The following is a 115,343-nucleotide window of genomic DNA, read 5'->3' on the forward strand; positions in this document are numbered from 1 at the left end:
AACGACCTTGCCGGCCTTCAGGCACGAAGTGCACACATTGAGCTTGCGGACCGTGCCCGGGGCGACCTGCGCCCGGACCGGCTGAATGTTGGGATTCCACCGACGGTTGGTTCGCCGATGGGAGTGGGAGACGCTCATGCCGAATCCCGGGCCCTTGCCACACACGTCACACACGGCAGCCACGCCGAACACCCCTGTCACAATCCAAGCGAGCGGCCATACCGGTGTCGCAGCGGCCGATCAGAGCAGTCAGAATCCACCCGGCGAGGGCCGGGCAACCACCCCAGGGTACTCATCCTGAGCGTCACGTCCAAACCGCCCGACCCGAGCGGGCACCATGGACCCCATGACCGCCCTGGATGTCGCCCTCGTCGACCGCTGGTTCGACCGGCTGCGCAGCGTCGATCCGTCGGCGATAGGCGCCTGGGGGGTGCGACCGACGTCCCAGGAACTTGCGGCGCTGGAGGAGGGCCGGATCGGCCTCGGTCTGGCCGTGCGCGACCTGCCCGCACCGGCCGCGGTGGTCGAGCTGACCGAGGTGCCGGCGCTGATGCTGCGCGACTACCTGGCCGGCTTCGCGGCCGGGGTCTCCGAGGCCCGCCGGTTGCTGGCCGTCGAGCCGTCGGTCGATCTGTTCGGTGGTCTGGATCCGGGGGCCGACGCGGGCGGCGCGCTGGCGCTGGCCGCCGGCCTGAATGCGGCGGCCGCTGCCCTGACCGACCCGGACCGGGACCCCCGCCGGTCCGGATTCACCGCGGACGGCCCGACGGCGGCCGAGTCGGCCCGCTCGGCCGGCGTCAGTGCCGCCGAGTTGGTGGTCGATGGCGCCGATCTGCACCGGATCGCCGCGGTGGCCGCCGGGGCGGCCGGCAACGGGTGGCGGGTGGGCCTGCCGCCCGAGAACCGCGACGGCGAGCGGGCCGACTACCGGGATGCTCCTATGGTTGTCAAGCTGCTTTGGCGGGTCGTTTTTCTGCGGACGCGGACGTAAGCGCGAGGAAGACTTCTCGGGCGACATATCGCTTGAGGCAGCGGATGATCTCGGGCTTGGTCAGCCCCTGGGCGGTGCGTCGGGCGATGTAGTTCTTGGTTCGATCATCGGTGCCCATGCGGGTGATGACGATGCGCCAGAGTGCGCTATTGGCGGCTCGGTCTCCGCCGCGGTTGAGCCGGTGCCGGGTCGTCCTGCCCGACGAAGCAGGCAAGGGCGCCACGCCGCACAGCATCGCGAAGGCGGCCTCGTTGGTGAGGCGGTCGGCATTCTCGCCGGCCGTGACGAGCATCTGCCCGGCCACGTCGGGACCGATGCCTTTGAGTGCGAGCAGCCCGGGGTTGATCTGGGCCACGAGCGGACCGAGCAGCTCGTCGAGATCGGCGATCTCGACGCTGAGCGCCCGGTGGCGCCGAGCAAGAGAGCGCAGCGCGATCTTGGTGGCCGTGCCCGGATCGCCGGCACCGGCACGGTCCGGCCGCTGGTCGGCGCAGACCTTGATCAGTTCTCGGTCGGGCAACGCCCGCAGCTGGGCGCGCAGCGATTCCGGTGCGGTGACGATCAGCGCCTTGATCTGTCGCTGCACGTCAGCGCGTTGCCCGACGGCCGAACGGCGCGCCACCCGCAATGCCCGCAGCGCCTCGACACGACCGTCTCGATGCTTGGGCAGCCCGGTGCGCACCCGGGCCAACGCGGCCCGGGCCGCAGCCTCGGCATCGACGGGATCGGATTTGCCCTGCCACCGGCGGGCCTTGCGGTCGGGCCGGTCGACCTCGACCATGGCCACGCCCTGGGCGGCCAGCAATCGGGCCAGGCCGGCCCCGTAGACACCGGTGCCCTCGACACCGACCAGCAGCAGCGTCCCGAACCCGCGCAGCCACCGTAGCAACGCCCGGTAGCCGGCGGCGTCGGTGGGGAACTGGGCCGACCCCAACACCCGCCCCGCGGTGTCCACCGCTGCCGCGGTGTGGGTGTCCTTATGGGTGTCCACACCGCCGACCACCTCGACCGCCGATGAGTCTGCTTGTCGCTCCGCTTGTACTGCTGTCATCGTTGACCTGCCGTCCTGTCGCTGAACCGGGAAGGGCGGCACGCGCCGGTCGGGCGGGCGGACAAGACAGTGACGGGGCCTCTGGCCAGGCTCCTATAAGGTCACGACGCCCGTCCGGCAGGTGCCGAGATCGCCGCCGAACCCCGGCCGACACATCCCGTTCAGGACACCACGGTCAGTCAGGGCACGAGTCAAGCCGAAGCTCGACGGCGATCCACCCCTACATCCTCACTGTCAGGGCACTGGTCGGCATGCTGCTGGTCGCGCTGGAGCGGGAATGCCGCGATCCGCTGCCGCCGGCCCAGCCGGCCGCCTGCGGGGCGTTGCCCGGCGAGAACACCGGGACCGCGTTCCTGGCCGAGATCACCTGCACCCTGCACGTCGACGGCGAGACGATGGCCACCCTGATCGGCGAGCTGAACCGGCTGTGCCGGGAGGTCGCCATCTGGCCGACCGACGGCTCCCCGGCGTTCCATCTGCACACCGACCGGCCCGGTGAGGTGATCGAGGAGCTCTACGCCAGCGGGATGCCCTTCGATCTGCAGATCACCCGGCTGGACTGACGCGCCCGCGTCCGGGGCGACCGGGCCGCCACGCGGCCCGCCCGGAGGGTCGTCGAGGGCATTGTCGGTGCCGGCAGCCAAGATGGACGCTGCAGGCACGGCACGACGAGTCAGGCAGGAACGACGGACGTTGGAACAGATCGGGCTGGACACGCCGCTCAAGGAGCTGATCGGTGCCCGGACCGCGGGCCGGCTGGCCGACAAGCTCGAGCTGGCCACGGTCGGCGACCTGCTGCGCTACTACCCGCGCAAGTACGACCAGCGAGGCCGGCTGACCGACTTGGGCAAGCTGGTGGTGGGGGAGCGGGCCACCGTGTGGGCCCGGGTGGTCAAGGTGGTGGAGAAGGAGTTGGGCCATCGGGGGCCCGGCCGCGGCGCCCGCGGTCGCGGCGGCGGGGTCAAGCACATCACCAAGGTGGTGATCGGCGACGACCACCGCCAGCTGACCTGCACCTTCTTCAACCAGTACCACTGGACAAAGACGCTGCCCCCGGGCACCGACGCGATGTTCTCCGGCAAGATCACCAAGTTCCAGACCGAGCTGCAGATGAGCTCGCCGTCGGTGGCCATCCTGTCCGACGGGCGCGGGTCGGACGGATCCACCGAGAACAATCCGATCGAGATCATCGAGTCGTTCCCGGGTGGGGTGATCCCGGTCTACCCCTTGGTCGAGGGCGTCACCCAGGCCGTTCTGCAGCGCAGCGTGCGGCTGCTGCTGGACCTGGGGCCTCGGATCGAGGACCCGGTGCCCGAGGTGCTGCTGGCCCAACGGGGCCTGGTCGACCTGGCCACCGCCCTGCACGACATCCACCGGCCGCGGACCCAGGAGCATCTGGATCGGGCCAAGGCGCGACTGCGCTACGACGAGGCGCTCTCGGTCCAGCTGGTGCTGGCCCGGCGCAAGGCGCTGGCCCGGGAGTTCCCGGCCGAACCGTGCCCGCGGGTGCCGGGCGGGCTGTTGGACGCCTTCGACGCCAACCTGCCGTTCGAGCTGACCGCCGGCCAGCGGGCCGTCGGGGAGGCGATCGGCACCGATCTGGCGACCATCCATCCGATGAACCGGTTGCTGCAGGGTGAGGTCGGTTCCGGCAAGACGGTGGTGGCCCTGCGGGCGATGCTGCAGGTCATCGACTCCGGCCGGCAGGCCGTCATGCTGGCGCCAACCGAGGTGCTGGCCGCCCAGCACGCCCGATCCCTGCGGCAGGTGCTCGGGCCGTTGGGTCGCGGCGGGGAGCTCGGCGCGCCGGCCGAATCCACCGCGATCACCCTGCTCACCGGCTCGCTGCCGGCCAAGGCCCGCAAGCTGGCCCTGCTCACCATCGCCTCCGGGCAGGCCGGGATCGTGGTCGGCACCCACGCGTTGCTCTCCGAGGGGGTGTTCTTCGCCAACCTCGGGCTGATCGTGGTCGACGAGCAGCACCGGTTCGGCGTCGAACAGCGACATGCCCTGCGCACCAAGCATCCTGACGGTAGCCCGCCGCACGTGCTGGTGATGACGGCCACCCCGATCCCGCGCACGGTGGCGATGACGGTGTTCGGCGACCTGGACACCTCCACCCTGGACGAGTTGCCCCGCGGCCGGTCGCCGATCGGCACCACCGTGGTGCCGGCCGCGGAGAAACCGGCCTGGGTGGAACGGGCCTGGCAGCGGATCCGCGAGGAGGTCGGCAAGGGGCATCAGGCGTACGTGGTCTGCCCGAAGATCGGCGACGGGTCTGGTGAGGATGCCGCCGGAGAACTGTTCGAGGACGGCTCGGTGGCCGAGACGGACAGCGACGCCGAGGGCGAATCGACCCGGCGGGCGCCGCTGGCGGTGACCCAGGTGGCGGCCATGCTGCGGGACGGTCCGCTGGCCGACCTGCGGGTCGGCGTCCTGCACGGCCGGCTGGTGCCGGCCGAGAAGGACGCGGTGATGACCGCTTTCGCCGCCGGCGAGCTGGACGTGCTGGTCGCCACCACCGTCATCGAGGTCGGCGTCGACGTGCCCAACGCCACCATGATGGTGATCATGGACGCCGAACGGTTCGGCATGTCCCAGCTGCACCAGCTGCGCGGCCGGGTCGGCCGGGGCAGCGCCCCGGGCATCTGCCTGCTGGTCACCGAATCGCCCGAGGGCACCCCCGGCCGGTTCCGGCTGGCCGCCGTCGCCGCCACCACCGACGGCTTCGAGCTCGCCGAGGCCGACCTCGAACTGCGCCGCGAGGGCAACGTGCTCGGCACCGAGCAGGCCGGCAAATCCACTGCGCTGCGCCAACTGTCGTTGCTGCGGGATCGGGACGTCATCGAGGACGCGCGGACCGACGCGGCCGGGCTGGTCGGCGACGACCCGGCCATGGCCCGCTGGCCCGGGCTGGCCGACATGGTCTCCGCCGTCATCGCCGAGCAGGATCAGGACTACCTGGACAAGGGCTGAGGGGGCGGCGCCCCGGCCTCACACGTGGGTGTGGGCCTGCCAGTGCGCCTGCAGCTCGGCCGGGCCGGTCGTTCTCACCTGTCCGCCCCGACCCCACAACGACAGGTAGAGGTCGGCGGCCGAGCCGCGCAGGCGCAGGTCGACGGGGTCGTCGTCCGGCGCGTGCCGGAGCGCCTCGGGCGGTTCGGCGGACACGCGGACCGTCCACCGGCTCGGGGCGTCGGTGGCCTCGACGGTCACCCGGTACGGACGATCGGAGTGCAGCGTCGACTCGGGTCGGGGCAGGAAGCTGCCGAGGAACTCGTCGATGCCGTCCACCGCCAGGTCGCGCTCGACGGCCGCCTCGGCGGTGGTAGGGAAGCGGCCGAGCCGGGCGGCGAGCATGTCGACGCCATGGACGGTGGCCTCGTGGGCTTGGCGGCGGGCCCAGTAATGCCGAGCCGGGCCGGGGTCGGCCAGGAAGACGATCGTCTGCAGGTCGGCGGGCGCGCCGCGCAAGGCCGCGGTCACACCGGCCGTGCCGGTGTCGAACCACTCGATCAGCGCGGCGCCGTCGGCCCGATCGGGCGTGGCGAACATGGCCTGCAGGTCGTGGTCGTCGGGCATGGTGCGCCGTTGCCGGGTCACCACGTCGGTGACGAACCGCTGCACCCCGCCGAGGTGCCCGATCAGATCGGCGGCGGTCCAGTCCGGGCACGTGGGCACGACGCGGTCCGCCGCGGTTCGGGCGAAGTCGGCGGCCAGCCGGGCCGACCGGTCGGCCACCACCTGGATCAGTCGGGCGGTGTCGTCAGTGCTCATGCGTCTGGTCCATTCGGTAGAAGTCGACGGCGTTGTCGTGCAGGACGGCCGGCAGCGCCGCCGCGCCGAGCGCGTCGCCGATCAGGGTCAGGTCGGACGGTTCGAACGGCCGGCGGGCTCGGGTGCCGGGCAGGTCGGTGCCGACCATCAGGCTGTGCGGGTTGGCGGCGTGGATCTGCCGCAGCGTGCCGGGCACGTCCAGCTCGACCCGGCCGAAGCCGGTGGCCTTGATCCGCACCCCGGCCTCGGCCAGCGCCAGCAGCGTCGGGCGGTGGGCCGCGGTCAGCCCGAGGTGGTCGATGCTGACTCGCGGCAGCCGGCCGATCGGATCGGCCAGCTGGTCGAGATCGGCCGCGTCCAGGTAGAGCTCGATGTGCAGCCGGGCCACCGCCCAGGCCCGCTGGCCGAACGTGGTCAGCGCGGCCACCGATTCGCTGCCCCCGCGGAACAGGTTGAAGCGCACTCCCCGGACACCGCTGTGCGCGAGGTCGATCAGGTCGGCGTCGGTGGCCTGGGCCGGGACGTTGGCCACGCCGACGAAGCCCGGACCGAGCGCCGTCAGCGCCGCCCGCAGGTAACCGACGTCGAAGGCCTGGAACGAGCCGGAGACGACGCTGCCGCCGACGATCGGCAGCGCGGCGACCGCCGCCCGGTACTCGGCCGCGGTGAACGGCGGCGGCCGGTAGCCATGGTTGGCGACCAGCGGGAACGCCGGATCGATGATGTGCAGATGGCTGTCGAAGATCGGCTGGGCCACGGCGACGACGATAGGCCGCCGGCCGGGCGAAGGTGAGGCGACCCTATCGGCCCGGCGGGAGTGTCGGGGGCGTCTTGTAAGTTGCCTGCGACGGCCCGACCGCGAGCGGATCGCGTCGGCCGGGTCAACGACAACAGAAGAGGACGGTGGCATGTTCGCCAAGATCCTGGTGGCCAACCGAGGTGAGATCGCGGTTCGTGCGTTCCGCGCCGCCTGGGAGCTGGGCATCGACTCGGTCGCGGTGTTCCCCTGGGAGGACCGCAACTCGGTGCACCGGCAGAAGGCCACCGAGGCCTACCAGATCGGCGAACGTGGCCACCCCGTCCGGGCGTACCTGGATGTCGATTCCATCGTGCGGACCGCCGTCGCGGCCGGGGCCGACGCGGTCTATCCGGGCTACGGCTTCCTGTCCGAGAACCCCGACCTGGCCCAGGCCTGCGCGGATGCCGGCATCACCTTCATCGGGCCGTCCGCCGCGGTGCTGGAGATGGCCGGCAACAAGGCCACCGCGGTGGCCGCGGCCACCGCCGCCGGGGTGCCGGTGCTGCCCTCCAGCGCACCCTCGTCCGACGTGCCCACGCTGATCGCGGCGGCCGAGGAGATCGGGTTCCCGGTGTTCGTCAAGGCGGTCGCCGGCGGCGGCGGCCGGGGCATGCGCCGGGTCAACACCCCGGCGGAGCTGCCCGAAGCCCTAGCCACCGCGATGCGGGAGGCCGACTCCGCGTTCGGCGATCCGACCGTGTTCCTGGAGCGGGCGGTGATCGAACCCCGCCACATCGAGGTGCAGATCCTGGCCGACCACCGCGGCCCGCAGGGCGACCCGGCCGGCACCATCCACCTGTTCGAGCGCGACTGCTCGGTGCAGCGCCGGCACCAGAAGGTGATCGAGGTGGCCCCCGCGGTCGGCCTCGATCCGGGCCTGCGGGACCGGATCTGCGCCGATGCCGTGGCCTTCGCCCGGCACATCGGGTACGTCAACGCCGGCACCGTCGAGTTCCTGGTCGAGGGGAGCGGGCCGGACGCCCGGTACCACTTCATCGAGATGAACCCGCGCATCCAGGTCGAGCACACGGTGACCGAAGAGGTCACCGACGTCGACCTGGTCGGTGCCCAGATCCGCATCGCGGCCGGCGAGACCCTGGCCGACCTGGGTCTGGCCCAGGAGAGCATCCGGGTCAACGGAGCCGCCCTGCAGTGCCGGATCACCACCGAGGATCCGGCCAACGGGTTCCGCCCGGACACCGGCAAGATCAACACCTACCGCTCGCCGGGCGGCGGGGGCGTGCGCGTCGACGGTGGCACCGTGCATTCCGGCGCCGACGTCTCGGCCCACTTCGACTCGCTGCTGGTCAAGCTGACCTGCCGCGGCCGGGACTGGAAGCAGGCCGTCGCCCGGGCCCGTCGGGCCCTGGCCGAGTTCCGCATCCGTGGCGTGGCCACCAACATCCCGTTCCTGATGGCCGTGCTGGAGGATCCCGACTTCGCCGCCGGCGGGGTCACCACCAGCTTCATCGAGACCCACCCCGAGCTGCTGTCCGCCCGGCACTCCGCCGACCGCGGCACCCGGCTGCTCTCGTACCTGGCCGACATCACCATCAACAAGCCCTACGGTCCGCGTCCGGCCGGGCTGCTCGAGCCGCACCTGAAGTTGCCGGCGGTCGACCTCAAGCACCCCGCCCCGCCCGGCACCCGGCAGGCCCTGGTCGACCTGGGTCCGGAGGGCTTCGCCCGCCGGCTGCGGGAGGCGCCCGACCTCCTGGTCACCGACACCACGTTCCGGGACGCGCACCAGAGCCTGCTGGCCACCCGGGTCCGCACCCGCGACCTGGCCATGATCGGGCCCGCGGTCGCCCGGCTCACCCCGCAGCTGCTGTCCATCGAGGCCTGGGGCGGCGCCACCTACGACGTGGCCCTGCGGTTCCTGTCCGAGGACCCGTGGGAGCGGCTGGCCACCCTGCGTGAGGCGATCCCCACCATCGCCCTGCAGATGCTGCTGCGCGGCCGCAACACCGTCGGCTACACGCCGTACCCGCAGGCCGTCACCGACGCCTTCGTGCACGAGGCGGCCGCGACCGGCATCGACATCTTCCGCATCTTCGACGCCCTCAACGACGTCAGCCAGATGCGCCCGGCGATCGACGCGGTGCGGGCCACCGGAACCGCGGTCGCCGAGGTCGCCCTGTGTTACACCGGCAACCTGTCCAACCCGGCCGAGAAGCTCTACACGCTGGACTACTACCTGCGGCTGGCCGAGCAGATCGTCAACGCCGGCGCGCACGTGCTGGCGATCAAGGACATGGCCGGGCTGCTGCGGGCCCCGGCCGCGCACACCCTGGTCACCGCGCTGCGCGAGCGGTTCGACCTGCCGCTGCACCTGCACACCCACGACACCGCCGGCGGCCAGCTGGCCACCCTGCTGGCCGCGTCGGCGGCCGGGGTGGATGCGGTGGACGCGGCCAGTGCCTCGATGGCCGGCACCACGTCCCAGCCGCCGATGTCGGCCCTGGTCGCGGCGACCGACTTCACCGGCCGGCCGACCGGCCTGGACCTGCATGCCGTGCAGGAGCTGGAGCCGTACTGGGAGGCCGTGCGGGCGCTGTACGCGCCGTTCGAGTCGGGCCTGCGGGCGCCGACCGGCCGGGTCTACCAGCACGAGATCCCCGGCGGGCAGCTGTCCAACCTGCGCCAGCAGGCGATCGCGCTGGGCCTGGGACACCGGTTCGAGGAGGTCGAGGCCACCTACACGGCGGCGAACGCGATGCTCGGCAACCTGGTCAAGGTCACCCCGTCGTCCAAGGTGGTCGGCGACCTGGCCCTGCACCTGGTCGGGGCGCGGGTCGACCCGGCCGAGTTCGAGGCCGATCCGGGCCGCTTTGACATCCCGGACTCGGTGATCGGGTTCCTGTCCGGCGACCTGGGCGACCCGCCCGGGGGTTGGCCGGAGCCGTTCCGGACCAAGGCCCTGGCCGGCCGCCGGTACACCCCGCCGGAGGCGACGCTGAGCGACCAGGACGCGCAGGATCTGGCCGCCAACCCCCGGCCGACGCTGAACCGGCTGCTGTTCCCGGGGCCGGAGCGCGAGTTCCGCCAGTCCCGGCAGCAGTTCGGCGATCTGTCGGTGCTGCCCACCGTCGACTACCTCTACGGGTTGCAGCCCGGCGCCGAGCACGTGGTCGACCTGCAGTCCGGGGTCCAGCTCTACCTGGGGCTGGAGGCGACCGGTGCCCCCGACGAGCGCGGCCTGTGCACGGTGGTCACCACCCTCAACGGCCAGCTGCGCCCGCTGCAGATCCGCGACCGCAGCGTCGACGTGGACGTGCCGGTGGCCGAGCGCGCCGACCCGGGCAATCCGTTCCACGTCGCCTCGCCGTTCGCGGGCGTGGTCACCCTGGCGGTCAGCGAGGGTGACGAGGTGGAGGCCGGGGCGACCGTGGCCACCATCGAGGCGATGAAGATGGAGGCCTCGATCACCAGTGCCCGGGCCGGTCGGGTGCAGCGCACCGCGATCAACCCGGTGCAGCAGGTGGAGGGCGGCGACCTGCTGCTCGTGCTGACCGACGGCGCCTGAGCGGGCCGGCCGATGACCAGGATCGTCGCCGGCCGCTGGCGCGGCCGGCGGCTCGTGGTGCCCAAGGGAGTGGGCACCCGGCCGTCGGCCGAACGCGTCCGCGAGGCGCTGGCCGGCTCACTGCAGGCCACCGGCGGGCTGGTCGGGGCCCGGGTGCTGGACCTGTGGGCCGGCACCGGTGCCCTCGGGCTGGAACTGGCCTCCCGGGGCGCGTCGTCGGCGGTGTTCGTGGAGAAGGACCGGTCCGCGCTGGCCACCCTGCGGACCAACGTGGACACCCTGCACGAGGACGGCGGGCCGACGCTGACCGTGCTGGCCGCGGACGTCACCGCCCCGGCGCTGACCGCGCGGCTGGGCGGACCGTTCGACATCGTGCTGGCCGACCCGCCCTACGACCTGGACGGCGCCAGCGTGCGGGGGGTGCTGGCCGCTCTGGTGGCGGGCGGCGTGCTGGCCGACCACGCCGACCTGATCGTCGAACGCAGCGCCCGCTCCGGTGAGGTGTCCTGGCCCGAGCCGTTGACCGCCGTCCGGGTGCGCAAGTACGGCGACACGCTGCTCTGCTACGGTCGCGCCCCATGAGCCAGGCCCGCCGACCGACCCACGCGGTGTGTCCGGGGTCGTTCGACCCGCCCACCCTGGGCCACCTGGACGTGATCGGCCGGGCGTCCGGCCTGTTCGACCGGGTCACCGTCGCGGTCCTGGTCAATCCGGACAAGCGCGGCATGTTTTCTCTGGACGAGCGGCTGGACCTGCTGCGCGCCACCGCCGGCGAGCTGCCCAACGTGGACGTCGACACGTTCCAAGGCCTGCTGGTCGACTACTGCCGCGAGCACGGTATCGCCGCCATCGTCAAGGGTCTGCGCGCGGTCTCCGATTTCGACTACGAGTTGCAGATGGCGCAGATGAACCACGGCCTGACCGGGGTGGACACCCTGTTCATGCCGACCAGCCCGGCCTACTCGTTCGTCTCGTCGTCGCTGGTCAAACAGGTCGCCACGTACGGCGGCGACGTGCGGCACCTGCTGCCGGGCGTGGTCGCCGACGCTCTCGCGGCCCGGCTCGCGCAGCGCTGACCCCGATCGGGCGGTGACCTGCCGCACCATTGCGCTCGGGCGTGTTTGCGCGGATGCGGGTGCCGCCCTTGTCAGACTGGACGAGCGTGGCCCGGCGATCGGCCGGGTTCCGCGAGCCTGCCAGTCGACCCGTAGGAGGTTTGCATGTACCGGGTTTTCGAGGCACTCGACGAACTGGTCACCATCGTCGAGGAGGCCCGCGGTCTGCCGATGACGGCATCCTGCGTGGTGCCACGTGGGGATGTCCTGGAACTGCTCGACGACGTTCGTGACGCCCTGCCGGGGGAGGTCGACGACGCCCAGGACGTGCTCGATCACCGCGATCAGATGCTGGCCGAGGCGTCCGACAAGGCCACCACCATGGTCTCCGACGCGCAGAACGAGGCCGAGCGGACCGTGACCGGCGCCCGGAACGAGGCCGAGGCCACCGTGTCCGGCGCCCGCGCCGAGGCCGACCGGCTGGTCCACGAGGCGTCCGCGCACGCCGAGTCGCTGGTCGCCCGGGCCCGGGACGAGGCCGCCCGCATCGTCGCGTCGGCCCAGGAACAGCACGACTCGATCATGGCCCGGGCGCACGCCGACGCCGAGCGGTCGGTCGCCGCGGGCCGGGCCAGCTACGAGGCCTCGGTCGCCGACGGCAAGGCCGAGCAGGCCCGCCTGGTCTCCCAGACCGAGGTGGTGCAGGCCGCGTACGCCGAGTCCGCCCGCATCCTGGACGGCGCCCACGCCGACGCCGACCGGATGCGCAACGAGTGCGACACCTACGTGGACTCCACGTTGGGCAACCTCGAGGAGACGCTCACCTCGACCCTGCGCACCGTGGGCCGGGGCCGCAGCGCGCTGCGCACCGGCGGGGTGGCCGATCTGCGCGACGAACGGATCTTTGCCCGGAGCTGACCCGGCGCGGCGTTCACCCGTGCGGGGGAGCGCGAAGCCGCGGAATTGGATCCGGTGATCGTTTCGACTACTCTGGAACGGTTGCCTGTTTCTCGAACCACCAGAGAGTTGCTGAAACCCGTCATGTCCGCCGTACCTGCTCCGCGCCACGACTCGCTTTGGGTGGTGGACACCCGGGCATTGGGCCACCGGCCCGGATCGATGCGCACGTTGCGGATCGCCGTGCCCCTGGACGCCCCGATGGGGCTGGAGGTGCTGGCCGTCCCCCCAGGTGACGAGGTCGATCTGGACCTGCGCCTGGAGGCGGTCGCCGAGGGCGTGCTGGTGTCCGGCACCGCCGCGGCGACGGCGGTCGGGCAGTGTGCACGCTGCCTGATCGAGACCACGGAGCCGGTCGTCGCCGGCATCCGCGAACTGTTCGCCTATCCCGAGTCGGCCACCGCGGCGACGACGGAGGAGGACGAGATCTACCGGGTCGTCGACGAACGAATCGACCTGGAGCAGCTGGTCCGCGACGAGGTCGTCACCGCGTTGCCGATGGCCCCGCTGTGCCGGCCGGACTGCCGCGGATTGTGCGTGGAGTGCGGCGGCCGGCTCGATGACCTCGAGCCCGGTCATTCGCATGCGATACTGGATCCTCGCTGGGCCGCATTGCGGGACCGGTTCGGAACCGGTTCACCCGAAAGCACGGACCGGCCGCCGGCCGGGCCTGGCGAGTGAAGAACGTCATCATCGCCAACTGATTCACCAACAGAGGAGATTGATCGTGGCTGTCCCGAAGCGGAAGATGTCGCGCAGCAACACCCGCTCGCGTCGTTCGCAGTGGAAGACCACCGTGCCGACGCTGGTGGCTTGCAACAACCGCGCCTGCGGTGCGCTCAAGCCGCCGCATCAGGCGTGCCCCACCTGCGGGCAGTACAAGGGCCGCCAGGTCGTCGGGGTCTGACCCCTTGGCCGCCGCGACAGTGCCGTCGGCGAACAACACCCCGGACCCGCTGGCCATCAGCGCGGCCCTGGGTGTTGAGCTCAGTCCTGAGCTCGTCGTCCTCGCGTTGACCCACCGGTCTTTCGCGTACGAGCACGGCGGCCTGCCCACCAACGAGCGGCTGGAGTTCCTGGGCGACTCGGTGCTCGGCGTCGTCGTCACCGAGACGCTGTACCGCACCCATCCGGAACTGCAGGAGGGGCGGCTGGCCAAGCTGCGCGCCTCCGTGGTGAACATGCACGCGTTGGCCGGCGTCGGCCGCACCATCGGGCTGGGTGACCAGCTCCGGCTGGGCAAGGGTGAGGAACTCACCGGCGGGCGGGACAAGTCCTCGATCGTGGCCGACGCGGTCGAGGCCGTCATCGGTGCCGTGTACCTGCAGCATGGGCTGGAGGTGGCGCGGGCCGTCGTGCTGCGCCTGTTCGCCGACCTGCTGGCCACCGCGCCGCAGCTGGGTGCCGGCCTGGACTGGAAGACCTCGCTGCAGGAACTGGCCGCCGAACGTGGCCTGGGCGTCCCCGAATACCGGGTGTCCGAGGAGGGGCCGGACCACGCCAAGGTCTTCGCCGCGCGGGTGCTGCTGTCCGGGTCGGCCCGGGGCACCGGAACCGGCCGGACCAAGAAGGAAGCCGAGCAGAACGCGGCCGCGGCCGCCTACACCGGCCTGCAGGATGGGGCGGCGGGTCGGTCCCGCCCGGACACGCCGGACGCCTCGCGCAGCAGTGCCTGATCCCTGCCGTGCCTGAACTTCCCGAAGTCGAAACCGTCCGTCGCGGCCTGCTGACCCATCTCGCGGGCCGGCGCATCCGGACGGTTCGCGTGCACCACGACCGCGCCGTCCGCCGGCATCCCGGCGGACCCGACGACTTCCAGGCCGTGCTGGCCGGCCGCCTGGTCCGCGACGTGCGCCGGCGGGGCAAGTACCTGTGGTGGGCGCTGGACGACGGCGACGCCGTGCTCGCCCACCTGGGCATGAGCGGCCAGTTCCGCGTCGCCGGCCCGGCCGGACCCATTCCCGAGCCGCTGCACCCGCATCTGCGGATCCGCTTCGACTTCGACGACGCCGGCCCCAGCCTGGACTTCTTGGACCAGCGGACCTTCGGCGGCATGACCTATGCACCCGGCGGGGCCGAGCTGCCGGCGGCGATCGCCCACATCGCCCGCGACCCGTTGGACCCGGAGTTCAGCGCCGCCGGCGCAGTGGCGGCCCTCCGGCACAAGCGAACCGGGATCAAGCGGGCCCTGCTGGACCAGACGGTGGTCTCCGGGGTCGGCAACATCTACGCCGACGAGGCTCTGTGGCGGGCCCGGATGCACTTCGACCGGCCCACCGAGCGGCTCACCCGGCCGCAGGCGGCGACGGTGCTGGCCGCCGCGACCGAGGTGATGACTGATGCGCTGGCCGTCGGCGGCACCTCCTTCGACGCGCTGTACGTCAACGTCAATGGCGAGTCCGGCTACTTCGACCGGTCGCTCAACGTGTACGGGCGGGCCGACCGGCCCTGCCCGCGGTGCGGGACGCCGATCCGCCGGTCGGCGTTCATGAATCGCTCGTCGTACTGGTGCCCGCGCTGCCAACGGCCACCCCGCCCGTAGCCCCGGCCGCTTCCGCCTACTGTGAGGCCGATGCGCGTCACCGACCAGCCTCCCAATCCGCTCATCGTCCCCGCCCCGATGCCGATCGCCCGGCCGTTGGACCATGCCCTGCGCATCCTGACCAAAACCGCCGACCACGGCCGGTTGTGGATGGGCGTGGCCGCCGTCGGCGCGTTGGCCAGCCGGCGGACCCGACGCGGGGCCTTCCGCGGCCTGGCCAGCCTGAGCGCGGCCAGCCTGGTCTCCAATGCGCTGCTCAAGCCGGTGTTCGGCCGACGCCGGCCCGACCCGGAGCGGACGGTGATCGCGCGCCGGATCGGCGAGCTGCCCTGGACCTCCTCGTTCCCCAGCGGTCACGCCGCCTCGGCCGCCGCCTTCGCCACCGGGGCCACTCTGGAGGTGCCGTGGGCCGGGCCGCTGCTGGTGCCGTTGGCCGCCGCGGTCGCCTACTCCCGGGTGCACGTCGGGGTGCACTACCGCTCCGATGTGTGGGCCGGGGCCGCCGTCGGGATCACCGTGGCCCTGATCGGCCGGGCGATGTGGCCGGTCAAGCCGTGGGGTCCGGCCCTGATGGCCGCCGGCAACGCGCCCGCCCTGCCCCAGGGCGAGGGTCTGACAGTCATCCTCAACGGCGCGTCCGGCAGCTCGGACGGGGCCGCCGACTCCATCTCCCGGGCGCTGCCCAAGGCGAGGATCCTGGAGTGGGACCCCAGCACCGACATCGACGACCTGGTCGACGAGCTGCCCAAGGCGTTCGGGGTGGCCGGCGGCGACGGCACGGTCGCCTCGGTCGCGCAGTTGGCCCACGACCACGGGCTGCCGCTGGCCGTGTTCCCGGCCGGCACGTTCAACCACTTCGCCAAGGCGCTCGGCCTGGACACCGACGCCGAGACCGTGGCCGCGGTGGAGACCGGGACCTCCGGCATGGTCGATCTGGCCACCATCGACGGCGTCCCGTTCCTGAACACCGCCAGCATCGGGCAGTACCCGGAGATGGTGCGGCGCCGGGACAAGTACTCGGACCGGATGGGCAAGTGGCCGGCCACCGCCTACGCGATCCTGCGGACCCTGCGCCACGAGAAACCGATCGATCTGGTCATCAACGGCGAGAAGCACCCGATCTGGATCGTGTTCATCGGCAACGGCCGGTACTCACCCCGCGGGCTCGCGCCGGCGTGGCGCGACCAGCTGGCCGGGGGCGTGCTCGACGTGCAGTACCTGCGGGCCGACCGCCGATTCTCCCGCACCCGGGCCATCCTGTACTCGATCATCGGCGTGGCCCGGCTGAGCAAGGTCTACGGCGAGCTGGAGGCCGGCCACGTGCGTATCGAGTCGCTGTCCGGAGCCAAGCCGGTGGCCCACGACGGCGAGATCACCGATCCGAAAGACGTGGTGGAACTGTCCATCTCGGATCGGCGGCTGATCGTGTACCGGGCCACCAGCTGATTGTCCGGGGGGCCGCAATGCCTCACGTCAAGATGCCCGCGTAGGACGATCCATGCCTCATCTAGGAATGCCCGCGAAGCGGGGCGTCAGCCGGCCCGGATCCGGACGCCTTTGCGCACGTCGGGCAGTGCCTTGGGGACGGTCGCGAGGTAGAGCTGCTCGGTCTTGTTCTTGGCCAGGCCCAGCAGCACGGCTTGAATGTCGGCGATCTCACGGGCGAGCGCGGCTGGGTTGAGCCCGTCCCGGTAGGCGGTCAGCTCGTGGGCTTGCGCCGGCGACAGCGTGCCGGCGGCCAGCAGCCGACTCAACGGGGTTTGCGGCTTGTCGTACAGGCGTTTGCGGCGACCGGCCTTGTTCTCACCCCAGCCGACCGGCTTGATCGTCGGGGTGAGGTAGTTGAGCCGGTCGTTGACCAGCTTCCAGAGCCGGTTCAACGCGTGCCGCTCCTCGTCGGTGTCGTACCGGTAGTAGAACGCGTACCGGCGGACCAGGTGGTTGTTCTTCGACTCGATCGTGGCCTGGTCGTTCTTCTTGTACGGCCGGGACCGGGTGAAGTAGATGTCTCGCTCGGCGGCCCATTTGATGACGGCCCGGTTCAGGAACTCACCTCCGTTGTCGAAGTCCAGACCGGTGACCGCGAAAGGGATCTCCTGCACCCCGGCCTGCAGCGCGGCCAGGATGTTGGCGTGCGCGTTGTTGCGCGTCGAGCGGGTGAAGACCCACCCGGTATGCACACAGGTCAGGTTCACCGAGCGAGCGAACTCGCCCCGCAGGGTCGGGCCGCAATGTGCAACCGTGTCGCCCTCGAAGAAGCCGGGCTCGGCCTCGACCTCGTCGCCCGCCTTACGGATCTTGATCGAGGACCGCAGCAACGGTGACGGTTTCGTGGTCGAGACACCGCGGACCTGGTCGGTGGCCTTCGCGGTCCGCAGGTAGCGGTCGATCGTCGCCGGCGACATCGCGAGCAGCTCGGCCCGCACCGAAGCGCTGTACCGGCACTCGCCGTCGACCAGCTCCCCGTGCCGTTCCAGCCCGTCCAGTTGCGTGTCCATCGATGCGGCCAGGTACTTGCCGCACTGCCCACCGGAAGCCGCCCAGACCCGCTGGAGGACCTTTACGGCCTCGTAGGAGAACTTGTTCGCCCGCTGCTTCCTGGGCCGCTGGGCGACCTGTCGGCCGCCGCCCGGCGGGCACTGCGCGGCGCTGGTCAAGCGTCGCCGGGCGTTGTCCCGCGACCAGCCCGTCACGGACACCACCTCGTCCAGGATCCGGCCCTTCGTCCGCCTGTCCGCAGCCTTGAACGCCTTGGCGTACCTGGTGGTGATCTCGGCCCGAGACGCCATCGACAACCCACTCTCCATGCTCCAGCACGGTCACCGCTACGCGGGCATTCCTACGTGAGGCACGGAGAGCGTTTCGCGGGCAGTTCTGGTGAGTCTTGTCGGGGGCTGTCGCGCGGGCGCCGAAGCGAGGATGATGGGCCGATGGCGAGCATCGCGCGACACCGGCCGGAACCGCAGGGTGCCGCGCGGCAGCGCCCGGACCCGGCCGAGCCGCCGAGCGCGACGCGGCCGGAACCGGCCGGGGCCCGGTTCGCGCCGGTCGCGGTGCCCGGGCTGACCGTCGGCTCGGCCCACGACCCGGCCGAGGCGGAGGCGGACCGGGTCAGCCAGGAGGTGCTGCAACGACTCGGGGCCGCGCCGGCGACGGCCGCGGCTCCGGTCCGGCGACGGGTCGAACCCGAGGTCGGGATCGAGGGTGGGTCCCTGTCGCCGGGCACCCGGTCCTCGATCGAGCAGTTGCGCGGCGGGGGCAGCCCGCTGCCCGAGCCGATGCGCACCCGCATGGAGGGCGCGTTCGGCGCCGACTTCTCCGACGTGCGGGTGCACACCGGGGACCGGGCGGCCCGGACCAACCAGGCCCTCGGTGCGCTGGCCTTCACCACCGGCAACGACATCGTCCTGGGCGAGGGCTCGTCGATCGGTGATCAGCGGCTGCTGGCCCACGAGCTGACCCACGTCGTGCAGAACCGCGGCTGACGACCGGCCGGAGCGCGCCGGGCAGGATGAAGTCATGAACTGGTTCGGACGTTCCCACGACGACCCCGCGGCAGCTCCGTCCGCACCGTCCGAGGCGGCCGCGCAGCCGGACGCGGTGCGGATGACCGCCTTTGTGCACGGCCACGTGCAGGGGGTGGGTTTTCGCTGGTTCACCCGCACCAAGGCGATGGAGTTCGGCCTGGTCGGCAGCGCGACCAACCTGGTCGACGGCCGGGTGGAGGTGGTCGTGGAGGGTCCCCGGCCGGCCTGTGCGGACCTGTTGGCCTGGCTGCGGGGCGGGCAGACCCCGGGCCGGGTCGAGCAGGTGGTGGAGCAGTTCGCGCCGGCCCGCGGCACCTTCCGCCGCTTCGACGTCGGCTGACCGACCCCCCGCGCGCCGGTGTGGGCGATCCCTCGCGACTCAGCCGGCAGCCTGCTCGGCTTGACCGGACGGGGCCGGTAGCGTCTTCAGACGGCGTACCCGCACCGGAGCACGCCATCGACGAGCAGGAGGGGCCGGCCCGTGCACCTGAAGTCCCTCACGATGAAGGGTTTCAAGTCCTTCGCCTCGTCCACCACGTTGCGCCTGGAACCGGGCATCACGGCGGTCGTCGGGCCGAACGGGTCGGGCAAGTCCAACGTGGTCGACGCGATCGCCTGGGTGCTCGGTGAGCAGGGCGCCAAGGCGCTACGCGGCGGCAAGATGGAGGACGTCATCTTCGCCGGCACGGCCGACCGGCCGCCGCTGGGCCGGGCCGAGGTCACGCTGACCATCGACAACTCCGACGGCGCGCTGCCGATCGACTACGCCGAGGTCTCCATCACCCGCCGGATGTTCCGGGACGGGGTCGGCGAGTACGAGATCAACGGCTCCTCGTGTCGCCTGCTGGACATCCAGGAGCTGCTCTCGGACTCCGGCATCGGCCGCGAGATGCACGTGATCGTCGGGCAGGGCCAGCTCGACGCCGTGCTGCAGGCCCGCCCGGAGGACCGGCGCGCGTTCGTCGAGGAGGCGGCCGGGGTCCTCAAGCACCGCAAGCGCCGCGAGAAGACCATCCGCAAGCTCGACGCGATGCAGGCCAACCTCAACCGGCTCACCGACCTGACCGCCGAGATCCGCCGCCAGCTGGGACCGCTGGGCCGCCAGGCCGCGGTCGCCCGGCGCGCCGCCGGGGTGCAGGCCGACCTGCGGGACGCCCGGATGCGGTTGCTGGCCGACGAACTCACCCAGATCCTGACCAAGATCGAGCAGGACGCCGTCGACGAGCAGACCGCCGTCGAGCACCGCAACCGGGTGCAGCGCGACCTGGCCGAGGCCACCGAGCGGCTCAGTACCGCCGAGGCCGAGCTGCGCGAGCTGAGCCCGGCGGTCGCCCGCGCCCAGGAGACCTGGTTCGCCCTGTCCGCACTGGCCGAGCGGGTTCGCGGCACCGTGGCCCTGGCCGCCGAGCGGGCCCGCAACCTGTCCGCGCCGGTGCGCGACGCCGCCGAATCCCGCCGCGATCCGGACGAGCTCGAGGCCCGGGCCGAACGGGCCGAGGCCGAGCACGAGGCCCTGGTCGAGGCGGTCGAGGCCGCCGCCGAGCGGCTCGCCGCGGCCAGCGACGAGCGTCAGGAACGCGAGCACGCCCTGCGCGCCGCCGAGCACGAGCTGTCCGCCGCCAGCCGGCTGATCGCCGATCGGCGGGAGGGGTTGGCCAAGCTGGCCGGCCAGGTGCAGGCCGCGCGGTCCCGGCTCTCCGCCGGCAGCGACGAGGTGCAGCGGCTGTCCGCGGCGGTGACCGAGGCCCGCGACCGGGCCGCCCAGGCCCAGGTCGAGTTCACCCGCGCGCAGGACACCGTCGGCGACCTGGATTCCTCCGAGGTCGGCCTGGACGAGGCGCACGAGATGGCGACGGCGGAGCTGGAGGTCGCCCGCACCGCGGCCGCCGAACTGACCGATCACCTGCGGCATGCGCAGAGCACCGCCTCCTCGCTGCAGGCCCGGGTGGACGCGCTCGCCCTCGGATTGGACCGTCGCGACGGCACCGCCGACCTGCTGGCCGCCGGCGCGGACGCGCCGGGTCTGCTCGGTGGGGTGGCCGACGCGATCGGCGTCACCCCCGGGCACGAGACGGCCATCGCCGCCGCTCTCGGTGCGGTCGCCGACGCCGTCGCCGTGCGGTCGGTCAGCGACGCTGCGGCGGCCCTGGACCTATTGCGCAGCAACGACAGTGGCCGAGCCGGGATCCTCATCCAGGGCGCTCGCAGCCAGCCCGACCGCCGGTCCTGGCCGGAGCTGCCGGCCGGCGCGCATTGGGCGGTCGACCTGATCCGGGCCCCGGACATGCTGCTGCCGGCATTGACCCGCACCCTGGAACTGGTCGCCGTCGTGCCCGACGCGGCCGCCGCGATCGCGCTGATCGGCGCCGTGCCGGATGTGCGCTGCGTGACCGCCGACGGCGACGTCATCGGCCCCGACTGGGCCAGCGGGGGCAGCGCGGGCGGGCAGACCCTGCTGGAGATCCAGGCCACCCGCGACCAGGCCGCCGACGAGTTGACCGCCGCGCAGGCCCGGATCGAGGAGCTGACCGCCGCGCTGGCGCAGGCCAAGGCCCGGGTGAGCGCGGCCGAGGCCGCGGCGGCGGCGACCCTGTCGGCGCTGAACGAATCGGACGCGCACATCTCCGCGGTCGCCGAGGAGCTGGCCCGCTACGGCTCGGCCGCGCGGGCGGCGGCCGCCGAGGCCAACCGGCTCGAGGAACGCCGCCAGGCCGCCGAGACGGCCCGCGAGCAGCACCGCCGGGCCGTCGACGACCTGGAGGCCCGGCTCGCCGCGGTCGAATCCGAGCAAGCCCCGGTCGAGGTCGACACCTCGCTGCGGGACGAACTGGCCGACTCCGCCGCGCAGGCGCGGCAGCGTGAGGTCGAGGCCCGGCTGGTGCACCGCTCGGCGGAGGAACGGGCCAATGCGGCGGCCGGCGCCGGCGATTCGCTGCGCCGGGCCGCGGCCGCCGAACGCGACCAGCGGCGCCGGATCGCCGCGGCCAACCAGCGGCGGGTGCTGCAGGCCGCGGTGGCCACCCGGGTCGCCGAACTGGGGGAGCGGGTGGCCCAGCGGCTGTCCGTCTCGCTGGCCGAGGCCGCGGCCGAGAAGGACACCTGCGCCCAGCGGCGGGCCGAGGTTGACGCCGTGCTGCACGAGGCCCGCGCCCGGGCTGCCGAGCTCCAGTCCCAGTGGGACAAGCTGACCGACGCGGTGCATTCCGGCGAGGTGCTGCGGGCCCAGCAGACGATGCTGGCCCAGCAGCTGGCCGACCGCTCGGTCGACGAGTTCGCCATCCCGGCCGACGAGCTGATCGCCGCCTACGGCCCGTCCAACCCGGTCCCGCCGAACCCGCAGGAGATGGCCGAGTACGAGGCGGCCAAGGAACGCGGCGAGGACGTGGCCGCCCCGCCGTCGATGCCCTATGACCGGCCCACCCAGGAACGGCGGCTGCGCCGGGCCGAACGGGACCTGACGGCGCTGGGCAAGGTGAACCCGCTGGCCCTGGAGGAGTACGCCGGGCTGGAGGAGCGGCACAAGTTCCTGGCCACCCAGCTGGAGGATCTCAAGTCCACCCGCAAGGACCTGCTGCAGGTGATCAAGGACGTCGACGAGAAGATCCTGGAGCTGTTCGCCGCCGCCTACTGGGACGTCGAACGCGAGTTCAAGATCGTCTTCTCGACGCTGTTCCCGGGCGGTGAGGGCGAGCTGGTGCTCACCGACCCGTCGAACATGCTGACCACCGGCATAGAGGTCAACGCCCGGCCGCCGGGCAAGAAGGTCAAACGGCTGAGCCTGCTCTCCGGTGGCGAGCGCTCGCTGACCGCGGTCGCACTGCTGGTCGCCATCTTCCGCGCCCGGCCCAGCCCCTTCTACGTCATGGACGAGGTGGAGGCGGCGCTGGACGAGGTAAACCTGACCCGGCTGGTGTCGTTGATGGCCGAGCTGCGCGAGTCCTCGCAGCTGATCGTCATCACCCACCAGAAATTCACCATGGAGTCCGCCGACGCCCTGTACGGGGTGTCCATGCGCGGCGACGGCATCTCGCAGGTGATCAGCCAGCGGATCCGTGAGCGGCCCGCTGCCGAACCGACCAGCCCGCCGGTGGGCGGCCCGGCCGAGGAGCTGGCCACCGCGCCCTGACGCGGTCGCACCACCACAGCGGCTTGAGGTGTGATCCAGGTCTCATCCCGTCACGGGACGTCTCGTCCCGTGACGGTGATGCTCCTGGTTCCCGTTCGGCCGGGAAGTCCTGCGGGGCTGACCCCGGTCGGCCGGAAAAACTCACATCCCCGCCCGGCGGGCTTTCCTTTGAGGTGTCCAACCATGACCATGCGCGTCCTCGTCAAGCAGAGCCTGGCGGCCGCCGCCCTGCTGTCCACCGCCCTGTTCACCGTCGCCTGCTCGTCCGCGACGGCCGGCACGGCCGCCGCCGGCGCCACGGTGTCCAGCACCAGCTCGGCCCCGTCCAGCTCGGCCTCGTCCAGTTCGACTCAGTCCAGCTCGCATTCGTCGAGCCCGACGACCAGCGCCTCGACCCAGTCCGACGACGCCACGGTGACCGTGGTCGTCGACCCGGCCGAGCTGGATGCCACCACCGCGATCTGGTTGCAGACCAGCTGCACCGACATCGGAACGCTGGTCGGTTCGCTGTTCGCCGTGCCCTCGGTGGACGGGACCGCGACCGACGAGCAGTACCGCGACGCCTACGTCACCTACTACTCCGACCTGACCGACACCCTGCTGGCCATGACCGACCGGCTCAACGCGCTGGACGCGCCCACCTTCGCCGGCGGTCAGGACCTGCACGACGGTTACCTGGCCTACCTCGACGACCTGTCCTCGATCACCCTCGGCGCGGCTGTGATCATCCAGTCGGCGCCCGATCGGGCATCCATCGACGCCGCGATCGATCAGATCAACACCGAGATCGAGCAGCTCGGGCAGAGCGACTACGGGCTCAGCGACTTCCAGAGCGAGGATCTGCAGGCACTGATGGCCCAGGTGCCGGCCTGCCAGGGGCTGCTGACCACCTGACCGTCCCGTTGAGCCGGGCGTTCGCACCCTTGGGCGGCCCGTTGAGCGGTCTGTTGAGCGGTCCGTTGAGCCGCCCGTTGAGCGGCGGTCGTGCGGTGTTGAGCGAAACGGATAAACGGTACAGACGGCGTTGAGTGGACGTTGAGGACCAACCGGCAGCATTCCCGATCAGGCAGGTGGGGATGCACCACCGCGCGGTGATGGGGAGGAACTTCGATGCAGACCGGTTCATCTTTCGGGCAGCCGGCGGGCCAGCGCTCCGGATCCACCGGCCGGGCCACCGGCCCGGATCCGGTGGCGACCTACGTGTACGCCGGAGACCCGATCTCGCAGGCCGGCGTGATCAGCCAGCTGCGGCAACGGGCCGAGATCCGGGTGGTCGACGCCGAGCACCTGGGTGAGGCCGTGGTGGCGGTGGTGGTCGCGGACGGCCTCACCGACGAGGTGCTGCGGGTGCTGCGGGCGCTGCAACGCGGGTCGATCCCGCGCACCGTGCTGGTCGCCCGGGTGATCGACGACTCGACCCTGGTGGCGGCGGCCGAGGCCGGGGTCGGCGGCCTGCTGCGTCGCGGCGACGCGACGCCCGATTCACTGGCCCGAGCCATCCTGCGGGTCGCCGCCGGCGAGGGAGAGGTGCCGCCGGATCTGCTGGGCCGGTTGCTCGGCCAGGTCGGGCGCCTGCAGCGTCAGGTGCTCGCGCCGCGCGGGCTGGCGTTCTCCGGGTTGTCCGACCGGGAGGCCGAGGTGCTCAAGCTGGTGGCCAACGGTCACGACACCGCGGAGATCGCCGGCCGGCTGTCCTACAGCCAACGCACCGTCAAGAACATCCTGCACGACGTGACCACCCGGTTGCAGCTGCGCAACCGGTCGCACGCCGTCGCGTACGCGGTCCGGGAAGGACTGATCTGAACCGGTTCGCACCGGCTCCGGGGCGCCGGGGCCGGTGCCCCTTCGGGCAGCCGGGCCTGCCCGGCCGGCTGTCCGCGGTTGCGTTTACTGCACCGACGGCAGGCGGGACAGTGGTCAGGTGATCCACGAGGTCGATGTTGCGCTGCGCTCACTCATCGAGCGCGAGGCGACCGCGGGCACCGAGGTCGAGGTGGTGTTCGATGCCCCGACCAAGGACTGGGCCGGCCGGCGCAACGTGCCCACCATCGACGTCTACCTCTACGACATCCGGGAGGATCTGCGTCGGCGCGAACGTGGGCTGATCAACGAGTACGACGACCGGGACCGGGTGCGGACCCGGCACCTGCCGCCGCGGCATTTCAAGCTCTCCTACCTGGTGACGGCCTGGACGCAGCGCCCCGAGGACGAGCACCGCCTGCTCTCGGCCCTGCTGTCCTGCTTCCTGCGGCACGACGCCATCCCGGGCGAGTTCCTCACCGGGCCGCTGGCCGAGGTCGGGCTGCCGGTGCCGGTGACCGTGGCCCTGCCGCCCCCGGAGGACCGATCGTTCGCCGATGTCTGGTCGGCGCTGGGTGGCGAGCTCAAGCCGTCGCTGGACATCGTGGTCAGCGCCCCCACCGAGACCGGGCAGCAGTACCACGCCGGCCCCCCGGTGGTGCAGCCGCCGACGATCTCGTTGGGCGGCACCGAATCTCGCGGCGACGGCGCCCTGTGGCCGCCGCGCGAGGACCGCCAGCACCTGGCCGGTCCTGGCTCGGACGCCTCAGACGACTCGGGCGGCCCGGACGGCTCGGACGGCTCGGGCGGCTCGGGCAGGTCGACTGGGTCGGGCCGCCGGACCGGATCGGACGCGGCGGGCGCCGGTCGAGCCTCGACGTCGGGCCTGTCCTGGCAGGAACTGGCCGGCTCGGGTCGCCGCAGCGCGGAGTCCGGCCCCGCACCGGCCGGCACCGAGACCAAGGCCAAGCCCCGCCGTCGCCGCGCCGGTGGGATCGACCAGAAGTGAGCCGGCGGTGAGGATCGGGTGAGCGCGGCGGGCAATCAGGACCGGGCCGGACTGGCTTACCTGCTGGGTCGGGTCGGCCTGGTGGAGGACCGGATCAGGGTGCTGGTGCAGAATCGCCGGGCCGACGACCCGGCCCCGGACGACCCGTTCCGCGGGCTGTACGTCACCGACGAGGTGGTCGAGAAGTTGCTGGCCCCGGCGGCCGCCCCGCCGCGGGCGGACGGCGCCGCGCGGGAGCAGATCGAGACGCAGGCCGACGCGGCCGAGGCCGATGGGGCGCGGATCCGGCTGCGCCGGCTGGCCGCCGAGGCCGGGCTCACCGCCCTGGACACCGAGATCCTGGTCATCGCCCTGGTGCCCGATCTGGACAGCCGGTTCGAGAGGCTCTACGGCTACCTCAACGACGACGTGACCCGGCGGCGAGCCACCATCGGTCTGGCGTTGGTGCTGGCCGACGCGGCCCCGGCGTCGTCGGCGGCCCGGTCCCGGCTGCTGCCCGGGGGGCCGTTGGTCGACCGATCGCTGGTCGTGCTCGACGACGCCGACCGGCCGTTCCTGACCCGGGCCATCCGGGTGCCCGACCGGGTCGCCGCCCACCTGCTCGGCGACGACGCGGTGGACCCGACCCTGCTCGGCATCGTCACCGATCCGGTGCCCTTCCCGGGCGAGCGATCCGGCCAGTTGGCCCGGGCTTTGCAGGTCGGGCAGTCGCTGGTCTACGTGCGCGAGTCCGGCGCCGGAATCGGACCGTCGGTGGCCGCCGCCGCGCTGCAGGCGGCCGGCCGCCCGGTGCTGGGTGTCGAACTGTCCCGGCTCGCGCTCGGCCGGGACCCGCGGGAGACGGTGACCGTGCTCGGTCGGGAGGCGTTGCTGCGCGGGGCCGGGGTCGTCGCCGGGCCCGTCGAGGCGCTCACCGACCACCCGGAGGCGCTGCGGATGCTGGCCGAACTGCCGGTGCCGGTGGCTTTGGTCGGCCGGGTCAACTGGGATCCCAGCTGGACCGAGAAGGTGCCGTTGCTGCTGGACGCGGGCACGCTGACCCCGACCGACCGGATCGAGTTGTGGTCCACCCAGCTGGCCGGCCGGTCCGGGGCGGGAGCCGACCCGGTGTCGCTCGACCCGGCCTCGATCCCGGCCCATTTCGTTCTCGGCCCGAACCAGGTGGCCCGCGCGGTCGCCGCGGCCGCGGCCTCGGCCGCGTTGGACGGGGGTGTGCTGACCGCCGATGACCTGCGGCGGGGCGCCCGGGCGCAGAACGCGGCCGGCCTGGAACGGCTGGCCCGACGGACCGAACCGGCGGTCGGCTGGGACGACATCGTGCTGCCGGACGCGGCCCGGGGGCAGCTCCGCGACCTGGCCGCCCGGGCCCGCAACCGCGACCGGGTGCTGGTCGAGTGGCGGATGCGGCTCGGCGGTGGCCGCGGGCGTGGGGTGACCGCCCTGTTCGCCGGGGACTCGGGCACCGGCAAGACGATGTCGGCCGAGGTCATCGCCGGGGAACTCGGTCTGGACCTGTATACGGTCAACCTGGCCACCGTCGTCGACAAGTACGTGGGGGAGACCGAGAAGAACCTGGAACGGATCTTCTCCGAGGCCGGCGGGGTCAACGCGGTCCTGCTGTTCGACGAGGCCGACGCGATCTTCGGCAAGCGCAGCGAGGTTCGCGACGCGCACGACCGGTACGCCAACATCGAGAGCGCCTACCTGCTGCAGCGGATGGAAACCTTCGACGGGCTGGCCATTCTGGCCACCAACCTGCGCTCCAACATCGACGACGCGTTCACCCGCCGGCTCGACATGATCATCGACTTCCCGGCCCCCGACGAGCGGTCCCGGCTGTCCATCTGGCAGCACTGCCTGCGCCCGCCGGTGCCCGTCGAGGACGGCCTGGACCTGGAGTTCTGCGCCCGCTCCTTCACCATGTCCGGTGGCAACATCCGGTCGGCGGCCACCACCGCTGGCTACCTGGCCGCGGGGGCGGACAAGTCGATCGGCATGGCGGAGCTGATCGCCGCGATCGCCGCCGAGTACCGCAAGATGGGCCGGCTGGTCCTGGAACGGGAGTTCGGGCCCTACCTGACCAAGCTGCCCGCGCCCGGGGTGCCGGCTCGATGACGACCACTGTCGAGCGATTCCTGACCCACGGTGTCGGGCCGGATACCCGACGTGATCGTCGCGGCCTTATCGTGGTGGTATGTCGGACTCACCGGTGGGCCCTTATCAGGAGCTCGGACGGCACCCCGGCATCCGTCGGGCCGTGCAGGAATTCTACGAACGGATCGCCGCCGACCCGTCGCTGGTCGAATACTTCGCCGACGCCGATATGGACCGCCTGCGTCGCCACGTGGTGGAACTGCTGGCCGCCGCGGTCGGCGGCCCCGGCCAGTACACCGGCCGCACGATGGCCAAGGCCCATCAAGGCCTGCACATCACCGACGAGGCCTTCGACCGGGTGCTCGGACACCTCAACGCGGCCCTGGTCGACGTCGGCGCGGACGACCGGACCATCCGCGAGGTGCTGCGCGCCCTGTCCGGCATGCGGATGGACATCGTGCAGGAGTGAGAAAGCGGCGGGGCCGTCGCCACCGGCGGTCCGGCAGCCGACTCGGCTGCGGCTTTCGTCATTTTCCCCGTCCGGATGTCCGGGTCTGCGTCATGATCTCTCCTGAGCGATGTGCGCCCGGTTCGGGACGCGGCGAACGGGCACCGGCGTGGAGGGGCGATGGACGAGGTCATCTGTCAGCAGTGCGGAACCCGGAACGAGCCGGGCACCGAGTTCTGTGTCGAGTGCCAGTCCTACCTGTCCTGGACCGAGACCCGGGAGACCAGCCTGGCCCAGCTGCAGGCCGATGCGGCGACCGGCACCGACCCCGCGCCGGCGACCGATCCGGCCACCGTCGCCGCCACTGACCCGACCCCGACCCCGACCCCGACGGCGACCCCGACGCCGACGCCGGATCCCGTTCCGGTCGTCCGCGCCGACCCGCCGGCCGGCGCGCAGCCGGCCACCCGCCCGCAGCCGGCCACCCGCCCGCAGCCGTCCACCCGGCCGCAGCCGGCGGTCGAACCGGTGCGCGCGGTCATCGACCCGGCCGCCGCCGAGGTCGTGCCGGGTGGCGACGTGGAAACCCTCGAGGTCCAGGTCTACAACCTCTCGCCGATCGTCGACGCCTACCGGATCTGGGCCCCGGACGCGCCGGACTGGCTGACCGTCTCCGAACAGGAGGTCCGGCTGCTGCCGGGCACCAATGATCGGACCGCGGTCACCCTGCGCATCGCCGGCGGCCGATTGGTGCCCGCCGGGGTCAGCACCCTGGTCATCCGGGTGCAGTCCGTCGCCCATCCCGAGATCACCGTCGACCACGAGATCGCGCTCACCGTCCCGGGCATCGAGGTGCCCTTGATGCTGCGGCTCGAGCCGAGCATCGTGCGGGCGCGGGACGACCAGCCCGGCCAACTGCAGGCCGTCGTCGACAACTCCACCGGCAACCAGGCCCGGCAGGTGACGCTGACCGGGCGTGACCCGGAGGGGCTGGTCCGGTTCTTCTTCTCACCGGCGGTCCTGGACGTCCCGGCCGGCGCGACCGCGGCCGCCGGCGTCCGGGTCGAGGCGCCCACGCCCGACCCCGGGCAGACCGCGACCAGACAGCTGACCATCGCCGCCACCGACGGCGACGAGCAGGTGACCGCGACCGCGACGTTCATGCAGACGGCCACGCAGGAAGCCCCGCTGGCCCTGCGGATCGAACCCACCCTGGTGCGGGTCCGGGACACCGACACCGGTCAGCTCGAGGTGGTCATCGACAACCGAGGTGGCCTGCGCACCCGACGGGTGTTCCTGGGCGGCCGGGACCCGGAACGGATCGTGCACTTCGCCTTCGCGCCACCGTCGCTGGACGTGCTCGCCGGCGAGACCGGGACCGCCCGGTTGCGGATCGAGGCGCCGCCGCCGGCCGCCGGCCAGGAGGTCTCCCGCTCGTTCACCGTGCTGGCCACCTCACCCGGCGTCCCCGACCTGGAGGCCCCGGCAACCTTCGTGCAGGCGACATCCGCGGCGCCGACGGATGTTCCGTTGACCCTGCGGCTGGATCCGACCATCGTGCGAGTCCGGGACAGCACCAGCGGGGCCCTGGAACTGCTTATCGATAACCGCGCGGGACACCGCTCCCGGCGCGTGTTCCTGTCCGGTCGGGACCCGGAACGGCTGGTCCGCTTCACCTTCACGCCGCCGTCGCTGGACGTGCTGGCCGGTGAGATCGGCCAGGCCCGGGTCCGGGTCGAGGCGCCGCTGCCGGACTTCGGGCAGGAGGCCACCCGGCAGATCACCGTGGTCGCCTCGGAGGGCGTGGGTCGCAACGGTCCCCGGGAGATCGAGGTCGCCGGCTCGTTCGTGCAGACCCGGGCGCCCAAGCCGGTGGAGGTGCCGGTCGCCGTCAAACTCGAACCGAGTCTGGTGCGGGTGCGGGACACCCCGAACGCCCAGTTCCAGGTCATCGTGGACAACCGTCGGGGCACCCGGCCCAAGCGGATCACCCTGGCCGGGACCGATCCCGAACGGGCGATCGGCTTCTCGTTCTGGCCGCCGGTGGTCGACGTCGCCCCCGGCCAGATCGCGCGGGCCCAGGTCCGCATGGAGGCCTACCCGCCGGAGCCGGGCCGCGACAGCACCCGGCCGTTCACCGTGACCGCCGCGGACGGCACCACCGAGCAGGAGGTGGAGGGCTCCTTCGTCCAGGTCACCTCGCCGCCGCCACCCGATGAGCCGATGACCATCCGGCTGGAGCCCAGCGTCCTGCGAACCCGTAACCGGCGCAGCGCGTCGGCGACCGTCATCGCCGACAACCGCGGCGGGTCACGGCCGCGCCGGGTCCAGTTCCGCGGGCACGATCCGGAACGGGCCGTGCGCTTCGCCTTCGACCCGCCGGTCATCGACCTAGCCCCGGGGCAGAGCGGGGCCGCGCGGGTGCAGATCTCCGCGCCGCGCCCGGACGGTGGCGAGGAGGTGACCCGCCCCTTCACCGTCGCCGCGACCGACGGGGCGAAGGAGACCGAGGCCACCGGCAGCTTCATCCAGGAGTCCAGCGACTGGCGGCCGGTCTGGCGGGCGATCCTGACCCTGCTCGGCGGCGCCCTGATGATCGCCGGCGTGTTCATCCCGTGGAGCGCCGGCCCGGCGCTGCGCGGGATCGACTTCACCGCCACCGAGGTCGACGACCTGTCCGAGCAGTTCCAGCTGATCGAGCTGCCCGACGTGGTCCGCCAACCGTTCGCCTCGGCCGGGGCGGTGATCGTCGTGCTGGCGATCATCGCCATGATCGGCCTGTTCGGGCCCAAGGGCCGGCTCAGCCGGTGGGCGGCCGCGATCGGGGCAGTGATCGCCGCCGGCTTCCTGGTCTCCGCGGCCGTCGGCGTGGTCGCGGTCGCCCGGGTGGACGTGGGGTCGTTCGTGGTGCTGCTGGGGTGCGCGTGCGCGTTCATCGGCGGCTACCTGGCCCCGAAACGGGGGTGAGCGCGCGGCCGGCCTGCCCGATCGGGCAGGCCGGCCGGCCCCTCTGGTCGTCCGGTTGACCCCTGTCCTCGCCCGGTGCGCGGTGGGACGATCGAGGAGTCGACGGCGCCTGCACCGGATCAGTTGCGCCACGGGAGGGACGAGCCAATGCGAACCCACGACCATGACACCGAGGACGCCACCCTGCGGCCCAAGTCGTCCCGGGTCGACGCCGCCCCGCCGGCCCACCTGCTGCAGGCCGCGGCCGCCGGCCGTAGCGACATTCTCGACGGCGCCGGTGTTCTCGGGTTGCAACGAGCGATCGGCAACGCCGGTGTCGGGGCCCTGCTGGAGTCCGAGCCGCCGCAGGAGACCCGCTCGCCGGTGCACGACGTCGTCAACTCCGGCGGCGGCAGCCCGCTCGCGCCCGACCTGCGTGAGGAGATGCAGGGGCGCCTGGGTCACGATTTCTCCGATGTGCGGGTGCACACCGACTCGGCCGCCCACGATTCGGCCAAGGCGGTCAACGCCCACGCCTACACCGTCGGCTCGAACGTCGTGTTCCAGCGGGACAAGTATGATCCGTCCTCCGTCGAGGGCAAGACGATGCTCGCGCACGAGCTGACCCACGTCGTCCAGCAGCGCAGCGGGCCGGTCGACGGCACCGACAGCGGCGGCGGCATCAAGGTCAGCGACCCGTCCGACCGGTTCGAGCGGGAGGCGTCCGCGAACGCCGACCGGGTGATGTCCGACCCGGCCCCGGCTCAGTCCACGGGCCAGTCCGCCGGTCCGGCCACCGCGACCGCGCAGCGGCACGAGGAGGACGAGACCGTTCAGGGTGCGTTCGTCCAGCGCGAGGAAGCCCCCGAGGAGGAGGAGCAGACCGCCCAGGGCTCGTTCGTCCAGCGCGAGGCCGAGGAGGAAGAGGCGGCCGAGGAAGCCTGATCCTCGGGCCGGTGGCGGCGATGACGTCGGCGGAGCGTGCCGGTCCCGAAGCACAGGCAGGACCCCGGCGGGCCCCGGACCCGCAGACCGCACCGAACCGGGTCGGCTCCCGGCCGGCCCCCGTGCGGCGCTCGTCCACCCTGATGAACCCGCGGTCCATGGCCCTGCTGCAGCGCAGCGCCGGCAATGCCGCTGTCGCCGGACTGGTCCGTGGCCGGTCCGCGGCCCCGACCGAGTCCTCGAGCGAGGCGACCGCGGTGGCGCCGGAATCCGCACCCGCACCCGTGCAGCGGCTGGTGCCGGGGTCGGCGGTCGGGTCCGCGACCGGATCGACCGCCCCACCCGTGCCGCCCGCGGCTCCCGACCCGTCCGCCGACCCTCGGTTCACGGCGGTGACCGGCCAGGTCAAGGCGGCCGGGTCGCAGCTCAAGAAGCACCCGCCGCCGGTCGCGGAGGTCGGCAAGGCGCAGGCCGCGGCCAAGGCGCCGCCCGACGACAAGGCCGGCCAGGCCAAGGCCGCGCGGGCCGATGCGATCGCGGCGGCCAAGCCGGGCGGATTCGACAAGGCGGCGTTCATCGCCGCGGTCCGCAAGGCGATCGCCGACGCGGCCCCGAAGAATCTGGACGAGGCCGACAAGTTCGCCACCTCGGGCAAGGCCGACGGGGTCAAGAACCAGGTGATGTCGCAGGTCACGGCGGGTAGGGACACCTCGACCAGCAACGTCAAGGACGAGACCGGCAAGACCCCGGACGCCTCGGCGGCCCGGGACAAGCCGGTGACCCCCTTGGCGGCGGAGCCCGCCCCGGCTGTGCCGCCGGTGAACGGCGCCGCCGCGATGCCGGGTCCGGCGCCGGCCGAGCAGGTCACCTTCACCGGTGGACCGGCGCAGGTCGATCAGCAGCTGGCCGACGCCCAGGTCACCGAGAAGCACCTGACCGCCTCGAACGAACCACAACTGCAGGCTGCGGCGGCCGCCAAGAAGGACGCCGAGGTGCACGCCGTGAGCGCGCCGGCCGCCATCCGGGCGGACGAGTCGGCCGCGTTGGGCGCGGCCAAGGCCGATGCCGGGGCCGGCGCCGCCGCGGCCATGGCCGGGATGGGCCGGGACAAGGCCGGCGCCCTGGCCCGGGTGGCCGGGGCCAAGACCGACACCAAGACCAAGGACGAGGTCGAACGGGCCCGGATCTCCGGGGAGATCAACAAGATCTTCGACCAGACCAAGGCCGAGGTCGAGGTCATCCTGAACGGCATCGACGGCAAGGTGACCGCCGAGTTCGACAAGGGCGAGGGTGCCGCCCGCAGCGCGTTCACGGCCAAGCACAGGGCCGACATGGAGAAGTACAAGGACGAGCGCTACTCGGGGGTGACCGGCGCGGCGCGGTGGACCGCGGACCTGTTCACCGGCCTGCCGGCCGAGGCCAACCGGATCTACGACGCGGCCAAGGCCCTGTACGAAACGCAGATGACGGCGGTCATCTCGACCGTGGCCGACCTGATCGGCCGTGAGCTGGACGCGGCCAAGGCCCGGGTGGAGAAGGGCCGGGTCCAGATCCGCTCGTTCATCGCGTCGCAGCCGGCGGCGCTGCAGAAGCTGGCCGGGGAGGCGGCCAAGGACGTGGCCGGCAAGTTCGACCAGCTTGACGCCGACGTCGACGCCAAGCAGCAGTCGCTGGTCGACGACCTGGCCAGCAAGTACACCGAGGCCCGCGGCCGGGTCGACGAGGAGATCAAGGCCGAGCAGGAGAAGAACAAGGGCCTGGTCGACATGGCCAAGGAGGCGGTCGGCGGGGCGATCGACACCATCCTCAAGCTCAAGGCGCTGTTCAGTGGTCTGCTGGCCAAGGCCGCGTCCGCGTTCAGCAAGATCCTTGAGGACCCGGTCGCGTTCATCACCAACTTCATGTCCGCGGTCAAGCAGGGCTTCCTGTCGTTCGCGGCCAATATCCTCACCCACCTGAAGAAGGGATTGCTCGGCTGGCTGTTCGGGGCGCTGGCCTCGGCCGGGATCGAGCTGCCCGACTCCTTCGACCTCAAGGGCATCCTCAAGCTCGTCGGGTCGATCCTCGGGTTGACCTGGACGAACATCAAGGGCCGCATCGCCAAGCTCGCGCCGTGGGCGGCCAAGGCGATCGACGTGATCGAGAGCAAGATCGAGATCTTCACGATCCTGGCGACGCAGGGCATCGGCGGGCTGTGGACCTGGATCAAGGACAAGCTCGGCGATCTGAAGTCGATGATCCTCACGCCGATCATGGACTTCGTCAAGGAGAAGATCATCACCGCCGGGATCTCCTGGGTCATCGGCATGCTCAACCCGGCCGGGGCGCTGGTCAAGATCGTCCAGGCGTTGATCGGCGTCGTGCAATGGATCATGGAACGCGGCGCCGCCCTGATGGACTTCGTCGGCACCGTCATCGACTCCATCTCCGACATCGCCCACGGCGGGGTCGGGGGAGTGCCGGCCAAGATCGAGGCCGCGCTGGGCAAGGCGGTGCCGCTGGTGATCGCCTTCCTGGCCAACCTGCTTGGCCTGGGCGGGATCTCGGACAAGATCAAGTCGATCCTGAAGGCCGTGCAGGCGCCCATCAACAAGGCGCTGGATGCGGTGATCAAGGGTGCGCTCAAGCTGGCCGCTCCGTTGCTCAAGGGCATCAAGGGAATCGGGGCGAAGGTCAAGGCCAAGGTGCTGGGTGGCGACGACTCACCGGAGGGGAAGCAGAAGCGGCTGGACAAGGGGATGGCCGCAGGAGTCGGTGCGGTCAACCGGTTCGCGGGCAAGAAGGTCGGCGAGCGCATCCTGAAGCCGGTCCTGGGCGCACTTCGAGTCAGGTTCGGTCTGGCCGTCCTGCAGCCAGAACGTCAGGGCCGCATGTGGGCCGTGCACGGTGAGGTCCAACGGGTGGTGGTGCCGACCTCCGCGGGCGTGGGCGACTCCGCCGACATCGACTGGTCCGCCTCGCCCGCGACCGACCTGGCCGCGCTCGGGCTCGACCGTGCGGCGATCGGCCGCATCTTCGCCAAGAAGGTCCTGGTTCAGGCGCAGGGACAGATCCTCGAGGAGGTCGCCGCCGCCCGGCACGGCAAAGCGGCCCCCAAGCCCGAGACTCCCACCACCGCCGGCGATTCCGATCAACCACAGTTCGTCGGGCCGCACGAAGTCAGCGCCGGCGGTGCCTCACTGGGCGACGGGATGACCGTGATCCTGGGAACCGATGCGGCCGGCCCCTTCGTGCACATCCTCAAGATCCTCGAGTCCAAGGCCGGGGGCGATGCCAAGCGAGATCTCGCACGGGTCCGTGAACCCTGGGACAAGGCCAGCGAAGCCGACAAGGCCGAGGCGCGGGCGGCGGCGATCGCCAAGCTGGTCAGGACCGATCATCCCGAGGTCGACGAGGACGACCTGGACCCGGTGAAGGCTCGCGCCTACCGGGCGGCGGTCGCTGCTGTTCGAGCGAAGCATGCGGGTGAGATCGAGTACCTGGCCAAGCGGAACTTCGAGCGAGCCGAGTTCCTCGGCCAACCCGCTCAGGATCTGGAGCGGTTGAGCCCCAACGTCGATGAGTCCGGTGGCGAATTGCCGACGACCATTCGGATCCGCGGCGTCGAGCGTCGGGTACAAGGATTCTCGCGGCGAGGAATCCAGGTCGTGGGGGTGATCCCGGCCGGGGTGAGTCCAGGACGAACGGAGGCCGCCGTCCGTGGGCAAGGCGTGAACTTCAACCTGGAGCAGGAGACCGGAATCAAGCTGTCCACCATCCGCGCGCTCGCGGCGCAGGTCGTCGCGGCGGCCAAGGTGGAATCGTGATCATCTGCTGACTTCGGTAGTGGTCCTGTTCAGAGGGAGAGTGTCGGGCCCTTGTGGGCGTTGACCTGGACCACATCACGCCCTTCCCGAACGGCCCGACCACCGCGCCAAGACCTATGCCGGGTTTGGCACCACCATGGACGGGCAACGAGCGGTGTGGAGCACCCCGACGGGTCATCGTGACACCGGTACCACCGGGCAGCTGCCCGTCGAGGATAGGCCGGCCGAAACGGGGTGGCGCGTCAGCCGATCGGGGGCGGGGATCACACGGACGGGAAGCACTGACACCCCCGGCGGGTGAGACGATCAGGATGCGCATCGGTGCGGGGGCTCGGCGGCGCGTTTCGCTGTTCACTCATCGCATCCGGGGGGCCGCATGTCGAAAACCGTCACTGCCGCAACAACTCTGCTCGCCGCACTGGTGATTCTGGCGACGGCCGGCTGCGGCAGCAGCGCGCCGCCCGGGGCCGCCGATGCGGGCATCGCATCAACGACCTCCAGCCCAGTGAGCAGCACGACCGCAAGCACCGCGCCCAGCAGCAGCAGCGCGGCCGCCGCGGCCTCCGCCGCCGCGCAGGCTTCGCTCTCGGCCGCCGCCGCCAGCTCCGCCGCCGCGCAGGCCGCGGCCCAGGAGGCCGCCCGCGTGGCCGCCGAGCAGTCGGCCGCCGAGCAGTCGGCCGCGGCGCAGGCAGCGGCTCAGGCCGAGGCGGACCGGGTGGCCGCGGAACAGGCGGCCGCCCAGCAGGCGGCGGACGAGGCGGCGGCCCAGCAGGCCGCGCAACAGGCCGCCGCGCAGGCGGCGGCGGACCAGGCCGCCGCGCAGCAGGCGGCGGCCGCGAGCTCGGGCAGCTGCGACATCAAGGGCAACATCAACGACAAGGGCGAGCGGATCTACCACGTCAAGGGCAAGAGCCCGAGCTACGACGCCACCAAGATCGACGAGTCCAAGGGCGAGCGCTGGTTCTGCAGCGAGGCCGAGGCGCAGGCCGCCGGCTGGCGGGCCCCGAAGAACTCCAACTGACCCGACGTTGCCCGAAGGGGCACCGAAAGCTGCCCTCGCCCGCGTCCCTCCGCCCATCCCGCCGGCCTCCGAAAAGGCGCACGATCAGCACAATCTCGTGTGTCCTACCAAGGAGGCAGCATGCCGACCTACCTCTCACCGGGCGTGTACGTCGAAGAGGTCGATTCCGGGTCGCGTCCGATCGAAGGGGTGGGCACCGCCGTCGCCGCCTTCGTCGGCCTGGCCGAGGAAGGCCCGTTCAACACGCCGACGCTGGTCCCGAACTGGACCGAGTACGTCCGCAACTTCGGCGGATTCGTCGAAGGCTCGTACCTGGCCCAGTCGGTCTACGCCTACTTCCAGAACGGCGGCGGCAACTGCTACGTCGTCCGCATCGGCCAGGACGGCAACGGCAACGGGGCCAGTGGGGGCGGCGGCCGCCGCGCCATCGCCGCCGGCCCGCAGGCGATGCTCGGCACCTACAAGATCGTCGCCCTGGACGCCGGCACCACCGAGGGCGCGATCAGCGTCGACATCCACGCCGCCGAGGGTGAGGGCGCCGAGGGACTGTTCAAGCTCGTGGTCCGTCAAGGTGACCAGGTGCTGGAGGAGTACGACCGGCTCAACACCGGCCGCGGCAAGGCGAACGTGGCCACCGCGGTCAACGCCGCGTCCAAGGTCATCCGCATCGAGGAGACGGCCACCGGGCAGTCGATCGAGGCGCCGGCCCCGGGCAACACCGTCAGCCTGTACTCACCGCCGCCGCCGGCCGCCGTGCCCAGCCCGCGGCTGAACACCGACGACTACGTCGGTGACGTCGCCGAGCGCACCGGCTTCTCCGGTCTGGAGGCCGTCGACGAGGTCACCATGGTCTGCGTCCCCGACCTGATGAGCGCCTACCAGCAAGGGGCGATCGACGCCGAGACGGTCAAGGCCGTGCAGCTGGCGATGATCGCGCACTGCGAGCTGATGGGGAACCGGATCGCCATCCTGGACCCGCCGCCCGGTCTGAACGCCCAGCAGATCAAGGAATGGCGGATGGACAAAGCCGGCTACGACTCCAAGTACGCCGCCCTGTACTGGCCGTGGGTCAAGGCCGCCGATCCCTCGACCGGCAAGAACATTCACATGCCGCCGTCGGGATTCATGGCCGGCATCTGGGGTCGCAACGACGACACCCGTGGTGTGCACAAGGCGCCCGCCAACGAGGTGGTCCGCGGCGCGATCGCGCTCGAGGTGCAGATCACCAAGAACGAGCATGACCTGCTCAACCCGGTGGGCATCAACTGCCTGCGCAGCTTCCCGGGCCGCGGTATCCGCGTCTGGGGCGCCCGCACCCTGTCCTCCGACCCGGCCTGGCGGTACCTGAACGTGCGCCGGCTGTTCAACTACCTGGAGGAGTCGATCCTCAACGGCACCAACTGGGTGGTGTTCGAACCCAACGACGACGCGCTGTGGGCGAAGATCCGGCGCACCATCGCCGCGTTCCTGGTCAACGAATGGCGCAAGGGTGCCCTGTTCGGTCTGACCCCGGACGAGGCGTTCTTCGTCAAGTGCGACCGGGAGACCAACCCCGCCGAGGGTATCGACGCCGGCCAGGTGGTCTGTCAGATCGGCGTCGCCCCGGTCAAGCCGGCCGAGTTCGTGATCTTCCAGCTCTCGCAGTTCTCGGGCGGCACCAGCCTGGTCGCCGAGTAATCAACCCTGACCCAGACGGAACAGAAAGGGAGCTGACATGGCTCTGCCAGATCTCGACAGCTCGGTCGGCCATTCCTTCGGCCTCGAGGTCGACGGCATCACCATCAAGTCCATCACCGAGGTGTCTGGGCTGAAGATGGAGCAGGACGTCATCGAGCTCAAGCAGAACGGGCCCGACGGCAAGTACATGATCAAGAAGCTGCCCGGCCGGTGGAAGTCGGGCGAGGTCACCCTGACCCGCCCGCTCACCTCCGATCAGAGCTTCGAGAAGTGGGTCAAGGACTCGCAGTTCGGCAAGATGAGCGACGTCCGCAAGGGTGGCGCGGTGATCGTCTACGACTACGAGGGCAACGCGGTCAAGCGGTACAAGTTGACCGCGGCCTGGCCCAAGAGCCTGGAGATCGGTTCGCTCAAGGCCGGTGACACCAGCGTGCTCACCGAGAAGCTGGTCGTCACCTACGAGCGGCTCGAGGTCGAGTAATGCGCCGCGGTTTCTCGGGGTCGTCCGCCGCAACCTTGGATCCCGTCCAGGGTTCGGCGAGTCCCGATCCGGCCGGCTCGCCCCCGCCCGCCCGGCCCCCGGAGCAGGGGCTGCGTACCGAGTTCAGCTTCATCCTGCCCCGCGGGTACAAGGACGGCTCGGGCACCGTGCACCGCGACGGGGTGATGCGGCTGGCCACCGCCCGCGACGAGCTGGTGCCGTTGCGGGACGACCGGGTCCGGGAGAACCCGGCCTACCTCACGGTCGTGCTGCTGGGCCGGGTAGTCACCCGGATCGGCACCATCGACGACGTGCACGCCGGCATCATCGAGAACCTGTTCGCCTCGGATCTGGCTTTCCTGCAGGACCTGTACCGGCGGATCAACCAGGAAGGCCATACCCGGGCCGCGGTGAGTTGCCCGGCCTGCGAGCACCAGTTCGCCGTCGACGTCGCGGGTGGGCGCCTGGGGGAATAGTGACGTACGCGCCCGACCGTCTCTACGAGGAGGTCGCGTACATCGCCTACCACTTTCACTGGCCGCTCGACGATCTGCTCGACCTGGAGCATCGCGAGCGGCAACGCTTTGCGCATGAGATCGGGATGATCAACAAACGGATCGATCGAGGGAGGTGACCGGTGGCGCTCTGGTGGCGACGGGATCACACCCCGTCCGGGACGGAATCCGCTCCGCCGCCGGCGATGTCACCGGCCCCCGCGGCTGTGCAGCGGGCGGCCTGGCAGGATCTGCCGCCGCTGCGGCCGACCCTCACCCCGACCGCGCCGATCGCCCCGCTGGACCGCTTCACCTCGTCGTTGGCCACGGCGCACGACCCCAGCTTCCTGGCCCCGCTCGGACACGTCGTCGATCCCGACGGGCCGAGCGGGCACGTCGACGGGTTGGCCAGTCCGGCCGCGCCGCACACCGTCTCGGACGGCCCGGACCTGACCGTGGCGCCGCGCAAGAAGGCCTCGGTCGCCGCCATGGTGCAACGGATCATCGAACCGCGGATGCGATTCGGCGACGCCGCGCCGGGAGGCAGATCAGCACCCGGACGGCCGGCCACGACGGGAATCCGGCCGGAGCCGGCCACCCCGACGGTGGCGCGGAGCCTGGCCGACCCGGCCGCGGACCCGGCGCCCGCGGCCGGTCCGCCAGCGGTCGAGGTGGCCGACTCGATCAGTTCGGCCGGCTCAGGCAGCTCGGCCGGCCCGGCCCTGACCTGGTCCCTGCCGGTGGTCTCGCCGTCGGCACCGGCGGTGCGGTCCGAGCCGCTGCTGTCGGCTCCGCCGCTGGAGCCGGTCAACCGGCTACCGGTGGTGTCCATGCCACCGGCGAATGACCGCCCGGTGCTCCCGCCATCGACCGGACACCCGGCGCCGGCGGTGCAGCGCAGCGAGACCACGGGTGCGCCGACCCTGCCGGTTCCCGGTCGGGCCACGGACGTCGCCACGGCGGCGCTGACCGGCGACTCACCGCTGACCGTCCGCGAGCCCCCCTCATCGACCGCGCCCAGTGCACCGTCGACGCGGCCGCCGGACGTCACGGCTGCGCTCGACGCCCCGTTCGACGCCTCTTTCGACACCCCGCTCGACGCCCCGATCGATTCTGCTTCGGAGCCGGTGTCGCCGATTCCGGGTGCGCCGGTCTCGCCGGCCGCCCGGGCCGACGATCGGGTCGACTCCCGAGTCGTTTCACGAGTCGACTCCCGAGTCGACTCCGTGGCCCCCGGCAGCTCGTCGGGGCAGACCACTGTCCCGACGCTGGGATCCACGGCGGCATCGCCGGCCGCGGGTTCGGCGACGCCGCTGCAGCGGCAGGTCGACAGCGCGGCCCCGCCGCGGGCGACCGGGCTCGGCACGCCGCTGACCTCGGTGCCGGTGCGGCCGCAGGAGACCGTCGTACGGGAGCCGCAACCCACCGACTTCGCCACGATCATGCGGATGATCGACTCGGCCGCAGCCGCCGGGTCGACCGAGATCAGCCTGCCGGCTCCCACGCCGACCGCGGCGGAACGTCCGGTGATGACCCCGACCGCCGGTCGACCGCTCAGCACGCCCCGGCGGACGGGACTGGGGGCGCCGCTGAACTCATCGGTGCCGCCCACGGTGGCCCGTTCGATCGCCGACACCCCGTCGGCGCCGCTGCCGCTGTCCGGCGCTGGGCCGGCAGCCCAGAGTCGGCCCGAGGCGAGCCCGCTAGCACCGGCCTCGGCGCCGGACGCCGTCGCCTCCGACGCGGGGAACGCGATCGAGTCCGTACCGACACCGACACCGACACAGACACCGACACCGACGCCGATGCCTGGGCCGGAGTCCGTCGCCGGCCCGATGGTCGAGCGCAGCGAGCACGAGATCGCCCCGACGCTGGGCGCCGATTCGCTGGACGTGGACGGATCGGGCGGCGGCGGACCGGAGCCGGCCGCTCACCATCATGGCGATTCCGATCGGGATGCCGGCGGGCCGGTCGCCCCGCATCCGGCCAGCGGCCCGGCCCCGAGTGCCGCGCCGGGCGGGCCGTCGGTGCAGCGACTGGCCGACGACGGGTCGGCCCCGGCCGGGCTGGCCGGTCTGCCGCTGCTGGCCGCACCGCGGTCGGCGCCGGCCGCCCCGAGGACGGTGCCGACCATGATGGCCCCGTTGCTCGGCGACACCTCCCCGTACCGGCCGAGCCCGGTCCAGCCGGTTCCGGCCGGGGCGGGTGCCACGGTCCAGCGGTTCGGGCTGCCCGGGGCGTCCTCGCTGCTGGACAGCGCGACGAAGAGCGTCGGCGGACTGTCCGACGCGGCTCGCGGTGCGGCCGGAGGTGCGCTGGGCAGCGTCCGCGGGCTGGCCGGGAACGCCGCGGACACGGCGCGGGGGTACGCCGGCAACGCGGTGAGCGGCGCGCAGCAGGCGGCCGGGGGGTACCTGGACGCCGCGCGGGGCTATGCCGGCAACGCCGTGGACACCGCCCGGGGCTACGCCGGGGAGGCGGTCGGCGGCGCGCAGCAGGCGGCCGGGGGGTACCTGGACGCCGCGCGGGGCTACGCCGGCACTGCCATGGACACCGCCCGGGGCTCCGCCACAGACGCGGCCGGCGGCGCGATGGACACGGCCCACGGCTACGCCGACGCGGCCCAGCAGGCGGCCGGCGGGTACTTGAGCTCGGCCCAGCACAGCGCGGCCGGCTACCTGAGCTCCGCCCAGGGCGCGGCCCGCGGTTTGGCCGACCAGGCCGCGGGGGCCGCCGGGTCGGCCAGCAGCGCGGCCGGCCAAGCGCTCGACAGTGCCGTGGGTGGGGCCGCCGGTGGGGCCGGTGCGGTGGCGTCCGGAGTGTCCGAGGCGGCGAACCAGCTCGCCGGCGGCGTCGCGGGGGCGGCCGACTCCGCGACCGGGGCCCTGGGTCACGCCGCGTCCGGCGCCACTGATGCTGTCAGCGGGGCCGCCGGTCAGGCGAGGAGCGCCGTGTCCGGGGCGGCCGGCGCCGCGGCCGGTGCCGCGGGGGCCGCCGCCGGCGCGGCCGCCGACGCCCTGCCGACCAACCTGGACGAGCTGGCCCGCCGGCTGTTCGACCCGCTGTCCGCCCGGCTCAAGTCCGAACTGTGGATGGACCGGGAACGGGCCGGCATGGTCACCGACCTGCGCCGCTGACCCAGAACCCGACACCACCGACCCCCACCAGCGAGAACCAGGAGGCGATCCGCATGGCCGAGATGAAGGATCCCGCCGTCAGCGTGTGTTTCAAGGTCAAGATCGACGAGTTCCCGCTGGGCATGTTCAACAGCTGCGAGGGACTGGGTTGCGAGATCGTCCTGGAACAGCGGGAGGAGGGCGGCAACAACGCGATGATCTGGCAGCTGCCCACCCGGATGAAGTTCACCAACGTCAAGCTGTCCCGGCCGATCGGCGAGGACAGCAAGCACCTGACGAGCTGGTTCGCCAGCATGATGAGCGGGGTCAAGCCGACCACCATGGTGATCTCGGCGATGACCGCCGACGAGACCGTGGTGGCCGAATGGTCCTTGCACGGCGTCATTCCCGTCCGTTGGACCGGCCCGAGCCTGAACCTGGACACGGCCAAGGTGGCCACCGAGACGCTCGAGGTCGCTCACCACGGCATCCTGCCGGGCGGTGCCTGATGACCGGGTCCTCGCTCAGCGGCGCCGGCGGCAAGCCGACCGCGCCCTCGCCGACCGGCGACTCCGCGCCGCAGAAGGTGGAGAAGGCCAAGCTGACGATGTACGAGTCGTCGCCGGCCACCGGCGGGCGCAAACTCGACGCCGAGATCGGCACCATCGAGTTCCAGTTCAACCCCAAGGAACTGACCATCGCCAAGAAGGCGAAGTGGGAGAGCAAGTCCACCAACGGGGCCAAGGCGGCGCCGCCGCCCGAGTTCAAGGGCCCCGAACCCGGCCAGTTGAGCCTGGAGATGTTCTTCGACGCCACCGCCAAGCACGACGGATCGGTGGTCGAGGCGGTGGACAAGCTGTTCTCCTGCTGCACCCCGACCGACAAGACGCACGCCAACAACAAGCCGATGCCGCCGCTGGTCGTCTTCCAGTGGGGGGCGATCAAGAGCTTCCCGGCCTACGTGACCCAGGTCAGCGCCAAGTACACGCTGTTCACACCGGAGGGCACCCCGATCCGGGCGCTGTGCACGGTGACGCTGCAGGAGATGCCCCAGCAGAAGGGCAAGCAGAACCCGACGTCGGGATCCATTGCCGCCCGGAGCATCCACCGCGTCGTCACCGGCGACACGCTGGCCTCCATCGCCTACCGCGAGTACGGCGATCCCACCCTGTGGCGGCCGCTGGCCCACTTCAACCGGGTCGACGACCCGGCCCGGCTGCCGCTGGGCAGTGTGCTGATGCTGCCCAGTGCCTCGGAACTGCTGGACCCGGTGACCTGATGGCGCCCACCTCGTCCAGCTTCCTGGTCGACATCGACGGCTCGCCGCTGGCCGCCGACGCCAAGGCACTGCTGGTCTCGGCGATCGTCGACGACAGCCTGCGGCTGCCCGACTTCTTCCTGCTCCGCTTCCGTGATCCGGACCGGTTGGTGATCACCAAGTCCGGCGCCAAGATCGGGTCCAAGGTCAAGGTCAGCGTGGCCACCGACGCCGCGCCCAGCCCGTTGCCGCTGATCGAGGGGGAGATCACCGCGCTGGAGGCCGAGTACGACGCCACCGGCACCTACACCGTCATCCGCGGCTACGACCAGGCCAACCGGCTCTTCCGGGGCCGGCGCACCGAGTCCTACACCCAGAGCACCGCCTCGGACGTGGCCACCAAGGTGGCCCAGCGGGCGGGGCTGTCCATCGGCGAGGTCGAGTCGACCAGCACCGTCTACGAGCACCTGTCCCAGGGCGGGGTCACCGACTGGGAGTTCCTGGACGGCCTGGCCCGCGAGATCGGCTACGAGATCGCCGTCAAGGACGGCAAGTTCGACTTCCGCAAGCCGAAGAAGGCCGACACCGCCCCGGCCGGCGGCGGGGGACCGGAGCAGCAGAACCCGTTGGTGCTGCGGCTGGGTACCGACCTGCTGCGGTTCCGGTCACTGATCACCGCGGCCGAGCAGGTCAAGGAGGTGCAGGCCCGCGGCTGGGACCTGGCCCAGAAGAAGGCGTTCGTGGCCACCGCGCCGGCCGCGACCACCTCGGCCGTGCTGCCCGCCTACAACCCGGTCGACATCGCCAAGAAGTTCGGCGATCCGGTCTACGTGGCCACCGATGTCGCCTACCGCAGCCAGGCCGAGGTGGACAGCGCGGCCGCGGCCATCGCCGAGCAGATCGCCGGTGCCTTCGCCGAGTTCGAGGGTGTCGCCCGGGGCAATCCGAAACTGCACGCCGGGGCGGCGATCTCGGTGGACAACGTGGGGGCCCCGTTCGACGGGAAGTACACCATCACCTCCTCCCATCATCGCTACGACCCGAACACCGGCTACACCACGATGTTCTCGGTCACCGGCCGCTCGGAACGCAGCCTCTACGGGCTGGCCAACGGCGGTGGTGGCGGCAAGCTCGGGCAGGGGCCGGTCGTCGCGCAGGTCAGCGACGCCAAGGACCCGCTGGAACAGGGCCGGGTCAAGCTGACCTTCCCCTGGTTGTCGGACACCTATGTCAGCGACTGGGCCCGCACCGTGCAGCCGGGGGCCGGCAAGGACCGGGGGGCGCTGGTGCTGCCCGAGGTCGGCGACGAGGTGCTGGTGCTCTTCGAGCAGGGCGACATCCGCCGGCCCTACGTGCTCGGTGGCCTGTTCAACGGAGTGGACACCGCACCCAAGGGCAAACCCGACCTGATCGACGGCAGCTCCGGAGCGATCAACCGGCGCTCGTTCGTCTCCCGCCGCGGTCACCGCATCGACCTGATCGACGAGGACGGCCGGACCGAGGGCATCACGCTGTCCACCACCGGCGACAAGCTGCAGCTCAAGCTGGACTCGGTCGAGACCAAGATCACCGTGCACAGCGACGGCAAGATCCTGATCGAGGGCAAGGGCGGCGTGCTGATCGACTCGGCCAGCAGCAAGCTCGAACTCAAGGGCGGCGAGGTCTCGATCACCTCCACCAGCGGGGTCAAGATCGACGGCGGCAGCGGTGGGGTGGACGTGCAGACCAACGGCCAACTCTCGCTCAAGGGCAGCACCGCCAAGCTGGAGGGTCAGGCCAGCGCCGAGGTCAAGGCCAGCGGCGTGCTGACCGTCCAGGGTTCCCTGGTCAAGATCAACTGAGTCAAGATCAACTGATGGGACGTGACGCAGATGCCACCAGCTGCCAGGGTCGGTGACCCGACCGGGCACCCCGGCGTCATCGGGCCGCCCGGGGTGCCGACGGTGCTGATCGCCGGCATGCCCGCGGCCACCGTGGGCACCCCGCACATCTGCTCGTTCCCGCCGCCGGCGGTGCACCCGCCGACCGCCATCGTGCCGCCGGGCTGCCCGACGGTCCTGATCGGCGGGCTGCCCGCGGCCCGGATGGGCGACCTGTCCGCCTGCGGGGCACCGATCGTCGTCGGCGCCCCGACCGTCCTGATCGGAGGATGAGCAGTGGGCATCGATTCCCGAGTTGACTTCGTGGGCGCCGGCTGGGCGTTCCCGCTGACCACCGACGCCACCGGCGGGGTCGCCCTGGTCGTCCGCGAGCAGGAGATCGAGGAGGCCATCCGGCTGATCCTGGCGACCGCGCCGGGGGAGCGGCCGATGCGTCCCGAGTTCGGCTGCCGGGTGCACGACCACTTGTTCGCCCCGATCAACGCCTCCACCGCCGGGGCCATCGCCTCCGACGTGCGCTACGCGCTGGAGATGTGGGAGCCGCGGATCACCGTGCACGACGTGCTGATCAGCTTCGACCAGGCCGACCTGGGCACGCTGTACATCGACATCCACTACTCGATCCGCGGCATCAACGATCCGCGGAACCTGGTCTTCCCGTTCTACGTGATCCCGGACGAGCCCGACTCGGCGGCGGTCACGGGTCCGTCGTTCGCCCCGGCCTCCCTGCCGGCCATTCCCGCGGCCCTGGCGGCCGCCGAGCGGAGGGCCTGAACCATGGTGCTGCCCGCGCCCAACCTGGACGACCGGCACTTCCAGGACCTCGTAGACGACGCCAAACGCCTGGTCCAGCAACGGTGCCCGGAATGGACCGACCACAACGTCTCCGATCCCGGGGTCACCCTGATCGAGGCGTTCGCGCAGATGGTCGACCAGTTGATCTACCGGCTCAACCGGGTGCCCGACCGCCACTACATCAAATTCCTGGAGCTGATCGGCGTCGAGTTGCGGCCGCCGGCCGCGGCCCGGGGCAAGGTCACCTTCTGGCTGTCCGCGCCGCAGCCGCAGACCGTCGTCGTGCGGCGGGAGACCGAGGTGGCCACCCCCCGCACCGATGTCGCCGACCCCGTCGTCTTCTCCACGATCAAGGACCTGGACATCGTGCCCTGCTCGTTCGAGCGGGCCGGGGCGATGGCGGCCGGCGGGGAGGCGGTCGATCACAGTGTGGCCCTGCGTTCGGGCGGCGAGTTCGAGTGCTTCCAGAGCTCGCCGCAACCCGGCGACTGCCTGCTGATCGGCCTGTCCAATGCGGTGCCGTCCTGCGCGATCGTGCTCCGGATGGACTGCCGGGTCCGCGGTGTCGGCGTCCGGCCGGACTGGCCGCCGCTGATCTGGGAGGCCTGGACCGGCTCGGGCTGGGCGCCGTGCGACGTCGACCGGGACGACACCGGCGGCATGAACAAGGCCGGCGACGTCGTGCTGCACGTCCCCGAGACCCACGAGACCTCCATCCTGGCCCGCAACCGGGCCGGCTGGATTCGCTGCCGGCTGCTGGAACCCGAGGAAGGTCAGCCGACCTACACCGCGTCCCCGCGGATCCTGTCGGTGTCCGCGTTCACCATCGGCGGGACCGCCCGGATGGTGCACGCGCAGGTCGTGCGCAACGAGGACCTGGGCGTGTCCGACGGCACCCCGGGGCAGCGGTTCGCCCTGCAGCGGCGCCCGGTGGTGCCCTGGGAGGAGCCGGGGGTGCTGCAGGTCATCGACGACGACGGCGTCGCCGAATGGGCGCCGGCCGAGCACTTCGCCGAGGCCGACCCGGACGAGAAGTGCTTCCACATCGACGCGTTCGCCGGCGAGGTGCAGTTCGGGCCGGCGGTCCGGCAGGGTGACGGCACGCTGCGCCAGTACGGTGCGGTGCCGCCCAAGGGGGCGCACCTGCGGTTGTCGGTCTACCGCACCGGTGGCGGGGTGCGCGGCAACATCGCCACCGGCCAGGTGCGGGTGCTCAAGACCAGCGTGCCCTACGTCGCCCGGGTGGAGAACCGGACGCCGGCCGTCGGCGGCGCCCGGGCCGAGGACATCGAGGACGCCAAGCTCCGGGGGCCGCTGGTGCTGCGTTCCCGGGGGCGAGCGGTCACCGCCGAGGACTACGTCGAGCTGACCAAGCAGGTCGCGCCGGAGATCGCCCGGGTGCACTGCCTGGGCGTGGACGGCGGCGGCGTCCGGGTGCTCGTGGTCCCGTTCGTGGCCACCGACGAGGTCGGCCGGATCCGCCGCGACGACCTGGCCCCGCTGCCCGAATCGCTGTCCCGGATCGCCGGGTACCTGGACGAGCGCCGGCTGGTCGGCACCCGGCTGGTCATCGAGCCGCCGGAGTACCAGGGGGTCACCGCGGTGATCAGCGTGCGGGCCCGCGCCCGGTACCGGCCCGAGGAGGTCCGCAAGGAGGTGCTCACCGCGATCTACCGGCTGTTCGACCCGCTGCACGGCGGTCCGGAAGGCACCGGCTGGCCGCTCGGCCGGGCCGTCCAGGCGCACGAGGTGAACGCGACCCTGGCCCGCATCCCCGGGGTGGACATGGCCGAGGAGGTCAACGTCCAGCTCTTCCCGGCCGACGCCGCGACCGGCCGGCGCGGGTCGTCGGCGCAGCGGATCCCGTTGGCGCCCACCGCCTTGGTGTTCTCCTACGAGCATCAGGTCCGGGTCCGGGGCACCTGATGACCCGAGGATTGGTGCCCGGGCTGGCCAGCCCGTACCCGATCGGCGCGACGCTGCCGGCGGTGTTCCTGGGCGACTCGTTCACCCAGCGCTGGTGCGCGGCGCTGGACGAGGTGCTCGCGCCGATCATCACCACCCTGGACTCACTGCCCGCCTACCTCGACCCGGCCACCGCGCCCGAGGACATGCTGCCGTGGCTGGCCGGGTGGATGGGCATCGCCCTGGACGGGCACCAGAGCGCCGAACGGCAACGGGAACTGGTCCAGATCGGGGTCGAGCTGCTGCAGTGGCGGGGCACCGCCCGGGGGATCCGGGCCGCCGTCCGTGCCCTGTTTGACCTGGACCCGGAGCTGATCGAGTCGGGCGGCACGGGTCAGTCCACCGAACCCGGCAGCGCGCTACCCGGCACCGATCAGCCGGAGTTGATGGTCCGGCTGCGGGTGCCGAACCCCGAGGAATTCGACGTGCGCCGGCTGGACGCGCTGGTGGACATGGCCAAGCCGGCGCACATCCCGCACCGGGTCGAGATCACGGGGTGAGCGAGTCGCCGGCCGACCCTCAGGGCCGCACGGAATCCAGCTCCAGTTCGGCCTGGGCGGCGGCGTGCTCGCGCCGGGTGCGGGCGGCGGCGCTGTCGTCGCCGGCGTCGCGGTGCAGGTCGGCCAGCAGCTCCCAGGCCAGGTCCTGATAGCGGTCGAGTTGCACGGACTGCCGGGCGGCGGCCACCGCCTGCCGCAGCTGCCCCAGCGTCCGGTAGTCCTGGGCCAGGGTGCCGGCCGTGGTCGCGGCCAGCAGCCGGAGCCGGTCGCGTTCGCCGACCACGTGCTCGGCCGGACCGTCCTCGGGCAGCAGGTCGCCCCGGTACCAGGACAGGGCCGAGCCGCGCAGCGCCGCGGCGGCGGTGACATCACCACGGGCGGCGGCGGTCTCGGCGTCCCGCACGCCCCGCTCGAAGGCGTCCGTGTCCACGACCGACCCCGGGGGCAGGGCCAGCCGGTAGGCGTCACCGTGGCGCAGCACCACCTCGCCGCCGGGCAGGCCACGCTGTTCCAGCAGCTGTCGCACGCTGGACACGGCCACCTGCAACCGCCGGGTGCCGACGGTCAGATCCGTGCCCGGCCACAGCGCGTCGACCAGATGCTCGCGGTGGACGTCCCGGTTCGGCGTCATCGCCAGCAGCCGCAGCAGCGCGCGGGCCCGCGGCCGAAGCGGAGCCAGATCGACGCTCTGACCGTCGATGTCGACGCTGAACCCGCCCAGGCAGCGGATCGTGACGGTCCGGCTCGCGGCGAGCGGCGCCGGCTGGTCCGCGGGAATGGAGGAGGTCGCGGCGGCCGGCTCACCCACGGGCGGGGTGGGCGCGGCCGGCCCGGTGAACAGGGCGATCATCCGGTCCAGTTCGCTGCCGGTCGCTTCCGGCGCGGTGCCGACCGGCGCCCCGGCCATCGCCGCGGCGATCTGGGCCAGGGCCTGGGCCCCGGTGACCTGCGCGGCGCGCGCCTCGGTGGCCACCCGGCCGGCCAACTCGGCCGCGCCCGGGCGGCGCCGGCCGGCCAGGGCGCAGGCCTGCAACGCCTGCGCCCACAGGGCCGGGACCGGGGCATCCAGCCGGCGGAAGCGCGCGGCCGCGTCGGCAAATCCATGCGCCTCGGCCACTGGGTCGGCCAGCAGGCCGGTGACGGCGGCGGCCAAGGTCAGCAGGGCGGCGCCCCAGGCGTCGCCGGCCTCGTCACACTCGTCGATCTGATCGACGCAGGCGGCCAGCCGCCACGCGGCCGGGTCGGTGGCCGCCAGCACGCACTCGCCGAGCCCGCGGGCGAGCCGGGCGATCCACGGCAACCCGGCCACCTCGGCGTCGAGCGCGATCTGGCCCAACCGGCTCGCCGGATCCCCGGGGCGGTCGCGGATCAGGTCGATGACGGCAATGGTCAGGTCGGCCAGCAACCGGTGGGTCGACTCGGCCGCCCGGTCGGCCACGACGGCGTCCAGCGTGCGGCGGGCGTCGCGGAAGTCGCCGGCCAGCAGGCTGATGATGCCGCGGGCCAGTTCGTGCGGCGCCGGGGTCGATCCGGTCAGCGCCGGGGCAGCGACCCGGGCCGGGCCCAGCCGCCGGGTGGCCAGGCGGATCGGGATGGACCAGTGCCGGGCCGACCCGCGCCCGTCCACGGCCCAGCTCATGCCGGTGGTGTCGGTCGAGGCCCACATGGCCGCGACCGATCGTTCCCGCTGGCAGTCGTCGCGGAAATCCGGTTCGTCGAGCAGGCTCTCGGCCCGGCGGAAACGGTCGACCGCGGCGGTCAGGGCGCCCTCGCGGACCCGGCGGCGGGCCTGGGCCAGGGACAACCACGGATCGTGCTCGACCACCGCCGGCGGCAGCAGCAGGTCGGTGCCGGCGGCCCCGGCATCCGGGCCGGTGCCGCGGGTCTGCAACAGCCGGCCGACCGCACCCCAGTCCTCGGCCCGCGCGTAGGCCCGCACCGCCGCCCGCTGGTCGCCGACCGACTCCAACAACGCGGCGCTGCGCGAGTACCACTCGCGCGCGCCGGCCGCCCCGTACTCCTGGACCAGGGCCCACTCCAGATGCGTGCGCAGCACCTCGTGGTACCGGAAGGTGTGGCCGTCGTCGTCGGAGGAGGTGAACAGTTGCCGGTGTTCCAGCTCGTCCAGGATGGTGGAACTGCCGGTCACCCCGAGCAGCGCGTCGCACAGCGGTCCGGTCAGCGTGCCCAACGTGCACGTGCGCAGCAGGAAGTGCCGCCGTTCCTCGGGCAGCTCGGCCAACACGTTGCGGGCCAGGTACGAGCGCACCAGCTTGGACCGGCCACCCAGGTCGTCGACGGCCCGCCCGCGGTCGACCGCGCTGCGTCCGGAGGTGGCCAGGTGGAACAGTTGCAGGCCGGCCGCCCAGCCGCCGGTGCGCCGGGTCAGCGCGGCCGCCGACTCCGGCGAGAGCGGTTCCCGAAACACCGACAGGAACAGCTCCTCGACCTCCCAGGAGCGGAAACGCAAGTCGTCGCTGGTGATCTCGCGTAACTGGCCGGACACCCGCAGCCGCGGGATGTTCAGTTCCGGGGGCCGGCGGCAACCGACCAGCACCCGCAGGTGCGGCGGCCGCAGCTGCACGAACTGGTCCAGGGCCCGTTCGGCGACCGAGCCGGCGATCTCATGGACGTCGTCGAACACCACCAGGGTGGGCGCGGTCGGCGACCGATCGAGCAACTCGAGCATGTCGGTCACCGACGACTCGTCGGCGGCGGTGTCCAGGTGCAGCGCCCGAGCCAGGTGGGCCACGAAGGCCGACTCGGTGGCGTCGTCGGCGGTCACCCGGTACCAGCCAACCGCACTGCCCGCGCTCTCGGCGGCCGCGGCCACCCGGGCCAACAGGGTTGTCTTGCCCGATCCGGGCGGCGCCACCACCAGGTCCAACCGGCTGGTCGAGGGCGCGAGCAACTGCTCCTCGAGCCGGCGCCGGGCCAACCCCACCGGTTCGGGGCGGCGCAGCTTCTCGGTCAGCACCACGGGTCTGGTCACGCCACCACCTGGGTCAGGGCGCATGGAACGTCTCTTGCACACCGAAGAGCCCGGGACGAACCCTGAGATACACCGAGAGCTGAAGTTACTCCGTCCAGGGGCCCATCGCGAGACCCCATTGCCGGATTTCACAGCCGGTGACGAGGCCGTGGTGACGGAACGGATCCGTTTCCAGCAGGCTCGCCACCGCTTCGGCCGAGTCGGCCCGGAAGACCAGCAACGCGCCGGCCGGCCCCTGCGGGTAGGCCCCGGCCGCCAGGACCACGCCCTGGTCGAACAGCTCGCGCAGGAAGGCGCGGTGGGCGGGCCGGTGCGCGGTCACCTCGTCCGGGCGGTCGGCGTAGCTGTAGTGCACGGCGAAGACGGGCATGCGGTCCCCTCGGTCGACAGGCTGGGCCCGGGCGAAATGCTCAGGCCAGCAGATCCTGCCAGAGCGGGTCCGCGGCGATATGGGCCTGCAGCCGCTCGACCGCGCCCGGCTCGGACAGCACCGTGTGGTAGCCGGGTTTGACCGCCGGGGCGGCGGCGATGGCGGCCAGGAAGGTGGCCCGGTCCAGCGGATCGGCCCGGATGGCACTGAGGAAGGTGGTCTGCTCCAGCACGCGCAGCACGGTGTCGCGCTGCGGGTTGTCCTGCAGCCAGGTGGTGGCGATCGTGGCCACCCCAACCTGCTCGCCGTGCATCCGCGGCCGGGCGGCCAGCCGGTCGTAGGCGTGCGAGATCAGGTGCTCGCTGCCCGAGGCGGGCCGGGACGAGCCGGCGACCTCCATCGACACCCCGCTCATCACCAGCGCCCCGCAGACCAGCTGCAGGAACCCCAGGTCCTCGATCGACTTGTCCGGGTGGTTGACCAGGTTCTCCACGCTCTGCAGCGCGATCATCGCGGAGAAGTCGTTGATGGCCTCGCCGGTCGCGTGGTACGAGAGCTTCCAGTCGGCGATGGCGCTGTACTTGGAGATCAGGTCGCCGATGCCGGACAGGGTGAACCGGGGCGGGCAGGCGGCGATCACCGTCGTGTCGATGACGACGCCGAACGGGATGGCCGCCTTGGCGCTGATCCGTTGCCCTTCCACCCGCAGGCTGGCGCCGGGGGAGGCGAACCCGTCATTGGAGATGGCGGTGGGCACCGCGACCACCGGGAGCTGGTTGAGGAAGCCGATGTACTTGCCCGCATCGACCGCGACGCCGCCGCCGACGGCCACCACGGCCTGGGTACCGCGGGGCAGGTGGAACGCCACCCCCATGATGTCGGTGACGTCGTTGCTGTGCACGACCTCCTGCCGGACCACGGTGATCTCGGAGGAATCCCGGGAGATGCGGATGCTGCGGCCGACCAGCTCCTCGATGCCCTCGCCGTAGCACAGCGCGATGCGGTCGAAGCCGTGCTTGCGCAGGTACTTGCCCAGCTTGAACAGGGTGTCGGGTTTGATCCGCAGCAGCGAAGGGATCCGGATGTCCATGTTTCAGCCCGCCGCCAGCTCGTCCGGATCGATGTCGGCGACGCTGTCGTAGACGAAGCTGGGCCGGTAGGGGAACCGGTTCACCGTCTGCGCGTCGGACACCCCGGACAGCACCAGGCAGGTGCGCATGCCGGCCTCCAGGCCGCCGACCACGTCGGTGTCCATCCGGTCGCCGATCATCACGCAGTCCCGGGCCGGCACGCCGAGCATCTCCTGGGCGTAGATCATCATCAGCGAGTTCGGCTTGCCCACCACGTATGGCTTCATCCCGGTGGCCGCCTCGATCGAGGCCAGCAGCACCCCGGCGGCCGGCTCGGTGCCGCCCTCCACCGGATCGACCAGATCCGGGTTGGTGCCGATGAACCGGGCCCCCTTGTCGATGAGCGCGGACGCCTTGCGCAGCTGGGGGAACGCGAACCCGGAGGTCTTGCCGACCACGACGTAATCGGGATTGCTGTCGGTGATCGAGTAGCCCACCTTGTACAGCTCGGCCGACAGCGCGCCGCCGCCGATGACGTAGGCGGTGCCGCGGGGTCGCTGCGAATGCAGGAACTTCGCGGTGGCCATCGCCGAGGTGATGAAGTTCTGCTCGGTCAGGCCCTGAAAGCCCAGCCCGGCGAGCTTGCGGACCAGATCCAGCGGGGTCTGCTCGGAGTTGTTGGTCAGGAACACGAAGCCAACGCCGCGCTCCCGCAGCCGGTCGATGAACGCCTGGGCGCCGGGCACGGCCTGCTTGCCTCGGTAGATCACCCCGTCCATGTCGGAGATGACCCCGAGCTGGCGTGTCACTGATCCTCCCGGATGCCGTCGCGTCTGAATCGTTCCCGAGGCTATCGGGTCGACGCCGTCCGGGCGCGGGGCGAAAGTCCCAAGCTGCCCCAGGCAACCCCGAGAAAGCCCGAACGCCCCCGACCCGGGCGGGTCGAGGGCGTCCTGGGCAACCGTCAGGTCGCGGGGGAACTCAGATGTCGAAGTACATGTCGAACTCGTAGGGGTGCGGGCGCAGCCGGATCGCGTCGATCTCCTCGCGCTTGAGGCTGATCCACATCTCGATCAGGTCCTCGGTGAAGACGCCACCCTCGAGCAGGTAGCCGTGGTCCTGCTCCAGCCGGTCGATGACGGCCGGCAGGGACGCGGGCACCTGCGGGATGTTGGCGGCCTCGTCCGGCGGCAGCTCGTAGAGGTCCTTGTCGACCGGGGCCGGCGGCTCGATCTTGTTCTTGATGCCGTCCAGGCCGGCCATCATCATCGCGGCGAACGCCAGGTACGGGTTCGACGACGGGTCGGGGCAGCGGAACTCGATGCGCTTGGCCTTGGCGTTGGTGCCGGTCAGCGGGATACGGATGCACGCGGAGCGGTTGCGGGCCGAGTACACCAGGTTGACCGGGGCCTCGTAGCCGGGGACCAGGCGGTGGTAGGAGTTCACCGTCGGGTTGGTGAAGGCCAGCAGCGACGGGGCGTGGTGCAGCAGGCCGCCGATGTAGTGGCGGGCCAGGTCGGACAGCCCGCCGTAGCCGGACTCGTCGTAGAACAGCGGCTTGCCGCCCTGCCAGATGGACTGGTGGGCGTGCATGCCGGAGCCGTTGTCACCGAAGAGCGGCTTGGGCATGAAGGTGGCGGTCTTGCCGGCGGCCCAGGCGGTGTTCTTGATGATGTACTTGAACAGCATCACCTCGTCGGCCGAGGCCAGCAGGGTGTTGAACTTGTAGTTGATCTCGGCCTGGCCGCCGGTGCCCACCTCGTGGTGGCCGCGCTCGACGTCGAAGCCCATCGAGATCAGGTTGGCCGTCATGTCCTCGCGCAGGTCGGCCTGGTGGTCGTACGGCGGGACCGGGAAGTAGCCACCCTTGAACCGGGTCTTGTAGCCCAGGTTCGGCTGCTCGTCGCGGCCGGTGTTCCAGTAGCCCTCTTCCGAGTCGACCTTGTAGAACGCGCCGTTCGGGGTGGTGCCGTAGCGCACGTCGTCGAAGACGTAGAACTCGGCCTCGGCCCCGAAGTAACAGGTGTCGCCGATGCCGGTGCTCGCCAGGTACTCCTCGGCCTTACGGGCCACGTTGCGCGGGTCGCGCGAGTACGGCTGCAGGGTCAGCGGATCGTGCACGAAGAAGTTGCAGGTCAGGGTCTTGCGGCGACGGAACGGGTCGACCCGGGCGGTCGTGACGTCCGGCAGCAGAGTCATGTCCGACTCGTGGATGGACTGGAAGCCCCGGATCGAAGACCCGTCGAAGGCCATGCCGGCGGCCAGCGACTTCTCGGTCACCGTCTTGGCGGGGACCGTGAGGTGGTTCATGATGCCGGGCAGATCGCAGAACCGGATGTCGAAAACCTCGACATCGTTGTCCGAGATGTACTTGACCAGCTCTTCGGTGGTGGAGAACACGCACGCGCTCCTTGTCGTCGGTGGACAACCGTGGTGGCAGGGACGGTACAACGGCCACCTGTCCCCGCTGCGTCGGGTCCGGTTGCATGCGCGGCGAGCGGGCGGGAAACACACGCAGGCCCCGTCGCCATGCCTCGGCCACGCTAGGCAGGCGCTGTTGCCATCGGGTCTCCGCAAGGTTTCGCAGACGTTAATCGCCCGAGGCCCAGGCGGCCTCGTCCGGGCCGTCCACTGCCGGGGCGGCGGCGCTTAGCCTGGGGGAATGACGACGACGAACGGGCCGGCCGAACGGGCCTATCCAGGGCGGGCGCTGGGCCTGCCCGAGACCGGAATCGGTTCGGTGGCCTCGATGGCGAGCCGGGTCGGCGCCTTCGTGATCGACATCGTGCTGTCCGCGCTGGCCGCCTGGTTGATCACCGCGCCGGACGCGCCCCGCAACACCAGTCTGCTGGTGTGGGCGGTGATGACGGTGGTGACCGTCGCCGCCTTCGGCATCACCCCGGGTCAGGCGGCGTTGGGGATCCGGGTGACGCCACTGGCGGCGGACCGCTCGTTCGTCGGGCTGTGGGCGGTGCCCCGGACCGCGCTGATCTTCCTGATCGTGCCGCCGCTGTTGGTGGACGCCAACGGCCGCGGACTGCACGACCGGCTCTGCCGCACGGTCGTCCTGCGGTTCAGGTAGTCGGCCGGCCGGGTGTGCCAACCCCGGGATCGGGGAACGGGCATTAGGACACCCATCCGCACCGCAGGAGGCAGCCCATGACGAGCACGCCCGACGATCACACCGGATCAGATCACCCCGGATCAGATCACCCCGGGTCAGATCACCCCGCGGCTGATCACCCCACGGCTGATCACACCGGGTCTGATCACACCGGGTCTGATCACACCGTGTTGGACGGCCCGGCGCTGGAGAACGAGGAGATGCGCCGCGGCACGCAGGACCTGCAGTCCAGTGAGGCCAAGATCGATCAGGCCCGCGAGCACGCGCACGACGTGGCGCGGGCGACCGAACCGGCGGCGGAGCGCTCCGGGCCGTCCTGATCGCCGCGGGGTGGGGCGGCGCCGTCAGCGGCGCCGCATTGCCCGCTGCATGTTGCGCTGCTTGACCCCGGCCGGCATCGGCCCCTTGGGCAGGCCGCCCTGGGTCTTGGCCGCCAGCACCGACAGCCGGTTGTCCAGGTCGCCGACCATGTCGGCGGGGATGTTGCGGGGCAGCTTCATGATGCTGGGGGCGAGCTTGCGCAGCGTCGTCTCGCCTTCCTCGTTGCCCACGATGAAGTCGTAGATCGGGGTGTCGCCGACGATGCGGGAGATCTTCTTCTTCTCCTGGGCCAGCAGCGGCTTGACCCGGTGCGGGGAACCCTCGCCGACCAGGATGATGCCGGGCCGGCCGACCACCCGGTGCACCGCGTCGAGGTAGGTGTTGCCGGAGACGGCCGGGGTGACCCGCCAGGTGCCCCGCAGATTGTTCTGCAGGGCCCAGGCCGCGGCGCCGGGGGTTCCTTCCGCCTGGGCGTAGACGTTCTTCTGCACCCGGCGGGAGAAGATGATCATGGCGAACATCGCGCCGAGGATGATGCCCAGCGGCAGCACCGCCCACCACGGCAGGAACCACATCAGGGCCAGGGTCAGGACCGCCGCGGTACCCACGACCGCGCCGATCATGTACGGCAGCAGCTTCTTGTCCTGCTTGCGCTGCATCTGGAACGCCTGCCACAGCTGCGTGCGGCGCTCCTTGCCGGCGGCCCTCTTTTCCGCCTTTGCCGCCTTCTTCTCTTCCTTCGTGGGTTTCGTCGAGCCGGATCCGGCGGCGTTCTTGGCCATGTGAACCAGCTTAGTGCTCAGGGGGTCGCCGGGGCGGGCTCCTGGGCCCGCTCCCGCGCCGCCCGCGCCTCGGCACCCTGCCGGTACAGGGTGCCGGCCCGGTAGGAGGACCGGACCAGTGGTCCGGACATCACCCCGGCGAAGCCGATCTGCTTGGCCTCCTCGGCCAGCTCCACGAACTCCTGGGGCTTGACCCACCGCTCCACCGGATGGTGCCGAGGGGTAGGCCGCAGGTACTGGGTGATGGTGACCAGGTCGCACCCGACCTGCTGCATGTCCTGCAGCGCCTGGCTGATCTCCTCGCGGGTCTCGCCCATGCCCAGGATCAGGTTGGACTTGGTCACCATGCCGGCCGCCCGACCCTGGCTGATCACGTCCAGGGACCGCTCGTACCGGAAGGCCGGCCGGATCCGCTTGAAGATCCGCGGCACCGTCTCCAGGTTGTGCGCGAACACCTCCGGCTTGGCCTCGAACACCTGGTTGAGCAGCTCGGGGTGGCCGGAGAAGTCCGGGGTGAGAATCTCCACCCCGGTCTGCGGAGCCTGGGCGTGCACCTGGCGAATGGTCTCCGCGTACAACCAGGCGCCCTCGTCGGGCAGGTCGTCGCGGGTGACCCCGGTGATGGTCGCGTACCGCAGATCCATGCTCCGGATCGACTCGGCGACCCGCCGCGGCTCGTCCCGATCGAGTTCACCGGGCTTGCCGGTGTCGATCAGGCAAAAGTCGCAGCGACGGGTGCACTGGTCGCCACCGATCAGGAAGGTGGCCTCGCGGTCTTCCCAACACTCGTAGATGTTGGGACAACCGGCCTCCTGGCACACCGTGTGCAGACCCTCGCGCTTGACCAGGCTCTGCAGCTGCTGGAACTCGGGTCCGGTGCGCAGCCGGGTTTTGATCCACTCCGGCTTCTTCTCGATCGGTGTGGCCGCGTTACGAACCTCCAGCCGGAGGAGCTTGCGGCCTTCCGGAGCAAGGGTCACGCTGTCTCTCCCGCCTTCTTCTTCGCCGCTTCGGCGGTCTCCGCCGCGGCCTTCTTCACCGCTTCCCGGGCCTTGTCGGCCGCGTCGGCCAGGTTGCGACCGGAAGCCGAGGCCTTATCGGCGGCCTTGTCCGCGGACTCGGCGACCTTGTCGGCGGCCTGATCGGCGGTGGCGGCAACCTTGTCGGCGGCCTCGGGAGCCTTGTCGGCCACCGCGTCAGCCGCGTCGGCGGCCTTGTCCGCGGTGGTGTCGGCGGCCTTGTCGACGGCGCCCTTGGCCGCGTCGACCGCGTCGGCCGCCTTGTCCTTGGCCGCGTCGATCACGTCGGCGGCCTTGTCCTTAGCGGCGTCGACCGCGTCGGCGGCCTTGTCCTTGGCCGTGCCCAACGCCTCGGCCGCCTTGTCCTTGGCCTCCGCCAGCTTGTCGGCCGCCTTCTCGGCGGGCTTGTCGGCCGGCCTGGTCGGCGGGGTGTAGGTCGGCGCCGGCGCGGTGTCCGCCGGTGCGGCCCCGCCGGAGCGCAGCTTGGAGAAGGCGTAGGCGCCGCCACCGGCGACGGCCCCGATGATGATCAGGTTGCGCAGCTTGTGCGACTTCTTACCGGCCTTGGCGGTCTTCTTGGCCGCCTTGTCGGCGGCGGTGCTCGCCTTGGCCGCCTGCGCGCTGGCCGCGGTCAGCGCCTGCACCAGGGTGGCCTGGCCCTTCTCCTGCGCGACGTGCGCGATCTCGGCGGCCTTGTCGGCGGCCTTGATCTGGCCCCGCTTGGCCTGCTTGGTCGCCTTGGCCTGCACGATCTTGGCCTGCTTGGTGGTTGCCGCAGCCGACTTCTTGGCCGTCTTCTTCGCGGCCCGGCGAGCCCGGCGACCCAGCTTGGCGGCGGTTTCCTCGAGCTGCTCACCGGCCTTCTCGACGTACGGCGTCGCGGCGTGCGCCGCCCCACCCGCGAGGTGCGCAGCCTTGCTGGCCGCCTCGCTGGTGGCGTCGGCCACCTTGTCGGCAACCAGTTCCGCGATCTCGCCGGCCTTGGCCGCGAAATCCTGTGCGGCGGACCGCGGTCCGGTGCTCCTGCTCATCAGAACTCCTCATCGTTGGTCGGCATGCCCCGGTAGCGGGGCAGCTCGCCACATCGGCAAACCCGGAGATCGGGTTCCCAACCGTCACTGTTCCCACACGGTCTGACGGTGCCCGACGTCGACCCCACGGTCGGTCCCCCTCAGCTCGTGCAGATCATTGTTCCATCCCGCTCCGACAGCCGCCCAGGGTCAGCGGGTTGCCGGGCCGGCCAGCTGCGGATCGAGCCGCCAGTTGACCCCGGCGGCGGGCGGCGGAGCCGGCGTTCGCTCCTGCGGGACCGGGCTGGCCAGCGTGCCGTCCAGACCCTGCCGCAGCCGGGTCTCGACCACGTCGATCACGTCGGCGACGGTGACCTGACGGCCCAGTTCGGCGCTGAGGGAGGTCACCCCCGCGTCGGTGATGCCGCACGGCACGATGCGGTCGAACCAGCTCAGGTCGGGATCGCAATTGAGGGCGAAGCCGTGCATGGTCACGTCCTTGGCCACCCGCACGCCGATCGCCGCGACCTTGCGGTCCGGCCGATGCTCGTCGGCCGGCAGCCACACCCCGCTGCGGTCGGTGATCCGGATCGTGGCCAGCCCCAAGTCGGCGCAGGCGGTGACCAGCACGTGCTCGAGCAGCCTGATGTAGGCGACCAGGTCGATCGGCTGGGCCAACTTCACGATGGGGTAGCCGACCAGCTGACCGGGGCCGTGCCAGGTGATCCGTCCGCCCCGGTCGACGTCCACCACCGGGGTCCCGTCGTTGGGTCGATCGGCCGGTCGGGTCCGCTTGCCGGCGGTGTACACGGGCGGATGTTCCAGCAGCAGGACGGTGTCCGGGCCGGTCCCGGCGACCCGGGCCGCCCCCAGGTCGCGCTGGCGTTGCCAGGCCTGCTCGTACCCGACCAGGCCGCACCGTTCGATGTGGACCGGATCCGTGTGCTCACGCATGCCCTGACGGTACGCCGGGGCGGGTTGCAGACCCGTAGGTGGCAGTCACCAAGGGCCGCTGAGCTGGGAATTGTGGACAAGTCGGATTCGGCGGCGGTGCGCGGCCTACGGTTGCCCGCTATGGGGTTGGCTATCGGCGCGTATCGGGCGGTCGAGCATCTGGGCGTGGGGCCGGCGCACCGGTCCTCGCCCGTCTGGCGGGCGCAGGACGCCCGGACCGTCGAGGACGTCGCGTTGACGGTGCTGCCGGTCGAGGAGTCGACCCGCGTGCACGAGATCGTCGAGCTGGTCGACGAGGTCCGGCACCCCCACCTGCTGCCGGTGTCCGACCTGGTCGAGGACGACGACCGGGTCGCGCTGATCTGCCCGTGGCCCCGCGGTGGCCGGCTGATCGAGCTGGTCCGCCGCCGGGGGCGGCTGTCGGCGGGGGAGACCGTCACCGTGGTGCTTCCGTTGGCGGCGGCCTTGGCCGAGGTCCACCGGGCCGGGGTGCGGCACGGAGGGGTGTGCCCGGAGGCGATCTGGTTCGACGCCCGCGGGCGTCCGCTGCTGGTGCCGCTGGCCGTGGGCATGACCGTGGCCACCGTGGTCGGGCCGGGCGCGCTGGGCACCGCCGATGTGGCGCCGGAGGTGCTGCGCCAGGCCCGGACCGGGCCGGCCGGGCCACCGGCCGATGTGTTCTCCCTGGCGTCGGTCGCGCTGTTCTGCCTGACCGGTTCCTCGGCCTGGCCGGCCGAGGAACCGGCCGACGTGCTGGTGCAATCGGCCGCCGGGCAGTGGCCGGACCCACCCGAGGACGCCGGCCCGCCGCCGTTGCTGGCCCTGCTGCGTGCGATGCTGCGAGCCGATCCCGCCGCCCGGCCGGACGCCGACGACGTCGTGCGGCGGCTGTCCACCGGCGCCCCGGTGGCGCCCGAGGCGATCCGGTTCGGCGCCGGGCCGTGCCCGACCCCGGCCTCGTCGAAGCGGTGGCGCGGGTGGGCCAACCATGCCGAGCCCGCCGCCCCCGCCCATCCCAGTGCCGCCCATCCCAGTGCCGCCAATCCCAGTGCCGCCAATCCCAGTGCCGCCAATCCCAGTGCCGCCCATCCCAGTGCTGCCAATCCCAATGCCGCTCACGCCAGTGCCGCTGCCGATCCCGATCCCGACCCCACCGCCGGCGAGCCGTCCGTCGCGGACACCGACCGCGGATCGGTGCGCGGCCCCGGGCCGGCCGACCCCGATCGGCCACCGCCGGCAGCGCCGGTCGCTGAGCCGGCCGGGCCGGCCGAGCCACCCGCCCCGAGCGCCCGCCGCCGCGGTCCGCTGGTCCGGCTGACCCTGGCCCTGCTGAGCGGGCTGCTGGTCACCGTGCTGGTGGCCCAGGTCGGACAGTGGATCGGCGACCCGCCGAGCACCACGGTGGCCGCGCCGGCGGCGACCGACTGGACGCAGGTGATCACCGACCTGGATCGGGCGCGCAGCCGCGCCCTGGCCGCGGGCGACCCGGCCCTGCTGGCGCAGGTGTACCTGCCCGGGTCGGCCGCGGCGGCGGCCGACACCGCGACCATCGACACCCTGTCCGCGCACGGCTGGCGGGTGGTCGACGGCTATCACGACATCGTCAGCGTGAGCGTGCTCGGCGGGGCCGGTGCCGGATCGTCCGCCGACACCGACACCGACACCGACACCGACACCGACACCGACACCGACACCGACACCGACGCCGATCCGGTGCGGGTGGCCGTCGTGGACACCCTGGCGGCCCGGCCCGTCGTGGACGGTGCCGGCCAGCAGGTGTCGACGACGGCGGCCCGGGGCGAGCAGCGCCGGGTGCTGGTGCTGGCGGCGACCGACGCGGGCTACCGGATCAGCGCGATCGAGCCGGGCTGACGAGGCGGTTCGGGGCCTGCGCGCGTCGAAACGGGGCACTGTCGGACCCGGCTCCTACCGTGAGCGCATGCGCCTGCTGCACACCTCGGACTGGCACCTCGGTCGCACCTTCCACGGGCAGAATCTGCTGCCCGACCAGGAAGCGGTGCTCACCGCGCTCGCCGACCTGGCCGCGGAGCACCGGGTCGACGCCGTCCTGATCTCCGGCGATCTGTACGACCGGGCGGTGCCGTCGCCGGAGGCCGTGCAGACCGCGTCCCGGATCCTGGCCCGGATCCGGGCGGCCGGCATCACCGTCGTCGCGATCGCCGGGAACCACGACTCGGCGCCCCGCCTGGGCGCCTTCACCGACTTCCTGGCCGCCGGCGGCCTGCACCTGGGCGCCGCGGCCGCCGACGTCGGCACCCCGGCCGTGCTGCCCGATCCCGACGGCGACGTCGTCATCTACCCGATCCCGTTCCTGGAACCGGATCTGCTGCGCTCCGGATGGGCGCTGCCGGCCGGATCCGGGCACGAAGCGGTGCTGGCCCGGGCCATGGACCTGGTCCGCGCCGACCTGGCCGCGCGGCCGCCGGGCACCCGATCGGTGGTGCTGGCCCACGCCTTCGTCGTCGGTGGCCGCGCCGGCGGATCGGAACGATCGATCGCGGTCGGCGGGGTGGAGTCGGTCAGCGCGGACCTGTTCGCCGGATTCGACTATGTCGCCCTGGGCCACCTGCATCGCCCCCAGGTGCTGGCCGACCGGATCCGCTACTCGGGATCCCCCTTGCCCTACTCGTTCTCCGAAGCCGATCACGAGAAGGGCGTGTGGCTGGTCGATCTGGACGCCGTCGGCGGGGTCAGCGCGACCCGGCTGACCCTGCCGACGATCCGCCGGCTGGTCTGCCGGCGCGGCCGCCTGGCCGAGATCCTGGACACCGAGCCCGATCTGGCCGATGCTTATCTCTCGGTCGAGCTCACCGATCCGGTGCGGCCGGTGGACCCGATGCGGCGGCTGCGGGAGGTCCTGCCCTACACGCTGGTCGCCACCTGGGTCGGCGGTTCCCCGGCGCCGGCCGCGTGGCCGGCCGCCCCCGCGGTCCCGACCGGCCACGACGACGCCGACCTGCTGCACGATTTCGTCCGCGATGCCTGCGGGCGGCCGGCATCGACGGCCGAACGCGACCTGCTGGACGAGGCCCTGCGCGCGTTGCGGATACCGGCATGAGGTTGCACGAGCTGGAGCTGTCGGCGTTCGGACCGTTCGCCGGCACCGAGACCGTCGACCTGGACGCGGTCAGTGCGGACGGCCTGTTCCTGATCCACGGCGACACCGGGGCGGGCAAGACCTCCCTGCTCGATGCGGTTGCCTACGCCCTGTTCGGCCGGGTCCCCGGTCCCCGCAACGAGGCTCGCCGGCTGCGCTGCGACCGCGCGCCGGCGGACGTGGTGACCCAGGTCCGGCTCGTGGCCACCCTCGGCGGTCATCGGGTCGAGATCATTCGCCGGCCCGAGTACCTGCGTCCCAAGGCCCGGGGCAGCGGCAGCACCTTGCAGCGCGGCAAGGTGTCGCTGCGCTGGCTCGACCGCACTCCCGCCGGGGCCCGGCCCGAGGGGCTGACCCGGGTCGATGAGGTGGGCGACGCGGTGATCGACCTGCTCGGCATGTCGGCCGATCAGTTCTTCCAGGTGGTGCTGTTGCCGCAGGGCGAGTTCGCCCGTTTCCTGCGGGCCGACACGGCCGAGCGGGGCGATCTGCTGGAGCGGCTGTTCGACACCCAGCGCTTCGGCCGGATCGAGGACTGGTTCGCCCAGACCCGCCGGGTGGCCGGGCAGCGCCTGCGCGAGTGCGACGACCACATCCGGGAAATAGCCGCGCGGGTGGCCGAGGCGGCCCGGGTCGAGGCCGCGCCCGAACCAGACGACCGGTGGTTGGCCGGCCTGCGCGACCGGTTGGCCGACCGCGCCGAGCTCGCCCGGGAGGCTGCGCAGGACGCCGCCCGGCAGCGCGAGGTGTCGGCGGCGGTCCTGCGGGCCGCGACCCAGCGAGCCGCCCGGACTGCGCGGTTGGCCGAGTTGCGCCGCCGGTTGGTCGATCTCGAACGGCGGGCCCCCGAGATCGAGCAGGATCGTCGTCGTCTTGATGCGCACACCCGGGCCGGGCCGGTGGTCGCCGCGGCCCGGGCGCAGCAGGCGGCCGGCGAGGTGCGGGCGGACCGCCGGCAGCAGCGGGTGGCGGCCGGCCGTCGCCTGCACGCGCTGGCGGAGGCCGCCGCCGACCCCGACCGGTTGGACCTGGGTCTGCTGGCCGACGACCCGGTCGCCATCCGGGCCGCCGCCGGGGTGGACCGGGATCGCGCCGGCGCGCTGATCCCGCTGGTCGGTGAGGCGCAGGAGCAGCAGCGGGATCAGGCGGCGCTGGCCGCGGCCCGGCGGCGGCACCACCGCGACGAGAACGCCGCGGTCGACGTCGAGCAGCGGCTCGCGGCCTTGCCGCCGCGGCTGGCCGAGCTGGATCGGCGGGTCGACCTGGCCCGGTCGGCCCGCGACCGATTGCCGGCGGCGCAGGCTGAGCTGGCAGCGGCCGAGCAGATCCGGGAGGCCGCGGTCGCGGTGCCGGAGCTGGCGGAGCGGCGACGGCGGGCCGAGGCCGCGGCGGTCGCGGCCACCGACCGGCATCAGGTCGCGGTGGACGAGCGGCAGGCCCTGGTGCAGCGGCGGATCGACGGCATGGCGGCCGAACTCGCCGGCACGCTCAGCGCCGGCGACGGCTGCCCGGTGTGCGGATCGGTCGAGCACCCGAGCCCGGCCCGGCCCCTGGCCGCGCCGGTCGACGCGGGCCTCATCGAGGCCGCCCAGGTGCGGGAGTGGCGGGCCGCGGCCGACCGGGACTCCGCCACGGGTCGCCGGTGGGAGGCGCAGAACGAGCTGGCCGTGGCGCAGGAGCGCGCCTGCGGCCGGCTGGCCGAGGCCGCCGAGGCGCAGGTGCGCACGCACCGCGCGACGGTCGACCGGCAGACGCGGATCGCCGCCAACCTCGATGCGCTGGTCGGGCTGCGGGAGGCGGCGGCCAAGTCCCTGTTCGAGCAGGAACTCCGGCGTGACGAGCTGGGCACCCTGGTGGCCCTCGGCGCGGCCGAGATCGCCTCCCTGGCGGCCCGGGTGGATCAGCGAGCGGCCCGGCTGCGGTCGGCCCGGGGCGCCCACCCGTCCATCCGGCAGCGCCGGGAGTACCTGCTGGCCCGGGCAGCGGCCCTCGACGCGGTGGCGCAGGCCTGCGCCGCCGTCACCGACGCCGACGCCCAGGACGAGCGGGCCCGGGCCACGGTCACCCGGTTGCTGGCCGACTTCGGGTTCGGCGACCTGGCCGAGGTGACCGCGGCCGCCGACCTCGATGCGCCGCGCCTGGCCGAGCGGATCCGCACCGCCGAGGTCGACGCGGCCGCGCTGCGGGCGCAGTTGGCCGACCCGGAACTGGCCGGCCTGGACGAGTCGGACCGGGTCGACGTCGCGGCGGCGGAGGCGGCGGCCGCCGCCGATGCCCGGCGGGCGCAGGCGGCCCAGCAGCAGGCCCTGGTCCTGGACGACCGGTTCCGGCAGGTGGCGACGGCCGCGCACCGGCTGGTGGCGGCGTGGAGGGCGGCCGCACCGGTCCGCGCGCAGGAGCGGCAAGTCGCCGTGCTGACCGAGGTGTTGCTGGGCCGGGGGGAGAACGCGCTGGGCATGACGCTGCGCACCTACGTGCTGGCGCACCGGCTGGCGCAGGTGGCGCAGGCGGCCACCGATCGGCTGGCCCGGATGTCGGCCGGGCGGTACTCGTTCGTGCACCGCACCGATCGCGAATCGCGGGGCCGCGCCGGCGGTCTCGGGCTGGAAATCATGGACGGCTGGTCCGGGCTGGTCCGCCCGGCCAAGACGCTCTCCGGCGGCGAGTCGTTCCTGGCCTCGCTGGCCCTGGCCCTGGGTCTGGCCGACGTGGTGGCCGCCGAGGCCGGTGGTCGCCAGCTCGACACCCTGTTCATCGACGAGGGTTTCGGCAGCCTCGATCCGGACGCGCTGGATCTGGTGATGGCCACCATGGACGAGTTGCGGGCCGGCGGGCGGGTGGTCGGCGTGGTGTCGCACCTGGACGAGCTGCGGCTGCGGATCCCGCGGCAGATCCGGGTCGACCGCACCCCCCAACGCTCGACCCTGGCGGTGGTGGGCCAGTGACCGAACAGTGACCGGACAGTGACCGGACCAGGGGGAGCGTCGTGTTCGTGCTGATCGCGCAGTTCGATTCCGGAGGTGAGGCCGCCGGGGAACCCCCGCCCGGGTCGGCGGAGGCCGTCCGGCTGCTCGGGGATCAGCCCGACACCCGGGCGCTGCGGTGGGCGCGGTCGACCGAGGACCCCGGCCGGTGGCTGCTGGTCGCCGAGTTCGAGACCGCGGCCGGGTTCCGGCGGGCCCAGTCGCCGTTGCCGGTGCGGGCCGCGCTGATCCCGTGGTTGGCCGCGGCGGCCTCGTCGGCGGCCTTCGAGGTCATCGCCGCCGCCGACGCCGGGGTGTGGTCGTCCCCGGAGGTGATCGTCGACGACCCCGGGCGCTGATCGGGCGGGGCTCGGCGGCTCCGGGAGCGGCAGTAGGCTCGACGGCTGTTGACCGACCCCCGGCGGAAACCACCGACCGGGACATCGCCGGGTCGCCGTCGGGGCGGCCGGGCCCAGCAGCACAGGAGTTCTCTCGTGGCCGCCGACCGCATCGACGCCGTTGTCTCGCTCGCCAAACGGCGGGGGTTCGTCTATCCGAGCGGCGAGATCTACGGCGGCACCCGGTCCGCCTGGGACTACGGCCCCCTCGGCGTCGAGCTCAAGGACAACATCAAGCGGCAGTGGTGGAACGCCATGATCCGCTCCCGCGACGACATCGTCGGCCTTGACTCGTCGGTCATCCTGCCCCGGCAGGTCTGGGTCGCCTCCGGCCACGTGGCCGCCTTCGTCGACCCGCTGGTGGAGTGCACCTCCTGCCACAAGCGGTTCCGGGCCGACCACCTGGAGGAGGAGTTCGCGGAGAAAAAGGGTCGGCAGCCGGAGAACGGGCTGGCCGACATCGCCTGCCCGAACTGCGGCACCCGCGGCGCCTGGACCGAACCCAAGGAATTCAACGGCCTGCTCAAGACCTACCTCGGCCCGGTCGAGGACGAGTCCGGCCTGCACTACCTGCGCCCGGAGACCGCCCAGGGCATCTTCGTCAACTACAACAACGTCGCCGCCTCGTCGCGCAAGAAGCCGCCGTTCGGCATCGGCCAGATCGGCAAGTCGTTCCGCAACGAGATCACCCCGGGCAACTTCATCTTCCGTACCCGGGAGTTCGAGCAGATGGAGATGGAGTTCTTCGTCAAGCCGGGCACCGACGAGGAATGGCACCAGTACTGGATCGACACCCGGACCGACTGGTACGTCGACCTGGGTATCGCGCGGGACAACCTGCGCCAGTACGAGCACCCCAAGGAGAAGCTGTCCCATTACTCGAAGCGGACGGTGGACATCGAGTACCGCTTCCACTTCCAGGGCAGCGAGTGGGGCGAGCTCGAGGGCATCGCCAACCGCACCGACTTCGATCTGAAGACCCACTCGGAGCACTCCGGGGTCGACCTGTCCTACTTCGAGCAGGAATCCGGCGAGCGGTGGACGCCGTACGTCATCGAACCGGCGGCCGGGGTCGGTCGACCGATGATGGCGTTCCTGCTGGAGGCCTACGCGCAGGACGAGGCGCCCAACACCAAGGGCGGCGTGGACGTGCGGACCGTGCTGCGGCTCGATCCCCGGCTCGCCCCGATCAAGGCGGCGGTCCTGCCGCTGTCCCGCAACGCCGACCTCTCGCCGATCGCGCGGGACCTGGCCGCCTCGCTGCGCAAGAGCTGGAACGTCGACTTCGACGACGCCGGCCAGATCGGCCGCCGTTACCGCCGCCAGGACGAGATCGGCACCCCGTTCTGCCTGACCGTCGACTTCGACACCGCCACCGACCAGGCCGTCACCATCCGCGACCGGGACACCATGTCCCAGGAGCGGGTCGGGCTGGACCAGGTGATCGGCTACCTGGGGGCGCGCCTCGCCGGCTCCTGACCGTCCGGCTCGACCGGGCGCCGGGCCTCATCACGCAAAGTGATCGTTTCGTCCATCTTGCGGTCTGAATGTCCGGGATGGACGATTCGCGGGTGACGACCCGGGCCCGTTGGCTGCTCGTGCTGGTGCTGGTGCTGGTGCTGGTGCTGGCCGCGGCGGCCGCCGGAGTGCTCTGGGTCCGGCGGTCGACGTCGACGGCCGGGTCGCCGTCCGTGCCGGTGACGGTCGTGCTGCAGGCGGCCGACGACGCCGGCACCGACTCGTTCGTGCCCGTGCCGGCCGGCCGGCCGGTCGCGGTCACCCACCCGCACCCCTCCTCCGGAACGGCCATCACCGCGACGGTCGAACCGGACACCGGAGTGCGGTTGGTCGCCGGCACCACCGATCACCTCTACGCGGCCGGCCGACCGGGAAATCCGGAGCTGTACGGCGGTTCGGGCAGCCTGTCGGCCTGCGACCCGGCGGCCATCGCCGCGTTCCTGGCCGCCCACCCGGACAAGGCCGCCGCCTGGGCGCAGGTCCGCGGCATCGACCCGGCGGCCATCGCTGGCTACCTGGGCACCCTGACCCCGGTCGTGCTGCTGCACGACACCCTGGTCACCAACCATGGTTTCGCCGGCGGCGTGGCCACCGCGTTCACGGCCGTGTTGCAGGCCGGCACCGCGGTGCTGGTCGATCCCACCGGCCTGCCGGTCGTGCGGTGCGCCTGCGGGAACCCGCTGACCGCCCCGCCGGCGGTCGACCTGTCCGCAGCCACCCCGCAAGGCACCCGCTGGGACGGCTACGACCCGGCGCAGACCGTCGTGGTCACCAGCGGTCCCGCCGCCACCCAACTGGTGGTGGTGGACGCCGCGACCGGGCAGGACCTGACGTTGACCGTCGGTCAGGCCCGGGCCGCCACCTCGACGGCCCCGACCACCGATTCGACCCCGGCGGCCGCGTCGACGGCCTGCGTCCTGGACCTGACCTGGCCGGTATCGGCGCCGGGTTGGATCGATCCGTTGGACAGCGGCTTCACCTGCCAGCAGATGACCGACCAGTGGCGGCGCAACGAGCAGTGGACCGGCGTACGCGGTGGCACCCTGGCGCTGGTCACCTCTGACGACGGGTGGTACTGCACGGGCGTGCATTGGGATCCCACCGCGGCGCCCACCAATGCGGTCGGTGGCTGCGACCTGAACGGCCAGCGATTCACCGTCTACCAGGGCGAACCGGGCCAGCGCGCACCGTCGTCGACCGCACCGTCGTCGACCGCCTCGTCGACCGCACCGTCGACGGGCGGCTCATCGACCGGTGCGTCGGGCGCGGCTACGACCGGGGTCGACGAGGTGTTCATCACCCCGTCGCAGAACATCGTGTGCGCCCGCCGGGACGGCCAGTTCGCCTGCACCGTCAAGCAGTACGACTTCGACCTGGGGGACGAGCGGTGCCCGGGTGCCCGGGGCCCGCTGGCCCAGCTGGATGCCACCGGGTTCTCCCAGGTGTCCTCGTGCCGGGGTGATTTCTTCGACGGCATCACCCTGCCCGATCCGACGCCGTACGGGACCACCCTGACGCTGGACCAGATCCGCTGCGACGTCGAGGAGAGCGGGGTGACCTGCACCAATCAGGACGGGCACGGCTTCACCATGTCCCGGGCCGGCGTCCCACCGTTCTGACGGGCCCGGTCAGGGGGTCGGCTGGGGCAGCGGGTCGCCCTTGGCGTCCAACCCGCGCTTCTTGTTGACGTAGTCGATGCCTTCGGCGACCTCGGCCGGTGTCCAGATCCGTCCCTCGCCCAGCGGCACGATCCCGTCGGGACTGCCGGTCCCGGCGATCCAGGCGGCCTTGGCGAAGTGCGCGCAGTTGCGGTACAGCAGCTGGTAGTAGCTGCCCTCCCAGGCGTTGACCACGTTGAGCACGCGCAGGAACCGCTCGCGGCTCATGGTCTCCTTCTGTCGGTGCATCTGCTGCCCGTCGTGCCCGTCCGGCGACATCAGCTCGCCCCGACCGCCGGTCGGCAGCCACCCCGAAGAACCCGGCCAGAAGCCGACGGACCGCTTGCGGCCCTGACCCCCGACCTCCTTCACATCGACCCAGGCGTGCCCGACGATGTCGTCGGTCATGGCGTTCAGCCCCATCTCGTAGGTCTGGACGGGTTGGTCGTTCCAGGCCCCCAGGTCCATCGTCGCCGACCGCTGGACGGCCGGCGCGGACCCGGCCAGCGCCTGGACCACCGCCCGGTTGCCCGCCGCCCGTTGCATGGCCAGCACCGCGTGCTGCGCGGCGACGGGAGCCGCGGCCCGGCCGGAACGCTCGTCCAGCGGCACCGGGCGTCGTCGTTCGTGCATCAGCGGCTCCTCGGGCCGGCCGGCCCGGCGCCTGCGGGTCGGCCACGTCGGTCGACGGTAGGCACCGGCGTCCGCGCCCGTCAACGGCTTTCGTGGCCGCCCCGGCGGCTCAGTTGCCCAGCGTGCCCGGGTAGAGGTACTCCTCCGGCGGGATGGAGGTGCCGCGGAACCAGGCGTCCATGAAGGCCGTGTAGTCCTGGCCGGTCTTGTCGTTGACGAACGCCTCGAACTGGTCGAACGAGGCGTTCTTGCCGCCGTAGGTGGCCGGCCATTCCTTGATGATCTGGAAGAACGCGTCGTCGCCGATCTCGCGGCGCAGGGCGTGCAGGGCGATCGGGCCCTTGTCGTAGACCCGGGTGAACTCGTTGCCGGCGCCCATGTCGACCAGCGGGGACCGCCAGAACGCCGGCTTCTTCAGGTAGGACTGCACCTGCTGCTTCCAGGTGCGATCCAGGTCGGCTCCGTTGACCTTCTCCTGGTAGAGCCAGGTGGCGTAGGAGGCGAAGCACTCGTTGAGGCAGATGTCCGACCAGCGTTGGACGGTCACATCGTCGCCGTACCACTGGTGGGCCAGCTCGTGCACGACGGTTTCCAGGTCGTCGACGCCGGCCGTGTAGACCGGCCGGGTCGCGGTCTCCAGCGCGAAGCCGGTGCTCGAGCCGGTGAAGATGCCGCCGGCCGCCGGCATCGGATAGGGCCCGAAGAATCCCGACAGCACATCGACCACGTCGCTGGTCCGGCGGGCCAGCTCGGCCGAGTCGCTCGGCGCCTGCGGGGAGATGGCGGAGACCACCGGCCGGCCGTCGGACAGGGTGCCCTCGACGGTGGTGAACTTGTCGATGTAGATGGTGTCCAGGTAGGTGGCCACCGGCACGTCGAGAACCCAACGGCTGGTGGTCATTCCGGCCGGCGCGGCGGGCAGGTCGGCGGTCTGCTGAACCCCGTTGGCGATCACGTTCCAGCCCTGCGGGACGGTCGCGGTGACCGCGAAGGTGGCGGTGTCGGCCGGGTGTTCGTTGGCCGGGAACCAGGCGGAGGCACCGGTCGGCTCGCCGGCGACGAAGGCCCCGCCGGAATCCGTGCGGTACCAGCCGCCGTCGCCGAGGTTGGCGGTGCCGCCGCCGACCACGTCGGGCGAACCGGCGTAGGTCACGGTGACGGTCAGCGGCGACTGGGCGGCCAGCGCGGCGGACGGGGTGATGACCAGCTCGGCGTCCTGCTGCTGGTAGGTGGCGGCCTGGCCGTTGACGTCGACCTCGCTGACCGTCAGGTTCGGCTGCAGGTCCAGGTTGAACCGGGTCAGCCCGTCGGCGGCGGTCACCGAGCCGGTCAGGGTGGCGGTCGAGGACAGCGCGTTCGTCTCCGGGATGTACTGCAGATCCAGGTCGTAGCCGTCGATCTGGTAGCCGCCGTTGCCGGCGGTCGGGTAGTACGGGTCGCCGATGCCGTCGGAGCCGACGGTGCCGTCCACCCCATCGGTGCCGCCCGCGGTGCCGGCCGAGCCGGACGTCGTCGACGACGAGCGGGACGGGGGCACCGTGATCGATCCGGGCGCCGAGGAGGTCGCCGACCCGGAGGTGGCCGGCGCGCGGGTGGACCCCGCGGTGGCCTCGGGCGCGGCCGAGGCGGTCCCACCGACCTGGGAGCATGCCGAGACGGACACGGCGGTGGCCAGGACGAGGGCGAGGGCCGCCAGGGGCCGGCGGCGCGACGTCAGCATGGTCGCACCGTACAAGCCGTCCCCTCTGATCCCGGTGAGCCACCAGCAGCCACCAGCACAGCCACGGTGCGCCGGGCGGTGGCCTGGCATGATCGGGAGCCGTCGATGGTGCGGGCCGGCCGGGGAGGCCGGCCGTCCCGGCGGGTCGGATCGAGCGAGATGAGGGCCGGGTGCGGACGTTCGGGCGCTACCTGGCCGGCACGGTCCTGGTCGGCCTGCTGGTGGTTGTCGGCACCTGGGTGCGGGTCGGGCAGATCGGCGACCGGGACGAGCGGGCCGCCGCCGACGCGATCGTCGTGCTCGGCGCCGCGCAGTACAACGGGGACCCGTCACCGGTGTTCCAGGCCCGGCTCGACCACGCCGCCGAGCTCTACCGGGCCGGGGTGGCCCCGCGGATCGTCACCGTCGGCGGCGGGCAGGTCGACGACGCGACCACCGAGGGTGCCGCGGGCGCGGCCTACCTGCAGGCCGCCGGGATCGACCGGGCGGCCCTGACCGCGGTCGGCGAGGGCGGTGACACCCTGGCCAGTTTGCGGGCCGCGGCGCCGGTGTTGGCCGAGCTGGGGGTGTCCTCGGTCGTGCTGGTCACCGACCCGGCGCATTCGGCCCGCTCCGCGCTGATGGCCCGTGACCTGGGCTGGACCGTGCAGACCTCGCCGGTGCGGCAGGGTCCGGCGGTGCGCGACTCCGTGCACGCCGAGTACCAGCTGCGGGAGACCCTCGGCCTGCTGTACTACCGGGTGGTCGGCGGCTCCTCGGGCATCAGCGCCCCGGTGCTGTGATGCTCGCCGCCAGCGAGACGCCGGCCAGCCCCGGCTACGACGCCTACGACCTGATGCGGCGGCTGGCGGAGCTGCCCAAGACCGCGCCGCTGCCCGGCACCGCCGACGCCGGCGGCCGCAGCCCGTTCGCCCGGGACCGGGCCCGGGTGCTGCACTCCAAATCGTTCCGCCGGTTGGCCGGCAAGACCCAGGTGGTGGCGCCGGACGAGGAGGGGGTGCCCCGGACGCGGCTGACCCACTCGCTGGAGGTCGCGCAGATCGCCCGGGAGATCGGCGCCCAGCTGGGCTGCGACCCCGACCTGGTCGACCTGGCCGGGCTGGCCCACGACATCGGGCACCCGCCGTTCGGGCACAACGGGGAGGCAGCCCTGGACCGGATCGGGGCCGCCGCCGGCGGGTTCGAGGCCAATGCGCAGAACCTGCGGCTGCTGGCCCGGCTCGAACCCAAGGTCGTCGCCGTCGACGGCCGGCCGGGCGGGCTGAACCTGACCCGGGCGGCGCTGGACGCGGTGATCAAGTACCCGTGGTCGCGGCCGGCCGGCGGCGGCAAGTTCGGCGTCTACGCCGACGAGCAGGCGGTGTTCGGCTGGGTCCGCGAATCGGCGCCCGGGACCCGGCGCTGCCTGGAGGCCCAGGTGATGGACTGGGCCGACGACGTCGCCTACTCGGTGCACGACGTCGAGGACGGTCTGGACGCCGGCCGGATCGACCTGACCCGGCTGGCCGACCCGGACGAGCGGGACGCGGTCTGCGCCGCCGCCCGTCCCTACAGCGACGAGTCCACCGATGACCTGCGCACCGTGCTGGACGACCTGCTGGCCCTGCCGGCGGTGGCCGGCCGCGGGCAGTACCCGCCCGGCGCGCTCGCCGACGCCGCGGTCAAGGCCATGACCAGCGAGCTGACCGGGCGGTTCTGCACCGGCGCGATCGCCGCCACCCGGGCCGCGGCCGGCGACGGACCGCTGCTGCGGTACCGCGCCGACCTGCAGGTGCCGCGGCGGCTGCGAGCCGAGGTGGCCGTGCTCAAGGCGGTCGCCGGCCGGTACGTGATAGCCGACCCGAGCCGGCTGCGCGCCCAGGAACGCGAGCAGCAGATCCTCACCGACCTGGTGCGGGTGACCGCGGACCGCGGCGTCGACGCCCTGGACCCGGAGTTCCGGTCCGGCTTCGCGGCGGCCACCGACGACGCGGCCCGGCTGCGGATCGTGCTGGACCAGATCAGCCTGCTCACCGACGCGCAGGCGATCGCCCGGCACCAACGACTGCGCGGCTGACGGCCCCGCGGGAGTGAGCCGCGGTCCCCGCTGTGGACAGGTCCGTGGCGCCCCCGCCGCGGACCTAGACTCGGGGCTGTGGTCGGACGGACGGTGGGGCGCATCACCGATGCCGACCGCGAACGCGTCCGCGACGCCAGCCGCATCGAGCAGGTGGTGGGGGAGTACGTTGCCCTGCGCAACGCCGGCGGCGGCAACCTCAAGGGCCTGTGTCCCTTCCACGACGAGAAGACCCCCTCCTTCCAGGTCAGCCCGGCCCGCGGCTACTACCACTGCTTCGGCTGCGGCAAGGGCGGCGACGTCTTCTCGTTCCTGCAGGAGATCGACCAGCTGACCTTCGTCGAGTCGGTGCAGCGGTTGGCCGAGCGGGCCGGCATCGCGCTGACCCTGGTCGAGGGCGGCTCCTCCACCCGGACCGAGCGGGGCACCCGGCCCCGGCTGCTGGCCGTCAACAAGGCGGCGGCCGCGTTCTACGCCGAGCAGCTGCAGACGCCGGGTGCGCAGGTCGCCCGCGACTTCCTGGCCGAACGCGGGTTCGACCTGGCCGCGGCCGCCCACTTCGGCTGCGGGTACGCCCCCGACGGCTGGGACGAGCTGGTCAAGGCGCTCACCGGGCAGGGGTTTTCGGTCGAGGAGCTGTACCGGGCGGGGGTGGCCCGGCAGGGCCAGCGGGGGCCGATCGACCAGTTCCACCGCCGCCTGCTGTGGTCGATCCGGGACGCCGCCGGGGACGTGGTCGGGTTTGGCGCCCGCCGGCTGTTCGACGACGACCGGGTCCAGGCCAAGTACCTGAACACCTCGGAAACCCCGCTGTACAAGAAGTCTCAGGTGCTCTTCGGCCTGGACCTGGCCAAACGCGAGATCATCAAGCAGCGCAAGGTCGTCGTCGTCGAGGGGTACACCGACGTGATGGCCATGCACCTGGCCGGGGTGACCACCGCGGTCGCCTCCTGCGGCACCGCCTTCGGTGACGAGCACATCAGCGTGCTGCGCCGGTACCTGCTGGACAGCCAGGCCGGCCCGGGCACCATGCGGGCCCGTGACGGCATGGTCGTCTACACCTTCGACGGCGACGCGGCCGGCCGGCAGGCCGCGCTCAAGGCGTTCGACTCCGATCAGCGGTTCGCGGCCAACACCTACGTGGCGATCGAGAAGAACGGCCTGGACCCGTGCGAGCTGCGGCAGGCCAAGGGCGACGAGGCCCTGCGCGAGCTGGTCGACTCGGCCCGCAACCTGTTCGAGTTCGCGATCGCCTCCGCAGTCGGCCAGTTCAACCTTGACTCGGCCGAGGGCGGGTACGCGGCGCTGAACGCCGGGGTCCCGCTGGTCGCCCGGATCAAGGACGACCTGCTGCGCGACCAGTTCGCCAAGACCCTGGCCATGCACGCCGGCACCGACATCCAGGAGACCCGGGAACGGGTCCGGCGCGCCGCGCAGACCCGGGCCCAGGCCCCGGACCCCGAGCCGCGGCGGCGTCCCGAGTCAAGGGCCGGCGAGCGACAGCGGTCCGATCCCGAGCCGCCGCCCGAACCGGAGCCGCCGGACCTGGACTGGCCCGATCCCCGGGACCGGGAGCTCACCGCCGAGCGGGAGGCGCTCAAGCTGGCCCTGCAGCAGCCGGCCCTGGTCGCGTCGGCCTACGGGATGATCGAGGCCGAGGTGTTCCGGGCCCCCGCCTACGCGACCGTGCACCGGGCGATCAGCGCCCTGGGTGGCCCCAGCGGCGATCGCAGCGGCCCGGCTTGGGTGGACGAGGTCCGCGGCGAGCTGCCGGAGGGCCGGCTGAGGTCGCTGGTCACCGAACTGGCCGTGGAACGGCCGGAATGGCTCTCCGATGAGGTCGACGCCCGGTACGCCGGGTCGATCCTGGCCCGGCTGGCCGAGCGGCAGGCGATCCGGCAGGAGAAGCGGCTGATCTCGGCCCTGCAGCGGGCTGAGGCGACCGGTGACAGCGCGCTGGCCCGGGAGTTGAACGCGGACCTGGCCGAGTTCATGATGTACCGCCTGGCGTTGACCAAACGAGCCTGGGGAGATTCATGAGTCCGGCGATCGGCGGATGAGCCCGCTGACCAAGGCGAGCCGCTGGTGGCGTCGCCCCGTGTTGCCGGCCGTCCTGCGCGCCGCGATGGAGCCCGACGAGCGGATCCTGGTGACCGCTCCCTGCGAGGACGGGCGGATGCTGGCGGTCAGCCGGTTCGGGCTGTGGGTGGTCACCGATCCATCCGGCCCGGCGGCCCGGGCCGAGCGGATCGGCTGGGAGCTGATCGCCCGGGCCCGGCTGACCGCCCGAATGCTCTCGGTGCTGTCCACCCGGGTGGCCGACCGCATCGACACCGGGGACGGCCTCGGCGATCAGGTGACCGGCGCGGTCCAGGTGCTGGTGGACGAGCCGGAGCTGGTGTTCGCGCTGGCCACCCGCAGCGGCCTGACCGATGTCGTGCACAACCGGGTCCGCCGGTCGGTCGCGGCCAGCCGGCACCTGCCGTATCCGGGGGCCGGGGGATGGGTCGTGCTGCGCCGGGTGCCCGGCCGCAACGGGCTGACCCGGCAGGTCCGCCTGGACCCGGGGGCGGACCTGAGCGCACCCGGATTCGCCGCCGCCGTGCTCGCGGTGGCCGACGAGCTGGCCGACACAATGCCGGCGGGCTGATCCAGCGTGCTGGCTAGACTTGGCGGCGATGACTGCGCACGCCGATCAGCCCAACGATCCGGGCCAGCTGCGGGCCTCCGACGACGACCGGAACGCGGTGGCCCGGATCCTGCAGACCGCCTCCGACGAGGGCCGGATCACCCCGGTCGAGCTGCAGGAGCGGCTGGACACCCTCTACCGCACCAAGACGCTGCGGGAGCTGGAACCGCTGACCTGGGACCTGCCGGGACACCGCGAGCTGGCGCCGCGGCCGGCGGCGACGCCGGTCTCGCTGAACAAACCGACCGCCGGATCGACGACCGAGCGGATCGGCGGGACCCCGACGTCCAGCGTCGCGATCGGCATCATGTCCGGGGCGACCCGGGCCGGTGCCTGGGTGGTGCCGGCCCAGTTCTCCGCGGTGGCCGTGATGGGTGGGGTCGACATCGACCTGACCAAGGCCCGTTTCGCCGAGCGTCAGGTCACGATCACCGCGCTGGCGATCATGGGCGGCATCGACATCGTCGTCCCGGAGGACGTCACGGTCGTCGTCAACGGCGTTGGGTTGATGGGTTCGTTCGAGGACAACGCCCGGACGCCGGGGACCGTCGACGGGCCGGTGGTGCGGATCAACGGGCTGGCCCTCATGGGCGGCGTCGACGTGCACCTGCCCAAGGGCACGCGGACCGAGCGCAACGGTTAGCGATCGCCGGTCGGACCGGTGACGGCGTTCGCCGAGCCAAGGGTCGGGATCAGCGCAGGAGGCGGTCGACGAACTCGTCGACGGCCTCGTCGAGGGTCAGGCCCGTGTCCAGCGGGGCCGTGAGGTGATCGAGCAGCAAGCCGTCGATGGCGTAGTGGAGCAGGGCGATCTCGGTCCGGCCGCCGGGTAGTCCGGAGTCGTCGTTGTGGGTTAGATCGTCCCGGAACGCCTGCTGTCGCCACCTGCTCAGCGCCTGGGCGACGGCGGGACGTCGGGCGGATTCCAGCCGCAGCTCGAACAGGGCGAGCGCGACATGCGGGTCGGACCGAAGCCGGCGCACGACGTCGTGCACGTACTCGGCGAACAGCGTCCGGTCGGGAGCCCGGGTCGTCCGTGAGAGCGGACCGTCGGGGTCGGGCCGGAGCCGCTCTCCGATGCGGTCGACCAGTGCGGCGACCAGATCGTCCCGGGTGGGGAAGTAGTTCGAGGCGGTGCCGCGGGGCGTGCCGGCCGCGGCGTCGACCGCGCGGTGGGTGAGGCCGCGGGCGCCGTCCTCGGCGAGCACCCGGATCCCGGCATCGGCGAGAGCTGACCGTCGTTCGTCGTTGCGGGCCATGACGCCATGCTAGCCAAACCACGACAGGTGTTGTACTTTAACCACGACAAGTGTCGTGATTGCAGCACCGGTGGGAGGCATCATGCGAGAACTCGTCTACTACGTCGCCGTCAGCATCGACGGGTACATTGCCGACCCCGACGGAGGTTTCGAGGCGCTGCTGATCGACGGGGACCATGCGTCGGTGGTGTTCGGGGAGTTCGCGGATGCGCTGCCCGTGCAGGCGCACGCCGCGCTGGGCATCGAACCGCCGGGGACCCGGTTCGACACGGTCGTCATGGGCTGGAACACCTTGACTCCCGCGCTCGCGCTAGGCATCCCCAGCCCGTACCCGCACCTGCGTCAGGTCGTCGCGAGTCGCCACCGACGCGACGTCGCCCCGGCGATCACGCTGACCGATGACCCGGTCGCGACGGTCCGCCGGCTGAAACAGGAAGATGGCCCGGACATCTGGCTCTGTGGGGGCGGCGAACTCGCCGGCGCGCTCCGGCCGGACATCGACCGCCTCATCCTCAAACGCTATCCCGTCGCGCTGGGCTCCGGGATCCCGTTGTTCGGCGCGGCCCGCTACGAGCCGCACCGATTCACCCTGGCCGGCACCCGCCCGTTCGAGTCGGGCGTCGTCATCGAGGAGTACATCCGCCCGGGCCGGGCGTGAGCATCGGGGCCACCGCGGACCGCATCCGGCTAGTGCGCGTTGGTGTCCTTGAAGAAGACGCTGGAGACCTTGGCCTGGACGAAGCCGGCGGCGCCCTGGACGGCCGGGTGGTCGGCCACCTTCGACGACCACCGCTTGATCTGCTCGTAGCGCTCGCGCCCGGCGCGGGAGCCGAGGACGTATCCGATGCCGATGCCCAACGCGAGACGGAACATATCTGCGGGAACCTCCAGGTCGATCCAAGCCGGGCCGGGATCAGCCGACCCGGCTCAGACAGTCTTCCCTATCCCAGGAGGGTCCAAGCACAGCTGGAGTTCACCAGGTGGACCGGCCGATCGGATGCGAGCACCGGTCGCGATGGCGATCGCACGTGGTGCAGCACTTCTCGGGGAAACGGCACAGGTGCAGCACCGCACCTCTGGTCTCGGACATGGGACTGACCCGGTTGGTGTCGCCGGCCGCGGGGGCCCCGACCGGGCGTCGCCGGAAGCTCGGAATGGCCATGATGGTGCCTGCTCTCGTCGTCGTATCGGGATCTCGGGAAACGCGAAACCCCCGGCGTCCCAACGCCGGGGGTTCTCCTCCATTGTGCCATGGGCCTTGGTCGGCGCGGCCGGGGCGGCACTCTCGGCGGGCCGGGGCCGCGGTGGCGTGGTGGTTCAGTCCAGGGTGAGCCGGAGCCCGTCCCGCAGGTCGGCTTCGGAGTAGGTCACCGCGCCCCGATGGGCGACCTCGACCTCGTAGAACTCGTGGCCCGCGGGCACGTCGTCGATGACGAGCGGAAAACGGCACAGGCTGACCGGGCCGTTGTCGCGCTGCTCACCCTCGCGGAGCCGGCCCAGGGCCACGACCTGACCGTCGGACCTGACCGTGATCTGAGCGCCGTCCCTGACGTCGCCGTCGTCGGTGCCATAGGTCGCGCAGGCGCGGTCCAGGATCACCGATCCTCGCGCCGTGAAGCTGCCCGCGGGTCGGACCACGACCAGGGCCACCCCCGCCGTGACGGCCACGATGCCGCCGGCGATCGCCAACGCGGTCAGCGTGGACATCGGCTTGCTCGGTGGTGCCGGTGCTGATGCTGGGGGCGGTGGGTGCCAACTGGTCGACGCCTGCGTCCGAGCCCCCGGTGACATGCGCGGAGCGTAACTGATCGATCACGCTCTGCACATCACTCGATGGACGGTACGGCTGGCGAGAAGATGAAAGAGGGCCCACCCGGTGGGCGGGCCCTGCGGTCTGGGAAGCGAAGCTCCCCCGGTTGGACTCGAACCAACAACCGTCCGATTAACAGTCGGATGCTCTGCCAATTGAGCTACGGAGGACCGTCGCGCACCGATCGCTCGGCAACGCGGCCTGAAGAATAACCTAGATCAGCGGCCAAGCCGAACCGGACAGCCCGCCGGGGGCGCTGAGTCGTCGGGCGCGCTGGGCCGTCGGACGGCCGGTCGTGGTCTGGCGGCGCCAGCGTGCTGCTCCCTGTGTGCCCCGGGTGGCTCGGCGCCGTCGTCCTGGGTCCGGGCGGCCTCAGGCCGATGGGGCAGTCGTCGATCGGGTTGAGGTCCGGCCGGTGTTCGGTGGGAGACCGGGTGTCGGGTGTGGCCACGCTCCTTGGCGGTCCGACCAAGCCGGTAGGGTCTTCGCCGGGGCGGTAGCTCAGTTGGTCAGAGCAGCGGACTCATAATCCGTCAGGTCGAGGGTTCGAGCCCCTCTCGCCCCACGTTTCTGCAGGTCAGCCTACCGGACGTGTGAATCAAGTAGCGAGTTGATCTTGAAAACCTCGCCACAAATACACGACACCGGTTCTGTGGTTGGTCTTCGACGATGTCGTGGAAGCTAGCGCTAGCGGGAGACGGAGCATCGTGGAATTGCATGGTCGAGCGCACTCGCCATAGTGGCAAGCCCCGGCAACGGATGCAGTCGACTGTCATCTCCCGGACGGTAGACTGTCAACTTGCGTGGCGCGCTCGTCGACGACCCATCGTGACGACGAGATCAGCGAGGCTGGCCCCGACCCGCCTGAAACCACCGGGCCCGATAGTGAATCGGGGCCGCGACGAGCCGCTCGCCATTGGGTCCAACCAAGCCGGGTCCGCGGTGATCGTCCATCCGCGGTGCTGGAGGCCGGGGTTCGACTCGGCGCGAAAGGGTCTGGGACCCTTGAGCCCGCGCACCATGGGGGACCGACGTCCGCCCGATTCGTTCCACATGCCATGATCGACCGGATCGCCATGGACAGGCGGCCGGCTTAGCTTGGAGGAGCCCGTAGATGCTGCGAGGAATCTGGTCCTAATCCATGCGAAATGTATTCGTTTCACCGCCGAAACAGTCCAATGGACAATCAAAATGCACCTGACCTGACGCCTTCGCGAGGGCGCCTTCTACGTGTCGCATCGGCTTGTCGGCTGAGGGGGAAATAGGATGGCATGGCTTCAGAACAAACTCGCCATACTGGGCGGTGGCGATCCTCGGCGTCCTAATGATCCTGACAATAGGGTTCGACACACCGCAACCGGATTGCTTCTTCTGGCGGTCGGCGCCTGGGCGTTCTTCGCTACAACAGCCACATTCTACGAGAATCTCCAACTTCCTTTGCCCGGGGCAGCTTTGGTGGGCGCATTGGTGGCGACCGTTGTCTTGACCGTTGACATCCTCATAACTTCATCGCCCTTAACAAGCGACAGTCCCTGGGCTAAACTGAAGGTGGTCCTAACTCGAGGCTTGATCTCGCTCACGATAGGTATCGTAATCTCACATACGACCATCCTATTCATGTATCGCGATGCTCTAGAAAAGATCGTATCAGATAAGAATGCGGCCGAATCCGCCCAGATCGTTGAAACGACCACCCAAAACTCGAAGTGGAACGCCACGATTTCTGACGCCAACTCAAGAATCGCGGAATACAATCAACAGATTGCGGCAGCGGATCAAACCTTGGCAGATGCACAGGCACGCCTTGACGATCTGAAGAAGCAGTGGAGTGACGATGAAATCTGTGTGAATGGAGACTATGCGGCAAACGGTGATCGCTGTACCCGTGGGGAGACAGCCCAGACCTTGCTTGAGGCCTACGAGAACTATCGCGACATAGTATTCCCTCCGATTCAAACCAATCATGATTCAGTGGTCAAGAGCCTGACGGCGGACAGGGACTCGCAGAACAAGATTCTTAACGACGCTATTGCGGCAAAAGCGGCCGAAGTGGCATCTGCCACTCAAGCCACCTCGGAGAACACCGGCCTTGCGGCTCAAACGACTGCCTTGGTAACCCTGCTCAAAGAAGATCCTTTCGTTTGGATCTGGCCAGCCTTCTTCATTGCCTTAGACCTTGTCGTGGCATTGATGAAAGCAATTCTGCCGGAATCTGATTTTGACCGCACCCGACGGGTGAAGCGCGCGCTCAATGTCAAGGAAGACCGGGCCCTCTCCCAAATTGTGTACACCCCGGAGGCAAGAGACGAAGCAGCGCGAATCTACTCAGCAAGATTGATTCAGCGTGCTAAATATCTAGTTGCCAATTCAGAGAGCGATCAACAGAGCTTCAGGCCTCGTTCGAATAGTGGCTCCCGGCCCAGGATTGCGACTGCATCCACGCTCGTCGTGTTAGCGGTGGTCGGTGTCGCAGTCTTCAGGTCTGCTTCTGGCCATCCGGATGATAGATACCCGCTCATGTCGACGTCTGGTCAGAATCTCACGCTGGCTACAAGTATGAACCTGTTCGTCCCCCCGGGCGCGATCTCGGACAACGCCACAGTTGTCGCCACAGTTGCTCCGCAAGTGGACTGGGTGAACCATCAACCTATCAGCACTCCCGTTACGCTTGACACTGCTGGGCAAATCATCGATGGATCGGACTTGAACCTTTCACTGCAATTGTCGGATGAGCAAGCTGCCGCTGCTGAGCAGGGGCTACTGCAATTGGCCTACCAGTCCGACGATCCAGACCACTGGACCGAGTACCCGTCAACCTACGACCCTCAGACGAAGACAGTCTCTGCGTCACTTGAGCACTTCTCGACTTGGCAATTCTGGGAGTGGGATTGGCCAAGTTTGTTGGGAACCTTCAGCCAAACGGTGGGGGAATGGGCGGGACGCAGAAGCTCGGAAACACCTCAATGCGACACGCAAAATCTCCCGACGCCAGAATGGTATCGGTCGTCCGCCGGGAGCGAGAGCCAGCCTGCACTGGTGATTCGGTCATGCATGCAGGGTCATGAGGGTGACGACGTTCTTGACGTGCAGATAGTCAACAACCGCCCATACGGCATGGTTCTCTACTATAACGGCGCGCAAGTGCAGTATGGGTGGCATGAAGAGCCGAAAAGCCTATCGGAAGCGTTCAGAAATGCGATCGGTGACTGGTCAGTTAGGAATGTCGGGCTCTACCTTCCGCCGCTGTCGCGTGCCGCAGTCGGCATCGCGCACCTCGATCCTGGACAGGGCCATGAGTTTCCTATTCTGCCGTCATCGGCAACCATGACAGCAGATCTGCTTGCGATAGTGACGGACCACGGTTTGGACCTTCCGGTCAACATGGCGGCCAACAAATGGGTTGCTGACATGTTTGCCCAGGCGGCCGCGAAGGATTGCGCCAAGATTCTAGGTGGGACCGCTGCAGCCGGAGTTCCTGACAGGTCGACAATTTACAACGTCTTGACAGAAGGAGGGGCGCAGTGCATCAAGGGAATTCTAACGGTTGCGGCCCGAGATGTAATGGCTTCGACTGGTGGGATCGTCAACTACGACGTCGTGAGTCTGAGCAAGAAGATTAAGCTTACTGAGGGCCTCGTTAAGGCGACTCGGTGGGGTGAGCTCGTGAACAAGCTAGGCAACTTCTTCGACTTTATCGTCGATGCAAATGTCGCGTCCTATGGGAACGTGATATTCGGCTTTACGGTCTGGGCGAAGAACCAAGTCGAAGCACCCGCGACCACGGAACCCCTGAGCCGGGCGTCTTCGACGAGTCCTTCTGAGGAATCATTAGCGCCGGCTCCAGTCACCGCAAGATCGTCCAGTGAGAGTTCTTCCAGCTCGCTTGCTTTGTCGAGCACGAGCGCAATTCCGGAACCAATTGCCGAGTCGACATCCGGGCAATCTCCATTAGCAATTGACACATCGACTCAAAGCCAGAGCGAATTTGGGACGACCACGAGCTCAACTCCTTCGCCGACACCTGCACCTCGACGTGTAGTTGCGTTCGACAATTATGGACCTGCCATGGGCCCAGGCACTCCGATTTGTTCTGGAAATCCTGGTCGCCCGGAGTCGATGCCAGGGGGTACGGTCGAGCAAGAGTTCGCTGTGGGTCCGGGCATCGGTCTGATCGATACGGCTACAGTGCAGATCGATCCCAACCCAGATGTGACTGTCACAGCAAGATTGTTTGTGGACGGAAGACTGGAAGCTACAACCAGCTCAGTGGCCAGTGGCGATACGTTGTTCAATTTTCAGAGTGTCCCGGTCGGAGCTGGCGCCAGAGTCAGGCTTTCGCTCACATGGTCGGCCGCGGGAGGCAAACTGAACACAATCTACACGACTGGTTCGCCAGTTGATAGCCGGTTGTCTGTACAAAATAGCTGTTCGGACGGCGCCCCGTCGTGGCAGAAGTCAGATGTTGGCCTTCGTGCAACTGTTGGTGGGTTGTCAGCATGACGATATTGGGACTTGTCGCCCGGACGATTCGGAAGACCTTTCGACCGTCGGTCTTCACGCCTCGCTGAGAGTAGTCGCCAATCGTGAAAGGTCCCTGATTGTGAGCGTGGGGTATGCGCTCAAACTGGTGTTGGGCCGTGGTTCTGGCGGGATCGCATTCTGAATCAGGCCCCAGGGACCGCGGCGAACTTGAATGGTCAGAAGACCGGCCCTATTCGCGGGTGCGATGTCATTGTCGAGCCGGTCGCCGACGTAGAGGATTTCGCTCGGAGGATGCCCGGACACAGCCACGAGCTTGTCGAAGAACTCGATCGACGGCTTGCTCAGCCCCCAGTCGTCGGAGGTGGCAATAACGTCGGCGGGCAGGTTCAGTTCGCGGATGAACCGGCCGGCTCGGACGGTCTGATTGCCTGCGATGCCGACGAAGTAGCCGCGCTCGCGAAGCGTGATCATGCATGGTCTGACGTCGGCGTACAGGTCGTTCGCGTTCAGGTACTCGCCGAGTCCGGCGTCGATGCGCGCTTGGCGCTCCTTCTCGAGGTCAAAGCCGGGGCGGAAGTGCTGGAAGACTTCGCGGTAGTCGCGTCCGGACGCGATGACGGCGCCGAAAACCGCGGAGAAGGTGTGTCGAGGGACGCCGAGCCAGTCAGCCCAGGTGCCGTACTCGCGGGTTTCGTCGATCAGTACTTCGCCGACGTCGAACCAGACGGCCTTGATGCCCCGAAGTCGCTCGTCGAGCGTCGTCATGCTGCGAGAGCCAGGTGCTGGTCGAGATCGCGGACGGCCGTGGACGTGGCCCACGGGGCCAAGTGGGATCGAAGCGCGCGGAGGCGATCGACACCTGTCGCGTAACCCGCCTGGCGTAGGCGATCGACGGCGTCGATGGCGATCGCACAGGCCTGGTCGACGTTCCCTTGGCTGAGGTGGGCCGTGGCGAGGTCGGCGAGGACCACGGCTCGCTGCTTCACAGCCTGGTCGGGCAGGTTGCTCAGAGTTACTGAAAGTAGGGCCAGTGCCTCATCATGCCGGTCGGCACGGAGGCTCGCGTAGCCGGCGAATCCGTTGAGGCGGGATTCGTCGAAGAAGTCGAACCATGGGAGTTCGGGCGCGAGGCGTGGCCGGCTGAAGGCGGTTCTGGCCCGGTCGATGTAGTCGAGGCTTTCACGGGCGGAGCCCGCGTTGGCGGTGATCTCGGATCCGACCGCCGCGAGCCACGATACGAGCCGGTGGTGCGGATCTCGGCCCAACACCGTGTTTGCCTGATCCAGGTATTGGACTGCCGACGTGATCCGTTTTTCGGCAGCTGGGATGAAGGCCGTGTGGCCTAGTGCCGCTGACGTGAGGTGATGGGCGCCGGCTTCGATGGCGGATTCGATCGCCAGTGCGTAGTACCCGCGGGCGGCGATCGCGTCGTTGAGGTCGAAGAACGAGATGCGGCCGGCGAGTAGGGCAACCTGCGCCTGATTCTTGAGCAGTGCTCGTCGTAAGCACGCGGTGCGGGCCTCTCGTAGGAGTTCGCGGGTGACGTCCAGGTGGGCGACAACCGGTGTGATCAGAAGCGTTGGGGCGGTGATGTGGTATAGGCGTTGGTAGCCGTCCGCCAGGTTCGCGAGTGACGCGGCGGTCCCGGTATGCGAGCTGGCGTCGGTACCGCCATGGCTTACGAGGGCCAGGGCGGGGGCAAGCGTGACCAGCTTCAACAACGATCGTCGCCGCAACGCTTCCGCCCCCCAGACCTCAAGCACGCGCGGCCTGAGGATCAGAGCATCCCTCCCGAGCTGGTCGAGGAGCAACCCCGTCCGCGCAACGAGCACGTCGATCGGATCGGTTTCCGGGCCTTCCGGCTGGCGATTCGGCTCACTGGTCGCGGGTGGGTTCCGGTGGTCGTCGTCGAACAAGCAGGCCAGCAGATCCTGGTACCGGCGGCTGGGGGCTTTGACGCCTCGTTCCCACTTGGCGACCATGTCGGCGTTGACCCCGACGTGCTTGCCGCTCTGCGTCCAGGCCAGCCGATCGAGATGCTGCGCGACTTCGAGCTGGGTCCAGCCGCGGCGTTCGCGCAGGGACCGGATCCGCTCCGCGTTCGTGGTCACCGGTCACCTCCCGTGACTCCCGCTGACCGGAGCCGACGAGGAGTCGGCTCGGATGCATAACTGTAGCAAGGAGTGATCGGGAAAGACTACATCAAGACTAGCCATGGCTAGCTCCACATGAGCGTTGTGTCGGTTTCGCTGGAACCCAGCCCGCACCGCCCACCAAGTCTGAAATGTCGGAGAGCCAGGGATCGCGGGAACCAACCATCGATGGGAGGACCGATGGAGACCGGTGAAACACTCTTGACGACAAGAGATCTGGCGCAGAGATGGCAGGTCAACGCCGGGAGTCTGGCCAACGATCGATCGGCTGGTCGGGGTGTCCCGTACGTCAAGATCGGCGGCGCCGTCCGGTACCGTCTCCGCGACGTCGAGGTCTTCGAGGCCAGCTGCCGGGTCGCCACCCTGGACGCGTCATGAAAGCGGGGCGCGGCCACGATGACCTTGAATCAGATCACGCCGCACGCAGCCAGAACGGCCAAGGTGGTCGGCCGATACCGTGCCTGCCCAGTGCCGAGAGCACCGGTGATCGCCTGGTCTCCGTGCTCGCCGAGGTGGCGGACCTGGGGTGGGGGAGCGACTCGGGCCACCAAGCTATCGGCATCATGCAATCGGCCTGCCGCCGGGAGGCCGCGCAGTGGACCCGGACGGCTGGCTGGCTGACCGACGAGGGGCTGGCCGTGGTCTGGGAACAGATCGACCGGCTGGTGCGGGCAGGCCGGTTCGCCGACGCGCCCGGCCTGCTGAGGATCGCGGTCCGTCGCGCCTACGCGGCTGAGGCGGCCGCCGCCCAGACCTGCATGGGGTCGGCATCGACGCGTGGCCTGATCGGCGCGGTCCGGGACTCGGATGTCGGCGCGGTGAGCGAGCTCGTCGAAGAGACGGTCACCGAAGCGGGCGACCACGAGCCGTCGAAGATGGCCGCGCCGGGCTGGATGCGAACCCTTGCCACGATGCTGGCCCGGGAGGGATGGTCCTGGCCCGTTCCACCACTGCAGGCGGTGATGGCTTCGGCAGCTGCCGCGGCGATCTCGTCGCGGCGGTCGCGTTCGAAGATGGCCGCCCACCAGACAGGTGTGCCGGACGCGACGTGGTCGGCGCTGGACCTGCTCACCGTCGGATCGGGCCCGGGGTGCCGGCCCGAGTCGAAGGTGACCGGAGCGGCGGTCCAGATCGAACTGTTCGGCGCCAAGGGAATCCAATCGAATCCGGAGCTGATGCGCGTCATCCGGGCCGCGGTCCAGGGGCGTCCCGTCCGGACGGGCCGCAAGAGGGCGGCGTGATGGGCACGGTCCTGCCGTTCGAGAGCCCGAGCGTCGGCGACGACGAGCAACGTGGTGATGTCGACTGGGACGACGACGCGGATATCGGCGAGCTGTCGTCCGCCGGTGCGGAACAGGTCACCGTGCAGATCCGCACGATGGTCGAACGCGCCTGGGAGTACATCGCCATCGCCTACCAGGGCCGCGCCTACCTGGCCCTCGGCTACCGGACCTGGGACGAATACGTCGACGACCGGCTGGGCGACCTTCGGCTGACGGTGCCCCGCGAGGAACGGGCCGAGGCCGTGGCGACGATGTCGAACGCGCGCATGTCGGTTCGCGCGATCGCCAAGGTCCTCGGCGTGGGAATCGGAACCGTCCACCGTGGACTCGCAGGAAAGTCCGCCGCGCCGGACGTCGACGATGGATCGACCATTCAGGGTCGCGACGGAAAGACCTACCGGCGGCGCATGAAAGGTGGCGCTGTGCAGGAGTGTTCGATCTGCGGAGAGTTCCACCCGGAATCGCCCGACGAGTGCCCGTGGGATCTGTTCGCCCAAGGCCTGGGACCCCGGCCGGGGACAGCGCTGCACGCCGTCGACGATCCCGCCGAACACATCTCGCCCACACCGGGCCGGCAACACGACGACGCGCCGCGCGATGTTGAGCCTCCGGCTGTGGCGATCCCGGCAGCCGTCGAGGCTGCGGTCGTCCGGGCGCTGCGCATCCTCGACGAGCTCGACGATCTCACGCAGCTGGTCGATGACATCGAATCCGTCAGCGGTGCCGCCACGCTGAAGCCGGACGCGATGGCCGTGATCGCCTCGGCCACCGAGCTCGCCGAGAGGCTTCGTCTCCAGATCGACGCGCTGGCGCGGGCGCGCGACCGGCTCGAGCGATTCACCGAAGCCATGGCCGGCGATCTTTCCCATCGGTGAGCGGCCAATCCTGCATGCAGCCCGTCACGCAGCGTCCCGAACGCAGCGTCCCGAACCCGGCTATTCGGCCGTGGCCGGAGCCTCTTTCGCCGGCCGGGGATCACCCGCTCGACCAGCCGGCGGGCCGAGTTGGTGCAGGGAGTACCCCTGCGGATAGACGGATCCCGCGGACCGGCCCGGCTCGAACCATGATTCGGTAGCCGCGGGGCGCAGCCTCCGAACGACCTTGCGGGCGAAGAAGACACCGTCGACGGCCCGCGCCAGGGACCAGTTCGGGGTGGGGAGTCCGAGCGCGTCGGTGAGGTGGGGCTGGTCGAAAAGCGCGCTGGTGAGGGCCGGCCCGATCCGTTTGGTCGGTCCGGGGAGCTTGCGGACGATGATCTGTTGCGTCGACTCCATGAGTCGGCGGCCGGCCGGGCTGGGCCGCAGATGCCGGCCCTCGAACTCCTGGACGAGGCGTTCCGCGTCCGCGTAGGTGGTCGGGGCATCTCGGATCCCCATCAGCCGGCCGATATGCCGGTAGAAGTTGACGCTGGCGTCCCGCTCGGCGGCGAGTAGCGGCCGCCAGCCGCGACGGTCGAGCCACTGGAGCGGGACGACCATCAGCGCGGCCAGGACGTACAGGTAGTCCTCGTTGCTGATCGGCCAGGGTTTGTGGATGCGGTTGAGCAGCCGGATCATCTCGCGGCTGCGGGTGTGGTCGAAGCCGTTGGCGATGATCTCGTACATGATCAGCCCGGTGTCGTACGCGCGCTTCTTGGGGCGGTTGATGATCTCACCGGACTGGACGAGCAGTTCGGCCATGTGCGGGATGGCGAAGATCCGGTAGAAGGCGAGGTTGAGGCCGACGCGCATGTCGGTGGGGAAGTCGTACAGGGCTGTCAGCTGGTAGATCCGCAGGTAGTCGTTCGCCGGGTCGAGGGTCTTGATCAGGTCCCGGTTGCGGTAGGCGCGCTTCATTGGGCGGCTCCGTAGGCGCCGGCGACGGCCAGGAGCTGGTCGATGTCGTCGTCGGCGGATGGCAGCAGGTCGGCGGCGAGGATGCCGGTGCGGGCGTCGGCGCGCCAGGCCGCGGAGTCGCGCAGGGCCCGTCCGAGTGCTTCCGGCGGGTTCGGGCTGCGCCGGATGTTCGAGGCGGCGGGTTCGGCGATGTGGATGAGGTAGAGGGCGTCTGCGATCTCGATCCGGCGCCGGGTGCTGACCATCTCGGCGTGTTCGACCGGGTTGTGGCCCGGCGGGACGGGCAGGACGACTTCCGGCATTGCGTGGGTGAGGTCGGCCCAGAGCGGTTCGAGGTGGTCGCTGATCCGGCGGGCCCTGCGCCACCGCAGGAGAGTGTCGAGCGGGATCGGGACGAGCACGCCGACGCCGGCGATGATCCCGGCGGACGCGACTCCGACGACGTTGATGGCGGCCAGAACCGGTGTGGGCTGGCCGGTCAGGTAGCTGACGGCCATCTGCAGGGCCGACGCCAGGGACGCGATGGCGGCCAGCGCGGCGCCGACCCCGATGCCGATCAGGCTCAACGTCCGGGCGCGGTCGCCGTCGGTGAACGCATGCCGTCGGCAGGTGCGGGCGATGGTGACCAGGCAGTAGACGAAGTACGCCGAGAAGGTGATCCGGTAGAGCACGGCGGCCCCATCGTTGGCGTATGCGCTGGCGAAGGCGCTGCCGGCGGACCCGTCGTGGACGTCGGCCATGGTGAACAGGATCGTCATCGCCAGCGCGACGGCGCCGAACAGGATCGAGTGGCGGACGACGATGCTTCGGGTGAGGTGTCCGTGGCGGACCGCGTAGAGGAACAGCAGGGTGAAGTAGGCGCCCGCGATGAAGAGCAGGTGCGATGTGAGTTCGGCGCCGTTCGGCCAATAGAGGAGCGAGTCGAACGCCGGCGCGATCGCGCCGAGGGTGAACGCCAGGGACACACAGACGGCTGCGACCGCCATCGTGATGCGACTCGCGTCCGGTCGTCGGACGGTAACGATCAGCCGGATGATCGTCGCCGCCCACAGGACGGCTGCGGCGAGTGCGAGGCCCATCAGCGCAGCCGGGTGGTCAGGCGGTCGAGTTCGCCGTTGGCCGTCCGCCGATGACTACGCGTCTGTGCGCGGGTGATCAGCCTGGTGGCCATTGCCTCCGCGGTCCGCTCATCGTCAGTGTCGTAGCCGTCCCGAGCCAGGAATCGTTCGAGCAGCTCGGGTGAACAGTGCGGCGCCAGCATCGACAGAAACTCGAGGTCGTCAGTGACGTGCGGCGCGTGGTCGAGCACGATGTGCACCAGTTCATGGCAGATGATGGTGTCCCGTCGGGAGCCGGAGGCCTTGAGCGGCACGACGATGACGTCCTCGAAGCGCCTGCGCAACGCGTACCCGGTCGCGTCGCTGGTGCTCAGTTGATGGGGCAGGAGGCGGATCCCTCGGCGGCGGTCGGCCGCCACGAGGTTGACGAATTTCTCGGCGGACCAGGGTCCGGCAGCAACGCGACCAGGTATTGGTAGGCGCGCTCATTCGGGTCGCGAGGGCGGATCCTGGTCCACGTCATCTGTGGGATCCCCCTCGTCGGGTAGCTGCTCGACCTTTCGGATGTGGTCGATTATCCCCTTCACGCTGGCGAGTCCGTCCGGTGAAAGGCCGTGTGCACGCAGAGCAATCGCTTGCACGTCGCTGTCCCGAATGGCCGACAACAACCGAAGATCGTTGTTGATCTTGTCTGCGGTGTCGGAATCGAAGAAATAGCTGATCGGAACCGCGAAAAGTGAGGCGAGCGCATTGAGGTGCCGCGCCGACGGATTATCGCGCTTTCCGTTGCGTAACTGGCTCAGGTACGCCGCTGACATCGGCGTTCCTTGCCGGGCGAGTTCGACCGAGGCCTGCTCGTTGGACCACAGGCCGCGACCACCGGGCCGGGGAACCGTCCTGAACAGGTGGTCCAGCCGTTCGGCGAGGTCAGGCATGCCGCCGTCGCTGTCGGCCACGTCGGTCCCTCTCTGCCCTGTCACGGTGTGTAGGCAGCCTACTGGGGTGCCGTCCGTTCGGTTGGCAGGGGGCCGCAGCTCTTGACCGAGCCATAACTAAATAACTACCTTTCGCAGCTAGGGCATAACTATAGCAAGGTACTTAGCTCACGGGAGCTGCCTGCACTGGGAGTCGACTCATCCGTTCGCCGGGTCGTCCGGCACCACCAGTAGAGGAGCAGATCCATGATTCGAGCGTTCGTCGCGCCGGAGGACACCACGGCCCCGAGTGCGCCGGCGCCGGCGCCGGCCGGAAACAACCCATTGACCGGGGCGACAGAGACCACGCTGCCGGGACTGGCGACCTTCAAGGGTCTGGTCCTGGGGCTGATCCCGTATGCCCTGGTTGCCTGCGTCGCCGCGTTCGTGATCGGCGCGATCCTGTGGGCGGTCGGTGCCTTCGGCAACAACCCGCAGCACTCCTCGCGGGGCAAGACGACGCTGATCGTCGCGCTGGCGGCCGCGCTACTGGTGGGTGGCGCCGCCTACCTGGTCGGCTGGTTCAACGCGGTCGGCAAGACGGTGTCGGCTCCCTCCTCCGTCGCCCAGACAATCGTCCCGGCCGAGCAGCAGCACTCGGTGTGAACCGATGCGAACTTCTGCGCATCCCGCCGCCGGGCGCCGCCGCATCCTCCTCATCGGCGCGGTCGTCATGGCCGTGGCGGTCGTCGCCGTCGTCGTGTTCACCGTATTCCTGTCCGACGACGAGGCGGGCCAGCCGACCGGGACGGCCGCGGCGCCATCGGTGAGCGCTCGCTCGTCCATGACCGCCACATCGGCCACGCCGTCCTCCAGCGAGGGGATCATCCTGCCCGGCAGCAGCCCGACCGACTCCGAACTCGTCGGCGGGCAGACCGACCACCTGGAATTTGCCCGGCTTGTCGCACAATCGGTGCTCGCCTACGACTCGGGCACCGACTTCCAGGCCCGCAACCAGGATCTGCTCCGCGCGGCCGCCCCGTCCCCGTACGGGGACCCGTCGCAGCTGGCCCGGGACCTGACCGCCTTCACCCCGGCGGGGCCGGCGCTGGATTCACTCCAGGCCAACGGCACGACCGTCACCGTGTACCTCACGGACGTCACCGTGTCCGAGTGGGCGGCCAACCGCCTCAAGGGCATCGGCGTGTCGCCCGGCGTCTACGGGATCGACGTAACCGGCCAGCAAACGATCACCACCAAGTCCGGCAACCCCGCCCGGGTCACCGTGCAACTCGGCGTCACTGTCGCCTGCCCGCCGGCCACCTCCTACTGCACGCTCGACCGCGTCCTGCCGCAACACCTGCAGGACGCCCTTGGACCAGGCTGATGCGGGCCATCAGAAGACTCCACCTCGCCGGTCCCACCGCCGTCGGACTGCTGCTGGGAATCGCCGTCGTCGTCACCATCGCCGCGGTCGGCAGCAACGGCAAACGCCAGCCCAGGTTCCTGCCCGGCGCCTTGGACTGCGGCGCCGTCACCGGGTCCGGACCTGGTGATCTCGACGCGGCGCAGGAACGCAACGCCAAGATCGTCGTCTCGGTCGCCCTGGGCCGCAAGCTCGGAAACAACTCCGCGGCCATCGGTGTCGCCGTCGCACTGGCGGAATCGACGTTGTACAACTACGCCAACGACGGCACCTCCACCCTGATCGGGTCGGCCGAGGGCCGCCAGCTCAACGACGCCGAACGGGCCGTCGCCCGAGAATCAATGCAGTACCCGCATGATCGCGTCGGCAACAACCTGGACTCCATCGGCCTGTTCCAGCAACGCCCGATGACCGGCTGGGGCGCCCCGGAGCAGCTGATCGACCCGGCCACATCGGCGGGCTTCTTCTACGACCGGCTCGTCGAAGTACCCGGCTGGCAAACCCTGCCGCCCTGGAACGCGGCGCAGACCGTGCAGGGCTCGCCGTCGTCCGACGGCGGCATCTATCGGGAGATGTACGACAAGGCCGTCACCATCGTCGACGACCTGACCGCAGACCAGAACACCGACCGGCCAGCGGCGGTGAACGCAGATCCGGTCTCCGCCACGAGCGACTGGTGCCCCGCTCCGGTGGCCGCCGCGGACGGCGGCGGTTCCGCCGCTTGGGGCGGCTACGCCAACGGGCAGATCCCCGCGACGGCGCTGTGCCCGGTCCCGACCGCCCCGCAACTGCTCCTGGAATGCCATGCCGCCGCGGCGTTCGACCAGATGAACACCGCGTTCAAGGCGGCGATCGGGCAGGACATCGGCATCACCGATGCCTACCGGGACTATGCCGGACAGGTGGCCTGCCGGGCCGAAAAGGGCAGCCTGTGCGCGGTCCCCGGCACCAGCAACCACGGCTGGGCCAAGGCCGTCGACATCGGCGCCTGCTGCGGCGTCAACTCCGCAACCGGGCCGGCCTTCGACTGGCTCACCGCGAACGCCGGCCGGTTCGGCTGGGTGCACCCGCCGTGGGCACAGCCCGGCGGGTCCAAGCCCGAACCCTGGCACTGGGAATACGGGTCCATCTCATGAACTGGGAACCCCAACCGGGGACTGAGGCGATCACCGGCTGGATTAACCAGGGCGTGCTGTTCGCCCTGGTCCTGGCCGTCGCGCTGGTCGTGGGCTGCGCAGTCTTGTGGGCCGCCGGGTCGATGTCGGCCAACGGATCGGTCGTCAGCCGCGCCCGGACCGGCATCGCGGTCGGGCTGGCCGCTGCCTTACTCCTGGGCGCCGGCCTCACCTATTTGCGATGGACATCCACCACCCAAGCGGTCGCGTTCGCCGGCGACCCCAAGGACTACAGCATCGACGACGCGCCCCAGCTGCCCGGCGACTGGGAGTTCGTCGACCTCTCCGATCGGTGGACCGCCGACATCAACGACGTCCGGGCCGGCGACGGCCTGCCCCCGTTCACCACGGACGGTGCGCTCACCCAGAAGGCCAAGTCCTGCGCCGGCAGCCGGGCCGGACTGGGCGGCGACTGCCCGACCAACCAGCTGTCCTGCGCGGACAACACCGGCCTGGTCTTCGGTGCCTGGGAGTACGGGCCGGGCGAGCTGGACAAGCTGGGCGGCGACCTGACCGCGGAGTTCATCCGCAGCCCCAACCCCTGGGGCGGGATCAGCACGCCAGTGACCCTGGACCGGTCCGCCGACATGCGGTCGGCCTGGGTGGCGATGCGGGACAACTCGAACAAGCGCGCCGTCGTCGTCGCGATGCTGGAAAACCCCGCGGGGCTGGCGGTCTGGAACGCCTGTACCCAGTTCGGATGAGCTAGCAACGAATGGATATCGAATGACGATCATGCTGCAAGCCGACGGGATCGGCGACTGGCTCTCCGACACCTCCGACGACGTCCTCAAACGCATCGCCGCCGGAGCCACGGTGCGATACATTCACCGCATCACTGCAGAGGAGTTCGCTCAGGTCGAAGCTGCGTCTGCCGCGATTCTGCGACTAGAACATTCATTTCAGTACAAGCTATTGGAAGCAAATTACGTTCACTTGGTCGAGTCCTACGAGTTGGTCACTGTCATGTTGCAGCTGGGCCGTGAGTTTGGGAACCCAGACCGGACTAGGCTTGGCGAAACAGTGATGGGGGCTCTAGCCAATTGGCTTTCTGCGATGCGAATGTATCTCGACCACCAGGAGCTAGCCATAAAGCGCGCCGGCAATGCTCAACATGAAGCAGATTTCGCGAAGGCTACCTCCGCTGCATTTGACCAGTTATTGGGCTATCGCTTCGCTTACAAGTTGCGAAATTTCGTCCAACACTGCGGTCTTCCTCTCGCGTCGATCGAACTCACGGCATCACCTGTGGGGTCCGAATTCAAGCAGCAGGCTACCCTGGTGGCTTCCCGGCAATCCCTGCTAGAAGAGCGACGTGTCTGGGGGCCTGTCGCTCGCGATATTGATCGACTACCAGAGTCATTTGATCTTCAACCATTACTGGCAGAGGCGATGGTTGGAATTCGACAGGTTGAGCAAGTATGCTTTGATGGTCTGCTTGACCATGCGGTCGAAGGAGCACCAGTCATTTTGTCGAAAGCCAGCAGGATTGTCACATCCGCAGGCGAACTTCCGACCGCCTTCCGAGTTGTGAAGAATGGCGACCGTTCAACCCATGGAAACTCGGATCCTACAGGTGGGAGCGGCTCAAGTCCTCGACGAGCTGGCCAAGGGAAATATCAGTCGGGAGGAAATCCGAATCCCAGGAGCGAGCCAAGCAAGCCGTCAGCCGATAAATGAAATGGTGCGGTCGAGCGGCCGAGGCGCGCAGGTTCTGTTGAAGTGGTTTAACGAGGGCGGCAGTACCGCAGCTTTCGACGATTTCGTCAACTTGGTGCTTCAGCAGGACGACAGTATCGTGCCGCTTGTTTCTGGTCTTGTGAACGTGGGTGCGGTGTCCACAAGCATGTTGGGGATACTCCTGAACTCGAGCCCGGAGTTAGTGATCAAAAATTTCGCAATGCCCGACATTGACGTTGCTGATGCAGCTATTCCTGAATAACTGGAGGACGCCGTGTCCTTATCGACTTAGCGAATTCCTGATACCGATTGCCATCCATCTCTGATGTCAGATTGGCCATCTTCTGAGTAAGCGTATTGAAATCGCGCTGAAAGGTCGGCTCGGACACGACAAGTATGTAGACCAGCTGAGTGATTGCTTCCAAGTACTGCCTGCGCGCCGTCAGTGCTGAGTAGTTCATGTCGGACATGAGTACTGCATCTGCCTTAAAGATCTTCTCTTGGCGGCTTTTCAATTGCCATCGCCACTGTCCGTGGGCGAGTTTATTGCGCTCTTCAATCACCGGCCGAATACTAGTTTCAATCGTAGAAACAATATGTTGGTAATGGTTGAAGCTCGTGCCTATCGTGCTCGAATCGATGCCGTCGTGCAGGGGCACCGTATAGTGGCGCCGGAATGCTAATTCGACGACGAACGTCCAGCGCTGCGCTTGCTCTCGTTTGTCCCAAGCTGCGCTTTGCTCGCGTTCATTGAAGCCAGTAGGGTCCGAAATGATCTTTCGCAGGCGAGCCTCGGCCTCGACTCCAAGCAACAGTCTGTGAACTATTCTTAAGGCCATGACCGCTGGCTCATCATTCTTGCGGATAGCTTGTTTGTGCTGGCGCTCAAGTTGAGTCATGGTCTTCTGAACCTGACTCAGGTTCTCGCTGTGCTTGGTGAACTCCTGGGAACTGGCGTATGCCACCTTGGACCCCCCTCGACTCCGAGCCGCCAGGCTACACAAGCATTTGCTTGCATAACCTGGCGGCCGGGAGTCGAACCCGGTGATTCTCCGACATCTGTCGAAGCGCGCTCCGAGCGCCCCCACCCGCATGCGACGGTAGCACGTTCAGAGCACCGGGCTTGAATGAGTAGAGAAGTCCTCACGGGATCAGTCATCCAAGGCTGTCATCCAAGCAACGGTGGCCGGGTACGAATGGAGGTCCCCCATGGTGGCGATGATCGTGTCGGCACCAGGATTCTGCAAGCCTGCTGTCAGCCGGCCGCTGAGTGGCCTACAGGTTGCCTACGGGCCGGATCAGGTGGATGGCCAAAGAGCGGTGGACCGTCAGGTCACGGATCGATGGACACGCTACTTGAGGAGATCGTCGATGTCCGGGTGGCGTCGCCGCGCTGCTCGTCGATCGATGGCCGCCTCGCGAGCGGTCGCCGATGCCGTCGCCCGCTGAGCTGCGAGATCGGCGGGAAGAAGGTGTTCGAGTGCGTCGAGCCAGCTGTCAGACAGGGTGCCGGTGACTGCAGGGGTCGAGCCGCTTTTCAGGGCGGACGACGCTGCGGACGTAGCGAAGTTGTCTCGTGCGTCCGCCAGTTGTGCCTCCAGAGTGGCGTGATGTTGAGCGTCAAGGATCGTGGTCGCCGCAGCGGCCGCAGTGTTGACGGCCCGGTCCACCGCCTGGATGGCGTGGTCCAGGAGCCGTTCGGCGATGATTCGCTCTTGTCCGTCGCTTGTCGCCGGGTCGTTCGCGATCTCGGCGAGGATGGCGGGCGCGAGTTCGTGTCGGAGCTCGGCCGCGTGGAGGATCTCGGTGACGATCTCGACGACCGCCATCCGCGCGGTCGTTCGTGCGCGATCCTCGGATTCGGCCGTGATGTGGTCCTGCCACAGGTCGTTGACGATGCTCGGGAGCCGGTCGGTCGGCTCGGGTTCGGCCTGGTGGCGGGTGGCGGTGCAGCCGGTGATGGCGGTGGCTTCGCGGAGCCGGCTGATCGCGGCGTCGCGGCGTTGGTCCCAGTCGAGGCCGATCATGCCGACGCCGGCGTCGGGGTGCCGGGTGAGCAGCCACCCGGTCCACAGGTGGCCGATGTCTTCCCGAATGCCGGGGTGGGTGAACCAGCAGGGTGGGATGACGGTGGCCGGGATCCGGTAGGTGGCGCGGAGCCAGCCGATCCAGTCGGCGAGTTCGGTCAGCTGTCGGGTGTAGGTGCTGGGGTCGAGGTCGTCCCAACACACCACCATCGGGATCGGTGGTGTGCCGGGCTGACCCCCGAACATGGTCGGGTCGAACGCCGGTTGGCTCACCGGCTGGTCCCGTGGGCCGGCCGCGGCCGCTGGTAGGCGCCTTCGGCGACCGAGCCGAGGCTGGTCTGGGCGGCGTGCAGCCGTCGACCTTCCTGCTGCTGGCGGAGTTCGCGGGCTTCGGCGACGGCGTCGACCAGGCCGATGAGGTGCCGGCGGACCTGCTGGCCCAGGTCGTCGTACTCGGCGGCCCGCGCCGGGTCGGGTTCGCCGTCGCCGGCGGCGATCATGCCGAGCGTGGAGGTGTCGGCGGCCTGCTCGGTGTAGTGGTTGCCGGGGGTGTCGGCCAGGAAGACGTAGCTGAACGGGCCGATCTGCCCGGGCGGACGAAGGACGGTGATGGTGCGGCCCGCGAACGCGGCGTCGACGGCGATGATGTCGTCCCAGTCATTGCCCGGCCGGACGGTCTCCGGTTGCAAAGCCGGCTCGAGCACGGCCGGCTCCGGTTGATTGGCCATCGCGGGGTCGTTGGCGGTGATCGAGTCCCACACCGGGGACTCGTCGAGCACCAGCCGGAGCTGGCGGGCGAGTTCGACCTGGTCGGTAGTGAATCCGTTGCGCCGGCCCTCGTCTCGGATCATTGCCAACGCGGACTCGGTCGCCGCGAGATCGGCCCGCACCGCATCGACGCGGGGCAGATCGACGTCGTCGCCGACCTCGCGGTCGGCACGCGGATCAGACCCGCTGGTGGCGTCGGCTCGTCGGGCGTGGACGCGTTGCTCGGCTTCGCGAGTCAGGACGATCGAGGGTTCGACAGTCGGGGTCCACCAGCGGTAGGCCTCGAACGCGGCCTGGTCCGGGGTGGACCATCCCGTCTTGCGGCGCAGGAACAGGCCGACGGCCCGTTCCGCTTCGTCGGTGCGGAGCCGGTAGTCCTCGCGGAGCGTGGTGACGACGTTCGCGGTGAAGTGGCGGTCCCGTTCGTGGTCGACGCCGTTGACGGCCGCGGCGCTCACAGCGACCGTCCATTCGCCGGCGCCGGCGCCGGATCCGGAACGGGGGAGGGCTCGACCCTGGCGGTCGGCACCGCCACCGCCGTCGCGGTCGGGCCGGGGTCGTTGACGACGGGGATGTCGCGGCCATTCTCCCGGACGATCGAGACGACGTCGCTGACCCGGGCGGTGCGAGTGTGCACGTCCATGTCCTTGGGCAGGTTCCAACTGGTCGTCGCCGCGTTCCAACGGAAGCCGTGGTCCCTCAGCGTCCGGTGCAGAGCGGTCGCGGTGCGTCCCACCCCAACGACCATGGTCGCCTCGCTGGTGTGGTGGATCGTCGGAGCCGAGTCCGCGACGATGTCTCGACCGTTGCTCGCGGCGGGTGCCTCATCCGCGGTCAGGGTGACGCTGCGGGCATAGACCTTGACCACGGCGCCGGTGGAGCCGTCGCGGCGGTCGAACAGTTCTAGCTCCGGGCGTCCTTCGACGGTGACCCGGTCACCCTTGTGCAGGGTGTCGCCGGCGTCCTCGGCGGCCTTGCCGAACACAGTCACATTGAAGAACTCGGGATCGGTCGAGGTCCACTCGCCGTTGCGCTTGACCCGTTCGTGACTGGCGACCCGCAGGTGTGCCCAGCTGGTGCCAGCGTTGCTGATCCCGAAATCGGGGTCGGCGGCGAGGTTGCCGTCGATCGTGATGCGTGCGGACATGGGGCTTCTCCCATCTCGTGGGTGTGCGGCGGAACGGGGGGGTCGTCGGCCGATCGACTCGGTATCTCCGCCGGCGCCTCTGGTGGGCGCCACCCACCAATGGGGGACAGCCCGATGAGCTATTCCGGCGGGGCCGACGGCGAGGCCTCGCCCCCGAATCAGCCCGGATCCGTTACAGGTCCCGACCGCGCATGGTCCGGTTAAGCCCGTATTCCGGGACGGTGGCGGTCATTGGCCTCGTGGTCGTTGGGGTCAGCATTGCTATGAGCCGCTGGTAGTCGCCGTGGTGAGCGCGGTCGGCGGACTGATCGGGTCGCGGACCCAACGGCGCGTCGCCGGTAATGTCCCAACGCTCCCGGTAGGCCGCGACGATTCGCAGGAGCGGTCCCGATTGGTCTGGGTGTTGCGCCCGCCGGAGCGCGGTTGCCCAGCTTTGGCTGGTTTCGATTGCCGCGTCGGCGAGCGAATCGGCCCGTTGTTCGATGAGGTCATATCGCTTCTGCAATGCGTCGAGCATCTGCAGGTCGGACAATCCGACCGTGGCATCGACGATGATCCCGGCCACCAATTCGGCGCCACCATTTCGTGGGCGGGTCCGGAGGTGGACGCGAATCGCCGTTGTCAGCTGTTGCGCGGTCATCGACTCGATCGAATAGGCAGGAACGATCCGAGGTAATTCGCCGGCGATGTTCATTCCGGTGTGATAAGCCTGCCGGATGGCCAGGACGAGTTCGGGGAAATGCTCGTCGTCCAGGAGCCGCCTGATGGCCGGCCGGTCCCCGAAAACGGTGAGCAGAAGTTCGGCGGCGGCGATCTCGTGGGCATAGGCGGCGATCGCGTCGGCTTCGTCGGCCAATGTTCGGATCGAGGCATGCCGGTCCTGCTCGGTCCGGATGGTTTCGTGCGCCGAGGTATCGGCCGATGAATGGTCGCTGATGGATTCGGCGACCTGCTGGGTGGTCCAGGAATCCTGGTCGGCCGACCCGCCGATGGGGTGGTCGACGATTCCGCGGACCGTGGCGGCCGGATCGAGGACGAGGTAGGCGGTGTTGCGGTAGCGGCCTCGGGTCATGGCGACGTAGAACGCTTCGCGTTGGGTCAGGGCGTCGGCGAGGACGTGGCTGGTGTCCACGGTCAGGCCCTGGGCGCGGTGCGCGGTGGTCGCGTACCCGAGGTCGACATGGTCGTGGACGTAGGTGGCGGAGAGCCTGATCGGCGTCGTGCCGGTGTCGTCGCTGGTGTGGAGGCGGACGGTGAGGGAGCCGTCGCGGTGGGCACGTTCGACCCGCCAGCGTTGCCCGTTTCGGACGAACCCGTCGCCACTGTCGGCTGTTCGTGGGGTGCCGTCGGGTTGGGTGCGGTCGATGCGGCGGGTGACGATGACGTCGCCGCGGCCGACGGATAGGCCGTTGCGGACCGGGGCGGTCGCTGTGTTGTCGACCTGCCCTGTGCTGATCAGGTCGGTGCGGGCGCGTTGGTTCAGTTCCACGACGGTGTCGTTGTCGGCGGCGATCAGGACGCTGGTCAGGCCGTCGTGGGTGTCGGACAGCCAGGCGGTGTAGGCGTTGTCGGCCATCTGATCCTGGTCGCCGGACCGGACCCGGCCGTGAGCGTCATACTCGGCCAGGGCGGTCGAATCGCCGGACCGGAGCCGGTCGGCGGCCTGTTCCTCCCAGGCGCGGCGGGTGCCGTCGGGATCGGTGAAGCGGCGCACCTGGGTCAGGGTCGCCGGGTCCGGGTGGCGTGCGCACAGCAGGCCGAACGCGCCGCCGGTCTCGACCGGCGACAGTTGGCAGGGGTCGCCGACCAGCAGCAGCTTCGCGCCGGCCTTCGCGGCCTGCCCGGCGAGGCGGGCCAGGGTGAAGGTGCCGCACATGCCGGCCTCGTCGACGATCAGCAACTGCCCGGGCCGCAGCCGCCACTGGTCGTACTCGCCCTGCACCCTGCCGCGGGCAGCCCGCAGACCCTGGATCCGGTTCGGGTTCTCGGGCGTGGTGATCGCGTCGGTGAGCAGCCGGATCCGATGTTCTCGTCGGGTCTGCTGGTCCTGTTGGGCGATCCACTGGGCGGTGTTGTCGGTGACGATCCCGACGTCGGCGGCCAGGACCTGGGCGGCCATCGCGGAGGGGGCCAGGCCGACGACGGTGCCGGGGCCGTACTCGGCTTCCCAGATGGCGCGGACGCCGGCCATCGTGGTCGTCTTGCCGGTGCCGGCCGGCCCGACCAGCACGTCGACGACCCGGCCGGAGGTCACGATCTGCACGGCGGCCGGCCGCTGGTCCTCGGCGGCCAGCGCATGGTCGCGGCCGGGCAGGTCCTGTCCGGCGACCCGCCGGGCCCGGTCTGGGTCCACGGCCGGCCCCGACCGGTCCTGCCCGAGCCGCAGCAACTGGTCCTCGGCAGCGAGCACCGCGGTCGAGGTGAACACCTCGGGCGGGGTGAATGGGCTGGCGCCGTCCGCGTCCCGCAGGGCGTCCGGGATCGGGGCGAGTTCGGGTGGGGTCAGCGCGACGGACAGCCGCTGCGCGGCGGCCACCACCCGATCCCGGACAGCCACGGCGTCGGCGGGGATGGTGAACTGCAGGCCGCGGGCGGCGAGTTGCCGCATGGTCTCCGCGGTCAGGTTCCACCGGGTCCACGTCGGCCGGGCCGCGGCGACGGCGTCGACGACGCCCAGCGCGATCGCCTCGGTCTCGATGTCGTCCAGGTCGGCCGGGCCGAGCAGCGGGCCCGCCTGTCCGGTGGTGGTGGCGGTGGTGGCCCAGTCGGTGGGGTCTCGGTCGAGCACGTGCTCGGCGGTGGCCCGCCATTGCTGCACGGACTCGGCCAGGTTCGGGGCGTGTTTGCGGTCCCGGGTGGCCAGTGTGAGGTGTTGCCGGATCCGGTTGATCGCGTTGACGTCGGGTCGGCGGCCGGTGCGCAGCACGGCCTGGGCGATCGCGGTGTCGACCGCGGCCTCGATGTCCGCCGACCGCTGCGAGAAGGCCGCGATCAATGCGTCCGGCACCGGGGCCAGCTCCCGACCGATCCGGCGGTTGCTGCCGGCCTGCCGTTCCCGGCGGTCCCAGGTCAGGCCGGTGCGGCGGGTGATCTCGTCGGCCAGCAGCAGGTCGTAGGTCTCGGAGTAGGCGACGGCGGCCTGGTGAAGGGTGGCCGAGTCCAGGGTGCGCCACCGCCCGTCCGGGCCCTGGACCCGGTTGGCGACGGTGACGTGGGTGTGCAGCTGCGGGTCGCCCCTGCGGGAGTCCCAGTGGTCGAAGGCGGCCGCGACCAGGCCGGCGGTGCGGACCCGGCGGACGCCGTTGTGGCCGAGGCGGGTGAACACCGCCTCGCCCTCGATCAGCTCCAGGGTGGCGGCGAGCGCGGCCCGGTGGGCCAGGTACAGCTGCTCTTGCACCGGGGCGGGTGCGAGCGCCCACAACGCGGACACCGACTTCGGCACGCTGAACGTCAGGTCGAACCCGGCGACGGCGGTCCGGGTCTTGGTCTCCTTCTCCTCCGCGGTGATCTTCTCGACCAGTGCCGCCCGCGACTGCGCGGTGAGGGAGTCGGGGAGCTTGCCGACGCGCAGGTCGATCCGCTCCTGTCGGGTCGGATACTTGGCCGGGGGCCGGCCCAGCCGCTCGCCGGTGAACGGGTTGCGGGCACCCTCGAACATCTCGCGGAGTTGCGCCTCGGTCACCTCGGAACCGGCCATCCCGCCCGCCCCGAGCGCCGCGATTCCGGAGCCCAGCCAGGTGCCCGGTGGGTAGCCCTGGGCCGTGTAGTACCGCGTCAACGGCGACGCGGTGGGGTCGGCGGCGCGGCCGTCGCCGGCGGCGACGTGATCGATCAAGTAATCGACCGACGCCATCCGCGACAGGCTCATCACCACGCCCGTCCATGCGGTCCGGGCCCGCGAGTTAACGATCTTGGCTCAGGCCGTCAGGCCTGGGATGCCAGAGGTGTATCCGCCCGCGATGATCTTGATCGCGTGTCCTGCTGTGGGGTTCGATCGCGGCGTTGGGGGATGAGAATCGACGGGTCGTCCGGTTGACGTCGAAGCACACTGGTGCGGGTTGAGCCCGAAGAGGTGTATGCGCGCGGGGTTCTCGGGTGCCGTTGGATTGTTGCCGTAGAGCACGTGGGTCTGTTTCCTGGCAGAGGGCCCTCCGGGCGACGCGTGGTGTGTCGTCGCTCGGGAAGGGAGCGGGAGCCATGGAAGTGATGTTCGAGCGGGTCGCTGGGATCGACATCGGCAAGGCGACGCTGACGGTGTGCGTGCGCACGCCCGGGGATCGGGGCCGCCGGCGCCGGAGCGAGACCCGCACGTTCAAGACGACGACCGGGTCGCTGCTGGTGATGCGGGACTGGCTGTTGGAGTGCGGGGTGACGATCGCGGCGCTGGAGTCGACCTCGACGTACTGGAAAGGCACGTTCTACTGCCTGGAGGACCACATGCAGGTGTGGCTGCTCAACGCCGCTCACATGCATGCTGTGCCCGGCCGGAAGACGGACGTGAAAGACGCCGAGTGGATTGCTCAGCTGCTCGAGCACGGGCTGCTGAACCCGTCGTTCGTGCCGCCGCCTGACATCCGCCAGTTGCGGATGCTGACCCGGCACCGGGTCCAGCTGATGGGTGACCGGACGCGGGAGACCGTGCGGCTGGAACTGATGTTGGAGGACGCGTCGATCAAGCTGTCGACCGTCGCTTCGAGCCTGACGACGGTGTCGGCGCGGCGGATGCTGGCGGCGATGATCAACGGCCAGACCGACCCGGTCAAGATCGCGGATCTGGCTCTGGGGAAGATGCGAGTCAAGATCCCCGACCTGGCCCAGGCGCTGACCGGGAATTTCACCGAGCACCACGCGACGATGGCCAAGGCGATCCTGCGGCGGCTGGACCTGGTCGAGCAGGCCATCAAGGAGAGCGACGAGGTGATCGCCGCAGCATGTGCGCCCTGGCAGCACGAGATCGAACTGCTGCAGACGATCCCCGGGGTCGGGGAGAAGGTCGCCCAGGTGATCGTCGCGGAGACCGGGGCGGACATGTCCCGGTTCCCATCCGCGGGCCATCTGGCCGCCTGGGCCGGTGTCGCGCCGGCCGTCAACGAGTCCGCCGGCCGCAGTTGGACCGCCGGGACCCGACACGGCAACAAGTGGCTGTGCGCGATCCTGATCGAGGCGGCCGGGTCGGTCAGCCGGATGCACGGCCGCAACTACCTGGCCGAGCAGCACCAGCGCCTCGCCTCCCGTAGGGGTGTCAAACGGGCGCAGGTCGCGGTGGCGCACTCGATCCTGGTCGCGGCCTACTACATGCTCAGCCGCGATGAGCCGTACCGGGACCTGGGCGCGGACTGGTACTTGCGCCGTAACAACGAGGCGCACACGCGCCGGTTCGTGCGGCAGCTGGAGAAGCTCGGCCACACGGTCCACCTCGATCCCACCGCCTGATCTGCCCGTGGTCACCCCGCCGACGGAACTCCGCCCGGCGGTGATCACGCATGCCCTGTGGTCACCTATTCACGGGTCTGTGCCTCTTCTATCTTGATCATCCGTGGCTCGCTGTGGCCGGCGGCCTTGGTCGTCGGGCGGCCTGAGTCCGTGTGTGGTCGAGGTCGGGCTGGTGGCTGGGGTTCGTTGGCTCGGCGTACTGCCTGCGATGGGTTGGTGGTGGGCGCTCATCTGGCCTACGAGCGCGCTGCCGACTGCGTTCGGAGATCCGACGCCAGGCCAGCAACAGGATGGCATGGTGGGTCGGCCGGTGATTCGCCACGCTGTCGTTGACGCCCGCGAACCGACGGTGGACGGGCGGTCGCACTTCCCCGGGAACGATCCCGTTGCGCGCAGAATTGGGCCGTGCGGCCTCCTGACTTCCGATCCGAGTTGCGAGGCGCGGTGTACCGCGGCGACGGTCCCGCGGTTGTCGCGCTAGTCGGCGATCAACTCCTGCCAGGGGATGCCCTGCAGTTGATCGGTGACGGTCTGGTCGTTGCCTTTGCCCTGCAGACCCAGGGCGCGGCCGATCTGGCCGGTGCCTGTGCGCGGGCATTGAGGCAGCGCGGCTGGGACGGTGACGAACAGCTGGCTGATCAGCTCGGTGCCCTGCTCGGAACGAGCCCGACACCGATGCTACGGCCGCTGCCGGTCGATCTGGAGGAACTGGCCGGAGTGCTGGAGGGCGACCCGACCTTCGGTGGCGGCCGGGTGGATCGCCTGACCGGCCAGGTGTGGCCCCAGGCGGCGATCGACTACGCACGGGAGACCGGCGAAGAGGACGAGGACGAATCCGACGACCCTGATCGGTGGCTGTGGGTGCATTGCGAGGGTTCCCGCGCCGGGTATCACGACATGGTGCAGTTCATCGGCACCGTCGACGACCGCGACCGTGCCGACCGGTTGGGCATCGCGATCGAAGGTCGTGGGGCGTTCCGCCGGTTCAAGGACGTCCCTGCCCGTTGGCCGGGGGTACGCGACCGGTGGTACGAGTACGCCGACGACCGGCTGCTCGGACGGGCCCGGGCGTGGCTCGCGGACGCGGGCTACCGCCCAGCACTGCGCACTGATCCACCAACTGGATGACCAACGGGGCCTGACTGGGCGGCACCTCGGCAGCCTTCGAATTGCCGGACATCGGCGAACCGCCCGCCCAGTCTCGTGCGCAGCTGTCAACGGCTAACTCACCGGGCGGAACGAACACCACTAAATTCGGCTTGACTCTGCTCAGAGCGCCTCTGCGAACTTGTCACGCCGAGTCGCTAAGCTAAGGAACACGCACTGGACAAGAGGGGGGCGTGTGTCTGAGGCTGAGTACAGCTTCCGCTTCGTCGACCTCTTTGCAGGTTTAGGGGGCTTTCACGTGGCGCTGCGAGAACTCGGAGGAGCGTGCGTGTTTGCTGCCGAGTTGGACCCAACCCTTAATGCGCTCTACGCGGAGAACTATCAACTCGAGGCTTGGAAGGATATAAATGACCTCGCATCTTCACGAATCATATCACAGGAAGTTCCGGACCATGACGTTCTGACAGCGGGATTTCCCTGTCAACCGTTCTCGAAAGCGGGGGAACAACTGGGATTCAAGGACACGACACAGGGCCATCTCTTTTTCAAGGTAATCCAGATCTTGCAGACAAAGAAGCCCAGACATTTCCTGCTTGAGAATGTTCCAAACATTCTCAAGCATTCCGGCGGTGGGACCCTTCAAACAATACTGGCAGAGTTAGAAGCAATCGGCTACTCGGTCGGGGTTCGTCGCTTATCGCCCCACGAGTTCGGAATACCTCAAATTCGAGACCGGGCGTACTTCGTGGGGTCCCGCGATGGCCTTGAACAATTTCGTTGGCCTGAGACCGAAAAGAGCAGCACTGACATAAAATCAGTGCTGAAGCACGATCTCGTCGATGTGCGGCCCATCCCCGCACAGACTACACATGCGATTAACATGTGGGATGACTTTCTCAAACGTTCTCCAGCGAGGGTGAAGCTTCCATGGTTCCCAATCTGGGCGATGGAGTTTCGAGCGACGTACCCCTTTGAAGAGGCCACCCCATCCGCGATATGGGCTGAAAAGGGAAGTCGTGGTTTGAGTCGGCATCTAGGAAGCTTCGGATTTGAATTGAGAGGCCTCGACCGTGCCGCTCAATTCGAGCGCCTTCCAAGTCATGCCCGTCGCGCAGACGACTTCAAGTTTCCCGACTGGAAGAAAGACTTCATTCGACAGAACCGTGAATTCTATTGCGAGAACCGGAAATGGATCGATCCTTGGCTCGCGAAGTGGGAACCTTGGCGCATGGTCTCAAGCTACCAGAAGTTCGAGTGGAATGCCCAGGGTGCGGAACGTAAGATCGACAAGCACGTGATTCAGGTTCGCGCATCCGGGCTACGTGTAAAGCGCACGACGACAGCGCCAAGTCTAATTGCCATGACTAACACCCAGGTTCCAATACTTGGCAGGCACCTAGTCGGCGTTAGGCGGTATATGACGCCGCAGGAATGTGCCGAACTCCAGTGCCTAGGAGATATCGAGTTGCCGAGGAACGATCTCCAAGCATATAAGGCCTTGGGGAATGCCGTCAACGCCCGGGTAGTGAAGGCGATCGCAGAACCGTTGCTGGGCGAGCTGACGCGCGCGGGCGGTGCACGCATACCCGTGCCAAAGTCGCGACGCAAAGCAATTGGCGGTAGCGTACCGTCTCACTAGGGGTCATCAGGCTCAATAGGGGCAATGAGGCGCGGAGGGGGGAAGCGCGTCGTGAAGGCTAGGATTGAACAGCGACAGGGGATAGACAATAGCGGCTACGACAAACTCAGGGATGCCATCGCTGACGAACTGTTTGGTTTGGAGAACGCTGGTCAACCGGTCTACGCACTCGCTGACATCCATGCGCTGGAACGCATACGCGCTCGGTCGAGCCTAAGCGGTGAACCAATTGCGGCCGTTAGCAGGTTGGTACTCGAAACGCTCGCGATCGATCGGCCCGGCGTTACACCCTTCCGATGGCAAGCTGATGCCGCGATTCGCCATCGAAGACACCCGGTACGGACACCCCCCGCCTTACCGCTGCTGCTCGTTCTCTCGATCGCTGCCGAGCAAATGCATGCGGGAGGCGGGGTCGCTTCACACAACTATTACAGTCGCCTTCATGAGCTGCTGAATGTTCCACCGGGAAGACGAGAAAGGCTTGAGCAGGACTACAGACGGCATGCAGAAGAGCTATGGGGCTCCCTGAACGCTTGGCTGGAGTCGTGGGAGGGCGAACGGGGGGTTCCAACTGCGTATGCGCTTGGAGGACATGCATATATCGGTTTGCCCTTGTCCCAAGCCGTGGTCCGAGTACAGGACCGGACCGACCTGCACGAAATCTTCGTGCTCGAGGGGATGGCGCCGGGACTTCGGTATGCACCCAGTGACATGCAATCAACGATCGAGCCTTACATTACACGTGTGCCGAGTCCGCTAAGTTCAAATATCCGAAGACTGTGGCAGGTCGCGACAGCGCGTGAACGAATCCTGGACGCGGCTTGTCTCGAACTCGCAACCTGGGACGGTTCAGGGCAGGCCAAGGCAACTACTGCAAAGCAACCTGTGAGCACTCGCTTGGTGGCCTATGTACGCACCTTTCCGCGCCGATTAGTCGAGTTCAACCTGATGCTTTCCTTCAAATGGGACGGTCCTACAACAGTGCGCTTCACAACGGCGAGCGGTGAGGTGGTGGTGCCAACTATCGCCGGAACCGGAGGACTCACGCGGCTTTCGAGTGTTGAGGCGATCCGAGCCGACTCGCTCATCGAAGACGACCTGAAGGGTCAACTCGGTGCGGATGACAGCAAGCCTTTCCAGAGGCGCGCAAAGCGGGTGGTACCGCTCCGATGGGATGACCTCCAAGGCGCATACGTCGAAATTGAAAGAATCACTCTGGGCGAGGACAGCCTGGTTCTCGCACGGCGCGACGTGCGGAACCGCGTCGAGACTCATCTCACTACCCATGCCCGTCCAGGATGGCGCCGATCGGACGGAATCGGAGGATTGCCCGACGGATGGGACTTGTACACGGATGTTCAGGCGATATCTGCCTCTGACAATCCCCCTCCTGATCTGATACCGCTCACTCCTCGTACTAGGACGAGCCTAACGTTGCGCGGAGGCTTCGTTCTGCCTGGCCACCTTCGCAAGTGGTCATCGCTCGATCCGCCAGAAGTTGTGGCCCTGGCCGCCGGCGCGGCGTCAATTTGTGTTCGCATCAACGAAGGTTCGGCAGTCGACCCTAGCAGCGTGATCATCGAACAAGAGCTTGAGGGCGAACTAGCTGTCGTGCCATTGAAGAGTACTGAAATCGTCGATGGTGAGTACACCGTCGCAATGTATGTCGATGGTAAGCGGCGACCGAGTTCGACGACCATCCTTCGGCTAAGATCTGCGGACTCGCCTCAATTTAACGTGGATGACGACGACATCCGACTAGTGTACTCCCCAGACTCCGGCCCAACATGGCCACTGTCAGCCGGCCCAGCAATGTGGCCCGTATACGTGAACGGTGCGCGGTGCAGTGGTGAGATAAAAGGTCAGGCACAATCCTCGACCCTCATGCACGAATACTCGCCCAGACCGCGACCATCAACTAAGGGCACAAGTTCGGCAATCAGAATCGGTCAACCACCCGCCGGAAACTCGTGCCTGGTCACAGGAAGGCACCGATTCGAACTTCCGCCAGCAGTCCCCGGTCATCGGGCAACCCGGACGATCGAAGGAGAGTGCACCTACTGCGGCTTGGTGAAGAGGTTCGCAGGCACGCCGTGGGCCGCGCTTCGGCGCGTGCAGCGACCGACGCGAAGTGGAGGTGCAGTCGTCATTCCCCCGGTAGACCATCACCACGGAGGGCCTGACTACCAAGTCGCGTTTGACGCACTCAACCATGTTGGACATGGAACATATCAAAGCTTTGAAAAGATCGCCGCACAGGTCGAAGGATCGGGGCTATTCGCGGACTCTTTCATTCGGCGACAGGAGGTCGTGGGGCACATCGACGTCGCACGGGATCCATGGCTCCAAGTCACCGATTGGGCAATCAACTCAGCGACGCTAGTCCCCGTTGCGTCGAACCGTTGGGTCCTAATCGGCTCGCGGTCGCGCAAGATGCTGGCACAACTGCGACGCGTTCTTCAAGGTACAACTATCAATGAATTTGTTGATGCCGAACAGGTACTCGTCGAGGTTACATGTGATAAGGAAAGAATGAGCGGTAGGGAAAGCGCGCTTGCCGAAATCGGAGTCATTCTGCTTCGCGGGTCGCCCGCTCTAAATATTGCGCTGGCCCTCCCTAACCTGAGTGAACTGGCCAGTGCGCTTAGGCGCATGCAGGTACCCGCATATCGGACAGTGGAGTCTTGGAACACAACGACGGCAACCTGGCAACCTGCCCATTCGATGGAGCGCATGGGTGCCTACCGCATCCGGGACTTCCGCTCAACATATGTTGTCCGAGAGGGCGCGGACATTGCCTCGGGTGAAGTTGCTATCGGGAATGCTCAATTGGTTAAGCACATCGCGAACATGTGGGCGGACGATCCTCTCGCGAGATATCATACCCCCAGCGATTCAGTCATTGCGCCATTGGGTGCCGACCTCCCGGGACTTTATGGAAGGGCTTTATCGATCTGTTCCGGTCGTGCTCCGCGCGAAATAGTAAAGCACAACATGGTTCAATATCAATCGGTGAGCCGCGAGGTTGCAAATGTCATCTTCGCCAGGCTTTGCCAGTGAGGACTGGACATGACGTTTCCAACCCCGGGCCAGGTCGAGCGGGAACTAAAGGGTGCGTTTCTACGCTACATTGATACGGCCTACGCACTCCGCGATCCCCATCTTGTCTCGGAGCGTCGCCGCCTATTGCTTGAGGGGCAAGGAAACCTGTTCGGTCCTCTTATGCTCGAGCCAGTTCTTCCGTACCAAGGTGTTCTTGATCTCGCGCAAAGCGCGGCGGCCGCCGGAATCAACGAGCGCGACCTAACAGATGTGGTCCGGTCTGTCTTCGGCATTGAGCACTCAAATTCAGTCATGTTGCGGCAACATCAAGTGAGATCCCTTTGCGTACACTTCAACACGGGGCCCGGCCGAAACCCTGTGATTACGTCCGGTACCGGATCCGGCAAAACCGAATCCTTCCTGATACCGCTGTTGACTCGACTAGCGGCAGAAAAACGGTCCGCGTGCAAATTGGCCAGCCCTCATCATTGGTGGAGTATCGCATCACAGAATGACCCTTGGCGGCCGACCCGTGCAACTGGTCCGACAGTGGCAGCCATGCGTGCGATGATTCTCTACCCAACAAATGCTCTTGTCGAGGATCAGGTGGCGAGGCTCCGCCGAGCAGTCCGGGGACTCCGCTCTCAAGACGAGCCCATCGATGTGTGGTTTGGGAGATACACCGGTGCAACGCCGGGTAGCGGCAAGCCCCCACTCGGACGGGCGTCTGGACGAGAGGTATCAGACGTCGCGAAGGGAATGCGGGATCTGGTGCGGCAAAATTTGCTTCTTGCCGAACTGGCCGACCCCGACCTCATCAGTCAGTTCCCAGATCCGACAGCTGGCGAATTGGTGACCCGCTGGGACATGATCGCCACCCCGCCAGATCTGCTTGTTACAAACTACTCCATGCTAAACGTGATGCTCATGCGTGATGTCGAAGAGCCGATCTTCGAAGCGACTCGTGAGTGGCTGACTGCATCGAAGGCCCATGTTTTCACACTTGTCGTAGATGAATTGCACCTCTATCGTGGGAGCACGGGCGCCGAGGTAGGGATGGTGGTTCGAAATCTCGCCTCCCGGCTTGGCTTGGATTCAGAGTCCGATCAACTTAGAATAATTGCTACTAGCGCATCAATTCCAGGCGATCATTCTGGACTCGACTATCTGGAGCGCTTCTTCGGAGTCGGACGCACGACTTTTCGGGTCGAGCCTGGTGAGCCTAAGGAACTAAGGGCGGTCGAAGTTCCTTCTGCGGTCGGCATACTTTCTATGAGCAGCACACAGCGTATGGCTGGCGCTTCGGCCCAGAACTGGGCTGAAGCCGTCGCGACGGTGTGCATCAACGAGGGTGAGAACCTGCCTCGTGCTCAAACGCTCGACCAGATCGCTGGTCGATTGTTCGGTGACGACCCGGATCGCAACGCGGCATTAGAGGCGATTCTGGGCACTCTTGCCGACGTCGCGAAGCCCTCTGTACAATTTCGTGCCCACATAATGATGCGGGGCATGAGAGGCCTCTGGGCATGCTCCAATTCAAATTGCCCAGGGGTCGTCCCTGAGCCAGGTCGTCGAGTCGGCAAACTCTACGACACACCGCGGTCAAGTTGCTTGGTCCCAAAGTGCGGGGCTCGTGTTCTCGAACTCTTGTATTGTTATGAGTGTGGGGACGTAAGCCTGGGCGGGTATATTGTCGACAAGATGGGGGATGGCACCGTCGTACTTTCGACAACCCCGGTTAAGGCGGGAGACAATACTGGGGATCTTGTCTATCGACGCACTGACGACGAATATCGCTGGCTTTGGATAGGATCACCGGCACCTGATGAGCCAATAAGGCATCAGCTGCCGGCCTCAGTGAGCGAAGACCGTGCGACTATTGAGTTCAATTTCGTGGAGGCCATATATGATCCAGGATTGGGATCGCTAACGCCCGCGAGCGGCCCAGGAAACTGTGTGACTATCCGCCACAGCGGCTCGGATTTGGACGGGGTGGCGATTCCGGCATTGCCGGAAGTGTGCCCACGATGCCATGGCCGTCAGAGCAATCGTGACTTGTCGGTATTTTTCGCGGGCTCGGTGAGGTCGCCAATACGTGCTCATACTTCGGGCCGTTCACAGTTGAACCAGATGGCGGTTTCTCAACTTTTTCGCAGCTTGGGTCATGAAGCATCTGAATCTCGTACGATAGTTTTCACCGATAGTCGCGATGATGCTGCAAGGATAGCCGCGGGGATCTCACTGAACAATTTCCGAGATCAGGTTCGTCAAGTCGTTCGGCAGCTTTTGCACGATCGGGTTTCACCCGTCCCCACTCTGCGGGCGTTGATTCGCGGGGCGTTAAACGCGGGTGACGTAGCAATGGCACTGAGTATCGCGTCTGGCCGGCGAAGCCTGTATGACAAGCTCAGGTTGGAACACGCGGGCCTGGCGACGGATGAGGATCGCGCAGAGATCGAGTCGGCCGAGCGGGAGGCTGAGACGCTTCCTTGGGCGCTTATGGTCAGGGAGACGTCTCGTGTGCTTGTGAAGGCGGGTATCAACCCTGCAGGAGTAGGGCCGTCGGTCGCGCACAGTGTTGGCGACTTGCCCTGGTACCGGGCCTACCCTCCACCGCAAGAAGCAGATTGGGCGCGCTTGGAGTCACGGATTGCGGAACCAGTCCAACTTGAACGAGAACGTCTGACCTCGGAGGCCGTGACTCAAGCGGTCTTTGACCGCGCGTCCCGTGATTTGGAGTCAACTAGGCTCGGAGTGGTTCGCGCCGGCATCACCGCGCCGTCTGACTGGGGGCTTGCGCAGGAAGATGCGGATGACCTGATCTCAAGTGTGCTACGTCTGCTTGGGATAGCAAACCGCTATGAGGGTGGCTACGTCGCGATGACCACCTCGGCGCCGGGCAGCGTCAGAAGATACCTGACGAAGGTTGCAGTGGGGCAAGGATTGGAGCCGGAGCGCCTGATTGCCCTCGTTGGCGAGTTCCTCAGGAGTAGCGGGCTGACAGATGACTCGTGGACCCTGCGAACCATGAGCGGCCAAGATGTGCTGCTCCTCAAGGTTCCGGGGAGCGAGCTTTGGGTCTGCAGCAATTGTGGAACCGTTCACCTTCATCGCTCGGTCGGAGTGTGCACGAACGAAGAATGCGTGAATGGGCGGCTTGAGCCGACGCCAGTGGGGGAGCAGAACGACGACTACTACGGCTGGTTAGCCAGTCATGAACTGCGCCGGATGCGGGTGGCCGAGCTCACTGGTCAAACGAGTCTGTCCGAGCAGCGTGCACGTCAGCGACTGTTCCGCGGCGCAGTTCTGCCAGCTCCCCAGGAAAGCAAACTGGCGGATCCGCTAGATCTATTGTCTGTCACGACGACAATGGAGGTTGGCGTTGATATCGGCTCGTTACGCGCGGTCGCCATGGCTAACATGCCGCCACAGCGCTTCAATTACCAGCAACGCGTTGGAAGAGCCGGTCGATCGGGGCAGCCTTACTCTTTCGCTTTGACAATTTCCCGGGATCGGGCTCATGACGACTATTATTTCCAGTCTCCGGAGCGAATGACGGCAGCGGATCCGCCGCCTCCGTTTATCGATCTCTCGCGTCCCCGCATCGTCCGTAGGGTTATAGCGGCGGAGTTGCTCCGGCGTGCATTCTTGAATTGCTCTGATCCTCCCACTCGCACTGCAGATAGCTTGCACGGCACTTTTGGGTCGACAACTGAGTGGATGCAACGTAGGAATGACGTCGAAGGATGGTTGAGGACTGCGCGTGACGTCACCGACGTGTGTGAGAGGTTTGCAGTATATACGGCCATAGATTCGGCCGGGCTAATAGGCTGGGCACGGGCGCAGCTTGTTGCCGACATAGAAGAAGCTATAGCAAATCCCTACTTCGGTCATTCGGAGTTGAGCGAATTGCTGGCGAATGCCGGCGTGCTACCGATGTTCGGGTTTCCGACGCGAGTTCGTGCCCTATACTCCGGCCAGATCACGAGATCTAGCGACAGTGAAAAGTATAAGGTCGCTGACAGGGACCTTGGAATGTCAATCAGTTCTTTCGCGCCTGGCGCGGTGGTAGTGAAAGATGGGGCGGAGCACTTATGTGTGGGGTTCGCTGCTTATTCGTTCAT

The 115,343-nt window shown here is 69.6% G+C and carries 94 protein-coding genes and 2 tRNA genes (2 of these 96 cut by a window edge); 65 read left to right on the forward strand and 31 right to left on the reverse strand.

Features of this window, described 5'->3' with window-relative positions:
• On the reverse strand, positions 1-183 hold the 5' portion of the coding sequence (rpmB, locus tag NAMU_RS28145) for a 50S ribosomal protein L28 (RefSeq protein ID WP_015747161.1). Its footprint begins 9 nt before the window's first position; the window shows 183 of its 192 coding nt (coding positions 1-183); its start codon is at positions 181-183; its stop codon lies off the left edge, out of view.
• Positions 184-346: 163 nt separating this feature from the next.
• On the opposite strand from rpmB, the gene NAMU_RS09350 reads away from it, so the two are divergent.
• On the forward strand, positions 347-991 hold the full coding sequence (locus NAMU_RS09350) for a hypothetical protein (protein ID WP_041368656.1): 645 nt from the start codon (positions 347-349) through the stop codon (positions 989-991).
• Here NAMU_RS09350 and NAMU_RS09355 read toward each other — a convergent pair.
• A complete protein-coding gene (locus tag NAMU_RS09355; protein WP_052307831.1) occupies positions 948-2,042 on the reverse strand; it encodes an IS110 family RNA-guided transposase in 1,095 nt (364 codons plus the stop codon). The genes NAMU_RS09350 and NAMU_RS09355 overlap by 44 nt on opposite strands.
• A gap of 251 nt (positions 2,043-2,293) precedes the next feature.
• Between NAMU_RS09355 and NAMU_RS09360 the strand changes: the two genes are divergently transcribed.
• A complete protein-coding gene (locus NAMU_RS09360) occupies positions 2,294-2,605 on the forward strand; it encodes a hypothetical protein (protein ID WP_015747163.1) in 312 nt (103 codons plus the stop codon).
• Positions 2,606-2,687: 82 nt separating this feature from the next.
• Positions 2,688-5,018, forward strand: a complete 2,331-nt coding sequence (gene recG, locus NAMU_RS09365) for an ATP-dependent DNA helicase RecG (protein ID WP_052307874.1) — start codon at positions 2,688-2,690, stop codon at positions 5,016-5,018.
• 18 nt (positions 5,019-5,036) lie between these two features.
• Here recG and NAMU_RS09370 read toward each other — a convergent pair whose 3' ends face one another.
• On the reverse strand, positions 5,037-5,819 hold the full coding sequence (locus NAMU_RS09370) for a maleylpyruvate isomerase N-terminal domain-containing protein (RefSeq protein WP_015747165.1): 783 nt from the start codon (positions 5,817-5,819) through the stop codon (positions 5,037-5,039).
• Complete coding sequence (locus tag NAMU_RS09375) at positions 5,809-6,576, reverse strand: amidohydrolase family protein (protein ID WP_015747166.1); 768 nt, start codon at positions 6,574-6,576, stop codon at positions 5,809-5,811. Before NAMU_RS09375 ends, NAMU_RS09370 begins: the two co-directional genes overlap by 11 nt.
• Before the next feature lie 151 nt (positions 6,577-6,727).
• On the opposite strand from NAMU_RS09375, the gene NAMU_RS09380 reads away from it, so the two are divergent.
• From NAMU_RS09380 to NAMU_RS09420, 9 genes are all read left to right on the forward strand, one after another.
• Positions 6,728-10,144 carry a pyruvate carboxylase gene (locus NAMU_RS09380; protein WP_015747167.1) on the forward strand — a complete coding sequence of 1,139 codons (3,417 nt, stop codon included), beginning with the start codon at positions 6,728-6,730 and terminating at the stop codon, positions 10,142-10,144.
• A gap of 12 nt (positions 10,145-10,156) precedes the next feature.
• Complete coding sequence (gene rsmD / locus NAMU_RS09385) at positions 10,157-10,726, forward strand: 16S rRNA (guanine(966)-N(2))-methyltransferase RsmD (protein WP_015747168.1); 570 nt, start codon at positions 10,157-10,159, stop codon at positions 10,724-10,726.
• Positions 10,723-11,220 carry a pantetheine-phosphate adenylyltransferase gene (coaD, locus tag NAMU_RS09390; RefSeq protein ID WP_015747169.1) on the forward strand — a complete coding sequence of 166 codons (498 nt, stop codon included), beginning with the start codon at positions 10,723-10,725 and terminating at the stop codon, positions 11,218-11,220. The genes rsmD and coaD overlap by 4 nt, the downstream gene beginning before the upstream one ends.
• 144 nt (positions 11,221-11,364) lie before the next feature.
• Positions 11,365-12,117: an SPFH domain-containing protein gene (locus NAMU_RS09395; RefSeq protein WP_015747170.1), complete on the forward strand. Its 753-nt coding sequence runs from the start codon at positions 11,365-11,367 to the stop codon at positions 12,115-12,117.
• Between the two features lie 123 nt (positions 12,118-12,240).
• On the forward strand, positions 12,241-12,837 hold the full coding sequence (locus NAMU_RS09400) for a YceD family protein (RefSeq protein ID WP_041368658.1): 597 nt from the start codon (positions 12,241-12,243) through the stop codon (positions 12,835-12,837).
• Positions 12,838-12,883: 46 nt separating this feature from the next.
• A complete protein-coding gene (rpmF, locus tag NAMU_RS09405) occupies positions 12,884-13,063 on the forward strand; it encodes a 50S ribosomal protein L32 (protein ID WP_015747172.1) in 180 nt (59 codons plus the stop codon).
• A 4-nt stretch (positions 13,064-13,067) separates the two neighbouring features.
• A complete protein-coding gene (gene rnc / locus NAMU_RS09410; protein ID WP_245544875.1) occupies positions 13,068-13,832 on the forward strand; it encodes a ribonuclease III in 765 nt (254 codons plus the stop codon).
• 8 nt (positions 13,833-13,840) lie between these two features.
• Positions 13,841-14,698 carry a bifunctional DNA-formamidopyrimidine glycosylase/DNA-(apurinic or apyrimidinic site) lyase gene (mutM, locus tag NAMU_RS09415; RefSeq protein ID WP_015747174.1) on the forward strand — a complete coding sequence of 286 codons (858 nt, stop codon included), beginning with the start codon at positions 13,841-13,843 and terminating at the stop codon, positions 14,696-14,698.
• Positions 14,699-14,728: 30 nt separating this feature from the next.
• Positions 14,729-16,144, forward strand: coding sequence for a phosphatase PAP2 family protein (locus NAMU_RS09420; protein WP_015747175.1), 1,416 nt, complete (start codon positions 14,729-14,731; stop codon positions 16,142-16,144).
• Positions 16,145-16,230: 86 nt separating this feature from the next.
• On the opposite strand, the gene NAMU_RS09425 is transcribed toward NAMU_RS09420, so the two are convergent.
• The gene (locus NAMU_RS09425; RefSeq protein WP_015747176.1) at positions 16,231-17,487 is read right to left on the reverse strand and encodes a DDE-type integrase/transposase/recombinase; all 1,257 of its coding nucleotides are present in this window, start codon (positions 17,485-17,487) and stop codon (positions 16,231-16,233) included.
• 141 nt (positions 17,488-17,628) lie between these two features.
• Here NAMU_RS09425 and NAMU_RS27185 point away from each other — a divergent pair, with 141 nt between their 5' ends.
• The 24 genes from NAMU_RS27185 (at position 17,629) to NAMU_RS09540 (ending at position 48,586) form a co-directional block, all read left to right on the forward strand.
• Positions 17,629-18,183 (forward strand): eCIS core domain-containing protein, encoded by a 555-nt coding sequence (locus tag NAMU_RS27185; RefSeq protein ID WP_015747177.1) that lies wholly within the window; start codon positions 17,629-17,631, stop codon positions 18,181-18,183.
• A gap of 121 nt (positions 18,184-18,304) precedes the next feature.
• Entirely contained in the window at positions 18,305-18,565 is a 261-nt protein-coding gene (locus NAMU_RS09435; RefSeq protein WP_041370192.1) for an acylphosphatase, read from the forward strand.
• 141 nt (positions 18,566-18,706) lie between these two features.
• Positions 18,707-22,351 carry a chromosome segregation protein SMC gene (gene smc, locus NAMU_RS09440; protein ID WP_015747179.1) on the forward strand — a complete coding sequence of 1,215 codons (3,645 nt, stop codon included), beginning with the start codon at positions 18,707-18,709 and terminating at the stop codon, positions 22,349-22,351.
• A 183-nt stretch (positions 22,352-22,534) separates the two neighbouring features.
• Positions 22,535-23,245 carry a hypothetical protein gene (locus NAMU_RS09445; RefSeq protein ID WP_015747180.1) on the forward strand — a complete coding sequence of 237 codons (711 nt, stop codon included), beginning with the start codon at positions 22,535-22,537 and terminating at the stop codon, positions 23,243-23,245.
• Positions 23,246-23,461: 216 nt separating this feature from the next.
• Complete coding sequence (locus NAMU_RS09450; protein ID WP_015747181.1) at positions 23,462-24,154, forward strand: helix-turn-helix transcriptional regulator; 693 nt, start codon at positions 23,462-23,464, stop codon at positions 24,152-24,154.
• Positions 24,155-24,272: 118 nt separating this feature from the next.
• Positions 24,273-25,160 carry a DUF4255 domain-containing protein gene (locus NAMU_RS09455; protein WP_015747182.1) on the forward strand — a complete coding sequence of 296 codons (888 nt, stop codon included), beginning with the start codon at positions 24,273-24,275 and terminating at the stop codon, positions 25,158-25,160.
• Between the two features lie 18 nt (positions 25,161-25,178).
• Positions 25,179-27,275, forward strand: a complete 2,097-nt coding sequence (locus NAMU_RS09460) for an ATP-binding protein (protein ID WP_015747183.1) — start codon at positions 25,179-25,181, stop codon at positions 27,273-27,275.
• A 79-nt stretch (positions 27,276-27,354) separates the two neighbouring features.
• Positions 27,355-27,723 carry a group I truncated hemoglobin gene (locus tag NAMU_RS09465; RefSeq protein ID WP_015747184.1) on the forward strand — a complete coding sequence of 123 codons (369 nt, stop codon included), beginning with the start codon at positions 27,355-27,357 and terminating at the stop codon, positions 27,721-27,723.
• A 159-nt stretch (positions 27,724-27,882) separates the two neighbouring features.
• Positions 27,883-30,669, forward strand: a complete 2,787-nt coding sequence (locus tag NAMU_RS09470) for a COG1470 family protein (protein ID WP_015747185.1) — start codon at positions 27,883-27,885, stop codon at positions 30,667-30,669.
• A gap of 147 nt (positions 30,670-30,816) precedes the next feature.
• Positions 30,817-31,593, forward strand: a complete 777-nt coding sequence (locus NAMU_RS09475; protein WP_015747186.1) for an eCIS core domain-containing protein — start codon at positions 30,817-30,819, stop codon at positions 31,591-31,593.
• Between the two features lie 20 nt (positions 31,594-31,613).
• Positions 31,614-35,399 carry a phage tail protein gene (locus tag NAMU_RS29830; protein WP_015747187.1) on the forward strand — a complete coding sequence of 1,262 codons (3,786 nt, stop codon included), beginning with the start codon at positions 31,614-31,616 and terminating at the stop codon, positions 35,397-35,399.
• Between the two features lie 505 nt (positions 35,400-35,904).
• A complete protein-coding gene (locus NAMU_RS30225; protein WP_052307875.1) occupies positions 35,905-36,420 on the forward strand; it encodes a sunset domain-containing protein in 516 nt (171 codons plus the stop codon).
• A 120-nt stretch (positions 36,421-36,540) separates the two neighbouring features.
• On the forward strand, positions 36,541-38,097 hold the full coding sequence (locus NAMU_RS09490; protein WP_015747189.1) for a phage tail sheath family protein: 1,557 nt from the start codon (positions 36,541-36,543) through the stop codon (positions 38,095-38,097).
• Positions 38,098-38,134: 37 nt separating this feature from the next.
• A complete protein-coding gene (locus NAMU_RS09495) occupies positions 38,135-38,578 on the forward strand; it encodes a phage tail protein (RefSeq protein ID WP_015747190.1) in 444 nt (147 codons plus the stop codon).
• Complete coding sequence (locus NAMU_RS09500) at positions 38,578-39,054, forward strand: hypothetical protein (RefSeq protein ID WP_015747191.1); 477 nt, start codon at positions 38,578-38,580, stop codon at positions 39,052-39,054. The genes NAMU_RS09495 and NAMU_RS09500 overlap by 1 nt, the downstream gene beginning before the upstream one ends.
• A complete protein-coding gene (locus NAMU_RS29835; RefSeq protein ID WP_015747192.1) occupies positions 39,054-39,212 on the forward strand; it encodes a DUF6760 family protein in 159 nt (52 codons plus the stop codon). The genes NAMU_RS09500 and NAMU_RS29835 overlap by 1 nt, the downstream gene beginning before the upstream one ends.
• A gap of 66 nt (positions 39,213-39,278) precedes the next feature.
• Entirely contained in the window at positions 39,279-42,209 is a 2,931-nt protein-coding gene (locus tag NAMU_RS09505; RefSeq protein ID WP_138180053.1) for a hypothetical protein, read from the forward strand.
• A gap of 53 nt (positions 42,210-42,262) precedes the next feature.
• Positions 42,263-42,697, forward strand: a complete 435-nt coding sequence (locus NAMU_RS09510; RefSeq protein WP_015747194.1) for a phage tail protein — start codon at positions 42,263-42,265, stop codon at positions 42,695-42,697.
• Complete coding sequence (locus tag NAMU_RS09515) at positions 42,697-43,467, forward strand: CIS tube protein (protein ID WP_015747195.1); 771 nt, start codon at positions 42,697-42,699, stop codon at positions 43,465-43,467. The genes NAMU_RS09510 and NAMU_RS09515 overlap by 1 nt, the downstream gene beginning before the upstream one ends.
• The gene (locus tag NAMU_RS09520) at positions 43,467-45,287 is read left to right on the forward strand and encodes a VgrG-related protein (RefSeq protein ID WP_015747196.1); all 1,821 of its coding nucleotides are present in this window, start codon (positions 43,467-43,469) and stop codon (positions 45,285-45,287) included. Before NAMU_RS09515 ends, NAMU_RS09520 begins: the two co-directional genes overlap by 1 nt.
• Before the next feature lie 30 nt (positions 45,288-45,317).
• Entirely contained in the window at positions 45,318-45,599 is a 282-nt protein-coding gene (locus NAMU_RS09525; protein ID WP_015747197.1) for a PAAR domain-containing protein, read from the forward strand.
• Positions 45,600-45,602: 3 nt separating this feature from the next.
• The gene (locus NAMU_RS09530) at positions 45,603-46,100 is read left to right on the forward strand and encodes a GPW/gp25 family protein (protein WP_015747198.1); all 498 of its coding nucleotides are present in this window, start codon (positions 45,603-45,605) and stop codon (positions 46,098-46,100) included.
• Between the two features lie 3 nt (positions 46,101-46,103).
• Positions 46,104-48,047: a putative baseplate assembly protein gene (locus tag NAMU_RS09535; protein WP_015747199.1), complete on the forward strand. Its 1,944-nt coding sequence runs from the start codon at positions 46,104-46,106 to the stop codon at positions 48,045-48,047.
• Positions 48,047-48,586, forward strand: coding sequence for a phage tail protein (locus tag NAMU_RS09540; RefSeq protein ID WP_015747200.1), 540 nt, complete (start codon positions 48,047-48,049; stop codon positions 48,584-48,586). Before NAMU_RS09535 ends, NAMU_RS09540 begins: the two co-directional genes overlap by 1 nt.
• A 19-nt stretch (positions 48,587-48,605) precedes the next feature.
• Here NAMU_RS09540 and NAMU_RS09545 read toward each other — a convergent pair whose 3' ends face one another.
• The 5 genes from NAMU_RS09545 to glnA form a co-directional block, all read right to left on the reverse strand.
• Positions 48,606-51,578 carry an AAA family ATPase gene (locus NAMU_RS09545; RefSeq protein ID WP_015747201.1) on the reverse strand — a complete coding sequence of 991 codons (2,973 nt, stop codon included), beginning with the start codon at positions 51,576-51,578 and terminating at the stop codon, positions 48,606-48,608.
• Between the two features lie 85 nt (positions 51,579-51,663).
• Positions 51,664-51,948, reverse strand: coding sequence for a YciI family protein (locus NAMU_RS09550; protein WP_015747202.1), 285 nt, complete (start codon positions 51,946-51,948; stop codon positions 51,664-51,666).
• A 40-nt stretch (positions 51,949-51,988) separates the two neighbouring features.
• Positions 51,989-53,038 (reverse strand): iron-containing alcohol dehydrogenase family protein, encoded by a 1,050-nt coding sequence (locus NAMU_RS09555; protein WP_015747203.1) that lies wholly within the window; start codon positions 53,036-53,038, stop codon positions 51,989-51,991.
• Positions 53,039-53,041: 3 nt separating this feature from the next.
• Positions 53,042-53,797 carry an HAD-IIA family hydrolase gene (locus NAMU_RS09560; RefSeq protein ID WP_041370198.1) on the reverse strand — a complete coding sequence of 252 codons (756 nt, stop codon included), beginning with the start codon at positions 53,795-53,797 and terminating at the stop codon, positions 53,042-53,044.
• A gap of 202 nt (positions 53,798-53,999) precedes the next feature.
• Entirely contained in the window at positions 54,000-55,418 is a 1,419-nt protein-coding gene (gene glnA / locus NAMU_RS09565) for a type I glutamate--ammonia ligase (RefSeq protein ID WP_015747205.1), read from the reverse strand.
• Positions 55,419-55,680: 262 nt separating this feature from the next.
• Between glnA and NAMU_RS09570 the strand changes: the two genes are divergently transcribed.
• Both NAMU_RS09570 and NAMU_RS29840 read left to right on the forward strand, forming a co-directional pair.
• Entirely contained in the window at positions 55,681-56,100 is a 420-nt protein-coding gene (locus NAMU_RS09570) for an RDD family protein (protein WP_015747206.1), read from the forward strand.
• Between the two features lie 209 nt (positions 56,101-56,309).
• Complete coding sequence (locus tag NAMU_RS29840; RefSeq protein WP_169312478.1) at positions 56,310-56,462, forward strand: hypothetical protein; 153 nt, start codon at positions 56,310-56,312, stop codon at positions 56,460-56,462.
• A gap of 24 nt (positions 56,463-56,486) precedes the next feature.
• Here NAMU_RS29840 and NAMU_RS09575 read toward each other — a convergent pair whose 3' ends face one another.
• The 4 genes from NAMU_RS09575 to lipB form a co-directional block, all read right to left on the reverse strand.
• Entirely contained in the window at positions 56,487-57,245 is a 759-nt protein-coding gene (locus NAMU_RS09575; protein WP_015747208.1) for a DUF4191 domain-containing protein, read from the reverse strand.
• Positions 57,246-57,262: 17 nt separating this feature from the next.
• A complete protein-coding gene (lipA, locus tag NAMU_RS09580) occupies positions 57,263-58,225 on the reverse strand; it encodes a lipoyl synthase (protein ID WP_015747209.1) in 963 nt (320 codons plus the stop codon).
• A complete protein-coding gene (locus NAMU_RS09585) occupies positions 58,222-59,295 on the reverse strand; it encodes a hypothetical protein (protein WP_015747210.1) in 1,074 nt (357 codons plus the stop codon). Before NAMU_RS09585 ends, lipA begins: the two co-directional genes overlap by 4 nt.
• A 189-nt stretch (positions 59,296-59,484) precedes the next feature.
• Positions 59,485-60,228 carry a lipoyl(octanoyl) transferase LipB gene (gene lipB / locus NAMU_RS09590; protein WP_015747211.1) on the reverse strand — a complete coding sequence of 248 codons (744 nt, stop codon included), beginning with the start codon at positions 60,226-60,228 and terminating at the stop codon, positions 59,485-59,487.
• A gap of 120 nt (positions 60,229-60,348) precedes the next feature.
• On the opposite strand from lipB, the gene NAMU_RS09595 reads away from it, so the two are divergent.
• The 6 genes from NAMU_RS09595 (at position 60,349) to NAMU_RS27195 (ending at position 69,844) form a co-directional block, all read left to right on the forward strand.
• A complete protein-coding gene (locus NAMU_RS09595; protein WP_041368666.1) occupies positions 60,349-62,100 on the forward strand; it encodes a protein kinase domain-containing protein in 1,752 nt (583 codons plus the stop codon).
• A 67-nt stretch (positions 62,101-62,167) separates the two neighbouring features.
• Positions 62,168-63,307 (forward strand): exonuclease SbcCD subunit D, encoded by a 1,140-nt coding sequence (locus NAMU_RS09600; protein ID WP_015747213.1) that lies wholly within the window; start codon positions 62,168-62,170, stop codon positions 63,305-63,307.
• The gene (locus NAMU_RS09605) at positions 63,304-66,291 is read left to right on the forward strand and encodes an AAA family ATPase (RefSeq protein ID WP_015747214.1); all 2,988 of its coding nucleotides are present in this window, start codon (positions 63,304-63,306) and stop codon (positions 66,289-66,291) included. The genes NAMU_RS09600 and NAMU_RS09605 overlap by 4 nt, the downstream gene beginning before the upstream one ends.
• A 41-nt stretch (positions 66,292-66,332) precedes the next feature.
• Positions 66,333-66,668, forward strand: a complete 336-nt coding sequence (locus NAMU_RS09610) for an antibiotic biosynthesis monooxygenase family protein (protein ID WP_052307878.1) — start codon at positions 66,333-66,335, stop codon at positions 66,666-66,668.
• Between the two features lie 135 nt (positions 66,669-66,803).
• Positions 66,804-68,186 (forward strand): glycine--tRNA ligase, encoded by a 1,383-nt coding sequence (locus NAMU_RS09615; protein ID WP_015747216.1) that lies wholly within the window; start codon positions 66,804-66,806, stop codon positions 68,184-68,186.
• A gap of 92 nt (positions 68,187-68,278) precedes the next feature.
• Positions 68,279-69,844 carry a DUF6777 domain-containing protein gene (locus NAMU_RS27195; protein WP_138180057.1) on the forward strand — a complete coding sequence of 522 codons (1,566 nt, stop codon included), beginning with the start codon at positions 68,279-68,281 and terminating at the stop codon, positions 69,842-69,844.
• 9 nt (positions 69,845-69,853) lie between these two features.
• Here NAMU_RS27195 and NAMU_RS09625 read toward each other — a convergent pair whose 3' ends face one another.
• Positions 69,854-70,516 carry a hypothetical protein gene (locus tag NAMU_RS09625; RefSeq protein ID WP_015747218.1) on the reverse strand — a complete coding sequence of 221 codons (663 nt, stop codon included), beginning with the start codon at positions 70,514-70,516 and terminating at the stop codon, positions 69,854-69,856.
• Positions 70,517-70,625: 109 nt separating this feature from the next.
• Positions 70,626-72,236 (reverse strand): M1 family metallopeptidase, encoded by a 1,611-nt coding sequence (locus tag NAMU_RS09630; protein WP_015747219.1) that lies wholly within the window; start codon positions 72,234-72,236, stop codon positions 70,626-70,628.
• A 170-nt stretch (positions 72,237-72,406) separates the two neighbouring features.
• Here NAMU_RS09630 and NAMU_RS09635 point away from each other — a divergent pair, with 170 nt between their 5' ends.
• The 5 genes from NAMU_RS09635 to NAMU_RS09655 all read left to right on the forward strand — a co-directional run bounded on the left by NAMU_RS09635 (position 72,407) and on the right by NAMU_RS09655 (position 77,624).
• Positions 72,407-73,018: a YdcF family protein gene (locus NAMU_RS09635; protein ID WP_015747220.1), complete on the forward strand. Its 612-nt coding sequence runs from the start codon at positions 72,407-72,409 to the stop codon at positions 73,016-73,018.
• Positions 73,018-74,292, forward strand: coding sequence for a deoxyguanosinetriphosphate triphosphohydrolase (locus NAMU_RS09640; protein WP_015747221.1), 1,275 nt, complete (start codon positions 73,018-73,020; stop codon positions 74,290-74,292). The genes NAMU_RS09635 and NAMU_RS09640 overlap by 1 nt, the downstream gene beginning before the upstream one ends.
• 78 nt (positions 74,293-74,370) lie before the next feature.
• Positions 74,371-76,332 carry a DNA primase gene (gene dnaG / locus NAMU_RS09645; protein ID WP_041368670.1) on the forward strand — a complete coding sequence of 654 codons (1,962 nt, stop codon included), beginning with the start codon at positions 74,371-74,373 and terminating at the stop codon, positions 76,330-76,332.
• 16 nt (positions 76,333-76,348) lie between these two features.
• Positions 76,349-76,942, forward strand: coding sequence for a hypothetical protein (locus tag NAMU_RS09650; protein ID WP_015747223.1), 594 nt, complete (start codon positions 76,349-76,351; stop codon positions 76,940-76,942).
• 28 nt (positions 76,943-76,970) lie between these two features.
• Entirely contained in the window at positions 76,971-77,624 is a 654-nt protein-coding gene (locus NAMU_RS09655) for a DUF1707 SHOCT-like domain-containing protein (RefSeq protein ID WP_015747224.1), read from the forward strand.
• A gap of 49 nt (positions 77,625-77,673) precedes the next feature.
• Here the strand turns inward: NAMU_RS09655 and NAMU_RS09660 are convergent, their stop codons facing one another.
• On the reverse strand, positions 77,674-78,240 hold the full coding sequence (locus NAMU_RS09660) for a TetR/AcrR family transcriptional regulator (protein WP_015747225.1): 567 nt from the start codon (positions 78,238-78,240) through the stop codon (positions 77,674-77,676).
• An 82-nt stretch (positions 78,241-78,322) separates the two neighbouring features.
• On the opposite strand from NAMU_RS09660, the gene NAMU_RS09665 reads away from it, so the two are divergent.
• Positions 78,323-78,898, forward strand: a complete 576-nt coding sequence (locus NAMU_RS09665; protein WP_015747226.1) for a dihydrofolate reductase family protein — start codon at positions 78,323-78,325, stop codon at positions 78,896-78,898.
• 29 nt (positions 78,899-78,927) lie between these two features.
• Here NAMU_RS09665 and NAMU_RS09670 read toward each other — a convergent pair whose 3' ends face one another.
• The 3 genes from NAMU_RS09670 to NAMU_RS09685 all read right to left on the reverse strand — a co-directional run bounded on the left by NAMU_RS09670 (position 78,928) and on the right by NAMU_RS09685 (position 80,220).
• Complete coding sequence (locus tag NAMU_RS09670) at positions 78,928-79,113, reverse strand: hypothetical protein (protein ID WP_015747227.1); 186 nt, start codon at positions 79,111-79,113, stop codon at positions 78,928-78,930.
• Between the two features lie 444 nt (positions 79,114-79,557).
• A complete protein-coding gene (locus NAMU_RS09680; RefSeq protein ID WP_015747229.1) occupies positions 79,558-79,947 on the reverse strand; it encodes a hypothetical protein in 390 nt (129 codons plus the stop codon).
• A 200-nt stretch (positions 79,948-80,147) separates the two neighbouring features.
• A tRNA-Asn gene (locus NAMU_RS09685) sits at positions 80,148-80,220 on the reverse strand.
• A gap of 320 nt (positions 80,221-80,540) precedes the next feature.
• Here NAMU_RS09685 and NAMU_RS09690 point away from each other — a divergent pair.
• Positions 80,541-80,615, forward strand: a tRNA-Ile gene (locus NAMU_RS09690).
• A 701-nt stretch (positions 80,616-81,316) separates the two neighbouring features.
• Positions 81,317-84,550, forward strand: a complete 3,234-nt coding sequence (locus NAMU_RS28155) for a DUF4407 domain-containing protein (protein ID WP_015747230.1) — start codon at positions 81,317-81,319, stop codon at positions 84,548-84,550.
• 54 nt (positions 84,551-84,604) lie between these two features.
• Here NAMU_RS28155 and NAMU_RS09695 read toward each other — a convergent pair whose 3' ends face one another.
• Both NAMU_RS09695 and NAMU_RS09700 read right to left on the reverse strand, forming a co-directional pair.
• Positions 84,605-85,297 (reverse strand): HAD family hydrolase, encoded by a 693-nt coding sequence (locus NAMU_RS09695; protein ID WP_015747231.1) that lies wholly within the window; start codon positions 85,295-85,297, stop codon positions 84,605-84,607.
• On the reverse strand, positions 85,294-86,643 hold the full coding sequence (locus NAMU_RS09700; protein ID WP_015747232.1) for a helix-turn-helix domain-containing protein: 1,350 nt from the start codon (positions 86,641-86,643) through the stop codon (positions 85,294-85,296). The genes NAMU_RS09695 and NAMU_RS09700 overlap by 4 nt, the downstream gene beginning before the upstream one ends.
• A gap of 542 nt (positions 86,644-87,185) precedes the next feature.
• Between NAMU_RS09700 and NAMU_RS09710 the strand changes: the two genes are divergently transcribed.
• Both NAMU_RS09710 and NAMU_RS09715 read left to right on the forward strand, forming a co-directional pair.
• The gene (locus NAMU_RS09710) at positions 87,186-87,926 is read left to right on the forward strand and encodes a hypothetical protein (RefSeq protein ID WP_041368673.1); all 741 of its coding nucleotides are present in this window, start codon (positions 87,186-87,188) and stop codon (positions 87,924-87,926) included.
• Entirely contained in the window at positions 87,926-88,843 is a 918-nt protein-coding gene (locus tag NAMU_RS09715) for a hypothetical protein (protein WP_015747235.1), read from the forward strand. Before NAMU_RS09710 ends, NAMU_RS09715 begins: the two co-directional genes overlap by 1 nt.
• Before the next feature lie 60 nt (positions 88,844-88,903).
• Here the strand turns inward: NAMU_RS09715 and NAMU_RS09720 are convergent, their stop codons facing one another.
• From NAMU_RS09720 to NAMU_RS09735, 4 genes are all read right to left on the reverse strand, one after another.
• The gene (locus NAMU_RS09720; RefSeq protein WP_015747236.1) at positions 88,904-89,803 is read right to left on the reverse strand and encodes an oxygenase MpaB family protein; all 900 of its coding nucleotides are present in this window, start codon (positions 89,801-89,803) and stop codon (positions 88,904-88,906) included.
• Positions 89,800-90,882, reverse strand: a complete 1,083-nt coding sequence (locus NAMU_RS09725; RefSeq protein ID WP_015747237.1) for an MAB_1171c family putative transporter — start codon at positions 90,880-90,882, stop codon at positions 89,800-89,802. The genes NAMU_RS09720 and NAMU_RS09725 overlap by 4 nt, the downstream gene beginning before the upstream one ends.
• Entirely contained in the window at positions 90,882-91,280 is a 399-nt protein-coding gene (locus NAMU_RS09730; RefSeq protein ID WP_015747238.1) for a hypothetical protein, read from the reverse strand. Before NAMU_RS09730 ends, NAMU_RS09725 begins: the two co-directional genes overlap by 1 nt.
• A 66-nt stretch (positions 91,281-91,346) precedes the next feature.
• Positions 91,347-91,817, reverse strand: coding sequence for a helix-turn-helix domain-containing protein (locus NAMU_RS09735; protein WP_015747239.1), 471 nt, complete (start codon positions 91,815-91,817; stop codon positions 91,347-91,349).
• A gap of 225 nt (positions 91,818-92,042) precedes the next feature.
• Here NAMU_RS09735 and NAMU_RS27200 point away from each other — a divergent pair, with 225 nt between their 5' ends.
• Genes NAMU_RS27200 through NAMU_RS09760 form a run of 6 tightly spaced genes read left to right on the forward strand, consistent with a single transcriptional unit; the run spans position 92,043 to position 96,318 of the window.
• Positions 92,043-92,441, forward strand: coding sequence for a DUF6112 family protein (locus NAMU_RS27200; protein ID WP_015747240.1), 399 nt, complete (start codon positions 92,043-92,045; stop codon positions 92,439-92,441).
• Between the two features lie 4 nt (positions 92,442-92,445).
• Positions 92,446-93,162, forward strand: a complete 717-nt coding sequence (locus NAMU_RS09745; protein ID WP_015747241.1) for a lipase chaperone — start codon at positions 92,446-92,448, stop codon at positions 93,160-93,162.
• Entirely contained in the window at positions 93,162-94,337 is a 1,176-nt protein-coding gene (locus NAMU_RS27205) for a M15 family metallopeptidase (RefSeq protein WP_015747242.1), read from the forward strand. The genes NAMU_RS09745 and NAMU_RS27205 overlap by 1 nt, the downstream gene beginning before the upstream one ends.
• Positions 94,334-95,080 (forward strand): DUF6112 family protein, encoded by a 747-nt coding sequence (locus NAMU_RS27210; RefSeq protein WP_015747243.1) that lies wholly within the window; start codon positions 94,334-94,336, stop codon positions 95,078-95,080. Before NAMU_RS27205 ends, NAMU_RS27210 begins: the two co-directional genes overlap by 4 nt.
• Positions 95,081-95,102: 22 nt before the next feature.
• On the forward strand, positions 95,103-96,056 hold the full coding sequence (locus tag NAMU_RS29175) for a hypothetical protein (RefSeq protein ID WP_015747244.1): 954 nt from the start codon (positions 95,103-95,105) through the stop codon (positions 96,054-96,056).
• Position 96,057: 1 nt separating this feature from the next.
• Positions 96,058-96,318, forward strand: a complete 261-nt coding sequence (locus tag NAMU_RS09760; RefSeq protein WP_041368677.1) for a hypothetical protein — start codon at positions 96,058-96,060, stop codon at positions 96,316-96,318.
• Here NAMU_RS09760 and NAMU_RS29180 read toward each other — a convergent pair.
• The 5 genes from NAMU_RS29180 to mobF all read right to left on the reverse strand — a co-directional run bounded on the left by NAMU_RS29180 (position 96,305) and on the right by mobF (position 103,851).
• A complete protein-coding gene (locus tag NAMU_RS29180; RefSeq protein WP_015747245.1) occupies positions 96,305-97,021 on the reverse strand; it encodes a hypothetical protein in 717 nt (238 codons plus the stop codon). The genes NAMU_RS09760 and NAMU_RS29180 overlap by 14 nt on opposite strands.
• A 387-nt stretch (positions 97,022-97,408) precedes the next feature.
• The gene (locus NAMU_RS27215; RefSeq protein ID WP_245544876.1) at positions 97,409-98,083 is read right to left on the reverse strand and encodes a hypothetical protein; all 675 of its coding nucleotides are present in this window, start codon (positions 98,081-98,083) and stop codon (positions 97,409-97,411) included.
• 269 nt (positions 98,084-98,352) lie between these two features.
• Positions 98,353-99,309 (reverse strand): hypothetical protein, encoded by a 957-nt coding sequence (locus NAMU_RS09775; RefSeq protein ID WP_015747247.1) that lies wholly within the window; start codon positions 99,307-99,309, stop codon positions 98,353-98,355.
• Positions 99,306-99,998 carry a single-stranded DNA-binding protein gene (locus NAMU_RS27220; protein ID WP_015747248.1) on the reverse strand — a complete coding sequence of 231 codons (693 nt, stop codon included), beginning with the start codon at positions 99,996-99,998 and terminating at the stop codon, positions 99,306-99,308. The genes NAMU_RS09775 and NAMU_RS27220 overlap by 4 nt, the downstream gene beginning before the upstream one ends.
• 172 nt (positions 99,999-100,170) lie before the next feature.
• The gene (gene mobF, locus NAMU_RS09785) at positions 100,171-103,851 is read right to left on the reverse strand and encodes a MobF family relaxase (RefSeq protein ID WP_169312479.1); all 3,681 of its coding nucleotides are present in this window, start codon (positions 103,849-103,851) and stop codon (positions 100,171-100,173) included.
• 344 nt (positions 103,852-104,195) lie between these two features.
• Here mobF and NAMU_RS09790 point away from each other — a divergent pair, with 344 nt between their 5' ends.
• The 5 genes from NAMU_RS09790 to NAMU_RS29190 all read left to right on the forward strand — a co-directional run.
• Positions 104,196-105,431, forward strand: a complete 1,236-nt coding sequence (locus tag NAMU_RS09790; RefSeq protein WP_015747250.1) for an IS110 family RNA-guided transposase — start codon at positions 104,196-104,198, stop codon at positions 105,429-105,431.
• Between the two features lie 405 nt (positions 105,432-105,836).
• Entirely contained in the window at positions 105,837-106,559 is a 723-nt protein-coding gene (locus NAMU_RS09795; protein ID WP_217180801.1) for a UPF0158 family protein, read from the forward strand.
• 214 nt (positions 106,560-106,773) lie between these two features.
• Positions 106,774-108,177 carry a DNA cytosine methyltransferase gene (locus NAMU_RS27225; protein WP_015747251.1) on the forward strand — a complete coding sequence of 468 codons (1,404 nt, stop codon included), beginning with the start codon at positions 106,774-106,776 and terminating at the stop codon, positions 108,175-108,177.
• Between the two features lie 2,433 nt (positions 108,178-110,610).
• Positions 110,611-111,237, forward strand: a complete 627-nt coding sequence (locus NAMU_RS29185; protein WP_138180063.1) for a hypothetical protein — start codon at positions 110,611-110,613, stop codon at positions 111,235-111,237.
• A gap of 9 nt (positions 111,238-111,246) precedes the next feature.
• Positions 111,247-115,343, forward strand: partial view of a DEAD/DEAH box helicase gene (locus NAMU_RS29190; RefSeq protein WP_015747253.1) — the 5' portion only. 1,246 nt of this gene lie beyond the right edge of the window; only the first 4,097 of its 5,343 coding nucleotides appear in the window; its start codon is at positions 111,247-111,249; its stop codon lies off the right edge, out of view.

Source organism: Nakamurella multipartita DSM 44233 (assembly GCF_000024365.1).
GTDB classification, from domain to species: Bacteria; Actinomycetota; Actinomycetes; order Mycobacteriales; family Nakamurellaceae; genus Nakamurella; species Nakamurella multipartita.

Bases quoted from the DNA above. Each gene is read 5' to 3' on its own strand.
- NAMU_RS09350 (WP_041368656.1), top strand. From the start codon at position 347: ATGACCGCCCTGGATGTCGCCCTCGTCGACCGCTGGTTCGACCGGCTG.
- NAMU_RS09355 (WP_052307831.1), bottom strand. From the start codon at position 2,042: ATGACAGCAGTACAAGCGGAGCGACAAGCAGACTCATCGGCGGTCGAG.
- NAMU_RS09360 (WP_015747163.1), top strand. From the start codon at position 2,294: ATGCTGCTGGTCGCGCTGGAGCGGGAATGCCGCGATCCGCTGCCGCCG.
- recG (WP_052307874.1), top strand. From the start codon at position 2,688: ATGGACGCTGCAGGCACGGCACGACGAGTCAGGCAGGAACGACGGACG.
- NAMU_RS09370 (WP_015747165.1), bottom strand. From the start codon at position 5,819: ATGAGCACTGACGACACCGCCCGACTGATCCAGGTGGTGGCCGACCGG.
- NAMU_RS09380 (WP_015747167.1), top strand. From the start codon at position 6,728: ATGTTCGCCAAGATCCTGGTGGCCAACCGAGGTGAGATCGCGGTTCGT.
- rsmD (WP_015747168.1), top strand. From the start codon at position 10,157: ATGACCAGGATCGTCGCCGGCCGCTGGCGCGGCCGGCGGCTCGTGGTG.
- coaD (WP_015747169.1), top strand. From the start codon at position 10,723: ATGAGCCAGGCCCGCCGACCGACCCACGCGGTGTGTCCGGGGTCGTTC.
- NAMU_RS09395 (WP_015747170.1), top strand. From the start codon at position 11,365: ATGTACCGGGTTTTCGAGGCACTCGACGAACTGGTCACCATCGTCGAG.
- NAMU_RS09400 (WP_041368658.1), top strand. From the start codon at position 12,241: ATGTCCGCCGTACCTGCTCCGCGCCACGACTCGCTTTGGGTGGTGGAC.
- NAMU_RS09420 (WP_015747175.1), top strand. From the start codon at position 14,729: ATGCGCGTCACCGACCAGCCTCCCAATCCGCTCATCGTCCCCGCCCCG.
- NAMU_RS09425 (WP_015747176.1), bottom strand. From the start codon at position 17,487: ATGGCGTCTCGGGCCGAGATCACCACCAGGTACGCCAAGGCGTTCAAG.
- NAMU_RS27185 (WP_015747177.1), top strand. From the start codon at position 17,629: ATGGCGAGCATCGCGCGACACCGGCCGGAACCGCAGGGTGCCGCGCGG.
- NAMU_RS09435 (WP_041370192.1), top strand. From the start codon at position 18,305: ATGACCGCCTTTGTGCACGGCCACGTGCAGGGGGTGGGTTTTCGCTGG.
- NAMU_RS09445 (WP_015747180.1), top strand. From the start codon at position 22,535: ATGACCATGCGCGTCCTCGTCAAGCAGAGCCTGGCGGCCGCCGCCCTG.
- NAMU_RS09450 (WP_015747181.1), top strand. From the start codon at position 23,462: ATGCAGACCGGTTCATCTTTCGGGCAGCCGGCGGGCCAGCGCTCCGGA.
- NAMU_RS09465 (WP_015747184.1), top strand. From the start codon at position 27,355: ATGTCGGACTCACCGGTGGGCCCTTATCAGGAGCTCGGACGGCACCCC.
- NAMU_RS09470 (WP_015747185.1), top strand. From the start codon at position 27,883: ATGGACGAGGTCATCTGTCAGCAGTGCGGAACCCGGAACGAGCCGGGC.
- NAMU_RS09475 (WP_015747186.1), top strand. From the start codon at position 30,817: ATGCGAACCCACGACCATGACACCGAGGACGCCACCCTGCGGCCCAAG.
- NAMU_RS29830 (WP_015747187.1), top strand. From the start codon at position 31,614: ATGACGTCGGCGGAGCGTGCCGGTCCCGAAGCACAGGCAGGACCCCGG.
- NAMU_RS09490 (WP_015747189.1), top strand. From the start codon at position 36,541: ATGCCGACCTACCTCTCACCGGGCGTGTACGTCGAAGAGGTCGATTCC.
- NAMU_RS09495 (WP_015747190.1), top strand. From the start codon at position 38,135: ATGGCTCTGCCAGATCTCGACAGCTCGGTCGGCCATTCCTTCGGCCTC.
- NAMU_RS09500 (WP_015747191.1), top strand. From the start codon at position 38,578: ATGCGCCGCGGTTTCTCGGGGTCGTCCGCCGCAACCTTGGATCCCGTC.
- NAMU_RS09505 (WP_138180053.1), top strand. From the start codon at position 39,279: ATGTCACCGGCCCCCGCGGCTGTGCAGCGGGCGGCCTGGCAGGATCTG.
- NAMU_RS09510 (WP_015747194.1), top strand. From the start codon at position 42,263: ATGGCCGAGATGAAGGATCCCGCCGTCAGCGTGTGTTTCAAGGTCAAG.
- NAMU_RS09515 (WP_015747195.1), top strand. From the start codon at position 42,697: ATGACCGGGTCCTCGCTCAGCGGCGCCGGCGGCAAGCCGACCGCGCCC.
- NAMU_RS09520 (WP_015747196.1), top strand. From the start codon at position 43,467: ATGGCGCCCACCTCGTCCAGCTTCCTGGTCGACATCGACGGCTCGCCG.
- NAMU_RS09525 (WP_015747197.1), top strand. From the start codon at position 45,318: ATGCCACCAGCTGCCAGGGTCGGTGACCCGACCGGGCACCCCGGCGTC.
- NAMU_RS09535 (WP_015747199.1), top strand. From the start codon at position 46,104: ATGGTGCTGCCCGCGCCCAACCTGGACGACCGGCACTTCCAGGACCTC.
- NAMU_RS09540 (WP_015747200.1), top strand. From the start codon at position 48,047: ATGACCCGAGGATTGGTGCCCGGGCTGGCCAGCCCGTACCCGATCGGC.
- NAMU_RS09550 (WP_015747202.1), bottom strand. From the start codon at position 51,948: ATGCCCGTCTTCGCCGTGCACTACAGCTACGCCGACCGCCCGGACGAG.
- NAMU_RS09555 (WP_015747203.1), bottom strand. From the start codon at position 53,038: ATGGACATCCGGATCCCTTCGCTGCTGCGGATCAAACCCGACACCCTG.
- NAMU_RS09560 (WP_041370198.1), bottom strand. From the start codon at position 53,797: ATGGACGGGGTGATCTACCGAGGCAAGCAGGCCGTGCCCGGCGCCCAG.
- NAMU_RS09570 (WP_015747206.1), top strand. From the start codon at position 55,681: ATGACGACGACGAACGGGCCGGCCGAACGGGCCTATCCAGGGCGGGCG.
- NAMU_RS09575 (WP_015747208.1), bottom strand. From the start codon at position 57,245: ATGGCCAAGAACGCCGCCGGATCCGGCTCGACGAAACCCACGAAGGAA.
- NAMU_RS09585 (WP_015747210.1), bottom strand. From the start codon at position 59,295: ATGAGCAGGAGCACCGGACCGCGGTCCGCCGCACAGGATTTCGCGGCC.
- lipB (WP_015747211.1), bottom strand. From the start codon at position 60,228: ATGCGTGAGCACACGGATCCGGTCCACATCGAACGGTGCGGCCTGGTC.
- NAMU_RS09595 (WP_041368666.1), top strand. From the start codon at position 60,349: ATGGGGTTGGCTATCGGCGCGTATCGGGCGGTCGAGCATCTGGGCGTG.
- NAMU_RS09600 (WP_015747213.1), top strand. From the start codon at position 62,168: ATGCGCCTGCTGCACACCTCGGACTGGCACCTCGGTCGCACCTTCCAC.
- NAMU_RS09605 (WP_015747214.1), top strand. From the start codon at position 63,304: ATGAGGTTGCACGAGCTGGAGCTGTCGGCGTTCGGACCGTTCGCCGGC.
- NAMU_RS09625 (WP_015747218.1), bottom strand. From the start codon at position 70,516: ATGCACGAACGACGACGCCCGGTGCCGCTGGACGAGCGTTCCGGCCGG.
- NAMU_RS09630 (WP_015747219.1), bottom strand. From the start codon at position 72,236: ATGCTGACGTCGCGCCGCCGGCCCCTGGCGGCCCTCGCCCTCGTCCTG.
- NAMU_RS09640 (WP_015747221.1), top strand. From the start codon at position 73,018: ATGCTCGCCGCCAGCGAGACGCCGGCCAGCCCCGGCTACGACGCCTAC.
- NAMU_RS09650 (WP_015747223.1), top strand. From the start codon at position 76,349: ATGAGCCCGCTGACCAAGGCGAGCCGCTGGTGGCGTCGCCCCGTGTTG.
- NAMU_RS09655 (WP_015747224.1), top strand. From the start codon at position 76,971: ATGACTGCGCACGCCGATCAGCCCAACGATCCGGGCCAGCTGCGGGCC.
- NAMU_RS09660 (WP_015747225.1), bottom strand. From the start codon at position 78,240: ATGGCCCGCAACGACGAACGACGGTCAGCTCTCGCCGATGCCGGGATC.
- NAMU_RS09665 (WP_015747226.1), top strand. From the start codon at position 78,323: ATGCGAGAACTCGTCTACTACGTCGCCGTCAGCATCGACGGGTACATT.
- NAMU_RS09670 (WP_015747227.1), bottom strand. From the start codon at position 79,113: ATGTTCCGTCTCGCGTTGGGCATCGGCATCGGATACGTCCTCGGCTCC.
- NAMU_RS09680 (WP_015747229.1), bottom strand. From the start codon at position 79,947: ATGTCCACGCTGACCGCGTTGGCGATCGCCGGCGGCATCGTGGCCGTC.
- NAMU_RS28155 (WP_015747230.1), top strand. From the start codon at position 81,317: ATGGCATGGCTTCAGAACAAACTCGCCATACTGGGCGGTGGCGATCCT.
- NAMU_RS09695 (WP_015747231.1), bottom strand. From the start codon at position 85,297: ATGACGACGCTCGACGAGCGACTTCGGGGCATCAAGGCCGTCTGGTTC.
- NAMU_RS09715 (WP_015747235.1), top strand. From the start codon at position 87,926: ATGGGCACGGTCCTGCCGTTCGAGAGCCCGAGCGTCGGCGACGACGAG.
- NAMU_RS09720 (WP_015747236.1), bottom strand. From the start codon at position 89,803: ATGAAGCGCGCCTACCGCAACCGGGACCTGATCAAGACCCTCGACCCG.
- NAMU_RS09725 (WP_015747237.1), bottom strand. From the start codon at position 90,882: ATGGGCCTCGCACTCGCCGCAGCCGTCCTGTGGGCGGCGACGATCATC.
- NAMU_RS27200 (WP_015747240.1), top strand. From the start codon at position 92,043: ATGATTCGAGCGTTCGTCGCGCCGGAGGACACCACGGCCCCGAGTGCG.
- NAMU_RS09745 (WP_015747241.1), top strand. From the start codon at position 92,446: ATGCGAACTTCTGCGCATCCCGCCGCCGGGCGCCGCCGCATCCTCCTC.
- NAMU_RS27205 (WP_015747242.1), top strand. From the start codon at position 93,162: ATGCGGGCCATCAGAAGACTCCACCTCGCCGGTCCCACCGCCGTCGGA.
- NAMU_RS27210 (WP_015747243.1), top strand. From the start codon at position 94,334: ATGAACTGGGAACCCCAACCGGGGACTGAGGCGATCACCGGCTGGATT.
- NAMU_RS29175 (WP_015747244.1), top strand. From the start codon at position 95,103: ATGACGATCATGCTGCAAGCCGACGGGATCGGCGACTGGCTCTCCGAC.
- NAMU_RS09760 (WP_041368677.1), top strand. From the start codon at position 96,058: ATGGTGCGGTCGAGCGGCCGAGGCGCGCAGGTTCTGTTGAAGTGGTTT.
- NAMU_RS27215 (WP_245544876.1), bottom strand. From the start codon at position 98,083: ATGATCGGCCTCGACTGGGACCAACGCCGCGACGCCGCGATCAGCCGG.
- NAMU_RS27220 (WP_015747248.1), bottom strand. From the start codon at position 99,998: ATGTCCGCACGCATCACGATCGACGGCAACCTCGCCGCCGACCCCGAT.
- mobF (WP_169312479.1), bottom strand. From the start codon at position 103,851: ATGGCGTCGGTCGATTACTTGATCGATCACGTCGCCGCCGGCGACGGC.
- NAMU_RS09790 (WP_015747250.1), top strand. From the start codon at position 104,196: ATGGAAGTGATGTTCGAGCGGGTCGCTGGGATCGACATCGGCAAGGCG.
- NAMU_RS29185 (WP_138180063.1), top strand. From the start codon at position 110,611: ATGCTGGCACAACTGCGACGCGTTCTTCAAGGTACAACTATCAATGAA.